The organism is Methylorubrum rhodesianum (assembly GCF_014199985.1).
Lineage (GTDB): Bacteria > Pseudomonadota > Alphaproteobacteria > Rhizobiales > Beijerinckiaceae > Methylobacterium > Methylobacterium rhodesianum.
The window spans coordinates 57,048-156,466 of sequence record NZ_JACHOS010000014.1 but is presented as its reverse complement, the minus strand read 5'-3'; the positions used below and the strand labels follow the sequence as shown (position 1 = coordinate 156,466).

Genomic DNA, 99,419 nt, shown 5'->3' with positions numbered 1-99,419 from the left:
ACGGCAGAGACGACACGCTGGCGTAGATCGACGGACAAGGGCGAAGGCATCGGCATCCTCCTTTACCCCTCAACGTCCCAACTCCCGAGCCGGCCCAACTCGCTCGGGCGCGGCTCTAGCTTCCTGTGTAACGTATCTTGTAGCTGTTGGAGTTTGCCTACTTTTAGTTTTTTATGGAATTACAGTAGTGGTGTACCATCTGTACGTTTTCAAGATCTCCTCCGCCGCCATCTTTGACGCGTTGAATGTGGTCATATGACATTGATTTGAGTGGATCAATCAATCCGCTGCATAGAGGGCATTTGATTGCTTTGGAAAGCGCATCTCGAATGAAAAGCATCGATTTTGTTTCGTCTGTGATGGTCGGGCTGGATTGCCCGACTTTGACGTCAAAAATCCTAACGCTAAGTCCTATATGAGTGATGGCGCTCTCTGGACTGACCTGATAAGATTGGCTAAACTGATCGATAAGATAGTCAAACGACGATTTTATTTTGGGGATGCGCTGCTTTTTACTAAGGTTTTGCAGAATATTCGTTACAAGAGATTTGTTTTCGATTAGAAATTCCTCGAGAGGACCTCTCGCTTTCGCGAAATCGCGAAAAAAACATGATCATTGTTCCTGATTTTTTCCACAATCAGGGATATCATTCCTAGGAAAAGAAATCTGCTGTATCTTCCGCGTTCGTTGTAAAAGTATACGGCGGGATGTAGGCCCAGGCTAGCGGGTGAATTTCCTGTTATTCGTTCGATTATTTTGAGGGAGTTGTGAAGAACCTCGACAGTTGCCTCGCCTGTCAAGTCGTCGTCGTAGCCGCTAATTGGTTTTGGATGAAGGGCTCTTGTTCCCGCAATTGTTATGAAGTCAATAAGTAGAGATAATGCGTCGATTGGCGCGACGGAGCCGCCTATAGGAACATCGAGTGTTCTGACAGGTTTCTCTGCTTCGGGCTTGAACACATAGTTGTAGAAATTTTTTGATACATCCTCAATCTTACCACGATTTTCTTCGGAGAATGAAGACCAGTACTTATGGCCGGAGCCTGATCTTAATATGGCTCTGGCGCCTATAGCGATAGGCTTTCGTCGATTTTTGATGAGCATTTCTTCTGTTTCATCCAGTGGCGTTCCTTGAGAATTGATTTTGAAAAAAGATGTTTCTGCGGCTGCAGCGTTTCCTTGGATCCACTGCAGCGCCAGCGCGCGCGTCAGCAAAACTGTTGCTCGCCTCCGAATTGGCTCTGGGGCGGCGGATGCCGCCGCCATATCGCGCAGCTTTGAAAAACGGCCTACTCTTTGTTCGATCAGACTTCGAGCTCTTGATGCAATTTTCTTTTGCTCATTTGGGATCTCGCCATTGTAGAACGAAAAAGATATTGGGCCATCACCATAATCGTCGTTTACCCAAGCTCTTAGTGCGCTAATACGATGTCCGCCATCAATTACGAATATGTATGTGGGGGAGTGCCATAATATTAACGATGGAATAACTTCTGCATCAACGAAACTTGCTATAAATGTTGCAAGCTGTTCAGGGGTCCAATGGTTTGTTTCTCTTTGGAAATCTGGCTTCCTAATCAATTTTATATACGGAGAATTTTGATCAAGGTGTGATATTGGAAAGTCGCTGAACAAATTCACTGCGACTTGATTGCTTTCACGTGCAAAATCCTCGCGAGGAATCATTGCATCCAGAGTGACGCGTTGCGGCATTTGTGCTGTTGCTCCCTACGTTCTCATCATCATGCCTCAGAAAGTTTCGCTCGCAAAAGGCGCCATCAAGCAGGTCTCCCCATCTGAATGTCTCCGCTAGTGCAGGTATGTTTTCATTTATCCATTGATAAATCAGAAAAAAGTCCTACAATCTTGGTTGCCCGCCTCCCAGACCAACCGGGGGAGCTTTTCCGGTGACCGGCCGGCGAGGCTCGTGGGGAGGTGGGGCGGTTCCCGCGTCGGTGGCCCGGTCGCCATCGCCCCGGGCGCTGTGCGCGACGCAACGCCGAGGCGGGACGAGGCCCAGGCCGCGCCCGGATCGGCGCCCAGGAACAACCGGAGCCGGGCCCAATACGAGGCCCGGTGCGGACGAGACCGTCGAAGCCGGTCCTGGCCGAGGCGTCCGCCCCTCACGGGGCGGCACACCGGAGAGCACCAGGCCCGCGGGTCCGGGGTCGATGCCGGTGGAGCGACCGTGACGCGAAAACGGATGGGCGGCGTCTCGTGATGGGGACGCGTCCCCTCCGCGGGACGCCGGGAGACCGGCAAAGTTTCAAACAAGCATCCGGAGGTCTCGCGGCGTCCCGCGTCCCCCTCGGGGTTTGTGAAGTGCGGTGCGCGTCCCCAGCCGGCCGATCGGCCAGCCGTCCTCCGGGCCCGCTCTCAGGGCCGCGGGGGGATCCGTGTTGCGACGGGGCCGTTCGACCGGCGGGGGCGACGGGCCGAGGCGACGGGCGGGGCTCCCGCCCCGTCAGGGCGAGGCGTCGGCCGAAGCGAGGAGGTAAGGGCGGCGGTCGAGACCGGGCGCCGCGGAACGGGCGCCTAGGCGACGCCGGTGCGCAGCAGGTCGTGGTAGTGGACGAGACCGACGGGGCGGCCGTCCTCCACCACCACCAGGGCGGTGATCTTCATCGCCTCCTGGATCTGCAGCGCCTTGGCGAGCAGGGTCTCGGGGGTGATCGTGCGGGGGTTGCGGGTCATCACCGCCTCCACCGGCATCCGGTCCAGGCCCTCACGGGAGAAGATGGCGCGGCGCACGTCGCCGTCGGTGAGGATGCCGGCCAGCGCCCCGGCCGCATCGACCACGAGGACGGACCCGAACCCCTTGGCGTCGATCTCGGCCACCGCCGCCCGCATCGCGGTGCCGAGCGCCACCACCGGCAGGTTCTCCCCGCCATGCATGACCTCGCGCACCTGCCGCAGGGAGGCGCCGAGGCGGCCGCCGGGATGGAACACGGAGAAGTCGCGGGCGGAGAAGCCGCGGGCCTCCAGCAGCGCCACGGCGAGCGCGTCGCCGAGCGCGAGCTGCATCGCCGTCGAGGTGGTGGGGGCGAGCCCGTTGGGGCAGGCCTCCTTCGCCTTCGGCAGGGCGAGGCAGGTATCGGCCTCGCGCCCCAGCGTCGAGGCGGCGTTGGCCGTGATCGCCACGAGGCCGACGCGGTAGCGCCTTGTGTAGCCGATGATGTCGGCCAGTTCCGTGGTCTCGCCCGACCACGAGAGCGCCAGCACCACGTCCTCGGGCTGGATCATGCCGAGATCGCCGTGGCTCGCCTCGGCCGGGTGGACGTAGAGGGCGGGGGTGCCGGTGGAGGCGAAGGTCGCCGCGATCTTGCGGGCGACGTGGCCGGACTTGCCCATGCCGGTGCAGATCACCCGGCCGCGGGCGGCGCCGATCCGCTCCACGGCCCGCGCGAAGGGCTCGCCGAGGCCGTTGTCGATCGCCGCCATCAGGCAGGCCAGGCCCTCGCGCTCGGTCTCGATGGTGCGCAGCGCCGAGGCGATGGCGGGCGCCCGCGCCGTCTCCGCCGCGTCCTGATCCTCGATCCGCTGTGCCAGGGCCATGAAGCTGCGTGTCCTGTCGTCCGGGGCCGCGCACGGCGCCCGTGTCCCGCTCTCGGTGTGCTTCGCCCTCTTCGCCCGCGACTGTGGCCGCAAGGCGGCTGCCCGGCCCGGGACAGGACGGCGGTCCGCGCCGCAACGGGGCGTTAACCATGCCCGGTGCAACGCTCTTAACCATGGGAGGCCGCCCGGATCCGGACGCTGCCCCCTCGACGGACCGCCGGCCGCATCAGGGCCCAGACCAGGGAAAGAGTGCTGCCGGTGTCACGCGAGCGGCCGATCGGGGACAAGCGAGGGGGCCGCCGTCGGGCCCTCGCTCTGGCGCTGCTGCCCGGGCTGCTCGTGCCCCTTATCGCCCCCCCTGCCCTGGCGCAGGAGATGCCCGACCCCACGCCCTCCGAACCGGCCCCGGCGCGCGCGCCGGGCCCGGCCTCCGCCTCCCCTTCGCGGGTCACCGAACCGGCCACCGCCGGCCGCGCCCGCCGCCCCGTCTTCGACGCCCCGACCGCGCTGCGCGGCTCCGGCGCCTTCTCCACCGCCGCCCCGCTCGGCGGCGACCCGGCGCCCGCCGCCTCGGGCGAGGAGGAGCCGACGGTGGCGCGCCTGCCGCGCTTCCGCACCGCGCCGAGCCTGCCCGGCTCCGCCGCCGCGCAGGGCACCCCGGCCCGGCCCTCGCTGCTGCGCCTGCGCGCCGCGCCCCCGCGCCGGCTCGGCTCGGCGACCCGGCAGATCACGCAGATGCGCACGCAGCAGACCGTCACGGATCTGCGCCTCACCCCCGTGATCCAGACGCCCGTCTCCGGCGTGCCGCTGCCGGCGCCGATCCTCGGGTTCGGCCTGCCGAACGCCGCCGGGCTCCTGCTCGGCACGGCGCTGCGCCGGCCGATCCCGCCCGACACCGCCTACGCGCCGCTCGGCATCCGGCTCGGCACCTTCACGCTGCTGCCGGCCTTCACCCAGAGCATCGGCTACGACTCGAACCCGGATCAGATCGGCTCGACCCGCCCGCGCTCCTCCCTCGCGCTCCGCAGCGAGGCGGAGCTGGCCCTGCGCAGCGAGTGGTCGGCCTCTGAGCTCACCGCCGAGATGCGCGGCAGCTACCTCGAATATCCGCAGAACCCGGAGGCGAGCCGCCCGAACGCGGTGGGCACCGCGCGGATGCGCATCGACGTCGACCGCGACACCCGCGTCGATCTTGAGACCCGCTTCCTGCTCGACAGCCAGCGCCTCGGCAGTCCGGATCTCGGCGCGGGCGGGGCGACGACCCGGCCGCTATTTGCCACCTACGGCGCGACGGCGGGCGTTCAGGAGACCTTCAACCGGCTGCAGCTCTCGCTGCGCGGCTCGATCGACCGCTCGGTCTTCGAGGACGCGCAGCTCGGCAACGGCACCACGATCATCCAGAGCGACCGCGACGCCAACCAGTACGGAATGCGCCTGCGCGCCGGCTACGAGATCTCGCCCGCGATCACGCCCTTCGTCGAGACCTTCCTCGACACCCGGGTCTACGACACGCCGGTGGATCAGTTCGGCCTGCGCCGCGATTCCGACGGCATCGCCTTCACCGCCGGCGCCGCGGTGGCGCTCAACAGCACGCTGACGGCGGAGATTTCGGGCGGCCTGCAGCACCGCTCCTACGTCGACCGCACGCTGCCGGACATCGATGCGCCGCTGATCAACGCCGCGCTCGTCTGGTCGGTCTCGCCGCTCACCACGGTGCGGTTCAACCAGCAGACCGGGGTGATCGAGACCGCGGTGCCGGGCTCCAGCGGCGCCTTCACCGACGCCGCCACGCTCGAAGTGCAGCACGACCTTCTGCGCAACCTCTCGATCACCCTGGGCGGTGCCTACCTGGCCACCAACTACGACGGCGTGCGCATCCGCGAGCGGGGCTATTCCGCCACCGCCCGGTTCGACTACCGCTTCAATCGCTGGCTGGCCCTTCGCGGCAGCTACATCTACTCGACGCTGAACAGCACCATCCCGCTCTCGACCTACGAGGCGCACACGGTGCTGCTCGGGGTGCGGGTGAACCCCTAGGCCACCGCCTCAGCGGGCGAGCGCGAGCGGCGCGCCGGATTTCGAGAGCGCGCCCTCGAGGCTGCCGCCGGCCTGCCGCAGGCGCGCGGCGACGGTGCCGCCCGGCTGGTAGAGATAAACCTCGCCGTCACGAAAATCCCAGGCCGAGACCTTGGCGAGATCCTTGTTTCCGCAGCCCGCGGTCGTGGCCTTGTAGAGGTCGAGCGAGGGCGTGCTCGACAGGGAGACCTTGCAGCTTCCCGCCGCGTCGGTGGCGTTCCACGAGCCCACCACCGAGGAACGGCCGGTCGCCACCACCGGCGGCGGCGCGGGCGGAGGCTCGATCGCCGGAGACGGCGCGGCGGCAACGCTCGGGGGCGGCGGCTCGCCCGGTGCGGCGGAGGCGCCCGGCGGAGGCGCCAGGGGCTCGCTCGTCACCGTGCCGGCAGGCAGGGCGGGGGTGGCGGGATCGAGCGCCGCCTGCGGACGCGGACGCTCGCGGGGGCCCTCGAAGCGGTTCGAGGCGCAGGCGCCGACGCTCGCGGCCAGCGCGAGACAGGCGGCTTTCGACAGGAACCCACGCGTCATCAAAGACCCCTCACCCCAAACACGCTACGGTCGCGCTTGGCCTCGCGGGCAAATGCGCTTGCGGCAAGGCAAGCTGCGCGGTGCGCCCGGGAAAAGCCGCGCTCGGACCGGTTTTCGAGGGGGTGTGGCGGTGCTGCCGCACTCGGGCCGGCGTTGCGGTGCCGGCCTCTTCGACGGAGCTTGGAAACGCAAAGAGCCGCGCCCGGATCGGGACGCGGCTCTCGCGAAGGGCGGTGTGCTTGGAAAAGATCAGACCTCGCGCTCAACCATCATCTTCTTGATTTCGGCGATGGCCTTGGCCGGATTGAGGTTCTTCGGGCAGGTGTTGGCGCAGTTCATGATCGTGTGGCAGCGGTAGAGCCGGAACGGGTCGTGCAGCCCGTCGAGGCGCTCGCCGGTGTTCTCGTCGCGCGAGTCGATCAGCCAGCGATAGGCCTGGAGCAGGGCCGCCGGCCCGAGGAACTTGTCGCCGTTCCACCAGTAGCTCGGGCAGCTCGTGGTGCAGCAGGCGCAGAGAATGCACTCGTAGAGACCGTCGAGCCGGGCGCGGTCCTCGGGCGTCTGCTTCCACTCCTTCTCGGGCGCGGGCGTCTCGGTTTGGAGCCAGGGCTCGATCGCCGCGTGCTGTGCATAGAAATTGGTCAGGTCCGGCACGAGATCCTTGAGCACCGGCATGTGCGGCAGGGGATAGATCCGCACCGCGCCGTCCTTGTCCTTGCGGGTCAGGAACGGCAGGGCGTTGTCCGGGGTCTTGCACTCGTCGATGCCCATGGTGCAGGCGAGCGCGTTCTGGCCCTCGATGTTCATGGCGCAGGAGCCGCAGATGCCCTCGCGGCAGGAGCGGCGGAAGACGAGCGTCGGATCGACCTTGTTCTTGATCCAGAGCAGCGCATCGAGGACCATCGGGCCGCAATCGTCGCGGTCGACCCGGTAGGTGTCGATGCGCGGGTTCTTCCCGTCATCGGGATTCCAGCGATAGATGCGGAAGGTCTGGATGTTCTTGGCGCCGTCCGGCGCCGGCCAGGTCTTGCCTTCGGTGACCTGGGAGTTCTTGGGAAGGTTGAACTGGGCCATGTCCTGTGCCTTTGGGTGCGGCGGCCTGCGGCGCGCTCCGAGCTTCTGGAAAATCCTATTGCCGGCCGAGCCAGCCGGTCATGAACCGTTCGGCCTCCGCCTTCGGAGGCTGCTTCGCGGCCGGACCGGAGAGGCGGAACTTCACGAACCTCCCGCGCAGGCCGGTGAGGCACAGCAGGCTCTCGGTGGGGCCAAGGGCCGGGTGATCGATGGTGAAGCCGCGGCAGGCGAGCCGGGCTCCGGCAGAGCCGGGCACCTGCACCGCGCCATGATCCTCGCTGCCGCGGTAGACGCCCTGCGCCACCGCCGTTCCGATGTCGGTGGCGGCCTGCGCGAGTTGCCCGGTGACCGGCGGCGAGGATGGCCCGTCAGGGATGTTCGCGACGCCGCCGTCGTAGACGTAGATGTCCGCCTTCCAGCGGCCGTTGGTGTAGACGACGGAGTAGCCGAGGCCCGGCGCGCGGGCCTCGTAATCCGTGCGCGGGCCGCGTGCGAAGCCGGCGACCTCCGCGGGGAAGTCGAAGTCCGGTCCCCGCGCCGCTGCCGGGAGGGCGAGCAGCAGCGTGGCGAGAGCGGCGAGGGCGAGGTGGGTCGGGGCAGTGTGCCGGGAGTCCGCCCGGCCGGCCGGATGAAGGGATCGGATCATCGTCTAATCGTCCGCGAGCGAACGAAGCCGCAAGCGGCCCGTCTCGACCGTCAAGAGTGCGCCGTCGGCAAGTTCGTCCTCCATGCGGGCGATGGCCTGCGCGACGAGCGGCCCGACATGGCTGGACAGGGTGATGTCCGTCCGAAGTTGGACGACGCTCGGCTTCGAGGCTCCGGTACTCACGAGCAGCGTTCCGAAATCGAGGTCGTTGGTCAGGATCGTGCGATCCTCGGCGCGGGCCCACTCGGCGATGTCCTCGTCGGGCGCGTCCTGTGGACCGACGCTCGACCAGTGGACGGCATCGTGACCCAATCCCAGCAGATAGGTTACCCAATCCGCCGAAAGGTTCATGTCGATCACGATCCTCACGCGGCGGATTCGAGTTCGAGTTCGCGCGATTGGGCGAGCCATGCGCCGTATCGCATCGCTTCGAGAACATCCTCCCGTTCGAGGTAGGGATATCCCTGAAGCAATTCCTCGATGCTCGCTCCTCCACCGAGATTGCCGAGGATCATGCCGACGGTCACGCGCATCCCGCGGATGCAGGGCTTGCCGCCCATCACCGCGGGATTGACCGTGATCCGTGGAAACCCCTTGAAGCTCCGTGTCATGGGATCGTTACTCCGGATGGCCGCGGACCTTTCCGTTGCCCGGCCTGGATCAATACACCCGCGCCTTCGGTTCGATGTACTGGATGTCGTTCGACATCGTGTAGGTGTGGACCGGCCGGTAATCGATCTCGACGCCGTGCTTGGACTGGTCGAGCCACGCCAGGGTGTGCTTCATCCACTCCTTGTCGTCGCGGTCGGGGAAGTCCTCGCGGGCATGCGCCCCGCGGCTCTCCTTGCGATTGACCGCCGATTCCATGGTCACGACCGCCTGACCGATCAGGTTGTCGAACTCGAGCGTCTCGAGCAGGTCGGTGTTCCACACCAGCGAACGGTCGGTGACCGCGATGTCGGAGACGCCGCGCCAGACCTCGTGGATCAGACCCTTGCCCTCCTCCAGCACCTCGCCGGTGCGGAAGACGGCGCAGTTGTTCTGCATCGTCCGCTGCATCCGGTCGCGAAGCTGCGCGGTCGGAGTGGAGCCGTCGGCGTAGCGGAAGCGGTCGAGGCGCGAGAGCGCCTTGTCGGCGGAGTCCTTCGGCAGCTCCGGCTGGCGGGCGTTCGGTTCGACGATGTCGGCGCAGCGCAGGCCGGCGGCGCGGCCGAACACCACGAGGTCGATCAGCGAGTTCGAGCCGAGGCGGTTGGCGCCGTGGACCGAGACGCAGGCCGCCTCGCCGAGCGCCATCAGGCCCGGCACCACCGTGTCGGGATCGCCGTTCTTGAGGGTCAGAACCTCGCCGTGGAAGTTCGTCGGGATGCCGCCCATGTTGTAGTGGACGGTGGGCAGGACCGGGATCGGCTCCTTGGTCACGTCCACGCCCGCGAAGATCTTCGCGCTCTCCGAGATGCCGGGTAGGCGCTCGTGCAGGATCTTCGGGTCGAGGTGGTCGAGGTGCAGGAAGATGTGGTCCTTATCCTTGCCCACGCCGCGGCCGTCGCGGATCTCCATGGTCATCGAGCGCGAGACCACGTCGCGCGAGGCGAGGTCCTTGGCGGAGGGCGCGTAGCGCTCCATGAAGCGCTCGCCCTCGGAGTTCGTCAGGTAGCCGCCCTCGCCGCGGGCGCCCTCGGTGATGAGGCAGCCGGCGCCGTAGATGCCGGTCGGGTGGAACTGCACGAATTCCATGTCCTGCAGCGGCAGGCCGGCGCGCAGCACCATGGCGTTGCCGTCGCCGGTGCAGGTATGGGCCGAGGTCGCGGAGAAGTAGGCGCGGCCGTAGCCGCCGGTGGCGAGGATCGTCTGCTGGGCGCGGAAGCGGTGGATCTCCCCGGTGGCCTGATCGATGGCGATGACGCCGCGGCAGCGGCCCTCCTCGTCCATGATGAGGTCGAGAGCGAAGTACTCGATGAAGAACTGGGTCTTGTTCTTCACCGCCTGCCCGTAGAGGGTGTGGAGCATGGCATGCCCCGTGCGGTCGGCCGCGGCGCAGGTGCGCTGCGCGGTGCCCTTGCCGTAATCGGTGGTCATGCCGCCGAAGGGCCGCTGGTAGATCTTCCCTTCCTCGGTTCGCGAGAACGGGACGCCCCAGTGCTCCAACTCGTACACGGCGGCGGGCGCGTTGCGCACGAGGTACTCGATCGCGTCCTGGTCGCCGAGCCAGTCGGACCCCTTCACGGTGTCGTACATGTGCCAGCGCCAGTCGTCCGGGCCCATATTGCCGAGCGAGGCGGAAATGCCGCCCTGGGCCGCCACGGTGTGCGAGCGGGTCGGGAACACTTTGGTGATGCAGGCCGTGCGCAGGCCCGCCTGGGAGCAGCCGACCGTGGCGCGCAGGCCCGCGCCGCCGGCGCCGACGATCACCACGTCGAAGGTGTGGTCGATGATGGCGTAGGCGGGGGCGCCGCCGTTCGTTCCGTTGGAAGCCATGAGCGGTGAATCCTCGGTTTCCGTGCGGCGATCAGGCGAGGCCGCCCAGGCTCACGCGGATGATCGCGTAGAGGCAGGCGGCGGCCACCGCGACCGCGTAGAAGGTGTTGGCGATGAGCGCCGCGAACTTGAGGCCGTGGCTGTGCACGTAGTCCTCGATGACCGTCTGCATCCCCAGACGCATGTGGATCGTCACCGAGACCACGGCGAGGATCAGGATGATCGAAACGAGCGGGTGCGACACCAGCGCGACCGCCTGCGGATAGGTCCGCCCGGCCATCAGGGCGATGATGACGACGAAGGCGAGCATCAGGAGCGCGTTCGACGCGCCGGTCAGGCGCTGCAGCCAGAAATGGCCGGCGCCGTGGCCGGAGGCGCCCAGCCCCTTCACCCGGGCGCGCGGCGTGCGCATCGAGAGCGCGGTGTTCTGGCGGTTGTCGACCTGGGACATGGGCGAGCCTCTCAGCGCACGAGCAGGGCGATCGCCCAGATCACGACGGTCAGGGTGATGGAGCCGATCAGCGTGGCGCGAGCGAGCCCGAGGCGGCGGTCACGGTCGAAGCCGTAGCCGGCATCCCAGATGAAGTGGCGGATGCCGCCGAGCATGTGGTGCATCAGCACCCAGGTGTAGGCGAACAGGATGGCGCGCCCGATCAGCGAGCCGAAGAACCACGCCACCGTGTCGTAGGCGCGCGGGCCGGAGGCGAGCGCCACGAGCCACACCACGACGAGGAAGGTGCCGCCGTAGAGCGCCGTGCCGGTGATGCGGTGGAACACCGACATCGCCATGGTCCATGTCCAGCGGTAGATCTGGAGATGGGGCGAGAGCGGCTGGGCGACCGTGGGTCTGACGGTAGGGTTCATCGCGGCTCACGATCCTCGCGTCGAAGACTGGATAAATTCCAGGGAAGGGTTAGGGCGCCCGCCTCCGGCCGGCAATGCCGATGCTGCAGCGCAGCATTGGTCAAGCTGACGATCGCGCGGATCTGTCTCATGGGCTTTCCTCACGCGAGCCGCCCGATCAGCCGAAACCAGAGATAGGCAAGAGGGGTCGCGACAAGGAGCGATGCGACGCCCGTGGCGAGGGTGAGCCGGGTGGCGTCGGCCAGCGACAGGCGGCCGAGATCCATCGTCATGATGATGGGGGGCGCTTGGTAGGGCAGGAACAGCGTCGAGTAGCCGACCACCTGGACCATCAGGACGCTCATCAGGTCGAAGCCGCTCGCCCGCGCGAACTCGTCCGCCAGCGCCGTGTAGAGAGCGGGCGCGCCGTTGGCGGTGGTGGTGAACAGGAAGCCGATCGACAGGCCGGTCAGGGTCGCGAAGTTCTTGGCGGGCGCACCCGGCTCGAGCGGCGCGACCGTGAGGAGCGCGTGGCCGAGATCGGCCCCGAGTCCGGTCTCGTTGACCACTGCCGTCAGCCCGAACAGGGCGGCGACGTAGAAGCAGGTCCGCAGCGGGATCTCAGCGAAACTCGCCGACGACAGGACGCCGATGCCCGGCAGCAGGCAGATCACCGCGGCCGCGAGGCCGATCCAGGCGGGGGGGATACCGTGCCAGCCGTCGCTCAGCCAAAGGGCCAGCATCACCGCGAGGATCACCGACAGGCGCCGCTCCGCACCCGAGGGCGGCGGTAGCGGGGCGAGGTCCGGCCGGGTTCCGTCGAGGCGATCGGGGAAGATCAGCATCGTGCAGGCCACCAGCAGCGCGCCCTTCACGAGGCCGAGAACGGGTGCGTGCAGAAACAGATAGGGCAGGTAGTTGAGGTGGATTCCAAACAGCGTCTCGGCGGTGCCGGCCATGACGAGGTTGGGCACGTTGGCGGGCAGGATCGCCGCCGAGAGCATCGGCGTGGCGATGCCGAAGGCGAGCAGCGCCCCCGTCCGGCCCGGGCGCTCCGGCTCGAGCCCGAAGGCGTCGCACAGCGCGATCACCACCGGCACCATCAGGGCGATGCGCCCGAGATTGGACGGCATCACGAAGGCGAGCGCGAAGGAGAAGGCGACGAGTCCGGCGATGAAGCCGGGATAGGAGGCGGGCAGCCGCGCCGCCAGCATCCGGGCGAGCCGGTCCCCCAGCCCCGTGCGGTTCATGGCGAGACCCACCACCATGCCGCTCGTCACCAGCCAGAAGGCGGAGGAGGCGAAACCCGAAAACACCGTCTGCGCCGGGGCGAGCTTGAGCAGCATGGCCAGCGCGAAGAACATCAGCGCGGTGACGATCTCGGCGACGAGGCCGGTCGCCCAGAGTCCCATGCACAGCACGAGCAGGCCGCCCGCCGCGACGACCGTGCCCTGTCCTGCGAAAATGCTGGCCGCTGCGGCTCCCATGGGCGCGGTTCAACTGCGAATTGGAACCGTTCGCAATTCGGCTTTCGTGGTGGGTGCCTTCGCCACGCGCGAAGGCTGATGCCGGCATCACGCTGTCGTGATAGGAGATCCTGCTGCCACTGCCTCCAACCGGCGCGAATGCCGGGGTGGCCGAGCGGCCGAAAGCCAACCGATGATGCGCTTCGATCTCGTCGACCTGAACCTGTTCCGGCACGTGGTGGAGGCGGGCTCGATCACCCACGGGGCGGAGCGGGCGAACCTCGCCCTGGCCGCCGCCTCTGCGCGGGTTCGGGCGATGGAGGACTCCCTCGGCGCCGCACTGCTCTTGCGCGGGCGCCAGGGGGTGACGCCGACGCCCGCCGGCCGCGCCCTGCTGGCCCATGCCCGCGAGATCCTCGGCCAGATCGAGCGGCTGCAGGGCGATCTTTCCGTGTTCGCCGGCGGCGCCGTGGGCCAGATCCGGGTTCTTTCGAACACGAACGCGCTCACCGAATTCCTGCCCGAGGCGCTCTCCGCCTATCTGGCGCTCCACACCGGCGTCAGCGTCGATATCGAGGAGCGCACCTCCGACGAGATCGTCGGGATGGTGGCCGACGGGGCGGCCGATCTCGGCATTGTCGCGGGCACCGTCGACACCGGCACGCTCCAGACCTTCCCGTTCCGCCACGACCGCTTTGTCGTCGTGGTCGCGACGGGCCATGCGCTCGCTCGACGCAAGAGCGTCGGCTTCGCCGAGGTGCTGGAGCACGACCTCGTCGGACTGGACCGGCCGAGCGCGCTCACGCGTTTCCTCGCCGGCAAGGCCTCCCGCATCGGCCGGCCGATGCGGTTGCGGGTGCAGCTGCGCAGCTTCGACGCGGTCTGCCGTCTCGTGGAATGCGGCGTCGGCCTTGGCATCGTACCGGAGACCACCGCGCGGCGGGCATGGCGGACAATGGGGATCGCCCTCGTTCCGCTCGAAGATCCCTGGGCCGCGCGCGACCTCAAGCTCTGCCTGCGCGATCTCGCTGGGCTCCCGCCCTTCGCGCAGGACTTCGTGATGCACCTCCGCGCCGCCGAGGCATGAGGCGCGGCCGTCACGCCCCTGTAAGCGTATCGACCAACAGCTTCACGTTCAGCACCACGATGATGCCGGCGATGGTCCAGGATAGAGCTTTCAGCCAGCCGGGAATCACGAAGGCGCCCATCAGCCCCCGGTCCGAGACGAAGCGCACCAGCGGGATCACCGCGAAGGGCAACTGCATCGACAGCACGACCTGGCTCAGCACGAGGAGCCGGGCGGTGCCCTGCTCGCCGTAGAGCGCGGTGACGACCACCACGGGAACGATGGCGATGCCCCGCGTCACCAGCCGCCGGGCGAAGGGCGGCAGGCGCAGCCGCAGGAAGCCCTCCATCACGATCTGGCCGGCGAGCGTCGCGGTCACCGTGGAGTTGAGGCCGGAGGCCAGCAGCGCCACGGCGAACAGGGTCGAGGCGACGCCGACGCCGAGCAGCGGCGAGAGCAACTCGTAGGCCTGCTCGATCTCCTCCACCTCGGTGCGCCCGCCCGCGTGGAACACCGCCGCCGCCAGGATCAGGATCGCGGCGTTGACGAACAGGGCGAGCATCAGCGCGATGGTCGAGTCGGCGACGGCGAAGCGCAGGGCCTCGCGCCGGCCCTCATCGGTCCGGGGATAGGCCCGCGTCTGCACGATCGAGGAGTGCAGGTAGAGGTTGTGCGGCATCACGGTCGCGCCGATGATGCCGATGGCGATGTAGAGCGCGGCCGGGTTGGTCACGATCTCTCTCGAGGGCACGAAGCCGCCGAGCACCGCCTGGACCGGCGGCGCGGCCATCGCGATCTGGATGGCGAAACAGACGAAGATGATTGTCAGAAGCCCGATCACGAAGGCCTCGAGCGCCCGGAAACCCCGTCGCAGGAGCAGCAGCACCACGAAGACGTCGAGCGCGGTGATGATCGCGCCGAGGGTCAGCGGGATGCCGAACAGCAGCTTGAGGGCGATCGCGGTGCCGATCACCTCGGCGAGGTCGCAGGCGATGATCGCCGCCTCGCAGATCAGCCACAGGGCGATGGAGACGGGCCGCGAGGTCCGCTCGCGGCAGGCCTGGGCGAGATCGAGGCCGGTGGCGATGCCGAGCCGCGCCGCCAGCGCCTGCAGCACGATGGCCATCAGGTTCGAGAGCAGGATGACGGAGAGCAGCGTGTAGCCGAACTGGGCGCCGCCGGCGATGTCGGTGGCCCAGTTGCCGGGGTCCATGTAGCCGACCGAGACCATGTAGCCCGGCCCGAGGAAGGCGAAGAGCCGCCACAGCCAGGAGCCGCCCGCCCGCACCGGCACGCTGCCGTTGAGCGCGCCGAGGCTCGGCTCCGCGAAGGTCTGTCCGGGCGGTGCCGGCCGAACCTGATCCATCACCGCTTCCATTCGTGTCGAGGCGCTCGTTTCCCACCCTCCGGTCCGTCGCTCCGGCCGGAGGGCCGACGGGCGGTGCGGCGCGCGAGGAGCTTCCGCCCCCTCGCGCCGGTCGGGACGATACGGCCATATAGCTTTAGCTATAAAGCTGTGCCGAGGCTGGGAGCAAGAGGATCCGCGACCGGGCTCCCGATCGCGGTGCACATCGGTTAAACAGGTCGGCACGAACGAACCGTGACACCCGGCGGATCGGCCGCCCGCGCCGGAGCGTGGCCCGTGCGGCGCGCGTTTCGTGAACCATGTTGATCATGTGTGCGCGGGCCGGCCGGGTCGCGCCCGGGAACGGAGGAGCCCGCCGCCTCATGCAGGATGCATCGCGAGAAATGGGGCAGAAGCCGGCACCGAAAGTGCACCGTGCGGGCACGGATGCGCCGCTCGTCGATGCGCAGGTCCATGTCGAGAGTTTCCGGCAGGCCCGCGAGGCGCGCCGTCTCGAACTCGTGGAGGATTACGTCGAGCTGATCGCCGACCTGATCGGCGACGGCGGCGAGGCGCGGCAGGTCGACATCGCCGCCCGCCTCGGCGTGGCTCAGCCGACGGTCGCCAAGATGCTCAAGCGTCTCGCCGAGGACGGCCTCGTGCAGCAACGGCCCTATCGCGGCGTGTTTCTCACCGCGGCCGGGCAGGCTCTGGCCGAGCAGTCGCGGGAGCGTCACCGCATTGTCGAGCGCTTTCTGCGCGCCGTGGGCGTCAGTGCCGAGACGGCGCGGCGGGACGCGGAGGGCATCGAGCACCATGTGAGCGCCGAGACGCTCGAGGCGTTCCGCCGCTTCGCCGACGCGAAATCGTAAGCGGCGATCCTGACCGCAGGCGCGTTCCGAGGACCCGACCCCGATGGACCAGACCCAGCAACTCGCCGCGCTCGCCGCCGTCAGTGCGCGCCACGATGCGGCGGTGACGAACCTCGCCGAGGGCCTCGCCGAGCTCGGCGCCAAGCAGGTGGCTCACCAGATGGCGGTGGGCTTCCTGGCCAGCGTGCTGCGCTCGATCGATTCCGACCATTACGACGAGCGCCTCGAAGGCTACCTCGCCATGCTGCGCGACGTGCTGTTCCGCGACGATCCGGACGCGGCGCTCGCCAAGACGGTTCTGGAGACGGTCGAGCGCTCCCTGCGCCCCTCCCAGACCGAGGACGAGGGCTGAAGCCCGCCGCTCCGCCGCGAGGGCGCATCCCGAGGACTCATCCCAAACGTCAAGGGCAGGCAGCCGGCCGCAAGCAAATGTGAGCCGTTCACGATGCTGCCGCACCTTGGTCGGGGCCGAGGGGCATGGCACGATGTCCGGATGGCTGACCGGACCGACCACCCCTACTCCATCGATGTGCGGCCGTGCTGGCGGCGCCCCGGCCGCTTCGTCTGCTCCATCGTCGAGAAGGGAGCGCCCCGGCGCTACGGCCCGCAGAGCTACGGGTCCTTCGACGAGGCTCGCCGCGCCGCTCAGGCGCGGCTGCGCCAACTCGTGTTCGAGTGGGAGCTCGTCGGCTCCTGATCCCTCCGCCCCGCGGACGGGCCGGACGGCCCGATCCGGCCGGATCAGACCTGGTCGGCGTCGGCGGTCTGGGCGTACTGAACCAGGGCCGCCATCTGCGCCGGTGCCCGGAACACCCGTCCGTCGGTGGTCTCCACATACACGTCCGAGGCGCCCATGCTCGCGAAGGTCATGGCCCGCTCGGCGGCCCTCGCTCCGAGCGCGTGCGGCTCCCTTGAGGGGCCGGATGGCGCGGTCCAATGAACGGTATAGTGCATGGCGTTCTCCTGTTGCGGGCGCCCAGCATAAGGCAGCTGGCCGCCAATCGCGAGGGGTTGCCGGAGTCTGAGGCGCTGCAGCCATGCGGTTGACGCGGGTGCTGGGGGCTCGCTCAGCAAGGGCGCATGTCTCTGGCCCCTTTTCCGGCAGTGCGGTTCGCGACCACTTCGGAACCATCAATTCTGCATCATATTGCTAATCGAGCGGCTCCTTGTGGGTTCTCCACGCGTTCTAAAGGCTCGGGGCGCTTTCGCTTCGCGCACGGGAGAACGACATGAGGAAGCCGGAGAAGCCTGGCACGGAGGCCGGCAGGACGCAGGCGGGCGGTGCGCTCGGCAACATCGACGAGCAGACGGGGCATCCCGGCAAGGGCACACCGGGCGCCACGGTCAAACCCGAGGACAATCCCGACCCTTCAAAGGATCCCAAGCCGGAGATGCCGGAGGATCGGAGGGCCAAACGCTGATCGCCCGGCACCGGCCTGTGAGGCGGGCGCCGTCTCGATCCTGCGACGCGCTCGTCCGACCGACCGCCGGCCGAGGCGCGTTCGGCGGCTTCCGCGCGGCGCCGCCACCGCCCGGCGCAGCCAGGACGTCCGAATAGGGTCGTGCCGATCAATGCTTGCGAAGGCGATAGACCTGCCACGTCAGCATCATGCTCGCAGCCATCAGAGCGGCATGAAGGAGGTGAAGGAGAAGCGGATCACTATGCATCTGCTCAATCTCGCTGACGTGGCGGTGCCAGTAAGCGAGGGTATCGCAACAACCGGGCCAACATCCCGTGCGAGGATCAGATCGGCATCCTCGATCCGGCGAACGATCGCGCCCTCCGCGGCACGTCTGCTGAGCGATCAGCAGGTCGACACATGCACGCCGGGCGGTGCAGGTTCCGGCCTACGACGATACAAGCTCGGGAGCCGCGAACGCCTTCACTGAGAGCAGGCGCATCAAGGTCGCAAGCAGGTCGGTCTGGGTGATGATCCCCAGGATGTTCCTGTCGTCGTCGACGATCACGACCGCATGCGTGTGCCCGTCCGTCAGGGCCTCAACCAGTGAAATAACCGGCTCATCCGGCTTGGCCGTTCTAGCTTCGCGCATTACCTGCGCGATTTTCACCTCGCCGTGCAGCGTCATTTCGCGCAGACCGAGCGTCCCTGCGAGCCGGCCAGCCTCGTCCACGACGGGCAGCGTTCGGATGTTGTGCGCGATCAGAAGCTCCTTCGCGCGCTGGGCGCTGCTGTCCAGCCGGACAGTGACAACATCGCGCGACATGACCTCGGCACAAGCGAGGTCGCCGTGGGATCGTACGATCGCGTGCAGCTCGACTTGTCGAAGCAGCCGATCGAGATCCGCGCGATCAATATCGAGCGTCTCATTGAGCGCAACCAGCGCCGCATCGACATCTTCCGGCTTGATGCCGACGCGCAGCGGTGCGGGCAGATCTGCCGTCTTGTGCGTGTTGACGGGCGCTGCGGTCGCCACGTGCGGATAGTTGCGTTTCGATATTTTGTGGAATGCGACCCCGAGTGCGACCAGAATGACCGAATTCAAGCAGACTGGGAAAAGGGGAAACAGGAACCCTGCAGACGTCACGGCCGGGCCGCCGATCAACGCCGTCAAAGCGGCTGCGCCACCAGGGGGATGGAGACAGCGGGTCAGCGACATCGCGGCGATCGCGAGCGATACGCCGACGCCGATCGCAATCACCGGATCTGGTATCAGATGGGCGGCAAGCACGCCCATGAACGCGGATATGGTGTTGCCACCTATGACCGACCAAGGCTGAGCAAGCGGGCTGGCGGGCACGGCGAATATCAGCACAGCCGAAGCGCCCATTGGAGCGACAATCAGCGGGATGTGCGGGCCTTCCCCGAAGAACCATCCGCATATCAGCCCGGTGAGCGTGATGCCCGCGAGCGCCCCCAAGCAGGCGATCAAGCGCTCCCGTAAGGTTGCGCCTGCCAGAATCGGCCTGAACAACCGGAATCCGGTCGTCTTCTCAGATCGCTGTTCCGAGCTAGCCGTATTGGGCATCCTAACGCGTCCCTCGCCTGCTCCAACCTTTGGCGCAGTGGCCACTTTCGTAGGCAAATGCGTCATTCGCCGCCTTGGGCATCTGGTATACCAGATACACGCTGGTGGTCCATGGGCGGATTTGCGATGCGCATAGGCACTCTGCTCGTCCCAGAGGCAACTCGTTCCTTGGCCTCGGGCTATGAAGCAGCAGGGCATCGCCGCCGCAGCGCACCTCGCGCCGTTGGCGTTCTATCTGCCCGCAGCGGGATCGTAGCTGCCGCTTTGCTGCTGTTGCTGTCTGGTTTGTTTTATGATGCGGCGACACGCTACGGCATCACTCGGTGCCTCGGCGCAGCTGGTGCGTGGCTTGGTTTGATGATGCTGCTATTCTGCATTGGTCTTGCGCAGCGATGGATATGCTTGGATTGTTGCCGCTGATCTTCCTTCTGCTCAGCGGTTCGCAAATTTCAGCTTATCGCGTTGCTGCGCTGTCGCAGTTCAATGGGGCGGAGATCGTTCCGTGTCCACGCCGAAGGATGACTCCGGGGAAAGTTTCGCTTCTCTGGTCATGCGTCCGGCGGCTCGATACCTGAAAACTGCGATCGATCCTGCCAAGCGCCAGCGGCTCGAAGATCGGCATGCCGAAGGGGAATCTCATTCAGCCGACCGGCATCGGCGTCGGGCAGAGCCTGCTGGTCCGAGAGAGGCCGCTCGCGAGCTTTCATCAGTCTCGTGAAGGCATCCAGCCCAGCGACCGGGTCATGGTCAGGATCCGCCTCCGCCTCTCCCGGCAAGCATTGCCCATAGTCTTGGGCTTTTTCCATGTTGCGGAGGAAGTTGCCTGAGCCGGACGGGAAATCGGATGTGAGGCTTCTGCAGGCCCTTCTGCTCCTCACGATGGGAAAGGTGTACCCCGAGCGGGTGGCCCGCTGCGGGGTTTTCTTGGTCCGGCTGTTTTAGCGGCCGGATCCGCCGCCACCCGCAGAGCTTGTGTTGCCGCCGCCGGCGTTGCTCGGATTCCCGGCATTTCCGCCGTTCTGCTGAGCCATCGCAGAACCAGCTATCAGGGTGAGAGCGAGTGCTGCCGTGATGATCTTCGTCATGCCTTCCTCCTTGCGCCGCCGCCTCAGGCAAACGGTCTGAAACAACTTCAGTCGGCAGTGGAGCGATCAGCGACCGCCGGCCGCGCCGCCAGCCCCGGTCGAGCCGGCACCCGTGCCGGTGCCCATGCTGCCGCCAGTGGCAGCGCCGGGAGCCGCGGGAGCCATGCCAGTCCCTGTCGTTGTGCCGGTGGTTGTGCCCGTCGAGCGCTCCATGGCCTTCTCGGAGTTACTCTTCACGCTGCCCGGGTTGTTCATGTTTCCTTCGGCGCTCCCTCCGCCGGAAGGCGTCTGGGCCAGAGTGGCCCCCGAGAGGGCAAGCGTCAGCGCGGCGGCAAGCGCCAGTGTTTTCGATTGCATGATCGTTTCCATCCCTGTTCGTCGTTGAACAGGAGCAACGCGGGGCGGTCAGCTTCGTTCAGGCCGCCAAGCGTGCTGCGCCAAGCACCGCGGGGAGAGGACGGCACGCGCTCGGGCCGCGAGGCTGCAGGGCCCATCGCCAGGAAGACCCGGTAGGCAGCGGAGCCGCGCCCCAATCGCGATCGTCACCGCAATGAGTCTGGAGAGCGATCTCAGCAGCTCAATCCGGACTCGGCTTGCAGGTGTGCTTCGACCTTCCGGATCACGCCGCAAGGATCGTGACCTTTCGCTTCGGCCAAGAGCATCAGGTCCGTGACGAGGTCGATGATGTCACATTCTCCAACGGTGTCCGATATCCGCGGATGGCACCAGCGTCGGATGCCGGAGTGCTCGTGCAGGTAGGAGTCGAGAGCCTTTTGAGCGAGTTCGGCGCGCTTGGCTTTGTCCGGCATGGGAGTCGCTCCCACCCCTCGCCGCCGAGCCAGAGGCGAGACGGCCGGCGTGTAGGCCGTAAACCGCAGAATACTGCTTCCGTTCAATCTTCGAGCCGTGGAAGCAATCAGCAAAGAGCTGTGCTCCGACCGGCGAACACTGTCGCCTCCCATCCTTTCGGGGAGTCTGGGAGCCCCGAACCTGTACGGGTCGCTGGGGCTCGTCAGCCCCGGATGTCTAGAACATGAGGCGCTTCACCGCTCTCGCACGATGCCTGGGCATTCTCGACACAAGGATAGCTCAGACGCCCGCCCCCACCTAGGACCACCGCAACGCCCGCGAGCCCCAACAGGGCTTCGACCAATCGCCCGAGTGGCGAGCGCTTCGCGATCGGGTGACGGAGCAGCGAGGCAAGCGCTGCGACGACTGCGGACACACCGGCACCCGCATCGACTGCGACCACATCGTGGAGCTTCGGGAAAGTGGTGCGGGGCTGGACGAGGCCAACATCCGACGCCGGTGCGGCTCGTGCCCCACGCGAAAGACGACGGATGCCAGCGCGAAGCGGTTCGGGTTGCGGTGAGGGCTCGGATGCTCCTCCCGCCGCTCAGCGCAGGGTCGGTGACTCGTCGGGCTTGAGCGGACGCTCTTCTCCCTCGGGCCCACCGGCCGAGACGTGAGAGTTGAGCCGGTCCAGATGCTCGAAAACGTGTTCGAGGGCGCGGGTCACGGCCGTTTCAAAGGAGCCGTCTTGCTTGCCTTGAGCGGCCTTGAGTGCGCTCAGGAGTTCGTGATGCTTCCTGGTGTCGCTCGACATGGGAACCCTCCTACCGACTCGAGCGCCGGCTCGAAGCCAAGTCTCGATTTCGGACGGAGTTCCTGGCCACCCGCGTCTCAGCACCCATGGGAGCGTGCAAAGTCAGTGTGCTTTGGGGAGCCGGCATCGCACAGGGGCATCACGGCTGCCGGCTGATGACGGGGCCGACGGCAGAGGGGCACCGGGTTGGCTCCGGCTTACCGGCCGGCCGCTCTCAGGCTTTCTGCGCCCGCGCCAGCAGGATTGCGGTTCGGACCGAGCCAGCGCTTGAGGCTCGTGCTCGAGGCGGGATTGGCGGCGACCTCGCTCGGCCTAGCGATGCCTGGCGACGGCCCCGGCGGGATCGCAGCCGTCGCCCTCGGCGGTCGAAGTGCGTCGGTGTCGGGACTCGGGACGTCCATGTCCACCGCGCCTTTATCTGCTCGTCGGTCACGGCCTTGAATCGGGAGAGTCTGCCGATGGTAAGGGAGGAATCGGCATCGAGCGAACCGATCTCGTGAGGCTCCAGGCGGCGACCGCATCATGCCCGGCGCTTGCCGGGAGCCCCCTCCCCGGCTACTCAGATCGAGCGCTTCTGTGGAGATCCTTGAAAAGCGCTCTGTTGCAGGAGTCCGGGAGCAAGTCTAAGTACCTGGCCGGAAACGGTGAGGGCCTGTAGCTCAATGGTTAGAGCCGACCGCTCATAACGGTCTGGTTGCAGGTTCGAGTCCTGCCAGGCCCACCAGATCTAACCACCTGAATCCGATAGATAATCGGATAATCTGGTTAGGCCCCCACTTCGTCCCGTTTCGGCCTAACCAACGGTTTGACCAACGATCGCGGCTTTCGACGTCGGTTCTTGAAGGCGCTTGCCGCCTCATTCTGGAAGTCGGGATGGTTGTGGCCGTAGACCTTGCAGCATCTCGGGCGTCATCCCGAGGTAGCCGGCGGCCTCCCACAGGTTGACGTCCTGCCGCATGAGCCAAGTCGCTGCCGTGTGCCGGAGGACGTGCGGCCAGGCGTCTTCCTCCAGGCCGGCGAGCCGCACCGCTGTAGCGAACGCCGTCTTCACGGACGCCACGGGCTTGCCTTTCCACTCGACGACGTACGCGGGCAGCGTGCCGCCCTTGCGCGGAAGTTGCGACCAGACGCGAAGGCGGGCCGGGACGTTCGCCGGCAGCTTCACGGGCGGCTGACGCTTGTTGGTAGTCTGAGCAAGACGGATCACGGACAATCAGAGCGCCACGGCCTCACAGTTCCAGGAAGTGACCGCGCGTTTCGGTCGCGGCAGCGTCGTGCCGGCGCGGGCCGGGCTGGAGCGGTAGCGACGCGCCTAGACGACGAAATTCGAGATGCGCGAAATTCGAGATGCGGACGCCGCACTACACCACGCAGGTAGACGGGCTGCCAGTCGCGCACGCTTGGCTGCTGTGGCCCCCGCTCAACGAACTGCGCAGATAATCCTGCCTGCGCCCTTCGTTGCTTGACAGAGCCGCCGACCATAATGAACGAAAAATTGCCATCATCTGGGCAATCATTCGCACGCGCGTTTATTTGCAGGACATAATTCTTCTTGAGCGCGAGGCGCGATTTCTCTGATTTTTTGAAATTTACGGTGTTGACTCTACAGTAATCAAGGATCAAACATGCATCGCGCCGTGACTTCTTAACGCCGAACGCGTCAGCCTGCCGGGAGGCATGCATGAAGAAGGTCCTCACGCTCACAGCGGCATTCGCGCTCGCCGCCATGGCTTTCACGATCACAATGCTCACCAAACCGCCCAAGTCCGAAGCGCGGCCGGGCATCTCCATCGATACCCGAGCTCTCACGAACAGCGCTGGGTTGCTGGAAGAAGCACAATCCGACGCGAACTGACGAGCCGTCGGGTTTGGCAGCAGGGCCCGCTGGCCATCGTTCCTGCTTGACGCGCCCGGATCCGAGAGGTTGCCGGGTGTGTCATCCCACATGGACGTTACCGTGGGGCGGCCGAGATGCCTACTTCAATCTCAAGTGGATCCAGGCGCGCTGTCCTGTTCAACGATTCCCCACGCACGAAGGACTGCCATAGCCGTCATGTCGCCATCGTCGCGACCTTCGTCGCTGGCCGGCATCACCGCCACCGCCTCGATCGTGTTTTTGCTGGCGGCACCAATCACAACCTTGAGACATCGCCCTTCCGGTCCGCGAGTGTCCTGTATCAGGGACACGAGATAACCCGCCTCTGTTCCTTAGACGCGCAGCGGCTGACATTCGTCGTACGGGGCCGCTGCATCGAACGGCTCGGCTTCGCGGGTGCGACCGCCGAAATTCGGGCGGATGATGTTCGTCATAGCCATCGCTCGTCGATGTCGGTCGCGTTGTAGTCGGCCAGCGGCTGATGCTCATCGCCTTCCGCGAAGATCGCCACGTCGTCGGGGCCGATGTCGTGCTTAGCGATACGATCCCAGCGCCGATGGATCATCACCGGTCCGCCCCAGATCCGAAAGGCGTTCCAGTAGCGGTCGTCCCTGAAGCCGATGTAGTGGACGCAGCGGGGAGGAAGCATTCCCCAGCTTACGAGCAGAGCCTAGGCTGCGCGAGTGGTCCTTGCCGCCGCTGCTCACCCTGCGACTATAGAGACCCGCTCTGGGTCACCGTGCTGCCTCAACTCCGCTCCAGATCCCCCTCGCCCGAGCCGGGCCGGGGGGGAAGCATGTTCGGGCCAGAGGTCGTTGTGGCGCTCGCAGGCGTTGTCGGTGCGGTCGCGTTCATGCTGGCGGGGCGACCCGCTTCCGATCGCTTCCTGCCATGGTGAGATGGCGGTGCGACCGGGTCACCGATCGTGTCCGGAACGACCGTCCTATTCCCCAGACTTGGATTGCGCCGGTGCCGGACATAGCCAAGTCAGCGGGCAGAAAGTCCCTCCACCTGCCCGGCCTCAACCCGACGGCGCGGACGCTCCTCGACGGTCGCGATTCAGCGCTTGGGCTGCGCGGCCGTCGGATCGTTCGGGTCGTGGTTCATTTCCCCTCGCGACGGGCCACGAATTCCTAGATCGGGATGCCGGTCGGCGCGCCCGGCACGTTCCGGTAGCCGCTCACGTTGCCGAACAAAGTTCGATTCGGCTCGATGCCGATCGCCTTGTGACCACCCGTGACATCTCTCCGCACCAGTCGATCCGCAACGTGCCGTGTTCCGGATGAACGCCGAAGAGCTCGGTTGATGTTCAGCCCAGGCGCCCGGCCTCGGCGCCGAAGCGCTCGATGAAGTCCGTGCAGTCCTCATGGATGTTCGCCCAGGCCGTCGCGCTGACGTAGCGGAACGGCGGGCTCCTCGGGCGGAGCGTGCCGAAGGCTATGCGCCACTCGGCGGCTTCGGGCGGGAGCGGATCGGATGCGGGTTCGGGAAGGAGCATCACGGCTGCCGGCTGATGGTGGGGCCGACGGCATAGGAGCCCCGGGTTGCCTCAGGCTAACCGGCTGGCAGAGGTCACGCCGTCTGAGCCAGCGCCACTGATCGCGATCTGCCAGTCGCCCTTATCGAACGGCAGCATCCGACCGAGCAGGTGGCATATCTCAGCGGCAGATCGGTCGGGCTGCTCGGTCTCGATGGGATCTCAGGAAAGCACAAAAGCTCACGCATAGCCGAACCAGCTTATCGGACAGGATGGAATTTCAGATTAGGCCGAAGACACGCTGTACATTGCTTTTCGGCTGGCGGGAGGTCTGTGTGCCCCGAAGATCGATCTGCACGTTTCCCCGAAGGTCGAGCGTCTTCACGATCAACACATCGGCGCGAAAATCTGTGTTGCCAGCCTGATGCACATCGCTGGCTGGCATGTAGATGCTCCCTTGTGCATTGAAGTTGCTGTTGCCGTGCAGCTCCAGGCTCGGGCTGCCAACAATGCTGAAGCCCTGATACGGCCCCGACGTCGGAGCGCTGATGTTCAGGTTCAACGTCCCGCTGCCTCGAGTCTTAATCGTCGAGGACGTGTCAAACGCGAGCGTCACGCCGTTGCCTGTAATGTTCAAGGCATCGTTCCCACCGACATCGATGATTGCGCCTTTGAAGAAATAGTTTCCGGGCTGAAAATTGTAGTTGTTTTTGTTCGGAATCGTGCCGGTATAGCAGCCTGGGGTGATGCTCGTCAGCGAGTTCGGGAAGGCTTGGCAGGACATGCCGCTCATGTCGACCTTGAGACCAAACGGATCGCCTTGGAGTGTACAGGCGCGCGGTCGTCCCGGGTTGAAGTTCCCTCGCGCGCCATTGTCGGCAACCGATTGGCAGATTTGGCCATTGTAGTTGCCAGCGCTGCCGGAAGTCGCGATGTATGACGAGAGCTGCACGCCGCAAGTGGCGTTGACCGAGACACTGCCTCTCGCATCGATCCCGGGATTTGCCACATCAAGAGCGTAGAGACAGGCGCGTGGGCTGCCGCCGCTGGTGACCGAGACCACGGCCGCTGACGCTGCTTGCGTCTCGAAGCTTCGATAGCCGAAGATCCAGGCAAAGTAGGCCGGGATCGGGTTGCCGTGAGCGGCACTGCGTTGAGCCGTGACTCTCACGGCGTTCGGCTGTGTTCCGCCGGCCGTGAAGGTCTTGGTGCCAGCGTCATAGGTCCCCACTTCCACATCTGCTTCTGTCGTGACGCGCCCGTAATGCGACGGAAGGTTTTGCGCCACGAGAGAGACAGCTCGGCTGATCGCCGTCGTGCTGTCGGGAAGGGCCTGAACTGCTCCCAACGATGCACTGTCGACGGCGTATTGCAGCCGTGATTGGCTGAGACGCAGGTTCGATCCGTCGATGACGAGCGATGTCATTCCGATCACGGACGGAAGAGCGACAGCCAGGACCACTGCGACCGCTCCGTCCTCGTCACGACGGAATCGTGCGAGAAGTGCCCTCACGGGGTTGGCTCCTTCTGCATCACAACGGTCGAGCTAAGGACCACCTCACCGTAAAAATGGCTCATGAAGGCCGTTGGGGTAGCGGCTGAGGCCGGCATCGAGACCGTTAGGGTGTACTGTCCATTGTTCAGAACGGGGCCGGTCACGGAAACCTTCTCGGAAGACACCCATTTCGGGAGGCCCTCCATGATTTTGGCCGGCACGTCCGAAGAGTCGATACGATTGGCCGCCACCTGTCTTGCGACGTTCCACGTGACATGCTGCTCGGCTTCGTAGGCAAATAGGATCAGGCCGAACTCGAAAACAGCCATCAGGAATGCAAACAACACGGGTGCGACGAACGCCATCTCGACCGCAACGGCCCCCTCTTCGTCCTTCAGCATGAATTTTCTCGAAGTAGGCGGCTCAGGTCCACAGGGTGACTATCTGAACACAAACAGCGCCGGCTGATTAGGGAGTGAGCGGTGCGAAATTGTGCAAAAGCCGTTCAATCGTTGTGGTAGTAAACGCTCTGATAAAGTTGGCCTGCACGTAAGCGCGTGAATTCAGATTGGGCGTCTGCGAATCCCTAAAATCAATTCGATGCAGTGTGAAATTCGAATATCCTAATTATAGCCTCTAGTCGCGTGTCGGACTCGATAAGGTGAAACGATTGCGGCGCTGACTGCTCATCAGTGACTGCCATCGTCTTGAAGAGTTGCCGACATTGGGGCTCGGATCAGCTATGTCGAAAGGTAGCTCAGCGATGAGGGCTCAGCGATAGCGCAACCCACGTTTGGCCAACGAAACTGGGCCGCCAAGGGCTCGAAAACGCCCTCGAATTGCGCCGGAAGCCTCTGGTGATTCTGCGCTTTCCCATAGAGGCAGTGCGCTGATAGCGGTCTGGTTGCAGGTTCCCGTCCGGCCGGGCCCACCATCTTCATCACGCGCGATGCCTCGACCCGGCCGCTCACCGGTCGGATGGCTTGCTGCCGGTTTCACGGATACCCGGATCGGGTGTGGTGATGAGACGGCGCACATGCGCGGCCCGTCGCGAGCGCGAAGGCGTTCCCCTTGCCTGCCTTGAGGCCGCGCGACGGCAAGCGCCGCACTTGCCATGCGCGCCGAGGCGACGCACTCTCAGCTTAGCAGTTCGAGCATCGGCTGTGTGCCGGTGCCTCTCGCCATCGGGCTGCGGGAGATGGAAAGCCCAGACGCATGACGATGGATGGTGGGCACGCCGAGGCCGGCGGTTCGGAGGAGGCCGCTCCGCGCGGGGGGCAGGGGCGGTTTCTCGGCCGCCGCTCGTTTCTGCTCGGCTCGGCGGCCACCTTGGGTGCGCTCGGCCTCGGCGGCTGCGTGACGTCCGACGGAGCGATGCTGGCCGAGGCGGCGAAGGTCTACGGACCGATGCCGGACGAGAGGTTTCCGATCCCGGCGGTCGATATCAGGAAGGTCGATCCGAAATATTATCGTCGGACGGTTCGATACGAGACGAAGGAAGCTCCCGGAACCATCGTCGTCGATCCGCGCAACTACTATGTCTATCGCATCGAGGATGATGGTTCCGCCACCCGATACGGCGCCAATGTCGGGCGCGACGGGTTCCTGTGGAGCGGTGATGCTTATGTCGGCCGCAAGTCCGAATGGGCAACCTGGACGCCGCCCAAGGAGATGATCCGGCGGCAGCCCGAGGCCGCCAAATACGCCCGTGGGATGCCGGGAGGCCTCGACAACCCGCTCGGCGCCCGTACGCTTCATCTCTATCAGAACGGCGCCTATACGCTCTACACGATCTACGCCAGTAGCGATCCCGAATCGATCGGCAGCGGCATCACAAGCGGCTGCGTCGGCCTGCTCAGTCAGGACATGATCCACCTCTATGCCCGGACCCCGGTGAAGACGAAGGTGGTGGTCCTGCCGGCATAGTGCGATGCGGCAGTCTTGACGCGGTTCCGACGCAGTGTGGTCCGCGCTTCTCCGAAGCCCGCCCTGCATCGCCCCCCGCCGAAGCGGAGGTTTCGGGCCGTGACCCGCGGCGACTATCGGAACGAGGGCTGAGACTGTCCTGATCGTGCCCTAGGCGGAGGACGGGCCGGTGCCCTGCTCGACGATTTCCAGCGCGCGCAGGATGGCCATGGCGGTTGCGTCGGCCTCGGCTCGGCCCTCAGGGGTGATCGGCATCACGGCGACGGCTTCGACCACATTCTGCGTCGTTGAGCCGACCGCCACCTTGAGGGTGCGCCCTTCCAGTCCGCCTATACCCTCTATCAGCGCCACAACGTGGCCGGCCGCTATCCCGTAAACGTGGAGCGGCTCAGACGCATCGCCAGCTTTTGCCGGTTCGGGCGCTTCGGCGCCCCGGTTCCGGCCGCCGAAATCCGGGCGGATGATGTTCGTCATGCGGGGCGGCCTACCACGCTTTAAGCATGCGGCCGACGTGTCACATCGCGTCTTCCTCCGCAGCTCGGCGGAACACCGCCGTGGCCGTCCGCTGCGAGCAACTCGGCAGTTTAGACCGAAATTGCCGAAAATTCCCGCTTGGAATTGCCGAAATTGCTGACTTTGCGTCGGGCGGAATTGCAATTTGTTGCTGGTGGGCCACGTCGCCTTGAAAAGACGCATCGTCCCGAGGTCGTGTGGATTAAGCGCGTTGCCGGTCGTTGTGCCGATCCTCGCGATTGCGCACAGATTTGGCCCCTGCCCTTCCGCGGCAGCAAGAAACACGAACGCGGGTCTGGACATACGATGCGAGCGCTTCGCAGCGGCCTCGTTGCCTCGGTCGCTCTCCTGCCCGGCGCTGCGTTCGCGCAGGGGGCTGTGAGCCTCGATGAAATCAGCGTCGTGGCGACCACGCCGGTCGGCGCGGCCGGCTCGGGCGCGAGCCGGGGCGGACCGTCCTTCGGCACGGCGCCGACGGGTGCCGCGGCACCGCGTCTGCGTGGTGGTGAGCAGCCGCTCTTCAAGATCCCCAGCACCGTCGAGACGGTCACCGCGGCCGATCTCGACATCGACCGGGGCACCTTCAACGCCGTCGCGACCCTGGCCCGCCGCGTCCCCGGCTTGAACCTGAGCGACTCGCAGGGCAGTGCGGGTCGCGTCGATGTCACCTATCGCGGCTTCACCGCCTCGCCGGTCCAGGGCGTGCCGCAGGGGCTCGCCGTCTACCAGAACGGCGTGCGCATCAACGAGGCGTTCGGCGACGTCGTCAATCTCGACCTGATCCCGCCGGTCGCGATCCAGCGCATCGACGTGGTGACCGGCAATCCGGTCTTCGGCCTGAACGCGCTGGGCGGCGCGATCAACATCCAGATGAAGAACGGCTTCACCTGGCAGGGCACCGAGGTCACCGCGCTCGGCGGCGCCGACGGGCGGATCGCCGGCTCGCTCCAGTACGGCCGGATGGTCGGCCCGTGGAGCGTCTATTTCGCCGGTGACGGCCTCAACGATCGTGGCTGGCGCTTCGAATCCCCCAGCACGATCGGCCGCATCTACACCGATGTCGGCTATCGCTCGCAGGATTCCGAATTCCACCTGATCGGGCAGTTCGCGCGTACCTTCTACGGCGCCGCCGCCGCGGCGCCGGTCGACTTCACCCGCATCGACGAGCGCGCGATCTTCACCAATCCGCAGACCGCGACGCAGCAGGTCGGCACGCTCCAACTGACCGGGCGCGTCGATCTCTCGCCGAGCTGGGATCTGGCCGGAAACGCCTATGTCCGCCGCTTCAGCAACCGGTACGTCGACGGCAACGACGGGAATTTCGAGAACTGCAGCACGCGGTCGAACTTCCGGGGGCGGCTCTGCTTCGAGGATGACGGCTTCTCGCCCGCCGCCGGCCAATCTCCGGCCGCCTTCCGCAATCAGTTCCTGATCCTCGGGCGTGGCCTCAATGCGCCGGGCATCCCGTTCACCGCCGGCATCCCCTACGGCACGCTCGACGTGACAGGGACCGAGGCGACGGGCTACGGCGGCTCGCTTCAGGCGGCCAACCGGGACCGCGTCTTCGACCATGCCAACAGCTTCGTCGTCGGCGGCAGCATCGATGTCGCCGATTACAGCTTCAAGTCGTCGAGCACGCTCGGCGTCATCAACCCGGATCTCTCGGTCACGACCGACCCGAACAATCCCTTCTACGGAACCATCCCGGGGCTCGGCACGCAGCAGATCCGGACCGCCGGGGCGCTCGGCATCGCCCCGAGCCAAGTGATCGGCTCGAACCTTTATATGGGTCTCTACGCGAGCGACACCTTCGACGTCACCGATCAGCTCTCGCTGACCGCCGGAGCGCGGCTGAACTTCGCCCGCATCTCCACGCAGGACCTGACCGGCTTCTCGCCCGACGTGACGGGCACCCACTACTTCACCAAGATCAATCCGGTCGCGGGGCTGACCTACCGCTTCACCCCCGAACTGTCGCTCTACGGCGGCTACTCGGAGTCGAATCGGGCGCCGACGCCGCTGGAACTCGCCTGCGCCAATCCCGACCGGCCCTGCCTTCTGCCGAACTCGCTCGTCGCCGACCCGCCGCTCAAGCAGGTCACCGCGCAGACCTACGAGGTGGGATTTCGCGGCCTGGTGCCGAATTTCTACGAAGACGGCCTGCTCAGCTACAAGCTCGGCGCCTTCCGCTCCGACCTGAGCAACGACATCATCCAACTGGCCACGCCCGGCAACGCGGCCCGCGGCTACTACGTCAACGTTCCGGCGACGCGGCGACAGGGGATCGAGGTCGCGGCGGAGTACACGCGCGGTGATCTCTCGCTCTACGCGAACTATGCTTTGATCGACGCCACCTACCGGTTCAACGGCACCCTGTCCTCGCCCAACAACCCGCTCTCCGACGATGGCGCGATCTTCGTCACGCCGGGCAAGAAGGTACCGCTGGTGCCCGAGCATCAGATCAAGGCCGGCTTCGACTACCTGCTCCTGCCGGGCTGGCGTCTCGGGCTGAACGTCCAGGCCTTCTCCTCGTCCTTCTACCGCGGCGACGACTCGAACTTGAACCGGAAGCTTCCGGCCTATTACGTGCTCAACCTGAACACGAGCTATCAGGTCAACAAGAACCTCGAAGTGTTTGGTCTGATTACCAACTTGACCAACAACCGGTACACGACCTTCGGCACCTTCTTCGAGCCCGGTCTGGTCGCCGGACGCTACCCGGTCAACGACCCGCGCACCACGACCCTGGCGCAGCCGCTCTCGATCTACGGCGGCGTCCGCTACGTCTTCGACGCCGATGTCGTGCCCGCGCCTGTAGAGCCGCTCGTCCGCAAGTTCTGAGAACGCGGGAACGAAGTGTCGCGGGTGAGCGCGACCGTCCCAGCGGGCCATCGTGCCCGCTGTCAGCACCTGCTATGGGATGCATCTATGGCAGGGGTTGCCGTCCGATCGTGAGACGGGCCGACGGCCGGTCTCGGGCTGAGAGTGCCGAACGGAACCGGCTGATCGGGTTGAGGGTGATGAGGCTGGTGAAAGCCTCGTCGATGTCGGCCCGTCGCCCGTAGCGGACGGGCAGAGGGCGGACGTGGTTGAACCAAGCGCCGGTCCGTTCAACCGCCCAAGCGGGCATGCCCAAGTCTCTCACGGCTCTCGATGCCCTCGCGGGCGATGCGTGGCACGATCCCGCCCGCCCGGCGCTCCTGTCGACGTAGCTAAGCGCGCCAGGCCTTGTCGGCGTGGAGTTTGGCAGGGCGCGGCCGTCGGGTGGGGCCAAGTCGGCGGCAGAAACAGAGCAGTCCCGCATCAGAGATCGTCGGGAAGCAGAGGTCGATCCGTGCCGGACCGACGCCTCTTCGACCGCCACGCACCGTTCTGTCGAGCGCTTTTCATCGAAAATCGACCTTTGCCGGATGACTTGCCAAGAAATCCTGGGGATGCCGGGAGATTTTGGCATGTTGCGCAGCAAGCACATCGAGATTTTTCAAGTCTATCGAAGGGTAAAACGCGCGAATTTCAGCGAAAGGCAGCGTTTGTCGGCTTTCGCTGAGCCCAAATTGTAATTATCTCTTATTTCGCTGAACGGTCTTTTCGGCCGCACCGGCATCCTGCTTCTTGGGAGAGACGGTCTGAATGGCGCCGCTCGGCTGGCGTCAATCCTGTTTGCACGTCCCAATTAGAGTCGTGCCGAATTCGAGGTGGTCAGGCACGTCTTCAAAAATGTCATCACCTCGATCTGGGAGGGATCAAGCAATGGCGATCAGCTTCAATAATACAGTTTATCAGCCGGGTTTCTTTGGAACCGATGACGGCGGTGCGCCGACCAGCGGCACCTTCCGGATCGACGACGTCTACAGCTATCCCGTGACCGTCAACGGCACCGTCACCAACCCCGGCGATACCGTCACGTTGACCTATACGCTTCCCGGCAGCGCGACGCCGACGTCGCAGACGCTGACCGCCACGGCGCTCGACAATCCCAACATGATCCTGTTCACGGGCGGCAGCGTGCCGGGCAGCCAGGCGGGGGGCACGAACCGCTTCGTCTTCTCCAACGTCGAGCTGTTCGGCAGCGGAAATCCGAACCGGACCGCCTTCACGGACGACGGCAACCGCACGCTCGGCGCCTATGCGCCGCTCTGCTTCACCACCGGAACCCTGATCCGCACGAGCCGCGGCGACGTGGGCGTCGAGGATCTCCGCGTCGGCGACATCGCTGTCACCGCCTCCGGCGGCCTGCGTCCGATCACCTGGATCGGCCACCGCGAGATTACGGCCGCGGCGGCTCTTCCCTTCCATCAGCAACCGGTGCGGATCCGCGCGGGCGCCTTCGGCGGCGGCCTGCCGGTTCGTGACCTCAGCCTCTCGCCCGGTCACCCGGTGCTGGTCGGTGCCGATGCCGGCAGCGAAGGCGGCGTGCTCGTGCCGGTAATGTGCCTGATCAACGGCACCACGATCGCCCGGATGCCGGTCGAGACCGTCACCTACTGGCATGTCGAACTCGACGGCCACGACATCCTGCTGGCCGAGGGGCTGCCGGCCGAGAGCTACATCGACGGCGGCGACCGTGCCTTCTTCACGGAAGCCTCCGATCACGCCCTGCACAATCCCGATTTCGTGCCCGCGGGCTGGAACGCCCGGTGCCGTCCGGTCGCGGCCGACGGCCCGGTCGTCGAGGCGGAGCGGCAGCGCCTCGACACGGTGTTCGCCGGCACACTGAGCGAGCACTGCGCCTGGGATGAAGCGGGCACCTGGGCCGTCTGACGCCCGCCGGTACATGGCCGGTACATGGGATGACCCAGCAGGTTGGATGACAGAGAAAAGGGGACGGCAGGAATTCTGCCGCCCCCTCTCCGTTTTGGGCCCTTGCCGAGGGATTACCGTCGCGGCGAAGGGATCAGTCCTTGAGATCGGCGGGCACCTTGCCGCCGTTCTCTTCCAGCTTCTTGATGACCTGCTTGTGCAGCCAGATGTTCATCGAGGCCGAATCGTTCTTGTCGCCGGTGTAGTGCAGCTCGTCGGCGAGCTGCTGGCGGGCGTGCAGGCTCGAATCGAGGTCGAGCAGCTTCATCAGATCGACGATCGAGGTGCGCCAGTTCAGCTTCTGCGGGTTCTTCGCGGCGAGGTCGTTGAGCACGGCCTCGACATCGACCGACCCGCCCGAGGCCGTGCCGCCGCCAGCGGGCGTGGAGGCCGGGGCACTGCCGCCGGAGGAGGGCTGTGCCTGGCTTCCGGAGGGCGTGGAGGACGACGTGCCGGCCTCGGCGGCCTTCGCCTCCGACGCGCCGAACGGGTGAAGGATCTTGCTGACGATGCTGCCGATGAGGCTCATGGCGTGAGGTATCCTGTCGTCTGTCCCACGGCGTGGATGCCGCTTTCGGCTGAATAAACGGCAGGAGGATCGGGCCGTTCCGTCGCAGGCCGGCAAAGCGTCGCCGCTCGCCCGGTCGCCGCCCTGGTGGCCGAGGCCGGCGACCAGGGCGGAGGCGCATTTGGAAGCGCGTTTGGAAGATCGCGCCTGCTGTGCCATGGGGAACGCCGTCCGGCTCCCTGGAACCCGTATCGATGCGCAATCTGTTCAAGGCCTTCGCCCTGATCGCGGGGCTTGTCGCCCTGCCCGTGCCCTTCGCCGCCCCGCTCGCCGCCCAGACCGTGCCGGTGCGCATCGGCGTCATTCCCGTCATCGGTGCCGCACCCGTCTTCGTCGCCAACGGCGAGGGCTGGCTCAAGGAGGCGGGGCTGGCGCCGGCCTTCACCACCTTCGAGTCCGGCCCCAACATGATCCAGGCGCTGGCGTCGGGCACGATCGACGTCTACGTCGCCGGCATCGCGCCGCTCGCCGTCGCCCGCACCAAGGGCATCGACGTCCGGGTCGTGGCCGCCACCGCCATTGAGGAGATGGTGTTCGTGGCAGCGCCCAAGCTCGCACCCTACTTCGCTTCCGCCCCGAGCAAGGCCGAGGCCTTCAAGCAGTTCAAGGCCAAGGAGGGCCGCCCCGCCCGGCTCGCCACGCAGCCGCCGGGCTCGGTGCCGAACACCACCCTCCAGCACTGGCTCTGGCAGGTGGCGAAGGCCGACAAGGCCGATGTCGAGATCGTCCCGATGGGCATCGATGCGACCCAGCAGGCACTCTTGGCCGGGGCCGTCGACGGCGCCTCGATCCGCGAGCCGGCGCTCACCATCGTCCAGGGCCGCAACCCGAAGATCGCGCTGGTCGCCACCGGCGGGGAGATGTTCCCCGACCAGCCGGGCACCGTCGTCGCCGTCTACGGCAAGTTCGCCGACGCCAACCCGAAGGCGGTGGAGGGGCTCGTCTCGGCGCTGGTCAAGGCGACCGACCTGCTGAAGACCGACCCGGCCCGCGCCGCCCCGCCGGTCGAGGCGGCGCTGGGCAAGGGCATCACGGACGTCGCCACGATCCAGAAGGCGCTCTCCTCGCCGGCCGCGAAGTTCGTCGCCGACCCGCGCACGATCATCGAGGCGACCAAGCAGATGCAGACCTATCAGGTCTCGATCGGAACTCTCGACAAGGAGGCGCCGACCGACGGCCTGTTCGACGCCAAGCCGTTCGAAGCGGTCAAGAAGCCCTGATCTCCCTCACGCCCCTGACGCCATGACCTCGTTCCGCTCGGCTGCGCTTGCGGCCGTCGGGCTCGCCGCCTTCCTCGCCCTGTGGGAGGCGGCGCCCCGGCTCGACCTCATCAACCCGGCCTTCCTGCCGCCGCCCTCCTCCCTCCCGACGGCTTTCGCCCGGGAGATCGCGAGCGGCGCGTGGCTGCGCGCGGTCGCCGAGAGCCTGAGCCACTACGTGGTCGGGCTCGGCGCCGGCGCCGGCGCCGGCATCGCGCTGGGGCTGCTCTCCGGCATGTTCCGCTGGTTCGAGAGCCTGACCGCCTGGGTCGTGCGGCTGCTGCGGCCCATCCCCGGTCTCGCCTGGGTCCCCTTCGCGATCATCTGGTTCGGGGTCCAGCCCTCGGCGGCCGTGTTCATCATCGCCATCGGCGTGTTCTGGATCGTGTTCTTTGCCACGCAAGGCGCGGTGCGCGGGGTCGACCGCGACCTGATCGAGGTGGCCCAGGCCTTCGGCTTCCGCGGGCCGTTCGCGCGGCTCACCAAGATCCTGCTGCCCGCCGCCACCCCCGGCATCCTCGTCGGCCTGCGCACGGCGCTCGGCCAGGCCTGGATGGCGGTGGTCGCCGCCGAGATCTTCGGCGTGCCCGGCATCGGCGCGCGGATGATGCAGGCCTCCTCGCTCCTCTCCACCGATATCGTCGTGGTCTACATGCTCACCATGGCCGGGCTTTACGGCCTGTTCGATACCGGCTTCGTCGCCCTGCAGGGCTGGCTGCTGCGGTGGCGCGCGTGAGTCCGGCGATGAGTTCGACGCAGCCGCCCATCATCGACATCCGGGGTCTGAGTCTCGCCTATGAGCGCGACGGGCGCCGCACCGAGATCCTGTCCGCCCTCGATCTCGCGGTGCCGCGCGGGCAATTCCTCGTCATCGTCGGCGAATCCGGCGTCGGCAAATCGACGCTCCTGCGGGTGCTGATCGATCTGGCCAAGCCCAGCACCGGCACGGTCCATCTCGGCACCGACCCCGAGCGAACCCGCACGCCGATGGCGCTCGTGTTCCAGGACGCGCGGCTGCTGCCGTGGCGGCGGGTGATCGACAACGTCGCCTTCGGCCTGGAGCGGCACGGCCTTTCGAGGTCCGAGCGGCGGGAGCGGGCGGCGGCGATGCTCAAGCTCGTCGGATTGTCCGACCTCGCCGGCCGCTGGCCGCACCAGCTCTCCGGCGGGCAGCGCCAGCGCGTGGCCATCGCCCGCGCGCTCGCGGTCGAGCCCGAGGTGCTGCTGATGGACGAGCCGTTTTCGGCGCTCGACAGCTTCACCCGCGAGGGCCTTCAGGACGAGATCCAGCGCATCAAGGCGCAGACGGGCAAGACGGTGCTGTTCGTGACCCACGACATCGACGAGGCGGTCTATCTCGCCGACCGGGTCGTGGTGCTGGCCGGCAGCCCCGGCCGGATCGCGGCGGATGTCACCATCGCCCCGCCCCGCCCGCGCCAGCGCCGGGACGCCACCCTGGTCGAGGCGGCGCGCCATTTGCGGGCCGAACTGTCGCGCCGCTCGGCGGAACTGTGAGGGACCCGTCAAGCTTGCCATCTTGACGGGTCGCTGCCCGCGTTGGAACCATCGGCGCCGGCACCGTGCGTTCAGGGACGTGCCCCTGGAGGAGTGCAAGATGGGGTTTTTTCAGGACGCCCTCGTCCGTTTCAACAGGGTGGTGATGTCCTACGCGGGCGATATCGCGTTCATGCACGCGGCGGTCTCCGCCGCGGCCAACGTGATCGTCGCCGACGGCGATACCGACGAGGAGGAGATCGAGGCGGCCCTCGTCAGCATGCGGGCCAATCCCATCCTTCAGAAATCCTACGACACGCTCTCCCTCGAGAAGGCGCTGTTCGAGGCGCTGGCCCGCGCCGAGCTGCGCGCCGGTCGCCTGGAGAACAGCCAGCACGTCGCGGCGATCGCCGAGCGTCCGCTCGAGCAGCGCCAGCACGTCTTCCTGATCGCCGCGGATGTGGCCGACAAGGGCGGCATCACGGAGAGCGAGCACCGGGTCCTCGACGAACTGGCCCAGGCGCTCGACGTGGACAAGGCGACGCTGCTCGGCTGATGCGACCCGCCCCGACGGCCGGCTCCCCTTCTCCCGGGCGGCGCCGGGCCTATCTCACGGCTCGGACAGGAGGACGGCCATGTACAAGGTGACGGGAACGGATCCCTCCGGCCGCACCCTGGCCTTCGCCTGCGGCACGGACGAGCAGGCTCTCGAAAAGACCTGGGAGCTGGCCGGGCGCGGCTTCCGCAACATCTCGGTTGCCGACCCGAAGGGGCGCGAGATGAGCGCCATCGCCTTCGAGCGCTCGCTGGATCTCGACTACGACTGAGAGCCGCCGGAGCTTCGGGGAATGCCGCGAAGGGCAGCCCGAGGCTCCGGCCACTCGGCTCACGCCGCCCGCTTCTGGTAGTCCTTCACGTCCGTGAACCGGATCTTCTCCCAGCGCTCCTCCTCGTAGCGCAGCGAGAAGGCGGTGGTGGCCATGAAGACCGGCGCGCCGTCGAGGTCGCTCGCCATGGCCGAGCCGTGGGCGTTGACGAATTTGTCGATCTCGGCCTCCGATTCCGCCTCGATCCAGCGGCAGACGGAGAACCGCGTGGTCTCGTAATCGATCGGCAGGCCGTACTCCGCCTGCAGCCGCTCCTTCAACACGTCGAGCTGCAGCGCGCCGACGACGCCGACGATGGCCGGCGAGCCGTCCTGCGGGATGAAGACCTGGACGACGCCCTCCTCGCCCATCTGCTGGAGTGCTTCCTTCAGCTTCTTGGCCTTCATCGCGTCGGTGAGCTTGATCCGCCGCATGATCTCGGGGGCGAAGCTCGGCACGCCGCGGAACACGATCTCCTCGCCCTCGGTCAGCGTGTCGCCGATGCGCAGCGTGCCGTGGTTCGGGATGCCGACCACGTCTCCGGCATAGGCTTCGTCGGCGATCGCCCGGTCCTGGGCGAAGAAGAATTGCGGCGCCGAGAGCGACATCGGCTTGCCCGTGCGCACGAGCTTGGCCTTCATCCCGCGCCGGAGCATGCCTGAGCAGACCCGCATGAAGGCGATGCGGTCGCGGTGGTTCGGATCCATGTTCGCCTGGATCTTGAACACGAAGCCCGTCATCTTCGGCTCGGACGGCTGGACGGCGCGCTTGTCCGCCTCCTGGCCCCGGGGCGGCGGCGCGAAGCGGGCGAGCCCGTCGATGAGGTCGCGTACGCCAAAATTCCGCAGGGCCGAGCCGAAGAAGACCGGCGTGAGGTGGCCCTCGCGGAAGGCGGCGAGATCGAAGCTCTTGAGGCCGCCCTCGGCGAGCTCAACCTCCTCGCGCCACGCATCGGCTGCGCCGTTCTCGGTCAGCAGCTCGTCGAACAGCGGATCGGCAAAGCCCGAGACGGGGATCGTGCCGGCATCGTCCGCCGCGTCGAGCCGGCGCACCCGGTTTCCGCCGAGCTCGTAGGTGCCGGCGAAGTTGCGGCCGAGCCCGATCGGCCAGGTGATCGGCGCCACGTCGAGGGCGAGCGTCTTCTCGATCTCGTCGAGCGTCTCGAACGGGTCGCGCGCCTCGCGGTCGAGCTTGTTCACGAAGGTGACGATCGGGATGTCGCGCAGGCGGCACACCTCGAACAGCTTGCGCGTGCGCGCCTCGATGCCCTTGGCTGCGTCGATCACCATCACGGCGGAATCGACCGCCGTGAGGGTGCGGTAGGTATCCTCCGAGAAGTCCTCGTGGCCCGGCGTGTCGAGCAGGTTGAACACGCAGTCGCCGTACTCGAAGGTCATCACCGAGGTGACCACCGAGATGCCGCGCTCCTTCTCGATCCCCATCCAGTCGGAGCGGGTCGAGACGCGGTTGCGCTTGGCCTTGACCTCGCCCGCGAGCTGGATCGCCCCGCCGAACAGCAGGAGCTTCTCCGTCAGCGTGGTCTTGCCCGCATCCGGGTGCGAGATGATGGCGAAGGTGCGCCGCCGCGCGACCGGATCGGCGGATTTCGGATCGGCGGGTCTGGGGTCGGTCTGCATCAGCATGGCGGGCACCGGCCGCCGCAATGCGGACGGCCGCTCGTCTCGAAGGGGGCCGGGCGGTGTCTCGCTCTCTACGCGTTCCGCGCGGCCGACGCAAAGCCGCCTCCCCTACCCCCGCCCGACGAAGGGCATGCCGGTGGCCATCACGGTCATGAACAGGACGTTGGCCGAGAGCGGCAGCCCGGCCATGTAGACGACGGCGTCCGCGACATGCGCCGCCTCCATGTACGGCTCGGGCCGGATCGAGCCGTCGGCCTGCCGCGCGCCCTGCCCGAAGCTCCGCGTCATCTCGGTCTCGGCATTGCCGACATCGATCTGTCCGCAGGCGATGTCGAAGGGGCGTCCGTCGAGCGCCGTCGCCCGGGTCAGCCCCGTGATGGCGTGCTTGGTGGCGGCGTAGGGCGCCGACATCGGCCGCGGCGCGTAGGCTGCGATCGAGCCGTTGTTGATGATGCGCCCGCCCTGCGGTTCCTGCCGCCGCATCATCCCGAAGGCGGCGCGGGTGCAGAGGAAGGCGCCGGTTAGATTGACGTTGACGCTGGCCAGCCAGTCCTCGACCGCCACCTCGTCCACGGTCGCGGCGGGTGTGAAGATGCCGGCATTGTTGAACAGCAGATCGAGCCGCCCGAAGCGCGCACCGACGGCGGCGAACAGCGCCTCGACGGCGCGCGGATCGGACACGTCGGTCGGTACGCACGCCGCCTCGCCCGGCAGTTCCGCAGCGACCCGCTCCAGCGCCGCCCCCCGCCGTCCGGCCAGCACCAGCCGCCACCCGGCCTGCGCCAGGCCGAGCGCGACGGCCCGTCCGATCCCGGACCCCGCCCCGGTCACGACCGCGACCCGATCATCCACCGCCATCACACGCCTCCCGTTCGGCCGCAGCATAGGACGTCCTGCCGGTCCCGAGCAGGGGGCGCCGTGAGACGATCGCCGCGCGGGTCGAAGCTCTCCGGACAAAAACGTCGCCGGATCACGGCGGACCCGGTCAACCCGGTTGCCAGCCCTGCCCGGCCCGTCTAGAGAACCGGCGGCTTGGAGCCGATGGGGCGTCGCCAAGTGGTAAGGCAGCGGTTTTTGGTACCGCCATTCCCAGGTTCGAATCCTGGCGCCCCAGCCAAGCCTCAGCTAAGTTATTGATCTGACTGTGATCCGTGCTCAGCCGCTCTCGCGGCTGCACCGATTGTACGCAGAGCTGTTGCACGCGCTTGTCCACAGGGGCAGGCCGTTGACGATTTGTTCTAACGTGTACCGACGCGGTGCGGTATACTGGTGGCGTAGGCGATTCCGTTGCGATGAGCGGACACGACCCCCTGGTGCCTCTGCTAAGGGGAGTTCCGCCACGGTCGCTCTCAGCCTGGGCACAACCGACCCGGCGAGTGCGCGCACACTCGGCTGGGCACTCAACGCGGAAAGCCTCCGCGTCCGGGACGATCCCGCCATGCGTAGCACCAGTCAGATCCGTGACCATCTCCGCGCCTATGTCGACCGGGAGCGAAGCGCGCGCTTGACGCGCCTGCGGCGCGACCTCGATCCACCGCGTGATCCGCTCGTCGGCGACTGGCCGGCGCTGATGGAGAGGCGTGCGCGAGAGTACCGCATCTTCGGGCGTCTGCAGGCGCTCGCAGGCGAGGACGGCTTCGATGCGGGGTACGACAGCGAACTCGATGCGCGCCTGAAGCAGGAAGGCTTCAGCCTGACGGAACGCGGAGCGATCCGCCGCCGCATCGTGAACGGCTATCTGCGCGATCTCGGACGCCCTGACGAGACGGGACGGCTCACACCACCTCGCGCCTATCTCCAGGCCATGCTGATCAGCATGGGCGAGCCCGTGACCGAAGCCGGGCTGACAAAGTGCCTGCGCGGGCTCGCGGCCGTCTCGGGGCACGTCTCGCGCGAATTCGCCACGACCTATGCCGAGGCCCGCTGCGATCCGCGGGAGGCCTGGGCCAACCTCTCGGCGATGCGTGCCAGGGATGAGATGCCGCGCGACACGCTGGGCTGGGCCACATCCGACTTCGACGGCGCTGACAGCTTCGAGTGGGGCGACTTCGAGGTCCAGGCCTCAAACATGCCGCCGCAGGTAGAGGGCAGCTATACCGATCCGGCCAGTCCCAAATCCGCCCCCCTCAGCCAGCCGGCACCCGACCAAGACCCTATCGCCGACCGGAACCCTCCACCCGCGGCATCAGACCCTGCGTCGTACCCTCCAAAAGCGGAGGCGGCCGCGCCGGATATGGCGTCAAGACCATCGTCTGGCGCTTCGGAGTTTGACGGGGAGGATCGCGTTCCAGCCGCCACCGATCACACTCCAGACGTCGATCAACGAGGTCTGGACGATGCGCGTGAGGGGAGCGAAGCCGATTCCGGTCCGGTCACGAACTCGCTGACTGAGGTGGTCGAACAACTCATCACGCACAAGGGCACCACCTGGGATGAGAAAACTCAGCGTCAGCATCGGGCCGTCGCAGCGATGCTGGGCGATATCGCAGGCACCGATGACCTGCGGCAGATCAGGCACTCCCATCTCGCTGCCTATATCCAGAACCTCTCGAATCTGCCGAAGTCCTACGGCAAGAGTTCACGTGACGCGGCACTGTCGATCGCGGACCTGGTCGAGCGCGGCCGAACGATGCGAGCTATGGGGCAGACCGAGAAAGTCGGGCTCAGCCCCGCGACCGTGAACCGGCATATCACGCAGCTCTCGACCATCGCGAAGTACTGCCGGGCCAAGCAGCGCCCGATCGGACAGGTCGAGCTCCTGGGCGACTTCCGCCTGATCGACCCGGAGCGGGACGGCGAGAAGCGACCGGCTTTTGAGGTCGACGAGGTGAAGACGCTGTTCGCGCACCCCGTCTGGACGTCGACGGTCTCGGAAGCGGAGATGCTGCGGGTCGCACGGGGGCAGCAGATCTTCGCAGCCGTCTACTGGCTGCCGCTCCTGGGCTACTACACCTGCGCGCGCCTGTCCGAACTGGTCTACCTTGAGCTCGGCGACGTCGATGTGGAGCAGGCCACGCTCAAGATCCGGCCGACACGCAGACGGCGCCTCAAGAACGCGGTGTCGCGTCGGACGCTGCCACTCCATCCAGAGCTGATCCGCCTCGGTTTCCTGGATTACGTGCGGGACAGATCCGGTGCACGAAGCGATCTGATCTTCGCGGAGATCGCGCAGTTTGGCGAGAACACGCCCTTGTCGAACCTGTTCGACAAGCGCTGGACGGTCGTTCTGGACGAAGCCGTGCCTTCGGCCCGTGAGGAGCGCAAGACATTCCATTCCTTCCGGCATTTCGGCAATACGGAGATGATCCGGCAGCAGGTGCTCGATCCGATCCGGGAGTCGATGATGGGCCATGAGGGCGCCACCGTGAACTCACGGAACTACAAGAAGACGCTCAAGCCGGAAGATATGCGCACGGCCATTGCCGCCATTCCCGAAGTCACGCGGGATCTGCGGGCGTATGACTGGACGCTCCTTGGGCCTTCCCTGACGCTCGGCTCCTTGGGGGACCAAGTATCGGCAAAGGGACGTTCGTCGCGCCGCCGATCCCTTCCATCATCGCCACTTCACTCGCTGCGAAAGGACAACAGGGAAGAACCTGGACGGTCTTCTCTGCTGCCTGAGGCGTGTCCGCGCCGAAACCAGAAGCCGTTTGACGTGCCTTAAAGACCCATGCGCCACGTCAGCTTCGGTGATCAAGCTCGCTAAAGCCGACGTGCCGTTTTGCGCTTAATCTCGGCCATTCAGCAGCCTTCCGGCATCTCAGAAGCGGATATCGGCGCAGATCGGATCATAGGTCTCAGACGCGCCATGAGCGGACATCAACTCGATACCCGTAACCGGACATTCAGCTTCGCGCCCACCCCTGCCTTAAAACCGCATCCTCACATGCCTGAAAGCAGACATGCGAGCCTGCTATCGATTGTTCAGCAATAACAACGCTCCGAGTAGCGCTGCAGAGGTGTAAGGCCTCCCGACATCCACAACCATCGTCGACCGTTGCGGCTCTGTGTGGACATGCATTGATGTGCTATGGAGTGCGGGGAGGACGACACATCAGGATGCGGTCCATCGGTCAGCACCTCGTCGATGCGTGGCCGCGCCTGTTCCGCTACGCGCTAGCCCTGACGCGTGAGCCCGACGCCGCACGTGACCTGATGCAGCAGAGTGCTCTCAAGGCGCTTTCCACGCGTACGACTCCCAGTGAGCCTCACGCGGCCCGCGCCTACCTGTTCCAGATCGTGCGCCACGCCTGGATCGACCGGATCCGCCGGACCCGCCTCCACCACGAGGATGAGCTCCTCGATTGGCCCGACGAGGGGTTCGACGACCGCCTGATCGAGGCGATCGCCGTGCGCCAAGCCTTCGCCGCTCTCGATATGCCCTGCCGGGCTGTCGTGACTTGCGTGGACGTCGAAGGCTTGAGCTACCGGGAGACCGCCGAACGGCTCGGCATTCCCGTCGGCACGGTCATGAGCCGTCTGCACAGGGCGAGGCGGATCATGCTGCACCGGATCGCCGGGTCGTCCGATGGGAGCGAGGGGCCGTGATGCGCTGGGAGACCCTCAATGCCTACGTCGATGGGGAACTCGATCCGCAGGACCGGCGCGCAGTCGCGGAGACGCTGGCCCGCGATCCGGTCCTGGCCGCGCGGGTCGCGACCCTGACCCGGCTGAAGCAGGGAGTGAAACAGGAGGTGAAGGCTGCGGCCGTGCCGCCCCGGCGCGCGCCGATCGCCCGCGCCTCCCTCGGATGGGCGTGCGCCGCGGCCCTGGTCGTCCTCGTCGGCGCCGGCTGGCTCGCCCTGTCGTCTCGCCCGCCGGCCGACCCCGCGCGCGCGGCCTTCACGGCATGGGGTGCGGCGGGCTCACCCGCGAACGACGTGCGGCCCGCGGGCGGCCCGAATGGCTTCCCCCTCGATCTGGGGGCGGCAGGCTTCCGCTTGGTCTACCTGTCCCCGGACGACGGTTCGGCCGGTCGGCTCGCAGGTTACGAGGGGCGTCACGGTTGCCGGCTCGCCATCTGGAGCGGACCGTCGCGCGGGCAGGCCGGTCTGGAGATCGCGCAAGGGGACAGCGGCCCGCGTGTGGCGCGCTGGGATAGCGAGGGGCGGCGATACGTCCTCCTGACCGAGACGGTACCGGCCGAACGGTTCGCCCTGCTGGCCGAGGCGGCCGCGCTGCTCACGACGCCGGACAGGACGGACCGCCTGCGGCTTGCCCTGGACCGGGCCACCGGACTCTCGGCGCGCCCCTGCACCGGCTGACCGGGGCGAGCAGCGAATTTATTTCGGCCCGCCGCGAATAGACCGCGGGCGACGTGCGTCTCCTCCTCCGCACGTCGCGGGCCCGGTCGCCGGAGTCACGCGCGGACAGGGGAGGACTTCGGATGCTCGACAGACGCGATCTCATCAGGCGGGCGGGCCTCACCGCCCTGGCGGGCCTCGGCGGTGGCACTTTCGCGTCCTTGCGCACGCTCGCGGGCGACAACGCCACGCTGCCCTTCGGCAACGGCGAACGGCCCCTGGTGGCCTATCCGGGCAAGCGCCCGCTGCTCCAGATGACCGCGCGTCCGCCGCAGCTGGAGACTCCGTTCTCGGTGTTCGACGAGGGCGCGATCACGCCCAACGACGCGTTCTTCGTGCGCTACCATCTCGCCGACATCCCGACCGAGATCGATCCCGAGACCTACCGCGTCGCGATCAAGGGCCATGTCGAGCGGGAGGTCTCGCTCTCGCTCGCCGACCTGAAGGCGATGCCGACGACCGAGATCGTCGCGGTCAACCAGTGCTCGGGCAATTCCCGCGGCTTCTTCGAACCGCGCATGGCCGGCGGGCAGCTCGCCAACGGCGCCATGGGCTGCGCCCGCTGGACCGGCGTGCCGCTGAAGGCCGTGCTCGACAAGGCCGGGGTGAAGGCGGGCGCCGTGGAGGTCGCCTTCACCGGGCTCGACGGCCCGGTGATCCCGGAGACGCCGGACTTCGCCAAGTCGCTCAAGCTCGACCACGCCCGCGACGGGCAGGTGATGCTCGCCTGGGGCATGAACGGGCAGGACCTGCCCTGGCTCAACGGCTATCCCCTGCGCCTCGTCGTGCCGGGCTTCTACGGCACCTACTGGGTCAAGCACCTGGAGAGCATCAGCGTGCTCGACAAACCCTTCGACGGCTTCTGGATGCAGAAGGCCTATCGCATCCCCGACAACGATTGCGCCTGCACCGAGCCCGGCAAGGCGGCGGACAAGACCGTGCCGATCAACCGCTTCACGGTGCGCTCCTTCCTGACCAACCTGACCGACGGGGCGCAGGTGAAGTCCGGGCGCACGCCCTTGCGCGGCATCGCCTTTGACGGCGGCTCCGGGATCAAGGCGGTGGCGGTCTCGACCGACGACGGCAAGACCTGGACGGAGGCGCGGCTCGGGCAGGATCTCGGCCCCTACGCCTTCCGGCCCTGGACCCTCGACACGGACTTGGCGCCGGGGACGCACGCGATCCGGGTGCGGGCGACCGCCAACGACGGGGCGAGCCAGCCGATGGAGCCGCGCTGGAACCCGGCCGGGTACCTGCGCAACGTGGTCGAGACCACCCGCGTGCGCGCGGCCTGAGGGAGTGACGACGATGACCCGCATCACCCTCGCCCTGGCGGCGGCGCTTGCCCTCGCGACCGGCGCGGCGCTCGCCGCGCCGAAATCCTACGCGGTGCCGGAGCCGACCGCGGAGCTGCGGGCGCCGAAGGCCGGCACGCACGCGGAAGGCTTCGAGGCGGCCCAGGCGAACTGCCTCGTCTGCCATTCGGTGGACTACATCGCGATGCAGCCGCCGGGCAAAGGCGCGGCCTTCTGGGAGTCCGAAGTGACCAAGATGGTCAAGGTCTACCACGCGCCGATCGACGAGGCGCAAGCCAAGGCCATCGCCGCCTACCTCGCCGACACCTACTGATACTAAGCGGCACGGAACAGGACCGATGGTCCTGCTCCGTGCGTCCGGCGGACGACCGCCGCCGCGCAGTCGCGCGGGCAATCGGCGATGAGTCATTGTCATCGCCGATTGGTATGAGGCGCGGCGCGCGACAGGGGGCGGTCCGGCGACCGCCCCCTCGTCCCGTCTCGTCAGCGCGGTGCCTGGGTCTGGACCGTCGCGCCGGTCTCGCCGGGCTTGCCCTCGACGATGACGAGGCTGCGCCGTGCGGCCTCGTTCGCGTTCTGCGTCACCTGCCGGATCGGGCCGACGGCGTTGACGATGGCCGCGCCCGCCGGGTTCGTCATGAAGGCGGCCAGTGGCTCCAGCGGCCCGGCGCCCTTCGGATCGGCCGAGAGGGCCAGCACGTAGGGCTTCTTCGGCGTGAGGCCCGTCACCGCCGCCTGCAGGGTCTGCAGCACGCCCTGGTCGAACAGCGTGACCTGCGTGGCCGCCTTGCCGTCCGGCCCGGCCAGCGTCAGCGTGCTCGATTGGCCCGCCGCGCCCAGCGGCTGGAGGTTCGGCGCGCCGCCCCCCTCCGGCACCGCTTCCGGGACGTAGGCCACCCCCTGCGGCCCCTGGCCAATCGGGATCGTGGCGATGACCGCGTTGCTACCGGTATCGATCACCGCGACCGCATCGGCATTCTCCAGGCCGACATAGATCCGCGAACCGTCGCCCGAGGGCCAGAGGCCGTGCGGGAGCGCGCCGGTGGGAATCGTCGCGACCTGCGAGAAGTCGTCGGTGCGGAACACCTTCACTTGGTTCAGGCCGCCGATCGTCACGTAGGCGAACTGCCCAGCCTTCGTGCGCGCGATGTTGACGTGGTTGGTGATCGGTCCGGTCTCGATGGTCTTGAGCACCTTGAACGGCGGCGTGGCCTCGAACACCTGGACGCGGCCGACGTCCTTGAGGGTGAACCACACCTGCTTGCCGTCGGGCGTCGCCGCGATGTCGGGGCAGAACGGGCTCTCCTGCTTGATCCGCCCGACGATCTCGCGGCTCTTCACGTCGATGGCGACCGTCTCGGGGCTGAAGCTGGAGCAGACGTAGCCGTAACGCCCGTCGGGTGAGAAGATCGTCATGCCGGGCCCGTTCGGCACCGTGATCCGACCCGTCTCCTTGCCGGTCCCCGCGTCGAGGATCGCGACGTAGTCCTCGCCGCGCACGCTGACCCAGACCTCGCGCCCGTCCGGTGTGAAGAACGCCTCGTGCGGCGAGCGGCCGACATAGGTCGTGCGGCGCACCGTGTTGGTGGCGGTGTCGATGAAGCTGACCGAGTTCGAGCCGATCGAGACGGCGAGCAGGGTCTTGCGGTCAGGCGAGAAGCCCATGCCGTGGACGAGGAGCTGGCCGCGATAGAGCGGGCTCAGGTTCGCGGGCGTCGTGTCGCCGAGGCGGATCACGCCGAGGAGCGTGTTGGCGGCGGGATCAATCACCGAGACCGTGTTGGAGAACTGGTCCGAGGTATAGAACCGGTCGCGCGGGCCGACCGGCACGTCCGGCGCCGAGGCGGGCCCCGGCGCTTGGCCCGCAAGCGCAGTCCCGCCGAGGAGGGCGATCAGCAGGGTCGCCGGAATGAGGTGTCGCATCGTGAAGGTCTCTTCGCGTTGATGGTCGGGACGGGGGACGGCAATCCGCTCAGTGACGGTGGTGGGCCGGCGGCTGCGTCGGTGGGGTCTGCGCGACCGGTCGCTCGGCCAGGGCGCGGCGCATGACCTCGATCTCCTGCGCCTGCTCGACGATGATGCCCTGCGCGAGCCGGCGCAGGACCGGGTCGCGGCCGTAGGCGAGTTCGGCCTTCGCCATCTCGATCGCGCCCTGATGGTGCGGGATCATCATGGCGGCGAAGTCCCGGTCGGGGTCGCCGGACGGCGCCACCGCCATGTCCGCGTGCATCCGCGCCATCGATTGGGCCATCATCGCATCGAAGCCGCCGGGGGCGGTCTCCGCATGCCCGGCGCGCATCATCATGCCGCCACCCAAGATCCCCCCGGCCATCAGGAGGGTGATGAGGATCGCCGTCGGTGCTCCGCGCATGGTCTCTCCCGCAGTGTCGAGGTCACGCGGGGAGAGATGCCGGCCGGGCCGGAATATTCCCCACCGCTCCCGGCCAATCGGTCACGGATGCGTGACCGGCTTGCCGGGGCGAGGCTTGGAATAGTTCGACTGATTCCGGCATCTCTCGTCCGAACGGCGGCGCGGGCATTGCCGTCGCCGCGAACCGGAGACCGCCCTTGGACGACCTCGCCGTCCTGATCGAACCGCAAATTCCGGCCCTGCGGCGCTACGCGACCGCGCTGCTGCGGCAGCGCGAGGCGGCCGACGACCTCGTTCAGGACACTCTGGAGCGGGCGATCCGCGCCTGGCCGCAGCGCCGCGAGGGCGACCTGCGGGCGTGGCTGTTCGCGATTCTGCGCAACCGCTACCTCGAAGGCATCCGCCGCCGCCGGGGCATCGAGGTCGGCCCGGAGGCGCTGATGGAGATCGCGGAGGCCGGGGTCGATCCCGAGGCGGCCGTGGGGGCGCGGGACGTGCTCGACGGAATCACCGCGCTTCCCGAGGAACAGCGATCCGTCCTGCTCCTCGTCGCGGTCGAGGACATGACCTATGCCGAGGTCGCCGCCGTGCTCGCAGTCCCCATCGGCACGGTGATGTCGCGCCTCAGCCGGGCCCGCGGCCGGATGCGCACTTTCCTCGATCAGGCCCCCACGATCGTCACCGGGCATCTGCGGAGGGTAAAATGACCGCGTCCGACCCGCGTCCCGTCGGCGAGGATGACCTGCACGCCTTCGTGGACGGACGGCTCGATCCGGGCCGCCGCGCCCGCGTCGAGGTGTGGCTGGCCGCGCATCCGGAGGCGGCCGCCCGGGTTGCCGCCGACCGGGAGGTGCGGGACCGCCTGCGCGCGCGCCTCGCGCCCGTGGCGGACGAGCCGATCCCCGCCCGCCTGCGCATCGCGAACCTCGCAGGCCCGCGCCGGAGGCGCATCCCGCGCGGGTGGCCGAACGCCGCGGCGGCGGCGCTCCTGCTCGCCCTCGGCGGTGCGGTCGGGTGGGTCGGGCGCGGCGCCGTGCCGGGTTCGGCCCCGGCCGAACCGATGACGCAGGCAGCCGTCTCCGCCTTCCGCACCTACGTGGTCGAGGCCGCTCATCCGGTCGAGGTCCGCGCCGACGGTTCGACCGACCTCGTGCGATGGCTCAGCGCGCGCCTTCGCCGGCCCGTCGTCGTGCCGGACCTGCGGGCACAGGGCTTCCGGCTGATGGGCGGGCGCCTGCTTCCCGCCGGAGACGAGCCGGCGGCGATGCTGATGTACGACGACGACCGGGGCACCCGCCTGACCCTCTACAGCCGCGCCGGGCCGACCGGCGGGCGCGGCGTGTTCCGCTACGCCCGCGCCGACGACGTGGCCGCCTTCTCCTGGATCGACGCCGGGATGTCCTACGTGGTGACGGCCCGCACGGACGAGGCGCGGCTGCTCCAGGTCGCCGAGGCGGTCGATGCGCAGGCCTCGGGCAAGCGCGAGGGCGCGCGGTGACGCTCGTGTCCGAACCCTGCCGTACCACGGCCCCCGCCGAGCCCGAGACGCCATGACCCTCGACCAGTTGCGCATCTTCGTGGCGGTCGCCGAGCGCCAGCACGTCACGCGGGCGGCCGAGGCGCTGAACCTCGTCCAGTCGGCGGTCAGCGCCGCCATCAACGCCCTGGAGAGCCGGCACGCCGTCAAGCTGTTCCACCGGGTCGGCCGGGGCATCGAGTTGACCGAGGCGGGCGGCGTCTTTCTCGGCGAGGCTCGCGCGGTGCTCGCCCGCGCCCAAGCGGCCGAACTCGTGCTCGCGGACCTCAGCGGCATGCGGCGCGGCACGCTGGCCATTCAGGCGAGTCAGACCATCGCCAGCCACTGGCTCCCCCGGCACCTCGTCGCCTTCCGGGCGGCCTATCCCGACATCGTCCTGCGGCTCGGCATCGGCAACACCGCAGAGGCCGCCGAGGCGGTCCGGGCGGGGACGGCGGAACTCGCTTTCGTGGAGGGCGCGATCGACGACGGCAGCCTCGCGAGCACCCCGATCGCCGAGGATCGGCTGGTCCTCGTGGTCTCGCCCGGCCACCCGTTGGCCGCATGCGCGCGGCCGGGACGATTGGACCTCGCTTCGGTCTCCTGGGTGCTGCGCGAACCCGGATCGGGCACGCGCTCCGCCTTCGAGGCGGCGATCGTCGCGCTGGGCATCGCGCCGGACGCACTCACCGTTGCCCTCGAACTGCCGTCGAACGAGGCGGTCCTCGCCGCCGTCGTGGCAGGGGCCGGGGCGAGCGTTCTGTCCGAAGCGGTGGTCGGACCCTCGCTGCGAACCAGAGCTCTCGTTGCCGTGTCCTTCGCCCTGCCGACGCGGACCTTCCGGGTCCTGCGCCACAAGGAGCGCTACCGCAGCCGCGCCGCCGACGCGCTGCTCGACCTGATCCGTGCCGCTCCTTGATCCGTCGCGGAACTCAGGCGACCTCGACCCTCACACAGTGCCAGGAGGCGCTGAGATAGCCCTTGAAGTTCCACGTCTCGTCCGGCCGCGCCGGTTGGGTCTGCCCAGCGGCGTCCCAGGCGCGCACCACGAGGTCGCGCTCGCCGGACGGAAGGTCCAGCACGATCTCCCAGAACGTCCAGGCGAAGGGGGCGCCGGCCTCGTGTTCCAGCACGGCTTGATGCCAGGACCGACCGCCATCGCTTGAGACATCGACGCGCACGACCGCCCGGTCTCCCGCGATGGCGTACCCGCGGACGGTGGTCTCGCCCATCTTGAGCCGGGCTCCGCGTGCGGGCTCGCAGATCGCGGCGTTGAGCGGCATCGTCTCGATGGTGTGGCCTTTCGCCGGATCGGCGGTCTCGGCCGTCACGTCCGGCGGGAACAGCTTGTAGTCGTCGGCTTGCATCGGGTTGGTCGAGGGGTGGTCCTGCACCGTGATGCGCTTCAGCCATTTCGGGCTGCGCACGCCTGCGAAGCCCGGCACGACGGCTCGCACGGGGAAGCCGTGTTCGGGCAACAGCGGGGCCCCGTTCATCGCGAAGGCCAGCAGTGTCTCGTCGGCGACCGCCTTGGCGAGCGGGATCGAGACGCCGTAGAACTGGCCCTCGACCACATCGTGGCTCTCGAAGGCCACGTGGAGGTCCGAGTGGAGGTTCGCTCCCGGCGCTACGCCCGCCGCACGCAGGACGTCGCCGAGGCGGATTCCGGTCCAGTCCGCCGTCCCGATGGCGCCGCCGTCCCAGGGATCGCCCGAGACCGGGGCCACCGCCCGCATATCGGCGCGGCGGTTGCCGGCGCACTGCATCGTGGCCGTGACGGTCGCCTCGGGAAAACGCGCGCGCAGATCCGCCAGCGACAGATCGAGGGGGCCGACACCCGCGCCGTCGATGGACAGACGCCATGTGGCGGGGTCGATCTCCGGCAGGTCGCCGTGGGAGCGGACGTAGAAGTCTTCCGCAGGGGTCCGGTAACGGGCCCGCAGGCGAGTCAGCGGCGGCTCGGCGTTGTAGGGGCGCTCCCCATGAACGATCAGGCGCGCCATACGCTCGGTCAAGCTCGACATCGGGTGTCTCTATCGCAGAAGGTCGGAGCTCAACGCGCGCGGACGCGCCAGGTGGCAGGCCTCTGTCAGGCGATGCCGAGCAGGCGGATCAGCCCGAGGCTCACGGCCGTGAGGGCGGCGAGCGAAGCGACCACCGCCAGGGTGACGCGCGGTCCCGCCTTGGCGACGCTGCGCACGTCGACGCCGAGGCCGAGGGCCGCCATCGACACGATGGTCAGCGCGTTCGCCGTCGCGGCCATGGGGTGCAGAGCCCCTTCGGGAACGAGCCCCGCCGAGCGAAGACCCGCCAGGGCCAGGAAGGCTAGGATGAACCACGGCACCAGCCGGTGCAGCGGCATCCGGCCCGGGGCGGGGCGCTCATCGACCGCCTGGGACGGTACGGTCGCGTCCGTTTCCGCCCGCAGCCGGCCGATCCCGAGCGAGAGAGCCAGGACCACCGGCCCGAGCATCAGCACGCGGACCAGCTTGACCAGGGTGCCGACCTGGACGCTGAGGGCGGCCACCGGCGCGGTTGCGGCGAGAACCTGCGGCACGGCGTAGACCGTCAGCCCCGCGAGCACGCCGTACTGCATCGGCGAGAGGCCGAGCAGGGGCACGAGCAGGGGCAAGCCGAGAACGACGAGAACGCCGAGCACGGCGGTGAAGGCGATGGACGAGGCGACGTCCTCGCCGTCCGCGTCGATCACCGGGGCCGCCGCCGCGATCGCCGAGTTTCCGCAGATCGAGTTGCCGCAGGCCACGAGGATGGCGAGACGCGGGGCCAGCCCGAGAGCCCGGCCAATGCCGTAGCTCGCCGCGATGGCGAGAGCCACCACCACCGCGATGCCGACGAGAAGCCCCGGCCCGGCCGCGAGCAGCGTCCCGAGGCTGAGCGAGGCGCCGAGCAGGACGACGGCGATTTCCAGGACGGTCTTGGCGCCGAACGCGATACCGTGAACGAAGCGCCGACCTGGGCTCCAGGCCGTGCGGACGGCCGTGCCCAGCACGATGGCGAGGACCAGAGCCTCCAGCCACGCACGGCCGAAGATATGTTTCTCGACCCTCTCCAGCCCGAGGGCGACGCCCGTCACCGCGAGGCAAAGGCTCAGGCCGGGCAGGATGGAAGGCAGGGCAAGCGCGCGTGATCGGAGAAAGGCTGCTGCGGGCATGGTGCGTGCACCTCGTGGAATGGATCTGCCACGACCATGACCGCATCCATTCGTTCGCTCCAACGGAACGTATCGATCGTTTTGATCACATGATGCGATGATTTGGCTGGCGACGACGAACGTCGTGCTTCGGACTGAAGCGAGCCTTGTCGATCGGGCAACCCGAGTTTGTGGCTTCGCTGATATGCAAGGAACGTTGCAGATCCCCGCTGACTGGGTCTCCGGAGACACAAGCCGTTGAGGTCAGCGGCGGGCCGTCAGGTCGGTGAACGGGCGCGTCAATTGGATGCCTGAGTGACGGCACGGTCGATGTTCACCCTCTCCGCCCAGTCCTTGGCCTCGGACTGACCCTTGAGGTTGATCAGCCGGGCACCGCTGACGTCGACGTTCTTGAAGTCCGCGCCCGTGACCGTAGCACCGGTCAAATTGGCCCCGGACAAGTCCGATCCCATCAGCACCACGCCGGTGAGATCGGCATCCTTGAGATTCGCATACTCCAGGCGTGACCGGCCGAGGTTGGCTCCCCTGAGGTTCGCGCCCGACAGGTTCACCGAGGTGAACACCGCCCGCATCAGACCCATGGACTGATTCTTGATGTCGGCTCCGCCCTTGAGATCGACCAGCGTGGCGCCGCTCATGTTGGCGCCCTTGAAATCGCCGATGGGCATGGACCGGCTGAGGTCGGCCTCGCTGAGGTTGGCGTCCCGCGCCGTGATGCCGAACATCTTCGCGTCTGCGAGCTTGGCGCCGGAAAGGTCTGCCTTCAGGAGCCATGCCTGTTCGAGGTTTGCGCCGCTGAGATCGGCGCCGCGCAGATTGGCCTTGTTCAGGCGCGCAGTGCGTAAGTTGACGCCCCGGAGATTCAGCCCCGAGAGATCGAGCCCCGACAGCGCCTTGTCGTGCAGGTCGATGGGCTTTCCGTTCGCGTCCTGGATCATCGCCTCGACGTCGGCGCGGCTCATCTCGGCCTTCGTCATGGCGGGTGAGGACATATCGGCACCGAGCAGCAGATCTTGTTCGGCCGCGGCAGGGCCGGCAGCGAAGACGGCGAGCATGAAGCTGAGGGCGAAACGGCGCATCGGTTTACTCCCGGCGGGCGCCACGCATGGCGGGCACCCTTATCGTGTTCGTTGTGTCGCGATGCTATGCCGGGCCGCTGCACCCGGTCGGTGACCCCGGTCACACAAATCCGGCGCGGCGGGAGAAAAACGCAACGCGCGCCGGACGATCAACCCGTCGTCATGGCCGGGGGACCACGCCAGCCATGACGGATGCCCAGAAGGTCGAGCGGTGGATCGATCGGTTTCCGCTCCTACAGGCTCTCAGCCCGGCGCACCTTCAGATCGCTCGGGGAACCGTGCATTTCCCGGTGCTGGATGCAGGCGCCATCGCCTACGAACTGAATGGCGAGTGTGCCAACTACCTGATGTGCCTGGAGGGACGCACGCGGATCTTCCGGATGTCGGAGGGCGGACGCGAGGTGCTGATCTACAAGGTTGGCCCGGGTGGCACCTGCGCCCTGACCACCCAGTGTCTCCTGTCTGGCGGCACCTTTCCAGCGCAGAGCGTGGCCGAGGAGCGGACCGAGCTCGCGGCCCTGCCGGACAGCACGTTCCAGCACCTGATGGGCGACAGCGCGGCGTTCCGCAGCTTCGTCATGGATGATTACACGCGATTGATGTCCGGCCTGTTCACGCTGATCGACGAGGTCGCGTTCGCACCGCTGAAGCAGCGCCTCGCGCAACGGCTCCTGGCCGAGGCTGATCCGCGGGGCGTCGCCGCGGTGACTCATCAGAAACTCGCGGACGATGTCGGCAGCGTGCGCGAGGTGGTGAGCCGCATCCTGGCACAATGGGCCGAGGCGGGCCTAATCGAACTTCGTCGAGGCGCGGTCGAGATTGTTGACCGGACCCGCTTGGAGGCCGCAGGGCGGCGGTGACTGGCGGCGTGCTGGTGTCCATTTTTGAGGCCGACGCCAATCGAGCTTTACGACTGGGTTGGTTCGGCAGGACCTTGTCTGCTCTTTTTGGCAAGCCCTCCCCAGAGCAGACAGGCCACTACTGGCCAGAAGTTGCCGAACCGGGTCCATTGAACTGCCTGGAAGCGGACATTCCGACCGTCTGCAATGGGTCAAACTGAGGCATCCGTTTGGGCCGTGCCGAATGTCCGCATTCTCGCAGGCCACGTTCCAGAGTGGACAGGTGGTGTTCGGCTTGGCTCGGTCCGACCCTCGACTGAGCAGGATTTACCGTAGCAGCCCCTTCCGCTGCGAACCGAGGTTTCGGTTCATGGGGCTGCCGTCTGATGTGTTCGCACGGGGTTTGGTACCGTACCCATGCCTGTGCGGCATCGCATCCGAAGGAAACGGCCTCCTCGCCTTTGATCACAGAAGCGCCACCGCCGACACCTTGAGCCTCGGCGGTTGCGCTGATCCCAACTACGCGTTGCGCCGACGGAGGTCAGCGATGCGCGCGGTCAGCACGGCGCGCAGGTGCTCGACCTCGGTGTAGGCGGCCTCCGCCTTCTCGAACGCGCCGAGACCCTCGCGGCGGATCTCCTGTGTCAGTGCCTCGATGCGCCTCACCGCCGAGAGGAAGCTCCGCGTCTCGTGTGCAGCGGTCATGTCGGTACGGGTCGTGGTCATGATGGGGTTCTTCTCGTGATGGGTCAGTGGGTGGTTGCGTAGCGTGTGGATGTGGGCCGGGCTTCGACCCGGGCGGGCACGACGCCGTCCGGGAAGTGCAGCAGCAGCTCTGCCGCCGCGCGGGCCTGCTCAGCCATGGTGACGACCCGGCCTGTCCCGGCCGCGATCACCAGCGTCAGCGCATCGCTCAGGAGAACGTCCTCCCCGGTCTCGTCGAGCAGGGCAGCCTGATCGAGAGGGTCGGTCCCGGCGGTGTTGGCGCCCGACGCGGACTTCGCGTTGACACCGGTGGCTGTGGCGAGGTTGGCGAGCAGGCTCTGCTCGACCGCTTGGCCGAGCTGACTCAGCCGATCATCGGCCAGATCGGCGAGATCGCGCAGCGTCTGATCGAAGGTAGCTGAAGCCCGTGCCAGGATGATGCGGCCCGCCGCCTTCAGCTCCGCCTCGATCGCGGCATCGAGGTCGGCCAGCGCCCGTTCGGCCCGGGCCCCGGTGCGCTCGACGAGCTGGCGCACCCGCATCGCCGCCGCCGTCGGGGTCGGTTCCGAGCGCGCCGCCACCACATCGAGCGCGGTGCATGGCGAGCCGGCGTGGCCGAGGCCGGTGATCAGGTTCGGAACCTCAGGGTGCGCGGCCGCGTTCGCTGTCCCGAAGGCGTTGAGAGGCCGGAACGCCTCGACCGGTCCGCCGCCCCGGCAAACCAGTGTCGCGGAGAGGCTGTGCTCCCGCTGCAGGCCCGCCACCCGGGCGAAGGCCTCGGCGAGCGAGCGCTCCGCCCCCGCGCCTTCGAAGATCGCCCAGACCCGGTGGATCCGGATCAATCCGGCCTCTTCCAGCGGCTGGAGCACGTGCTCGACGTCGCGGCGCACCTCGCCGTGCTCGGAGACGACGAGGGCGATCTGGTAGGGATCCTCCGGCTCGCTCCAGGTCTCGGGTCCAAAGCGCCGCCCCTCCAGGCGGAGCCGCTGCAGCGTGCGCTCGCGGTCGAGATCGGCCTCGAGCGGGACCTGGCCGACGGAGAGCAAGGCCATGACCTTGGCCTGGACGCCAGCCCCGCGGCCGAAGCGCTGGCGCAGGCTGGTGCGCAAGCTGAGCGTGACCGTGCGGTTGACGAGCCCGGCGGGATCGAAGTCCGAACCGTGCTCAGCTCGGATCTGGGCGAGTTCGGCCGCGTCGAGCCGGGCCTTCAGCCGGGGCGGATCGTTGGTGAGGCGGGCCTCGGCCTCGCCGAGCAGAATAAGATAGCTGTCGGGCCCATTCGGCTCCGCGGTGAGCACGCTGGCCCGCACCGTGTGCTCGCCGCGCAGGCGCTGGCGCAGCCAGCCGATGAGGTCGCGCAGCTCGCCGACGACCGCCGCGTCGGCGTGAACCGCATCGTTCGCATCGGGCAAGCTTCGGCGGGCGCCGTCCGGCAGTGAGGCCGGGCGCGGCGGTCGGGGCGGTGCGTCCGGCCCGTGGTGGAATCTGTGATGGCGCATGGGGGTGTCGGGATCCGTGTTGGGGTGAGGGTGTCGCTAGCGCACGGGCTCGCGTGCGGAGGGTCGAGGAGCAGCGTGAGACGATCTGCCTGAGAGGATTGGATCCGGCCGCCCAGAAACGGGCAGCCGGATCGACATTGGGACGGCGTCAGTCGAACAGCGGGCCCTGACGGGCGGGGCTCGGATCGGGGGGAGCGTCGGACACTGAAGCAGGCACTGGCGCGGCTGGATCTGGACCGAGCGCGCGGGCGATCGCGGTGAGGCGGGCGTAGCCCCCGGTGCGGAGTTCGCCGCGCAGGATCCCGGTGAGATCGGCGAGCAGCGCCTCGGCGGTGCCGCAGGCGCGGAAGGCCACGCCGTCGAGAAGGGTCGGCGCGCCGGCCCGGCGGAACAGCACTGGCACCGGCAGCACCGCGATGCGGCGCATCAACCCCTCGTCCGAGAGCACGCGGTGGGCGAAGCCGAGGCCTGGCTCGACCACGACCGCGTCGAGGGTGCCCCAGTCCCATTGGTCGAACACCGCCCCGAAGGCCTCGTGCAGCGCAACGACCGAGCCCGGCTCCTCGTAAGCGACGGGCAGGCGGATCAGCTCGAGCAGACCTTGCTCGTACCAGCGGGAGAGCGTCGCCCCGAGCGGGTGCGGCGTGCCGTCGTCGGGCTCGATCAGCACGACCCGTCGGAGCTTGTGCGGGGCCGGCAGCTTGCGCTGGCGCTCCCAGAGACCGTGCGCCTGGAGCGCGGCCTGCGCGGTCGCGTCCTGTTCGCGCCAGGCCTGGAGGAACGCGCCGCGCTCGAGCCCGAGCACCTGCCCGGTCAGGCCGAGCAGCGGATCGACCACCAGGGTGAGCAGCAGGGTGTGCTCGCCCACGAGGTGGTCCGGGTCGAGCAGGACGCCCGAGGCCGCCTCGATCTGGCGCAGGAAGGTGCCGGAGAGGACGGCGCTGAGCCGACCCGGGCGATGCGGATCGAGCGGCTCGAGCGCGAGGAGCAGCCCGTCCCGGTGCCGGCGCGATTGCCGGACCTGGGCACGGACCCACAGGCCGGTCGGGGCAAGCGGGCAGCCGGGCTCGTTCGCGCCGGAGGGCGCGTCGTGATCTGTCATGGTGGGAGACTTTCGTGATGCGGGGTCAGGGGATCGAAGGAGCCTCGCCGACCTCGAGCGGACGCTGTACGAGCGTCGCCCTCCGTCATCCCGTCGTCAGGTCATTCCGGGGTTTCGAGCGAAGGTGCCTTCGCCCTGCTTCCCCACCCTTGTTCTCGTCCTCGCCTGTTCCCGTCCTCGATCGTCACCGATCCCCCACCCAAGCCGGTACCGCGTCCCCGGCGGCACCGGCTCCAGTGAGCACGCCATTGTCCAGCCCGTCGTGTGTTGTCCAACGCAGGGACAAGTCCTTGCCGCACAACCGGCATTGGTCCTTACGTGTTGTCCAACGCACCCACCCTGCCGACGCGTAACGCAGCGCCATCCGTCTCGGCGTCGTACCCCAATCCCAGTTGCCGGATCCCATCGATCCGGCAGCCCCCGCTTCATCTCATCGCTCGGATCGACAGGCGTCTGACTCAAGCTTCCGTTCCGGTCACCGCCTCACTCGGTCCTGGCCCGGCATGAGACGGGCAGAGCTGGGGCCAATCGTACCGGCTGATCAGCCACCAGCTCCGCTCGACGATCCACTCGCCCATCCAGTCGGCGTTCCAGGCGAAAGTCTCCAACACGGTCTTGTCGCGTGCCTCGTCATGAACGGTGAGTGCCGCCCGCAGGCCGGCCAGGCTCAAGTAGCCGCACGCCACCATGTCCAGGCCGACATGGATCAGATCGGCGCGATCCTGCAGCAGCACGGCCATCACCTCGCGACGCAGGCGCTCGCACAGCACCGAATCGGTCAAGACGAGCAGGGCGTCGCCGCGGAGCCCGGCCAGCACCTCGAGTGGGCCCTTCCGCGTTCGTCCGGCCCGAAAGGCGACGACCAGATTCCTCCTGTCCGCGTCCTGGCCCTCGGCGAGCGTGTGCCGGCGCAGCCAGAGATCGGCGGTGGGCGCGTCCCAGAGATCGAGCGGTGTCTTCGGCCTCGAGGGCTTGGGCGGCCAGTTCTTCATCCACTCGGCGACATCCGCGATGGTCCAGCGCTCCAGCGCCCGGGCGCCCGGCACCAACGGGAGGTCCCAGCAGGGATGATGCTCCACGATCTGCGCCGGTGGACGCCCGCGGAAGCCGAGATCGAACGGTGCCTCGGCGAATGGCCGCTGCTCAGGCGGCAGCAGGGTGAGGTCGCGGCAGGCCGCGCGGGCATCGCGGAAGGCGTCGGAGGCGAACACCTCGGGCAGGGCACGCACGATCTCGGGATCGGTCAACGGCATCGGAGCATCGAGGCGCGCCTTCCAGACAGCCGGGTCGAGACCGGCGTTCTGCGCGAGTGCGTAGAGGATCGGGCGCATCCGCGCGTTCAAGCTGTCCCGCGCCGCATGGCGGCGCGACGCCTCGGAGCCAGTGGGTGCTGCAACGTCGCGGGGTGGCTGCCCGACACCGCCATCCGTTACGGCGTGCCGGTCCGCTGTCGCCGTGGCGGCCTTCGAAGGCTTCGCGCCCACAAGGGCCAAGCGGAAGCGCTGGCTCGCGACGCCCTCGCGCATGTGATCGAGGACCGATGCGATGGCCGCTGGGGGTCGAGAGTGATCCCGATCGATGTTGGGATCGTAGATCTGGCGCTTGTTCGACATGATCGTGGGTTCCTTGTGCTCATGCTGCGGGATGGTGGGTGCCCCGGCAGCGCAGCACCCGGGGATGGGGCCGGCCGGCGGGGCGTGGCGCTGAGGATCGAGGCTGGAGGCGGGGCGGTCTTCGTCCGGCCTCCGGGGTGAGACGCCGGAGCGCTCGCGGCTGCAGAGGCGCCGTGATGCTGGAGCGCCGAGATGCCGTGATGCCGAAGCGTCACGATGCCGGAGCGTCACGGCATCGAGGCGTCGTGATGCCGGGGCGCTCGGGATCGAGGCCTGAGCGGGGTCAGCTCGTGTCCCGGTGGACCGGGGACGGCAGGTGGCCGCTCTCGCGCAGGACCGCCTCCGCGCCCTCGACCAGCAGGTCGTTGACCTTGCAGTCGCGGGCGAGCGCGAGCTCCTTCAGCCGCCGCAGCATCGCCGCGGACAGGTAGACCGAGGTGCGCCGCGTCGCCGCGGAGCCTCGGCCCGGGGCCGGGCACACCTCGCTCCGCTCCGCCGGACGGCGCTCTACCGGAATGGCCGACGGGCCGGAGCCGGGCGGTGCCCCCCCCAGATCGTCCAGGCTGCCGAGCAGGTCGAGCCGCTTCCGCGGGGGCCGGGTCGGATCGCTCATCGCGGCATCTCCGTCAGGCGCTGCGCGGTCCAGGCCCAGAGCGCGCGGATCTCGGCCGCCGCCTTGCCGGCCGGCGCGAACTCGGTGACGGCCTGCCCGCCGAGCAGCGCGTCCTGATGGTCGACCCGCTGGGTCAGCGGCGGCTCGGCGAGATGCCCCCAGCGGCGCAGGCGCTCGGCGTAGCCGGCGGTGCGCGCCCCCCCTTGCGGCGGGCACTGGCTCAGAACGAGCGCCACGCGCGCGGCGAGGCCGATCTGGGCGAGCGCGCGCAGCGTCGGCTCGGTGGCGAGGAGATCGAGCAGGGTCGGCCGGGCCGGGACCAGGACGAGATGGGCCGCGCGCAGCGCCTGGTTGGCCGCGGGGCTCAGGGCCCCGGCGGTGTCGAGGACGACGAGGTCGAAGCCGCGTCGCGCGAGCGCGGCGAGGATCTCGGGCAATTGCCCGACCCGCTCGAGTCCGAGATGATCGACGGCCGGATCGTCCGCAGCACGGCGTGTGGCCCAGGCGGCGAGCGAGCCCTGCGGGTCGAGGTCGAGGGCGGCGACCCGCCGCCCGGCCTGATGGGCGGCGACCGCGAGGTTGACGGCAACCGTGGTCTTGCCGGAGCCGCCCTTCTGGGTGGCGATCGCGAGGACGTCCATCACGACGGCCCCCCGCGCACGGGCAGATCCAGAGTTGCCGCATCACGGCGCCCCGACGCTTCGGCATCGCGACGCCACGGCGTCACGGCGCTGCAGCGCCAGGGCATCGTGATGCGCCAGCGCCCTGGCGTCCCGGTGTCGTGGCGCCACGGCATCGCAGCGCTACGGCATCCTGGCCTCACAGCGCCATGACGTTGCAGCCTCGTCGTGCGGGGCCGGCCGCTCGCCGGGTGCGAGGCGGGCGGGCGATGTCGGGTCCGACGGGTACGGGGGTTCACTATCTCAGTCTCCGATCCCGCGACCGCCGCGGTCGCGTCCGTTTCGCTTTGGCTGTGGTGCGTGCTGCCGCCGAGACGCGCGACGCTCGCCGGTCGCGGCAGCCTCGTCCGCGCCGTGGACGGCCGAGAGCGGCACGCGCAGCGGCGGGGCCTCGGCCGGCGGGCGGGCCGGCGGGGCGACCCGAGGCGCCGGGTCCGGCGCTCCGTCCTGCGGCGGCCCGGGCCATGGCGCATCGTCCTCGTCGTTGCGCTGCTGCGGCCCGGTCGCCACCCGGTCCGTGATCGACTCGTCGGCGGTGGAGGATCTCTCCGCTCGCACCTGCGCCGCCCGCTCGAGCTGGAGCGCCGGGAGCTGTAGCTCGGGCTCAATCCGGATTGCCGGCGTCCCGACCTGCGGGGACTGGATCGGACTGGGCTTCGTGTCTGCGGTGGCCGGACCAGCTACGATCTCTGCCGGGGCCGGGGCCGGCTCGGCCGGTTTGGACGGGGCGTCAGTCTCGACCGCGACGGCGACCGGAGCCGACGTGGTGTCCGTGACCTCGGAATCCGGTCGTGCCGGCACGGGCACCGCCGGCGGCACCGCGGTCTTGTCGGACATCGGCGCGGCCGCGGGCGGGGCTGCCGGCGTTGTGGCGGCGCTCGGCGCACCGCTCTCTGCCACGATCGCGCGCGCGGCCTCCGGTGCAGGCAGGGGTGCCGGCATGGCCGAGGCGGTCAGCGAAGAGGCACGACGCGCCTCGGGCGTCCACGCGAGCGGCTGACCTCCGCCCGGATCCGCGGCCTCTGCGCCCGCACGATCGGTTTTGGGGCGAGGAGCGGCCGGCGTCAGCGGCGCACCGTTCGAGCGGCGAGCCCCGCCGAGGCTGGCGAAGGGCGGTCGGGCGAGTTCGTACTGGGGCTGTAGAGGCCGCAGGGCTGGGATCGGATCGACCTGAGCTTTGCCATGCCGCTCCGCCGCACGCGCGACGGCGTCCGACCAGGACGAAGCGGGAGTAATGACCGGCGCGACCGGAGCCGGCGGCTCTGTCGGTGGTTTTGTCGCGGGCCGCAGGTTCGGTGTCGGCATGATCGAGGCGATCGCCGGCGACGGTGCCTTGGTGACAGCCTCCGTCGTCTGCAGCACGCCCACGTCGTACCGATGCCAGAGCACCGCTGTGGCGGGCTCGAGGCTCGCCCGCACCCGTGCGGCGAACTCAGCCTCCGGGACCGGATCGATCGGAACAGTGGTGATCGCCAGATCCGGGCCCTCCGCGGAGCCCGATCCCGCCCGCGCCGAATCCATGAGTGGCGTTCGCCCGGCCAGGGAGAGGTCGGCGCGGATCCGGTCGAGCCGACCGGACGCGTCCGCGATCCGCGCCTCGTAGGCCGCAGCGAGCTGTCCCGCCCCCCGGTCGAGCCGCTCGCACAGCCCGGCGAGCGCGCTCCGGCGCGCCAGACCGAAGGGCGCGCCCTCCGGCACCGGGGGATCCTCCCCGGTGATCCCGCCCGGATCGGCCTTCGCGCCCCGAGCGTGCTTAAGCACCGTGCTCGCCGCCAGGAGCAGGCGAGGCCGGGACAGGGTCCGCGCGCAGACGAGCCGGGCCAGATCCCGCGCGAGCTCGAGCCGGCCGATCTCCACGACGAGAGCCAGCCCGCGCCGGATCAGTGCCCGCACCGGTTCGCCGGGGTCGCCGATGCCGGCGCGGGCTGCAGCGTTGGACTGGCCCGCTCCTCGGCTCGGCACGGCGAACTCGGCCTGCCGGCCCCGCTGCAGGAACAGGCCGATCTGGGTCCCGGTCGCCGCGGCCCGCGCCTCGAGGATGCGGTCCGCCTCGGCCTGCCACTGCCGTCGGGCGAGGTCGGCCCCCGCCTCGGTCAGGGCGCCTTTGCGCTCTTTGTTGTACTGGCGCGCCGGGATGTGCACGCCCGGCGCCTGCCCGATGCCGATCGTGGCGTAGGCGCGCAGGTCGTAGCGCTTGGCGATCCCCGCCTCGGCCAGCACCGCGTTGCAGCACGCGCCCCAGTTCGCGCGCAGCTCTCCAATCCAAGTGCGGTCGTGGCTGGCGCGATCCTTGGGCTGCCGGTAGGGCCGCGTCAGCACCCGGGTGCGGTTCGCCCGCCGCCTCTCGCAGGTGATCGCGAAGTCCCAGCTCGGTGCGCCCGTGTCCGGATGCGGCATCTGCCGCGCCGGGCGGTCGTAGTAGACGATGTGGACGTGGACGTTGCGCGCGTCGTTGCGTTCGTCGGGCGCGTGCACCACCGCCCAGTAGGGAAAACCCTTGGCCTCGAGCTTGCCCGTGAAGGCCTCGACGATGGCCAGCCGCTGACGGGCGTCGATCTCGTGCGGCAGCTCGGCGATGATCCGGGTCTGGATGCGCCCGCCGCGCCCCGGCGCGATCGCGACCGGCGCGTCCGCGCCGAGGCCGATGGCCCAGCGCCACAGCGCGAAGGCGTCCTCGGTCGGAAGCGTCAGCGTCAGGGGAGCCGAACGCTGCGGGCCCGCCGCCCGCAGCGTGGCCCGGGCCGCCTCCGGTGCCGCGTCGATCGCGGAGAGTGCCCGTGCCCACCAGTCCGGGTCACGCCCAGGCGCGATCCTGATCCGGTCGCCCCGGGCCGAGCGCTCGCTCTCCTCGACGAGCGTCCAGAACCGCGCTCGTTCCTCGGGCGTGTCGCCGATCGTGCCGAACGAGGCGAGCGCGAGGGCGGCGTCCGGATCTGCCTCGACCGCTCCGTCGCGCTCGAGGTAGGCCTGCTGCTCGCGACCGTCGCGGCCGGTGGCGCGTCGGCTTCGGGCCGGCCCGAGCCGCTCGGCGGCGCCCGGCCGCTCGATATACGCCTCGTGCGCGACGGCGCGTGATCCCTGGTAGCACCGGCCGGCCTTCGCGGCCCGGATCCTCGCCAGGATCGGCGAGGTCTTCGAGACCGAGGTCTGGGAGAAGTGGCAGGTCACCGCCCCGTCGCGCGAGAGCGGGCGCTCGCGCCCGCCGCGGCCGGCGAAGCGCACGCCCGGCGCACGATAGAGGTGCCGCAGCGTCTCCGGCAGGCGAGCGCGGCCGAGGCCGTGTTCGGGCATGAGCGGGCCGTCCGCGTCGTGGCAGAGCGACGCGAGGACGCCGCGCACGAAGGGGTGCGTGGTGATCGGATCGGGCATGTTCGATGGCCGCCGGCAAGCACCGGCAAGAGCAGATGGCCAAGCTTAGGCAGGCTCTACCGATTCGATCAAGCGCACAAAAGCATTGAGCGATTCGGTCGGAGTGGCTCGATTGGGTAGATCGATCTGACGTCTTGGATTTAAGAAAGGAATGGTTAGCTGTAAGGAATCGCTAACCATCTTAGATTGATCTGATGCTATATGTCTTACCCTAGATTGCATTCAGCGCTGTGCGATGTTCTGCCGCACGAGGCATCCCGAGCCGTCGTGGGGCGTGCTCGGACAGGTCGCTGGTACCCGACCCGGCCGCGAACCGGCGGACGTGTCAGACGGGCTTGGGCAGCCTCGTGCCGAGCCGATCGGAGCACCGCGATCCGGCGGCTGACGGCCCGGTCAGCCCGCCCTTGTTTGGGAAGTCGAAGCCGGCGCGCAGGTGCCGCCTAATCGGGAGCGGCCGCCGGGCTGCTCTGGATTAGGGGAGCTGAGCCCTGTTCCGGTTCGGCTCGCACCTCCGAGCCGAACCGGAACGTCTTTTTGGGGATCGTCCTTCCTGGGATCGATGTCATTCCGGGGGCCCGGCCGGGCTTTGGTTCGCGCGCCCGAGCGAACGGCAAAGCCCGGCCGTCGCCCGTCGGGGCGGCCGTCTTCCGGGGTTCTTTTCCGGGATTTTGAGGGCTGCCCAGGCCATCCGTTGAGGCGGCCCGGGCAGCCGATCCGGCGCTCCGATGGGATCAGCGGAAGCTTGACGGCTGGCCGCGCGTCCTGGTCGCCTTCACGCGTGAGCCCGTCGCCGATCCCCGGCGCGGCCCGAATGCGAGGTGCGTGGTGTCGTGAAGCGGAGAGTCACCAACCCGGACGTCCGCGAGGTGTTCGCGGCCCTGTGCGCCCGCTTCGGGCTGCAGCCCTACCAGCCCCGTCCCGGCGCAGCGTACGTTTGGGGCGAGGAGAAACTGCGGGCCCGCTGTAACCGCCTGATGCGGCAGCTCACCGTGATCGAGGCCGAGCAGGAGGCCGCGACGCAGGCCTTCGCCCGCAGGATGCACGAGCTCGGCCAACGGCGCGCGGCCTGCCTGCTCGAGCTGACGATGGCGGATTTGTATGCCGCGGCGGCGGAACGGTCGGGCAAGCCCGACGCGGCCGCGCCTGCCCCGGACTCAAACGCGCAGGCGGTGTCGCCCCTCGGGACGACGGTCGCACCCTCATCCGATCCGGGAAGCGGGGAGACGCCGACGCTTCCCGATCACGAGGCCGATCCGGGAAGCGGAGAGCCGGCGCCGGCTTCCCGGACGAACAACGGAGCGGGAGCCGAGGATGTGCATGGCGACGGCGTGTCCATGGCGCAGCGGCCTGCCGATCGTGACCCCGGCCCGGGGCCGGATGCCGATCCCATCGAGTACGATGTCGATCCGGAGCTCGCAGCCATGCTGCCGACGATCGAGGCGTGTGCGCCGGATTGGCGCGACGTCAGTTCGCCCCCGCAGAGCGTGCGTGAGCGCTTTCCCTTGTTCGAGAAGCGGATCGGTCCACTGAGGGATATCGACCGCGAGGATCTGATCGAACTCCTGGTGCTGCTACCCGCAGAGCATGACGATCTCGTCCGGGCGGCGCCCATCTTCGCGGCGCATCTGTTCGAGTGGTTCTGGTCCGAGGACGGGGCCGCCTGCCGGGCAGCGCTCTCGCAGGCGATCGAGCGGGAGCAGGCCCGCCGAGCCGTCTGGTGCAATCTGCTCGGGTGGTATCGTTGGGTCGTGGCGCTCGCGCCCGGCGGCTCGTGGCAGGCCGCGACGCGCGAGCAGGTCCGGGCGATGTTCCAGGAAGAGCAGGCTGAGTTCGTCGCAACCCTGGATCCCCATCGACTTTCGGTCTGGCTCGAACTCACAGCGCTTCTGGCCGGCGGCGCCTGAAGGACCGATGAGTACGGCAGGATGTTGAGCAGAGACCAGCAGGCCGGCAGCGCGGTTCGCCGGCAGACGCCCGGCGCGGGTCATCCGCCGCGCCGGGGGCCACGCTCGGGATCAGCGCAGGAGCTGGAGGATGCCTTGGTTGGCCTGGTTGGCCAGCGACAGCGCCGAGATCGCTAGCGACTGGCGCGTCGACAGCGCCTGCGAGATCGCGGCCTCCGCGTTCAACTCCGCGTTCACGAGGTTGCCCGAGGATGCGGCCGTGCCGCTCGGGCGGGTCGTCTGCGGCGTCGAGGAGCCGGTGCGGGACTACGAGCATCCGCGCGGCCGGGGCGTCCATCTCGATCCGTACGGGACGGGAGAGGTCGAGGAGCAGGATCTCGCCCGGGCCGAGGCTCGCGGTCTCGCCTCAGGCGAGAATGCGGGCGCGACCGTGGAGCGGCGTCCAGAGCACGAGATGGTCGAGCGCCCGCGCCCGGGCTTGTTCCGGGCTGCGCTCAAGCAGCTGGGCCGGGCCGCTTCCGGCCGCGAGCAGGACGACGCCGAGACGATGTAGCGCTGGTAGGCCTCGACGGGCACGGCCGCGTCCGGGGCGAGGCGGGCCGCGAAGAGTGGGGGCGAGAGCGGCGATCCAGGCCCGGCCGCTGCGGGCGTCCTGGGGGATGTGGGCGAAGCGGTGCTTGAGAATCACCGCCGTGCCGCCCGCGAGGGGTGCGACGGGCACGACGCGCAGGACGGCGAAGGCGGCGATTGGGTAATCCGTGGGGAGCGCGCCGGAGCGCGATCGCCCGAGCCGACTACCACATGCGGGCGGCAATCTCGCGTTCCTCGGCGCCCAGCACGTCTGCGTAGATGGCGGTCGTCGAGAGGCTGGCATGGCCGAGCCAGCGCTGCAGCAGGGTGAGCGGCACTCCTGAGCGCAGCGCGTGCACGCCGAAGCCGTGGCGCAGGCCCTTGGGCGAGGCCGCCGAGGCGCCGACCCCCGCCTCGCGCATCACCGCCTTGACCCGCTGCCAGGCGGTGCTGCGCCCGATCGGCCAGAGCCGCCGCTCGGACGGATCGAGGTCGTGCACGAGATCGAGGATGGCCATCACGCCCTCGGGCACCGGCACGTCGCGCACGATACCGGCGCGACGCTTCTTGAGGCAGTGCAGGCTGACGAGGCCCCCGGCCCGGTCGAGGTCGGCATGGGTCAGGGCCAGCGCCTCGGAGATGCGGCAGCCGGTCCAGGCCAGGACCAGGCAGAGGGTGAGGATCTCGGGCGGCTGACGGGAGGCCGCCGCGATGAAGCGGGTGCGCTCGTCGGGGGTGAGGTACTTGCGCCGGCCCTGGAGGGTGTGGAGCGACATGCCGGAGGGCGCGGGCGAGCGTTCGGCGGACCGCCGGGCATGGCCGGCCGGGAAAGGGCTGCGGGTCATGGTGGCGCGTCCTCGCACGCGGCGGAGCCGGTGCCTGGGTGATCAGAATTGCCAATTTTGTTCGGCGCCGCCCTCGGAGGCGCTTGGCGCGCTCTGTGGCGGGATGCAACGGCCGCGCTTGTACCGCAGCCTGCCAGACCTCTGCAAGCTAAAAATACGTTATGGATCAAGGAATGACAGAATTGGCAATTCTGTTCGACGTCATTATGCTTGTGTAGCGCTGGTCAGGGGTCGCGTAAAGATCCATGTGTGCCATCACACGCGATTAGATACTTCCGGCTGCTTTATCTGATCGCTGCGCCGGCCGCGCTCGCCGAGCTGCGCGTGATATCCAACGCAGTGCTAAGGCGTTGGCGAGCATGCGATATTCGACGCGAGAAGATATCCAACGCACCTGCTAGTGCGGTCTCCTCTCATGCCCAGCTGCTTCCCCGCGTTGGATATCACCGCGAGATGGATGGTGATGTCCAACGCGGGCGACCGACGCCGCAGGATGCTGTCGTGGGATGGCCGCTCCGGGGCCGCAGCTGAGGTCGGTTTCGACGAGCCTCCGTTGGAGCGACCGGCGCCGCGATGAGGCGAGAGCCGACCCCTGAAAGCTTCGCCGTGTGCGTTGCCCTCGTCTTGGTCACCTACCTGTTCGCCATGGTGGTCGGTGGCTGGCTCGGCTGATCCCTGTCGTACCCCTCAACCTGCAGATCCCAGCTCATGTCCGAGAGCCGCCGCTCCTCTTCGCACCCTCGTCGGTTCCGGCAGCGGCTGCGTCGCGCTGCCGACCTACTCCTGCCGGGTGATCGTCTATCGGACTTCGCTGCCTGGGCCGTGTTGATAATGCTGGCTGCCTTGCTGCTGCTGTTCGTGGTGCGTGAGATCTGCGACAGCGTGCTCACCGGCTGCCCAGGATACGATGGCGTCACGCACAAGAGGGAGGAGGAAGCGCTCTGTGCGGAGCCATATCGCGGAAGGGAAGTGCCCTCCGGTGGCCTGAATCGAGAACGAGGTGCTAGGATGGATCGCATCACGGGTCGCAGCACGTGATCGGGCGTTTGCAACAAAGAAAAATTTCCGTGCGCTAAACCGCGGCCTCTGTGCGAGCGACAAGCGAACGGTCAGCGAGACCCCCGTGTGGGGTGTTGTCGCGCGAGATCGTCAGCTAGATTCGAGGCATGGGAACCCTCGACCTGTTTCGCCACAATTTCGTGCTGAGCATCAAGCCTCAGTACGCGACGCGCATCGTCGACGGCGTGAAGACCGTCGAACTGAGGCGGCGTTTCCCCTATGGAACCGTCACAGGCGCACGCCTCTACGTCTATGCCTCTGTGCCAATTCAGGCCCTGATTGGCTATGCGACCATCTCAACGGTGGAAAGATTGGCAATCAGGGAAATCTGGGAAAAATACGAAGCAGTCGCCTGCATCGCCTCAGAGGATTTCGACACCTACTTCCGGGGTCGTGAGACCGGGTATGTGGTTCGGTTGGTGAACCCTATCAAGCTTGCGAATCCCGTCGGCTTACCCATATTGAAGGCCGAGCTAAATTTCACACCCCCGCAGTCGTTCGCGTACGCCCACGAGGGCTTCGAACGCCTCGTCGACGGAAGCTGACATGCGCCTGCTGATCGATGCGGACTTGTTGGCGGATCTTGAGCCGGACGAGCGGCCCGATCGTCAATTTGCGAAGCTCGAACATATTTGTGCGCGGAACGGGGTCGACCTGTATCTCCACCCCATCTCTCAGCCCTCTGCCACAGCTGCGTCGGCGAAAAACACTCTGGCGACTTTGCCAGGCAGTCACGCCCCTTCGAAAGCAGATATCGAACAGCATTTCGGCCCCTGCTCGACGGACGAAGGACTCAATGATGCCACCCTGTTGGATGCGGTAAGAACGAAGATAGCAGACTACGTCGTCTCGAACGACGCTGCCCTCCATGCGCTGGCCGCGTCTACGGAACTTGATGCGCTTGTGTTTACGGTTGACGACGCGCTTGCCTGGGCGCTTCGGTCTTACGAACTTGAAGATGTGCCTCTGCCGACCGTGTCGGAGGTAGCCGCTGGGGAACTCGAATTTACCGACCCGATCTTTGACGAGCTGCGCGAGGATTATGCTCCTGACTTCGACAAATGGACCCGCAAAATCTCGGATGACGAGAGAAAGTGCTGGATTGTGAGGGTCGATGGGCAGCTGGCAGCCCTAGTCATTAGAAAGGACGAAACCCACGCGGAAGCTAAGACAAAGCATCCGGGTCCAGACATACTAAAGATCAGCACGTTCAAGGTCGCTGAGGCTTTCCGGGGTCGCAAGCTTGGAGAGCAGCTCGTTAAGCAGATCCTATGGTTCGCTCAAAAGAACGACTATGATTTGGTGTATCTAACCGCATATCCGAAGCAGAAATCCTTGCGTTTGCTGCTGGAGGCATATGGCTTTGTCGTAGCTGAAACTAGGACGAACGGAGAGATGGTCCTAGAGAAGGCCATGGTTAGGGGACCGGTCTCTCCGCGCCAAGGGGAGAATGCCCTCGCAGCAAGCTGCCGCAGCTACCCCAATTTCGTTTGCGGCGCTGGCGTGAGCAAGTACGTCATCCCAATCCGTCCCGCGTACCACGCGATGCTCTTCCCCGAGTTCGGTTCTGCGGTTGCTGACCCTGCCGTGGAGATCCTGGGTAAGCCAGCAAACACGATCGAGAAGGTCTACCTCTGTCACTCTCCGACCAAGACGATGAATCCGGGGGACGTGATCCTCTTCTATCTGTCGAAGCAGGCCGGAACTCACGGCAGCCAATCGCTGACGACGGTCGGCGTAGTCAAATCAGTTAGGTGGAGTAACGATATCGACGAAGTGCGTCGCTGGACTGCCAAAAGGTCGGTTTATCCCGACAGTGAGCTGATTGAGATGGCTAGCAGGACGACACCGCTCTTAATCATCGACTTTTTGCTTGTAGGACATCTCACCGAGGTCGTTCCCATTAGTGCCCTTACGGCCCGAGGCATCCTCAGCAGCTTCCCTCAGTCAATCGTCAGAATTGAAGACGACGCGTTTGACGCCCTTAAAAGATCAATCGATCTCGGGTTCGAATTCTAGGTCTGACGTCGCTAGGGTCTGTCGTCGCCTGAACGTCTTGGGGGTGTGAGCGTTTTCCGTCCTCTGGATGGAGCGGGCTGATGCTGAACGACGCGCAGTGGGCGGCTCTAGAGCCGCTGGTGCATGCCTGCCGGCCGAAGGCGAAGACCCCGCCGCAGGACCTGCAACGCACGCTCTCGGCCATCCTGTGGCGGCACCAGAACGGGGCCAAGTGGCGCGCCATTCCAGACGAGTTCGGGCCGTGGTGGCGGGCGGCGCAGATCTTCATCCGCTGGGCGCGCGCCGGGGTGTGGGAGCGCCTGCTCGCCCTGGTGCAGGAGCGCGGCGTGCAACTCGGCATGGTGTTCCTCGACGGCACCAACATGCGGGCGCACCAGAAGGCGGCAGGTGCGGCCAGAAGGGGGGATCTGCGACCGAGCGAGACGGTCGTGAAGCGCTTGGCCGGTCTCGTGGCGGGTATGGCACCAAGGCCTGCGTGATCGCCGATGGCGCGGGCCGCACCGTCGCCTTCCGCCTCGCGCCGGGACAGGCGCACGAACTGCCCCACGCCGTGCCGTTGCTCGACCAGTTGCCTGGCGTGCCGCTGTGGGTCGTGGCCGACCGCGGCTACTCCAGTCACGGCTTCCGTCAGCACATCCGCGACGTGGGCGCCAAGCCGGCCGTCCCCACCAAGCGCAACGAAGCACCCACCCGCTGCCCGAACTGGATCTACATCAACCGCAACCGCGTCGAGCGCCTCTGGGCGCGCCTGAAGGAATGGCGGGCGGTGGCCACCCGCTACGAGAAGACCGCCGCCAGCTTCACAGGCGTCCTCTGCCTCGCCGCAACGCTCGATTGGATCAAGTGACAACAAGCCCTAGCACTACCTGGGCGAATTTTGATATAAGAGTAAGCGCTCGGTGAGAGGCCGGCTGGTTAGGCGGCGTGCGCGACCGGCTGGGCGGGCGTCCAGTTCCAGGGCAGCAGGTCTGCCAGCCGCTTGGCGGGATGATCGGCGATGCGTGTGAGCACGTCGCGCAGGTAGGCCTCGGGATCGAGCCGGTTCAGCTTGGCCGTCTCGATCAGGGTGTAGAAGACAGCCGCGCGCTCGGCCCCGAGGTCGGAACCGGCGAACAGATAGTTCTTGCGCCCGACCGCCACGCCGCGCAGTGCCCGCTCGGCCGCGTTGTTGTCGAGCGCGATGCGTCCGTCGTCGAAGGCGCGGGTCAGCGCCGACCAACGGGCCAACATGTAGCGCAGCGCCTTGGCCAGCTCGGACCGACCCGGCAGCTGGGTCAGGCTCCGTTCCGCCCACAGCTTCAGCCCCGCCGCTAGCGGCTTTGCGCGGGCCTGCCGCTCACGGGTGCGGGCGTCGGGCGGTTTGCCGTGCAGCTCACGCTCGATCCCGTAGAGCGCACCGATCCGCGCCAGCGCCTCCGCGGCCAGCGCCGAGCCGGTCGCGGCGTGCACGTCGAAGATCTTGCGGCGCACATGCGCCCAGCAGGCCGCTTCCGTGAGTGGGCCGCCCGGTCGGGCCTTCTCGTAGAGCCCGTTGAAGCCGGCATAGCCATCGGCCACCAGCACGCCGGAGAAGCCCGCCAGATGCGCGAGCGGACGCTCGCCCCGGCGGTCGGGCGAAGCGAAGAACACCGCCGCCGGCGGACGGGCGCCACCATGGGAGCGCTCGTCGCGCACATAGGTCCAGAGCCGGCCGGTCCGGGTCTTGCCACTGCCCGGCGCCAGCACCGGGATCGGCGTGTCGTCGCCGTGCAGGACGGCCGAGCCGGCGATCACCTCCCGGCGCAGGAGATCGACCAGCGGCCTCAAGCTGGCCGCGGTGGCGCCGAGCCAGCCCGATAGGGTCGAGGTGGCCAGGTCCACCCCGTCACGGGCATAGATCTCGGCCTGACGGTAGAGCGGCAGGTGGTCGTCGAACTTCGCCACCGCGATGTGGGCGAGCAGTCCGGGGCCGGCCCGTCCGCGGGGAACGGCGTGGTGGGGCGCGGGCGCCTGCACCACCTGCTCGCAGGCGGTGCAGGCGAAGGCCTCGCGCACGTGGCGCACCACCTTGAACCGGCCCGGCACGTAGTCGAGGCTCTCGGTCACGTCCTCGCCGATCCGGCGTAAGCCCCCACCGCAGGCCGGGCAGGTGCAGGGGCCGGCATGGACCACGCTCTCGCGCGGCAGGTGCTCGGGCAACGCCCGCCGGGCCGGCCTGAGGCGCGCGGCCTCCACCGCCTCGGCCACGACCGGCGCGGCACCCAAGCGCTCGGCCGCGTCGGTCTCCAGCGCCTCGATGGCCAGTTCGAGCTGCTCGACCCGTTCGCCGAGCTTCTCGGAGGAGGCGCCGAACCGCGCCCGCTTCAGTCGGGCGAGTTCGAAGCGCAGCTTCTCGATCAGGGTGTCGGCCTGGACCGCCTCGCGCGCCATGCCGACGATCAGACGCTTGAGCGCGTCGACGTCGTCGGGCAGCAGGGCAGGATCGAGAGCCACGCCAACAGCTTAAGCCGTGCCGACGAGGCTCGCCACAGCCTCGGCCTCGGACGTCCCCACCTCGGTAGTCTTCCGCTTCAGCCCGCGACCCTCGGCCGGTCGGTGCGCAGCGGCGCGCGCCAGTCGATGCCCTCCAGTAGCATGGCGAGCTGGGCCGGCGTCAGCGCCGCCGCGGCCCCGGCGGTGGCCGGCCAGATGAAGCGGCCCTTCTCCAGGCGCTTGGCGAACAGGCACAGGCCCTGGCCGTCCCACCACAGCACCTTGATCAGGTGCCCCTGCCGCCCGCGGAACACGAAGGCCTGCCCCGAGAACGGATCGCGGGAGAGATGGTCCTGCACCAGCGCGGCCAGCCCGTCGAAGCCCTTGCGCATGTCGGTGTGTCCGGTGGCCAGCCAGACGCGCGAACCGGACGGGACCGGGATCATCGGTGGAGCAGCGCCGCGATTACACCCTGCAGCAGCGCCAGGTCCGCACCCGCCTCGGCCCGCAGCCGGTGACCGCCGGCCAACTCGATCTCGACGACGCCCGACCCGGCCGGCCTCTCGGCGGCCGCAACGGCGGGCGGCGGCAGGGCGAGCGGGACGAAGGCCGGCGGGGCGGAGGGCGTCCGAGCCTGCTGCTCGGCCAGCACGGCGCGCCGCCAGCGGAACAGCAGGCTGGAATGCAGGCCGTGTCGACGCGCTACCGCCGAGGCGGTCGTGGCGGGATCGTCCGCCTCGGCCAGAATGGCCCGCTTCTGCTCGGGCGACCAGCTTCGGCGCGTGCCGGCGACGATGATGTGAGGGTTGGTCATAGGTCCAGACACAGGGCCGATACAGCGCCATCCGACGCCAGGTCCTGTATCCAGAGCGGAGCACTACCCGCACAAGGCGGCCGTCACCGAGCGCTTACATATAAGACATTGGTAATCAACGACTTAGCATGAACGGGTCGATCCTGTAAGTCGTTGATCCTACTATGCAATCAGGAATGATGCCCAGGTAGTGTTAGGTCGCACCGATCTACCCTGCTCCACGTATTCATCAGCTGTGATGCTGGCTGAAGCGGACACTCTATGCCCGTTGGTGCGTTTTGGGTCGTTCCTGGCTGTCTTGGCCCAGCCGTAGCACATATCTGAGTGCTACGGCTTCGCCGGTTGTCGTATCCCAGGCATCCTGGCAGCATGCAAAAGGCTCAAGCTATCAGACTGCAGCCGCAAGCGCGGAGGCGGTAGCCGACCGTCCCGAACGGCGGTTTGCTGCCGCGCCCGTCTCAGATTCGCTTACTACGGGGGCGAACGCGTATATGCAGACCAACGAACTCGGTGTGATCGACGGGTAGAAGCGGGTCAGGGCGTCGATCAGCTCTTGGCGATCCTTGAAACCGTCTGCCTTCGCGTCGGCGGACGAGAGATCACCGCAGCGCACATACCTCAAGCCGGTTAGCACAACCTCGCCCGCGGGCGCAGCTTCGTGGTGCGGCTGGTTGCCGCCGACGGCATAGATGGGGAGAACCCTGCTAGCCGGATACTCCAGGCCATGCTCATCGAACCTAATAGTGGTGCGTTTCCGGCCGTTCTGTACCAACGCGACGAGATCGTCCTGCATGACAAAGCGACGACGCTCGATCAGGCGCTGATCCGGGAATCGGTTGGCCGCGGCGATTTGCCAGTCGCGGGCTGTCGGGCCCGACGCATCTTGACGACTATCGTACATCTATGTCTCCGTCGCCCCTGACCCAACCCGGTCGCGACCTCAGTTCTAATTGTGTGCCGCGCTGTTCCAAGCTCCAACCAACGGCATTCCCCACGATTCTTTCCTTGCTCCGGACGCGCAGCATGGCCCACGTCACTCATGTCTTTGGCCTCTCAGGCGTCGGCAAGAGCTGGCTCTGCGAGCGATTCGCCGCGCGTCACGGTGCCGTCCACGCGTCGGCTAGTGCGCTTTTGCGTGAGGCGAAGCGGTCAATCGGTGAGCCAACAGACTCGGAAGGTCTGCGGCAGGGGTCCGTCATGGACAACCAGCAGCTGCTCGTCAGGGAGTTCGACCTCCTACGTGCAAAAACTGATAGCCCGATCCTTCTTGATGCTCACAATGTCGTGGATGATGATACTTCGCTCGTTCAGATCCCTCTGTCGGTCGTGCAGGGTTTGGCACCGGATTTGATCGTGTTCATTCGATCGGATCCGGCCGCGATAATCGAGCGACGAGCCTCGGATGCGACCCGCCAGCGTCCCATGCGCGACGAGGCAACCTTGGAGCGGCACCAGGAATTGGCAATGGCCCTCGCCCATTCGCATGCGAAGGATCTTGGTGTGCCCTTCGTGGTGGTCGAAGCTGGTGACGAGATCACCTTTGCTGCTGCCCTAGCTCGATAGGCAGAAACGCTTTCTACTTCTCTAGCTGGTCCAGCCTGACGGCCAGCACGTTGATCACTGCGGTGGCCGTGCTGACCGGTAGGCCAGACACCTTCTGCCGCGCCTGGCGCCGCTTCTCGATCGGTTCAGCCATTCCAGCCGGCACCCACACTGCGCGAGGGGTTCGACCTCTTTACGCCGGTCGGCAAGGCTATGCTCACCATGCTGGCCGTTGTCGCCGAGCTGGAGCGCTCCAGCACCAAGGCTCGGCAGATGGCGGGCATCGTGCGGGCGAAGGCTTCCGGCCAAGCTCTCGGCCGGGAGAAGGTCCTAGACGACGCCACCGTGGCCGCTTGGCGCAAGGAACACTCAGCCAGCATCGCGGTGACAGCCATGCAGTTCGGGATCTCAACAGCCAGTGTTTAAAGGGCCTGCCGAGCACCGGCTGGAACAGATCATTGCACATCTCTCCACAGCTCAGCCATATCAACTTGAGTTGAGGCTGGATCGATTTCTGGCCGGCCTGAAATTTTACGATAGGCGCGTAGCATCAGGAGGGGAGCTTCGGCGTGATCTGTTGCATGGATCATATGGTACATAGTTCGTCCATGTCGGCGTCGACTGTGAATTGCATAGGGATGCGCGTATTTATAGCCAAGCTCGCTCTTGAAGCGATCTGCCAGCATCTTCGCACGTGGTACGCCTTGCATCCCTTGTAACTGCCGCCAGTCTGGACGTCCCCACCAGCTTTCTAGCTTTGCAGTGGTTTGTGGCCGACTCACAGCAGCAATCGAACGATCGAGCCACCCAGTAGCAAAAAAGTAGAAAATCTCGATTTTAGTTGCTTGTGGGTCTAGAGTCGACTTGTATCTGGAGAGCGCTTGAACCGTTTGCCACGAACACTCGAATGTTCTTTGGTCGAGGAGGGCAAAGGTCGCCGTTTTTGAGGTGATGCAACCTGAGGCCAGAATTTCTGGAAGCACTAAGTTGAAGTCACCCTCGCGTATCTCGATGCGCCGTTTTGGTGTTTTATCTGCACCTGCGATTGCCCTAAGCAGCTCGATGCCTTTCGGGTCTAAATCGCAAAGCCAGAAAGTCTTGATGCGCTTTGGCTCGGTCTCCATGACGAGTCTTGCGGAGCAAATTTCTGCCATGCTGCGCTGTTGAGGCGCCGAGAATCCATCTATGTAGATGCCATGCTTTGTAATAAAAGTAAAAAGACGAAGATACTCTTGAATCAGCTTTGCTTTATCCTCGGACCAGACTGGGTACTGAAGGGATTTAAAATTTTTCTCTGGCGTTAGCGGGTGGAGGGGAAGATCAGCTTTGTCGAAAAGCAGAGGGAGCTCTGTCATGCTGACCTCGACCGCGGAAGCCCATCCCACGTGATGCCATCGAAATGGCGACCAGCTACTTTCTTGCCCACCCTGAGCATGGTGGTCCCATCTTCTGCCGGTGCAGCTCTCGCCTTGGCGAGATTGATGCCCTGGCCCGGGGCCCAGTCACCCCACTGCTTGAAATGGAAGGGAATATCTGCAGCCATGCACTGGTTGAGCAGACTTCTGAACCATGAGGGACTAGTTGGTCGCGCCTTTGGGCCGCTCTCGCCACCCGTAATCACCCAATCGATCGCATGAGCCCATCTCCCAAGGTCCACCGGGCCCAGCAGCGGCTCTGCTGAAATGAAACGCACCGCGGCCGGCAGGACCGCAAGTTCTGGTAGACGCTCGTCGGCCCAGTCCTGATCTTCGACTGTCGTGCCTATCCAAACGTTGGACGGCCAATCATCGCCCCATGGGGTGAGGCGGCTTACCAGATCCGGTCGCTTTGTTAGCAGTAACCAGTCGAGATTTGGGGTTGCAGCTATCAGGCCCCACAAACGATCACGCCATTGATCCAGATCTCGGCGATCTTCAAAAACGTCTGCCATAGACGCACAAAATACTCGCGGTCGCTCACCTTCAGCAGCTGCAGCGGTGTTCCAGCGAAGTGGCTCCGCCCAATGCTTGTCGCCAAAAAAGCGTCGTTCAGCACCGATCCCCCAGACGTCCTTGCCTACGCGCTTGGCCCAAGACTCTGCGTAGCAGTGCTTGCAAGCCGGGGAGACCTTTACACATCCCCACCACGGGTTGAACGTGTGGGTCGTCCATTCGATTCGTGAGTTCTTTGCCACGAGGCGCTCCCGGTCGGACTGACGATAGCTCACGCCGCTGCACAGCGCCAGTTCCTGGTACGTTCTCTGCGTGGATCGCTCAAGAATCTCGCCTCCATCGCCTTGAGGGCCAAGCCTAGCTACTCTGCCGTCCGATCGGGTAGGGAGACGACATGCGCACCACCTTCGCCCACACGGCCCGGCTATCTCGCTCTTAGCGGCTGCGTAGGGATGGTCAGCGCCGACAATGCGCCGTTCCGCATGCCTCGAACTTGATAGCCGCGGATCGCAGACGTAGCCGGTGCGGTTCAGTTGCGACCACGAAGAAGCCGCTTGGGAGCCCCTACCCCAAGTGTCGCTGGAGGCCTTGCGGCATGCCATTTCCGGCCGGCTTACTTGGGCCCTCACAATCCTATGTTCGCTCCATCATCTAGAGCGGACCTAGTACCGTCAGGAGGCGCAAGTCCGTTTTGTTGTGAAGGTTTTCGGATGGCGGCCCGTGCGCTGGGGTCGTGCCGGGCTGGGGGCCGGCGTTCGAAAACCTCCAGAGGAGGAAGCCGCGGGGGAGCAGCGACGTTGAAGGCTGGCCCGCGCGCTATGGGGAATGAAGGGTGCGACGGCTCTCTCGGCGACCATCGACGCCGCTGCCCTGGCGCGATCCCGGGGCGGGTGCTGGCCTTCGTGACCGCGCATCGCAGCTCTGATGAGAGCCGTGAGCTCTGCCGGCGGGGGTGAGCCGGCCATGGCTGGGTGTCTCAGCGCATGCAGGCCCGCGGCGGGTCGCTGGTCCCGCGCTCTGTCGGCTGGCGGTGGCGGTCGGGTTCGGGGCGGCTATCAAGACGTGTCGACCCCGACGGCGCTCGGGCGCAGCCTTGGAACCTCGCCGCGGCGGAAGCGCTCGACGATGAGCATGCGGCCCCCGCAGCACGGGCAGGCGGGCCCCGCGGGCGGGTCGACGATGGCGGCGGGTTCGGGCTCGGGGGCGGCCTCGCGCGGCGGCGACGGGGGGGTGAGCAGGCTCAGGATCCTGGCGATGTTGGCAGCCCGCGTGGCGCTGGCGAACAGGACGCAATGGCGGATGCGGTGGAAGCCGTCGGGCAGCACGTGCAGCAGGAAGCGGCGAAGGAACTCGTCCGCCGGGAGGGTCATGGTCTTGATCCACTCGCGGCCCTTCGCACCGTTCCGCGCCCGGTAGTCCTTCCAGCGGAACGTGACGCCGCGCTCGTCGAGGGCCAAGAGCCGGCTGTTGGCGATGGCGACGCGGTGAGTGTAGCGCGACAGGTAGGCGAGCACGGCCTCTGGCCCGGTGAAGGGCCGCTTGGCGTAGACCACCCACTCGGCCCGCTGCAGTGGTGCCAGATGGGCCGCAAAGGCATCGGGGTCGGCGAGAGCCGCCAACGCGCCATGGAAGGTGAGCCGCCCGGCGTGATGCACCTCGGCCAGCCGGTCGAGGAACAGCCGGCGGAAGAGGCGGGAGAGCACCCGCACGAGCAGGAAGAAGCGCGGCCGACAAGCGGTCCAGCGCGCGCCGTCCGGGGACAGGCCACCGCCCGGTACGACGATATGCACGTGTGGGTGGTGCGTCATGGCCGAGCCCCAGGTGTGGAGCACGGCGGTCAGCCCGATCTTTGCCCCAAGGTGCTTCGGATCGGCGGCGATGGTCAGCAGAGTGTCGGCGGCGGTGCGGAACAGCAGGTCGTAGACCACGGCCTTGTTCTGGAAGGCCACGGCCGCGACAACCGCTGGCAGGGTGCAGACGACGTGGTAGTATGGCACGGGCAGCAGGTCGGCCTGCGGCCGCTCCAGCCACGCCCGCGCCGCATCCAACACTCGTTGCCGTGCCGCGAGTGCGGCTTAGTCCCATGGCGCTTTGTCGACCTTCGACATGCTTCAGAGCGACCTGATTTAGCGAGAGGCGATGCCTTAATGCGGCCTGTGGATGGCCAGAGGACGCCCTTGGCAATGAGCGCAGGATCGTATCCACTGCGTGTGCGCACGAAGCTAAGGCGCCTGCAATTGCAATAACTTAACTGATGCCTTCTGTTGAGGTCATGCTGGGTGAGAATCCTGGCGCCCCAGCCAGTTTCTCGAAGCCGATCAGAGCTTGAACGGCCCCACCATAACGGACGCACCGGGACAAACGGTGTTAGGGCGCTGCACAAGAGTCGGCACAGTCTCACCCGGGTATGTCGCCGCGCCGATCCAAGACCTGCATTGGCAGGCTGTCGCATGGCTGATCCCTCGCCCAGCTTCGGTGAACTCTTCCAGGCCACGCCGTCAATAAAGAGCAAGTGAACGCGGCCGTTGAGGCGTACCTCGCTGCCCCCGAAATCGACGCTCACCCAATCGCCGATGACTACAGCCTTAACCTTGCCGCGGCCATCGCCGGCCACCGCTGGGCGAGCGAGTTCACGGGTCGCTCGATGCGCCCCAATCGCTGAAGCGTGGCGGAGTCCGCACGGCGGTCATGCTGGCTCGGGCACGGAAAGCATGACCCACTGCAAAGCCGAGGACTGAGGCCATGCCTTTTAATGAGCATGGCCCCGATCTCGGGCTTGGGATGGGCGGCGACATCATTGGCCGGATCTTGTTTCATGGCGGCAAAGAGCACCTGCCAGATCCCCAACGCGCAGAACGCTTTTGGCCGGTTCCACGTTGCGGAGGGCTCAGCGCGCCAAGCCATATGCGTAGGAGCCAGAGATGATCGATGCCGAGCGGGAGCACCAGCTGAATCGTGACCGGTTGCTGGTCGAGATTGCCGAAGCCGTCGAAAGGATGCTGGAGCTGACACGGCATGCTCATCCATCCGAGTCAATGATCTGTCTTGGCGCAACTCAACAGCAGAGCAGGCTCAATGCGGCTCGAAAACGGTTCGTGGGTTCGCTGGAGAAGCGCTAGCAACGCTCGAAGCCGTCGCCTCATCACGTCAGCAGTCCCTGGGCCGCGGAGATTTGCGCACTTCGGTCCCGCTCGTGCGAGCGCAAAAGGGATGATCTCTGGCGGTGGGTAAGCCTGAGGCAACCAAGCCCAGCCTATGCCGTCGGCCCCGCCATCAGCCGGCAGCCGTGATGCTCCTTCCCCAACTCGCACCCGATCCGCTTCCGCCCGAAGCCGCCGAGTGGCGCAAAGCCTTCGGCACGCTCCGCCCGACGAGCCCCCCTTGCCGGTATCTCGGCGGCGCCGCGTGGGCGAACATCCACGACACCTGCACGAACTTCATCGAGCGCTTCGGCGCCGAGGCCGGGCGTCTGGGCTGGACATCAACCGAGCTCTTCGGTGTTCATCCGGAGCACGGCACGTTGCGTGTCGACTGGTGCGGAGTGATGATCACGGGCGGTCACAAGGCGATCGGCATCGAGCCGAACCGAATTTTGTTCGGCAACGTGAGCGGTTACCGCAATGTGCCGGGCACACCGTCCGGTATCCCGATCTGGGAATTCGCGGCTCGGGCGCAGAAGGCGTGAGCGACCCCGCCGCCGAGGTCGATCGAAAAATTCGCCGGCTGCGGCCTGAAAGTCTTGTGCGCGATAAGATTGCCGTGCATGGGTTTCGGAAGCTGCGCTGACACTGTCTGGCCGGCCTCCAGACCGCTGCGCTGACCTCGTCTGGCCAGCGGTCGGAAACCCTCTCTGCGTTCCCCTGCTGACCGACGCCGCGCTCACACCCGAGCGCGCCGGCCTACGGCGCCGGCAGCGGCATGTCCGCCAGCAGAAGGACGTGAGCTCGTCGCGCGAAGGCGGCGATGCTCCAGGTGTCGCCCTGGCTGCCGCCGAGCAGGACGATCTGGCGCGGGTTGGTGCCGAACCCGAAGCCGACATGGCCCTGCCAGGACGCGTTGCCCCGCTTCTTCTTGGTACCGGCGCCGAGCGCCGGCTGCTTCAGCCCCCATCCTTCATCGGACCGCGCCGTGAGGCTGCCCGAGGGATTGTGGCCCGCCCCCTCCAGAATTGTGCCGACGGCGGGCGCGCACCGCGCGACAGAGTCCTGCTTGATGCTCAACCCGATCGATGAGGGCAAGCGCGCGTGTTCTGCCGATCCGCGTCGCGCGCAAGCTCGAGGCAGCAAGCGTGACCGACACGCACTCCGACCCTGTTCATCCTGCGCGGTGTGCCCAGCCATATCCGCTTCGACACCGGTCCTGACCTCATTGCCATATCCGTACAGGCCTGGATCGTGGTCGAGCGTTGGCGAGACCACGACAACGGTGCCCGCCCGCCTCGCTCGGCGATCACCCACCGACTCCGCCGGCCAAGCGATCCGGGGAGCACAGACAAAGCCTGCACGAATTTTGAACTTGGACCACCGCTCAGGGATCGATCAGATGTACGAGCCGGTTTCGACAAGTCACTTCTTCGTTAGATCCATCCTTCCGCTCTCTGCACAAGAGGAGGTCCGCTATTTTGCCCCCTAGAAATGCTTGGCGGGCAATGCAACCATCTTGGGAGTGTAACCGTAACAAACCCCGCGCGGGCAAGCAGGGTCCATGATGGGGGGGCTGATGGCGTACAGCCGGCAGACGAAAGTCCCGGAGGCTTCGATGGAGCGTTCGGAGAGACGTGGCCTCGCGAGGCTCTTGCTTCGGTATCCCGAGCGCCGCGAGGCGCTGAGGATCAAGGCCGCGGCAGACGCGAACTTCCGCGAACTGTGCGACGCCTACGAGGCGGCGTGCGAGGCGGCGAGCTATTGGTCCAAGTCGGGCGAGCCGGTCGGACCTGAGCGTGCGCGCGAGTACACACAGCTCGCGCGCGACGTTGAGGAAGACATCCTGCGCAACTTAGCGTAACATCTTAACCTGCGCGTAGCCTCTAGGGCTCATCATGGGTCGCCCGAACGTGACAAGCGGGCAAGATCCACCTTGGTTCTAACGCAGTCTGCGGAGGATCGGATGGATGCTGATCATTCGACGGCTAACTCGAACGAGTCTTCTCCGGAGCTTGAACGGGTATTTCGCGAACTCCTCGCTGCCGAAGGCCTGCGGTTATCAGAGCGCAACCGCCGCTTCCTCTCGTTCGTGGTCGCCGAGGCGGTGGCGGGACGGGGCGAGCGCGTCAAAGCCTACACCATCGGCGTCGATGTCTTCGGCCGAGGGCCGGATTTCGACCCTGGCAAGGACCCCATCGTCCGGATCGAGGCGACGCGGATCCGGTCAGCGCTCGCGGCCTACTACGAGGGGCCGGGCGCCGACGCCCCCTTTCGCCTCGTTCTGCGACCGGGTTCGTACATCCCGGTCTGCGAGATGGCCGAGCCGCCGACGATGCCTCGCTCCGTCCCTGCCGTCTGCCGTATCCTGCGCCCTGACGCAGGACCTGCTTCAACGGGCCGGATCCAAACCGCCCTGGTCGTCACGCAGCGGAGCGACCGGCGCGACAGATGCGCGATGGCGAGGGGCGACATCTACCTGCAGGCCATCGTCAAGGCCGTCTGCGGCCGAGGGGTTCGCGTCTTCGTGACACCGCCGCCGGAGCGCAGGGCGGCCCTGCAAGCCATCAAGGCGTTGCTCTCGCAGCCTGACGCAGTCCTCGCCCTCGACATCGCCGTGCACGGGATCGCGGAAGGATGCCGCTACACGTGGACGCTCAGCGATCCTCAAAGCGGTGAGGTGAAGGCGTCCGACGCCGCCGACGGGATGGAGGACGGCGTCCCGGTGGGCACTCGCATCGATGCGCTCGCCGACGCGGTCGCACAGGGCGTGATAGACGCGCTCGCCTGAGCGTCGCTTGAGCCGCCGTGAGCGGTGCCCGGCCGTTCCCGGATGCGGACGGCAAAGGGTCCGCGAGCCGTAACGGTTACAGGCTTCAGGGGCATCCGCCCGCGTGCGACCGTCACGCATCATGGCCATGCCGTTCATCGACCTTTTCGCCTGGATCGTCCTGCTGGTCGTGGTGGGGACGCTCGTCGCGACGTTCGTCGCGCTCGGGGTGATGCCCGGCCGCATCGCGCGCCGGCGCGGGCATCCCTGGGCACAGGCGGTGACCGTCGGCAGTTGGGCCACCCTCGTCTTCGGCTTCATATTCTGGCCGCTGATCCTCGTCTGGGCCCATGTCAACGCCCCTGCACGGCGGGACGAGGACCGATGATCGTCTTCCTGCTCAACGGCTATATCGCCCTCCTCGTCCTGTTCGTCTGGCTGCGGTTCATCCCGTTCAACCTGTTCTGGAAGCTCTCGCCCGCACTCGTGCTCGTCCTCCTGCTGATCGGGCTGTTCATCCCGATGGGCTGGGGGGCACCCTCGGGGCCTGCGGCGGTCATCCGCAACTCGATCCAGATCGTTCCGTCGGTCGCCGGTGAAGTCGTGGATGTTCCGGTCAAGGCAAATACCCCGCTCAAGGAAGGCGACGTCCTCTTTCGGATCGACCCGATACCGTACCGCGCGCAGGTCGATGCCATCGGGGCGCAGCTCAAGCTCGCGGAGACGCGACTCGCCGAGATGTCTCAACTGCAGAGCCGGGGGACCGGGCGCATGTTCGACGTCGAGCAGCGACAGGCCGAAGCCGACCAGCTGCGCGCCCAGCTCGAGGGCGCCAAGTGGAACCTCGACAAGACCACCGTGCGGGCGCCGGCCGCCGGCTACGTGACCAACCTGACGCTCCGGAAGGGCGCGCGCGTCACCGCGCAGGCGCCGGTGATGGCCTTCATCGATACCGGCGATACCCTCCTCGGCGCGGAGATCCCCCAGATCTACACGCGCTACGTCGAGCCCGGCCAGCCCGTCGAGATCACCTTCAAGACGCTCCCGGGGACCGTCCACTCCGGGCGGGTCGAGGCCGTCCTGCAGGCCATCGCAACGGGCCAGGCGCAGTTCGGGGGCTCCGCTGTCGCGCCCGCCGACATCCAGTCCGCGCCGTTCGTGGTCCGCCTCACACTCGACGACGCCGAGGTGGCTCGCCGCCTGCCGGCCGGCAGCACCGGGACCGCCGCGATCTACACGGACCACGTGCAGCAGGCCCACGTCATCCGGAAGGTCCTGCTCCGGCAGAGCGCGATCCTGAACTACGTCAACCCGTTCTGAGCGAGGCGGCCCATGGGAAACACCCTCACGAGGACGTTGGGTCTCACGCTGCTGGCGCTGATTACCGCCACCGGCCTGGCCGCGGCCCAGACGACACCCGTCACCGACCAGGACATCGACGACGCCTACGTCTACCTGCTCGGCCGTGCCCTGGTCATCCGCCAGGAGATGATCGACAGGAGCGGCCCCGACTTCTCCTACAACAGGATCAAGTACAATCCCCTGGGGTCGGCCGACTTCGTCAACCCGAACTTCGACGTGGCCTATCTCGAAGCTTGGTTCGCGACCGACGACAAGGGGGCGGCGCTGCTGGAAATCCCCGAGGTGAAGGGACGCTACTACACGGCGCAGATCCTCGACGAGTGGGGCGAGGTCATCGTCAACATCAACGAGCGCACCTTCCCGACGAAGCCCCACGGAACCTTCGCGCTCGTGAAGCCCGGCTCGACCGTGGCCATTCCGCCCGGTGCCGGGCGGATCGAGCTTCATTCCGGTAAGGCGAAGATGCTCGCGCGGGTCGAGATCAAGGGCGACCCCGAGGGTGCGTTGGCGCTGCAACGCGCCTTCAAGGTGACGACCCTGGGCACGCCGGTGGCCGCTCCACCGCCCCCGCTCCCGATGTTCGGCAACAAGGACCTCGCGGGGGTCGAGATCTTCGACGACGTGGACGCCAAGCTCGCGAGCGCGCTGGACGTGGCTCCCGAGGCCGCCGAGATGCAGCAGAAGGTCCGCGCCGTGTCCGCCTACGCGGCATCGAGCGCGGGAGCCCGCGCCGAGGTCGACGCGAAGCTGCGCGACGTGATCCGCCGATTCCGGGAAGATGCCCTGACCAAGTCGGCCCCGTACCGCAATCACTGGCTCTGCGGGACGGGCAGCGGCAACTACGGGGGCGACTTCCGGCGGCGGACGGCGGCCAACTACGCCGGGATCTGGGCGAACACCTCGGACGAGGTCGTTTACTTCGTCGCCACCCGGGACGCCGAGGAGAAGCCCCTCGACGGGAGCGCGGGCTACCTCATGCACTTCGCGGCCGACCGATTGCCCGAGGCCGTGGTGGACGCCTACTGGTCCGTGATCCTGGTCGGGGTGCCCAACTACCGGGTGGCCCCCAATCCCCTCAACCGCTTCAACTTCAACAACAACTCGCCGCTGAAGAGGGAAGCCGACGGCTCCTTAAAGATCGCCATCGGGCCGAAGCCCGTCTCCGGCATCCCGGAAGCGAATTGGCTTCCGTCAGCCGAGGGCCGGCCGTTCTCCCTGACCTTTCGCGCCTACGTGCCCAAGGACGTCGTGGAGCGATGCGAGTGGACGCCGCCGGCGGTCACGAGGTTAGGGCAAAGCCGCCCCTGATCCGGACGCACCATGGCCCGACCGCGGCCGTGCTCGCGCTGCTTGCAGCCAACCCGGCCTCGTACACCAAGCCACTTGGCAACCGGAATCCGGCGCTTGGCACCCACTCGCGAAGGACTGCTTGCGACGCTTCGCTGACAATCGTCATTCGCTCATGATGCCTCACAGTTGACTACGAAGGGGTGGCTTGATGATCCGCTTTCTGCTTACTTCAATTGCTCTGTTCATCAGCGCCTCAGCATTTGCTCAGTCCAGCAACTCCACACCTACCTCAGTCACCGTTGAGAATTTCACGCGCGCAGAAAGCGACCTCTATTTCGCGACGGCCGTTCGAGAGGCTGGGAGCATCGGGAGGTTCGATCATCATCGCGAGGTGATGGCGATTGACAAGCAGACCGTCATCCGAGCGAACCGAGATACCCTCTATTCGGCCGCAGTCTTCGATCTCGATGCCGGGCCTGTAACGATCACGCTGCCGGAGGCCGGCAATCGCTTCATGTCACTGATCTTCATCAACGAAGATCAGTACGCGCTTGCGGTGGAGTACGGGGCAGGTAAGCACACGATGTCCAAGGACATGGCCGGGACCCGCTACGTGATCGCGGCCGTCAGAACCTTCATCGACCCAACCGACCCGAACGACATCGGCAAGGTCCACGCCCTCCAGAACGCCATCAAGATCGAGCAAGCCGCTGGCGGCTCCTTCAACGTTCCGAATTGGGATCTCGTCAGCCAAAAGAAGGTCAGGGACGCTCTGTTGGTTCTGGCGGGAACTTTGCCCGATACCAAGCGAATGTTCGGAAAGAAGGATCAAGTCGATCCGGTCAGGCATCTGATCGGGACGGCGTCTGGCTGGGGCGGCAATCCGGAAAAGGACGCCACCTATGTCACTGTGACGCCGTCTAAGAACGACGGCAAAACGGTCTATCGTCTCAGGGTCAAGGATGTTCCAGTCGACGGATTTTGGTCGATCAGCATGTACAACGCTGCCGGCTACTTTGAGCCCAACTCCTACAACGCCTACTCGCTCAATAATCTCACCGTGAAGAAGGATGCTGATGGCAGTTCGACAATCCAGCTTGGTGGCTGTGACGGCAAAATCCCGAACTGCCTGCCGACGACTGCGGGATGGAATTATTGGGTGAGGTTATACAGGCCGCGCCAAACCGTTATCGACGGGCAATGGACCTTCCCCGAACCTGAGGAAGTGCCATAGGTCCAATGGCTGCTTTCCACCCGAGCGGACCTCGTGAGAGGGTATCAAGTGTCGGATTTCGGCCACCAGGTCGCCCTCAGATGGCGCGGACGCGATCCCTTGTGTGCACGGAAGTACAATCGGGATCACGGTAACCTAACCGGCTGCAGTCGCGGCCGGGTTCAACGGCGGCAGGTCCGCTCGCTTCATTCCGACAGCTTTCGTCTCGATGTCCCTGACGACCGTCGGGACGAGGTCGCCGAGTTGCCGGCCCTTGTCAGATGACCAGGCACCTCCCTTACCGAACAAGGTCCGCTCCAATTCGTCGGCGAGCGGCGCGAGGCGCGCATCATTCCTTGTATCTGGCCGCACGCCGGATGGTAGCTCGGCGAGCCATGTCGCGAGCGCCCGGTACGTCGCCGGGGCGTCGCCGCTCGGGGCTATCCGGCGCAACTCGGACCGTGCCTTCGCTTCCGGGGTGCCGACGCTCCGGATCCAGCGTCGGCGGAGCACCGACGCAAGACCGAACAGCAAAACGATCCCGAGCGAAGCTCCGGCGACCCAGGCCCATGCCCTTCCGCCGCGGAGGGGCACCGGCTCCGTCGTCGCCTGAGCTACGGATACCTTGACACCGGCAAGCGTCACCGCCCGTGCCCGCACGCCATCCAGGTCCCACCAAGGCTGGACGACGGCCGGCAGGTCGTAGCTGCCGGGCTTCTCGAAGACATAGGTCACCCTGTCGATGCGCGACCCGATGACGGCGCCCCGGTTCATCCGGTCCTCGGAGCGCGGCGGGTCGAGGTAGATCCGGACGCCCTCGGGAGCGGTGAAGGCGAGGTCGGCCATCCCCATGGTCGGTACGCCATCGGCGCTACGGCGGATCGTGCGGACCAGCGCGCCGCCGGGCTTGAGCCGCGCCTGCGTCGGGTCGGGCTCCCAGGTCTGGGTGGCGTCGACCTCGTCCGCGGCGATGACGGGTCCGGATGCGTCGATCCCCGGAGGCACGGTGACGACGAGGCGTCGCGCCTCGCCCGTTGCCGTTCCCGTCCGATCCCCTGCCGCGTCGAGCAGCGTGACCTCGGCCGCTGGGATCTCGATGGCTCCTCCCCGGCGCGCGAAGACGACGAACTCGAACTGTTGCCCGACGTAGGGCCGGCCGCCGATCGCGTCGCTGATCGTGACGCCCTGCGTCTCGAAGCGCAGGACCTGGGCGCCCGGGGCGTCGCCGACCTTGACCCGCGGCGGGCGCGGCATGCTGCCGGGAAAGAGCACGTCCACGCGCAGGTGAACCGGCTGGCCCACGACGATGCCGCCCGTCTCGTCGACCTGGGTCCGGACCACGACCTCGGCGGCCTCTGCCGGTGCCGGACCCGCCCAGACCGCCGCCAACGCGAGGATCATCACCGACCTCCTCACGGTCGCCGCCCTTGCGCCGGCGCCCCGGAATCGGCTCCGGACGCCGTTTGGAGCTGGTAGGCGAACTTCACCCGCAGGAAGTCGGCCGGCCGCGTCTGCACCCGCTTCAGCCAGAGGGCCCGGACCGCCTCGTCCGACATGAGTTTCCCGTCGCCCTCGACCGTGGTGTCCGCGCCGCCCTTCTTGCCCTTGTCGTAGACGATCTCGTCGGGGCTCGACTCGATGTCCCCGGTCTCGCCTCCCTCCTGGCGCATGCGCTCGGCCCGGAGGCGCGCGATCGCGCGGTTGGCGGCCGCAGCCTCCCATCCGGGGCGGAGCGCCAGCGCCCGCTCGTAGCGCCTCACGGCGTCGTCGTACTTGCCGAGCATCACCAGGGCATTGCCCTGGTCATAGGCGCCCTCCGCCGTGTCGACGCCGCCGAACGCCTGCGCCGCCGCCTTGAAGTCGCCCGCCCGGAACAGGGCTACCCCGCGCCAGACCGGATCGCGGAACGCGGAAGCCGCCTCGCCCGGACGGCCTCGCTTCATCAGGAAACGCCCGCGCTGGTCCGGCGTGAGGAAGAGGTTCCTCCAGCCGACGTGGTAGGCGGTCGCGCCGAGCGCCAGGAACACGGCCAGCGCCACGAGGACGTACGGGTGCGAGGGTCGGGTAAGGCGGATCATGCCGTCACCCAACCGCGACGGAACCCGAGAAGCGTGAGGAGGGCGAGGAGCGGCGTCAGCCAGTAGCCCGCTTCCTTCCAATGCTGCCCTTCGCCCGCCACCTCGGCCGCGCGGCCGGTGCGGTCGAGCCGCCGGGCGGCCGCCTCGACATCGGCCTGATCCACCGTGGTCGCGATGAGGTCCGCGTCGAGGGCGCGGGCGACGTCTGCGAGGGGACCGTGATCCTGGCCCGGCGGCAGGAGCGCGAAAACCGTCGCGGGGTGACCGAGCCGGATTGGGCCGAGGCCGCCCGCGGCGTCGGTCGCGGTGTCGGCCATCAGCAGGATCGCGCCGCCGTGGCCGCCTCCCGCGAGGACGCGGTCGGCCAGCGCGGCGGCGCCCGCGATGTCGTCGCCCTCGCGCGGCATGATCTCGGGCGAGAGGGCCTGCGCGAGGTTCAGGACGACGCCGGCGTCCGGCGTCGGCGGCAGGAGGAGATGGCTGGAGCCCGAGTAGGCGACGAGGCCCGTGGAAGCCCCCTCGCGCAGCGTGAGCAGGTCGGCCAACTTCTGGCGCGCCCGGTCGAGGCGGGTCGGCGCCAGGTCCGGGGTCATCATCGTGGGCGCGACCCGGAGGACGACCATGACCGGGGGCTTGGCATCAGCGAAGGGCGACGGCTCGCGCTCCCAGGCGGGTCCGGCGACGGCGACGGCGGCGAGAACCCAGACGGCGAGGAGCACCGCGTCCGGCGAGAACCACGACCGGCGCTCCCGCCCGACGAGCAGGTGCCGAAGGAGTTCCGGGTCGATCACGCGCTGCCAGCGCAGGACCTCGTCCGAGCGCCGCCGCTCCAGGTACCAGAGCGCCGCGGCCGGCAGCAGCAACAGGAGCCAGGCCGGGCGCTCGAAATGGAAGGCCGCGAGGGCGTCCATCACGAGCTCCCCGCCTTCGAGGCCAGCCCGGGATTAAATAGGGACGCACGCGACGGGGTTCGGCCCCGGAGAAGCAGGTGAACCGCCTGCGCGAGAAGCGAGACGAGTAGGGCTCCTGCTAGCGGGACCCAGTAGGCGTCCTTCCGCGGCCTGAACGTGACCGTGTCGATCCGGCGGGTCTCGATCCCGTCCAGGCGGTCGTAGATGCGGGCGAGCTCGTCGCGGTCGAGGGCGCGGAAGAAACCGCCGCCCGTCGCGGACGCCACGTCCTTCAGGGCCGTCTCGTCGAGCTTGTCCTCCCCGACCGTCGCGGGATCCCCGATGGCGACCGTGTGGATGACGATGCCCTTGTCCTTCGCCACACGCGCGGCCTCGGTCGGCGGCACCTGGCTGGCCGTATCGTTGCCGTCGGTGAGGGCGATGATGGTCTTGGCCTTCACCGTGCTGCGGTCGAACAGGCCGATCCCGAGCCCGATGGCGTCGCCCAGCGCGGTGCGAGGGCCCGCCATCCCGACGACGATGTCGCGCAGCATCGCGCGGCAGAGGTCGAGGTCCGTGGTGAAGGGCACGAGCGCGAAGGGCGCGTCGCCGAAGACCACGACCCCGGCGCGGTCGCCCTTGCGACGGGACAGGAAGTCGTCGAGCACGGCCTTCACCGCGGTCAGCCGGTCGACGGTCCTGCCGGACGCGTCGGTGAAATCCTTGGTGTCCATCGACCCGGAGAGGTCCACCAGCAGGAGCAGGTCCCGCGTCGGCTGGTCCCGATGCAGGGGCGCCTCGATCCATTGCGGGCGCATCAGGGCGGCGAGTGCGAGAAGCCAGCAGGCGACCAGCGTCGCGAGGCGCGGGACGCTTCGCGGGGCCACGAGCCCGCCCGCGTGCGGGTTCCGGCCCGTGAGGGCGAGGAGACGGGCGAAGAAGGGGACGCGCAGTCCCGCATGGGACGTCACGTGCGCCGGCAGGAGCCACCACGCCAGGAGCGGCAGGGGCGCGAGGACGGCGAGCCAGGGATAGGAGAACGTGAGCACGGTCAGCCCGCCCCTGCCCTGGGTGCAGGCCGGTGCGCGGCGACCCAGATGCGGGCCTGCTCGATCAACCTGCGGATGTCGGCCGGCTCCGGACCATGGGCGCCGTAGGCCTCGCACAGCAGCCTGCGCAACGCGGGCGCATCGAGCTTGCCCCTGCCGCTTCCGGCGAGGAAATCGGCCCACCGCGCACCGCTCAGAGGCGCGACCTGTTCGCGCGGGAAGGCCACCAGCGCCGCCCGCTTCATCACCTCCGAGACCCGCTCGACGGCATGGGCATCCGGCTGCGGCGACGCCGCGAGAGCGTCGAGTTCCGCGAGGGCCGCGCGTCGATAGGCGTTGGCGCGGTGCCGTCTCCTCAAATCGCTCAGGAAGAGGGCCAGCAGGGCCGCGAGCCCCGCCAACACGATCCAGGCGCCGGGCGCCGGGGGCCAGAACGAAACCGGGGCCGGGGTCGCCAGGTCTCGCAGGTTCTCCAGGCTGCCGGGATCCAGGTTCACGGGGCTGTCCCTCCGACGCCGGAGAGACGCCGCTCGGTCCTTCTCCCGATCAGCGCCTGCAACTGCGTCGCGACGTCCTCGGCGGTCGTGACCGGCAGCACGGGGATGGCGCGTCGCAGCGAGAACGCGCCCAGGCGCTTGCGCCACTCGGCGCGCTCGTCCGCGTAGCGGCTGCGCAGGCTCTTCGAGGAGGAGTCGATCTCGACCTGTGCCTCGCCCGAGCTGAACACCGCGGGACCCACGTCCGGGAGTTCCAGCTCGAGCGGGTCGTGGACATGGATCGCCAGAACGTCGTTGTGGGCCGTGAGGCGGGTGACGAGGCGCGTGGTCTCCGCGTCCTCTCCCGCAGCGTCGGTGACGAGGCAGACGAGCCAGTCGTGCGTCGCCAGGCGTTCGGCCCGGCGCAGGGCCTCGTTGAGCTGACCGTCGGCCCCGGGGGGTGGGGCGCCGGCACCGAGACGCCCGTTCCGCCGCGCGACCTCGGCGATGACCCGGACGGCCCCCGTCTGGCGTCCCTGCGGCTTCACCACGGTCATGTCGGCGTCGCCGAACACGACCGCGCCGACCCGGTCGCCGAGCGAGGTGACCCGCCAGGCCGCGAGGGCCGCGACCTCGGCCGCCACGACCGACTTCATTGCCCGCCGGCTCCCGAAGAACATCGTGGTGCGCTGGTCGACGAGGAGCAGGACCGGCCGGTCGCGCTCCTCCGAGTAGACGCGGACGTGCGGAGCCCCGAGGCGCGCGGTCGCCAGCCAGTCGATGGTTCGGGTGTCGTCGCCCTCGAAGTAGTGGCGCAACTCCTCGAAGTTCAGGCCCCGTCCGCGTAGGCGGGAGGCGTGCCGGCCCGAGAGCAGGCTGTGCACGGGCTGCCGCGGCAGGAAGCTGAAGCCCTTGGCCCGATGCCTCAGGCGCAGGAGCGCGTCGACGCCGACATAGGCACGCGCTCCGTTCGACGGCTTTCCGTCACCCTTCTCGCCGCGTCGCCCGATCAACCGCGCCATCGCGTGCCTCTCGTCAGGCCGCCACCGCGACCTGCTTGATCACCTCGTCGAGGACCCCGTCGGCCGTCACCCCGTCCGCGCCGGCCTCGTAGCTCAGGGAGACGCGGTGCCTCAGGCAATCGTGCGCCACCGCCTGGACGTCCTCCGGCGTGGCGTAGTCCCGTCCGCGCAGCCACGCGTTCACGCGCGCGCAGCGGTCGAGGGCGAGCGAGCCGCGCGGGCTCGCCCCAATAGCCACCCACGCCTTCAACTTGTCGCCGAACTCGCCGGGCCGGCGCGTGGCGGCCACTAGGCCGACCATGTAAGCCTCCACCGCATCCTTGGTGACGACGCGGTCGATCTCGGCCCGGGCGTCGAGGATGACCTGTTGCGGGATCTTCGGCGGCTTCGGCGCCGCCGCTCCCACCGGGGCCTGCTCGGACCGCACGAGGCGGAGCACCCGGACCTCGTCGGCATCGGAAGGGTAGTCGATGCGGACGTGCATCAGGAACCGGTCCATCTGCGCCTCCGGCAGCGGATAGGTCCCCTCCTGCTCGATGGGGTTCTGGGTGGCGAGCACCATGAAGAGGGGCGGCAGGTCGTAGCGCTTGCCGGCCACGGTCACGTGCCGCTCCTCCATCGCCTCTAACAGGGCGGACTGCACCTTGGCCGGGGCGCGGTTGATCTCATCGGCGAGCACGAGGTTCCCGAACACCGGGCCCTTGCGGAACTCGAACTGCCTGTCGTTGCGCAGGATCTCGCCGCCGGTGACGTCCGACGGCAGGAGGTCGGGTGTGAACTGGATGCGGCTGAAGTCGGAATCCAGGTTCTTCGACAGGCTCTTGATCGCCCGGGTCTTGGCGAGCCCCGGTAGGCCTTCGAGAAGGACATGGCCGTCAGCCAGCAGCGCGATGACGATGCGCTCGACGACGCGCTCCTGACCGATGATGTCACGGTTGATGCGCGTCTGCAGGTCGAGGACGGCGGCCCGTGCCGCGGAGCCCTTCCCCACGTCTGCTCGATCCTCGACGTCCTGCAACATGCCGGTGCGCTCCCGGCGGGAGTGTGGACGAGCGGGCGCCCAAGTCAGCCCTGTTACCGTTACAGCCTTGCCGACCGGGCTCAGCCCGGCGCGAGGATGATGCTCAAGGACGTTCCGGTCGCGGACATCACGCGCATCGAGCGCTCGACGAGAAAGGCGGCCCGAATCCCGTTGAACGCGGTGCCTATCGTCCTCGCGCGGCGCCCTCGAACGCGCGGCGCAGCCGCTCGCCGCGGCCCGGCCTCACACGCAGATGAGGGACGATCAGCGTGTCGAAGGCGAAGGCGACCTGATCGTACTCCTCGCCGCAGCCCTCGGCCCTCTCCTTCGGCAGGTAACCCTTGGACACGATGTAGCCGAACCGCTTCTTGTCCGATCCGTAGGCGAGGCAGGCGAGATTGTAGAAGCGCTGCCAGGAGAAGCCGTGGACGTCGGCGAAGCTCCCCTTGTCGACCGGCTCGTATTTGCCCGTCGTCGCGAAGAAGTAGGCGCTCCCGTTCACCACCGTGCGCGCCTCCTTGCCGCCCAGCTGGAGCAGGGCAAAGGACGCCACCTGGTCGGCGGCGTCCTCCTCGCGCCCGAGGATGGGCAGGCGGAGGAGATCGAAGAGGGCGTGCCCGCTCTCGTGCATGAGGATCTGGGCCACGGGACCCACGAGCGCGTCGTGGCGGGAGACGCCGGCGGGCGACTCTGTCTTCGGCGCGACCTTCTGGATGCCGGCGACAAGCTCGTAGCAGAGCGTCACGCTCCGATCCTCGGGTGCGTACCAGGCGTTCGGCTCCCCGGCGCACTCCTTGAGGCGGTACGTCAGCCGGGTCGGGAGGCGGACGAGCCCGATGATGGCGCCGACACGCTCCAGCACGCGCCGCCGACGCATGGTATCGTAGATCTCGCGGTAGGCCGCCGTCTTCGGCGCCTCGTAGACGACCCGGATGCGGTCCGACCCCATAGCGATTGCGCCGCGTGCTTCTGCAGCCTCGATGGGGAGGAGAGCTGCGAGAACAGCGACGGCGAGCCGGTCCCGAACGCTCATGGACGATCCCCCGCCCTCCGCACGCAGCGGAACCCGATGTGGCTCGTCGAGGTGTCGACCGGGTGCGGGTGTCGGGCGGCCGGGCGGTACCGGCGGCAGTAGTTCGGCGCGCAGAGGTGCGAGCCGCCCTTGACGACCCTCCGCGGGATACGGATCGCGGGCTGGTTCGGGTCGAAGCTCTCGTCCGCTCGGCCGCCTCGGGGGTTCTGGGGGATGCAGCAGGCCTTCGCCGCATCGGCGGAATGCTTGGGAACGTAGAAATCGGTCGTCCACTCCCAGACGTTGCCCGTCATGTCGAACAGGCCGTAGCCGTTCGGCGGGAACGCCGTGACCGGCGAGGTGCGCTCGAAGCCGTCCTCGGCCAGGTTCTGGTGCGGGAATGCGCCCTGCCAGGTGTTGGCCATGTGCCGGCCGCCGGGCGTGAGATCGTCGCCCCAGGCGAACTCCGCCCCGTCGAGACCGCCGCGGGCGGCGTATTCCCACTCGGCCTCGGTCGGGAGCTCCTTGCCGGCCCAGGCCGCGTACGCCTCCGCGTCCGCGAAGGCGACGTGCACCACTGGGTGCTGGTCAAGTCCGGCGATGGAGGAGCCCGACCCGTAAGGCCGGCGCCAGTGGACCCCGAACTTGAAGCGCCACCACGAACTCCAGTCCCTGAGGTCGACCGGTCCCTTCGGCGGCTTGAACATCAGGGAGCCCGCCTGAAGCATGTGCGGCATCGCGCCGGGGTAGTCGGCGGCCTTGGGCTTCCGCTCGGCCATAGTGACGTAGCCCGTGGCCCGCACGAAGGTCCGGAACTGGGCGTTCGTGACGGGCGTCGGGTCGATCCAGAAGCCGTCGACGCGGACCCGGTGAACCGGGGCCTCCTCCGGGTAGTGTCGGTCGGAGCCCATCCTGAAGGTGCCGCCGGGCAGATAGACCATGTCGGACACCGGATCGGCGACGGCGCTGTGCCGGTCCAGCACGGGGACGTCGGTCATCGCTCACTCCGAAGGGCTGATGGAAAGACTTGCTTCCAGTCCTGCCGCATGTCGACCACCGTCCACCCGCGCTGACCTGCCTCGTCGAGGGCCTTGTCGAGGCGTCCGACATGGGATTGCCGGTCGTAGGCGAATTCGCGTTCGGCGTCGGTGTGATGCACGAGGCCGAGGAAGCGCGGGCCGGTTCCGGCGGCGGTCCACTGCAGCATCTGGTGGTCGCCGTCCGAGTTGCCGAAGGCGAGGATGGGTCGGCGCCCGATGAAGCGATTGATGCCGGACGGCTTGCCGGGACCGTCGTCGATGAACTCGACCTCGGCTTCCTTCACGAGGACCGGCGACCCCTCGGGACCCATCTCGAACTTCGTGACGCCGGACGAGCCCACGACCTGCTCGGGGGGGACGCCATAGGTGCGTTCCGCGAAGACCCTCATGAACTCGACGCCCCCGCCCGAGACGATGAAGGTCTTGAAGCCGCCAGCGCGCAGGTAGGCGAGCAACTCCAGCATCGGCTGGTAGACGAGCCTGTCGTATGGCCGGCCGAAGCGAGGATGGCGCGCAGTCTTGAGCCAGTCCGCGACGATGTCGTTGAAGGCCTCCGTCGTCATGCCGGCGTGGGTCGCCGCCATGATTTGCAGCAAGCCTCGCTCCCCGGAAGCCGCGACGGCCTTGGGGTCGCCCTCGACGATCCCCTTGAAGGGCTGAATCTCCTTCCACTCCGGATGCTCGGGGGCGAGCGCCTTCACCCGATCCAGGGCGAACGCGACCTGGAAGTAGATCGGCTGCTCCGCCCAGAGGGTGCCGTCATTGTCGAACACGGCGATTCGTTCGGCCGGTGGGACGAAGTCGGGGCTGCCCTCGCGGCTGACGCGGCCGGCGAAATCAAGGATCGCCCGTTTCGGGGCACCGTCTTTCCAGGATGGCAACGGACCATCCTGAGAGCGGGCCGCGCTCTCCGCCAGGATGGGGACGGCCGCTGCGGCCGCAAGCAACCCGCGGCGGCTGAAGGTACCTCCCCGGGTGGACATCGCCTGCCTCCTGACGGGCTACTTGCTGTGCGCCTCGGTGGCACGCCGCATCTTCTCGATGATTTGGTCGATGCTGAAGCTGGCTGCGCGCTGACGCGGCGGAAACTCACGAAATGTCCCGAGGAACTTGGCGACCTCATCCTGCGCGAGGAAGATGATGTAGGGCTGCGAGACGAACCAGTCGTAGTAGGTGTTCGAAGTGATGTCGGCGCGCTCGTAGGGATCCGCACGAAGGTCGAACAGCTTCGGCAAGCGCAAGCTCGTGAAGGGCTCGGCCCAGATGCGCATCGTGCCGGGCGCGCGCTGTTCCTCGAAGACGATCTTCCAGTTCTCGTAGCGCATGGCGACGAGGTCGCCGTCGTCGTTGAAGTAGAAGAACTTGTTGCGGGCGCTCCGGTTCTGCTGCCCGGTCAGATACGGAACCTGATTGAAGCCATCGAGGTGGACCTTGAAGCTCTTCGTTCCCGCCGTATGCCCCTTGAGCAGCTTGTCGGTGATGTCGGGGTCGCCCGCGGCCGCCACGAGGGTCGGCAACCAGTCGAGACCGCTGACCATCTCGTTGGAGACCGACCCGGCCTGGATACGACCCGGCCAGCGGATCATACAGGGGACCCGGAAGGCGCCTTCCCAGTTCGTGTCCTTCTCGCTGCGGAACGGCGTCATCGCACCGTCCGGCCATGAGTTCATGTGCGGACCGTTGTCGGTCGTGTAGAGGACGATGGTGTCGTTCGCGATGCCGAGGTCGTCGAGCTTCTTCAGGATCTGCCCGATGTGCCCGTCATGCTCGACCATGCCGTCGGCATATTCCGTCCGTGCCGTGATGCCTGGCGGGCTGCGGCGGTTCTCGGCGACATGCGTGCGCAGGTGCATGCGCGTGGAATTGAACCAGCAGAAGAACGGTTTGCTGGCTTTGACCTGCCGGTCCATGAAGTCCATCGCCGCGGCCGACGTCTCGTCGTCGATGGTTTCCATCCGCTTCTTCGTCAGCGGGCCCGTATCCTCGATCTTGCCGTCGGCCGACGACTTGATGACTCCGCGAGGTCCGAACCGCTTGCGGAACTCGGGATCGCGCGGGTAGGTCCGCTGCTCCGGCTCCTCCTCCGCGTTGAGGTGATAGAGGTTGCCGAAGAACTCGTCGAAGCCGTGGTTGGTCGGCAGATACTCGTCGCGGTCGCCGAGATGGTTCTTGCCGAACTGTCCCGTGGCGTAGCCGAGCGGCTTGAGGAGCTCGGCGATGGTCGCGTCCTCCTTCTGCAGGCCAACCGTCGCGCCCGGCACGCCGACCTTCGACAGACCCGTGCGCAGGGTCGACTGCCCCGTGATGAACGAGGAGCGGCCTGCCGTGCAGCTCTGCTCGGCGTAGTAGTCGGTGAACATCATGCCCTCGCGGGCGATGCGGTCGATATTGGGCGTGCGGTAGCCCATCAGGCCGAAGGTGTAGGCGCTGATGTTCGACTGCCCGATATCGTCGCCGAAGATCACCAAGATGTTCACGGGTTTGCCTGACGAGCCGATCCCTGCCGGTGCGGGCTGCGGTGCCGGTGCTTGAGCCTGGGCACCCATCGTGGATGCGGCCAGGGCCGTACCCCCGAGGAGCATCGCGCGGCGGCTGAAAGCCCGGCTCGCGCCTTGATCGCCATCGCCATCGTTCGACCGCCGCGTCTCGCTCATGGTCCTCTCCTGCAGGGTAGGTCCGGTTCATGGGCTCGGCTGCGCGTGGCGCAGGTCCGGACCCGAAATGTCGGGATGTCAGCGTGTTTCGGTTCACTCCGCCGGCGCGGGCGGTGTCAGGCCGGCCGCGCCGGCGGATGTCCATGGAAGCCTCTTGCGCTCAGGCTGGGCAGCGGTCCCAGAAGCCCTTCGTCCGAGAGGAATCGGTGTAGAACCAGCAGTAGCCGGGGGCCGGCGGCGAGCCCGCCCAGGCCGCGGCGGTGGCCGCACCGACGAAGCCGAGCGCCGCTCCGGCGGCGATGGCTCCGCCGGCCGGCCACCAGGCGCCATAGGGGCGGTAGGCGCCGCCGACCACGACGTTCCGGCGCACGACGACGCCGCGCCGCTGCACGCCGCCGCCATGCCATCCCGGTCGGACCCTGCCCGCGATGGGACGCTGGACGCCGCCGCCGCGCCAGCCCGGCCGGACCCGGCCCGCGATGGGGCGCCGGATGCCGCCGCCCGCGAAGCCCGGACGTCCCAACCCGCCCCGGAACCCGCCCATCCCG

At 67.5% G+C, this 99,419-nt stretch carries 97 protein-coding genes, 2 tRNA genes and 4 pseudogenes (1 of these 103 only partly in view); 40 read left to right on the top strand and 63 right to left on the bottom strand.

The annotated features are described in order from the left end of the window. Positions 1–163: 163 nt before the first annotated feature. The 3 genes from HNR01_RS28170 to HNR01_RS20210 all read right to left on the bottom strand — a co-directional run bounded on the left by HNR01_RS28170 (position 164) and on the right by HNR01_RS20210 (position 3,555). Entirely contained in the window at positions 164–340 is a 177-nt protein-coding gene (locus HNR01_RS28170) for an HNH endonuclease (protein WP_183669363.1), read from the bottom strand. 218 nt (positions 341–558) lie between these two features. Next, positions 559–1,713 carry a DUF262 domain-containing protein gene (locus HNR01_RS20215; RefSeq protein ID WP_183669361.1) on the bottom strand — a complete coding sequence of 385 codons (1,155 nt, stop codon included), beginning with the start codon at positions 1,711–1,713 and terminating at the stop codon, positions 559–561. An 822-nt stretch (positions 1,714–2,535) separates the two neighbouring features. Beyond that, entirely contained in the window at positions 2,536–3,555 is a 1,020-nt protein-coding gene (locus tag HNR01_RS20210) for a KpsF/GutQ family sugar-phosphate isomerase (protein WP_183669359.1), read from the bottom strand. A gap of 258 nt (positions 3,556–3,813) precedes the next feature. On the opposite strand from HNR01_RS20210, the gene HNR01_RS20205 reads away from it, so the two are divergent. Then, positions 3,814–5,592 (top strand): outer membrane beta-barrel protein, encoded by a 1,779-nt coding sequence (locus HNR01_RS20205; RefSeq protein ID WP_183669358.1) that lies wholly within the window; start codon positions 3,814–3,816, stop codon positions 5,590–5,592. A 9-nt stretch (positions 5,593–5,601) separates the two neighbouring features. On the opposite strand, the gene HNR01_RS20200 is transcribed toward HNR01_RS20205, so the two are convergent. The 9 genes from HNR01_RS20200 to HNR01_RS20160 form a co-directional block, all read right to left on the bottom strand. After that, positions 5,602–6,159: an AprI/Inh family metalloprotease inhibitor gene (locus HNR01_RS20200; protein ID WP_017484500.1), complete on the bottom strand. Its 558-nt coding sequence runs from the start codon at positions 6,157–6,159 to the stop codon at positions 5,602–5,604. A 249-nt stretch (positions 6,160–6,408) separates the two neighbouring features. Then, entirely contained in the window at positions 6,409–7,233 is an 825-nt protein-coding gene (locus HNR01_RS20195; RefSeq protein ID WP_017484501.1) for a succinate dehydrogenase iron-sulfur subunit, read from the bottom strand. 55 nt (positions 7,234–7,288) lie between these two features. After that, positions 7,289–7,879, bottom strand: a complete 591-nt coding sequence (locus HNR01_RS20190; protein WP_246417572.1) for a hypothetical protein — start codon at positions 7,877–7,879, stop codon at positions 7,289–7,291. 3 nt (positions 7,880–7,882) lie between these two features. Then, positions 7,883–8,290 carry a DUF5615 family PIN-like protein gene (locus HNR01_RS20185; protein ID WP_210313443.1) on the bottom strand — a complete coding sequence of 136 codons (408 nt, stop codon included), beginning with the start codon at positions 8,288–8,290 and terminating at the stop codon, positions 7,883–7,885. After that, a complete protein-coding gene (locus HNR01_RS20180) occupies positions 8,245–8,490 on the bottom strand; it encodes a DUF433 domain-containing protein (RefSeq protein ID WP_017484504.1) in 246 nt (81 codons plus the stop codon). Before HNR01_RS20180 ends, HNR01_RS20185 begins: the two co-directional genes overlap by 46 nt. A gap of 49 nt (positions 8,491–8,539) precedes the next feature. Continuing rightward, entirely contained in the window at positions 8,540–10,357 is a 1,818-nt protein-coding gene (sdhA, locus tag HNR01_RS20175; RefSeq protein ID WP_183669356.1) for a succinate dehydrogenase flavoprotein subunit, read from the bottom strand. 31 nt (positions 10,358–10,388) lie between these two features. Continuing rightward, positions 10,389–10,808 (bottom strand): succinate dehydrogenase, hydrophobic membrane anchor protein, encoded by a 420-nt coding sequence (gene sdhD, locus HNR01_RS20170; protein ID WP_017484506.1) that lies wholly within the window; start codon positions 10,806–10,808, stop codon positions 10,389–10,391. 11 nt (positions 10,809–10,819) lie between these two features. Continuing rightward, entirely contained in the window at positions 10,820–11,221 is a 402-nt protein-coding gene (gene sdhC, locus HNR01_RS20165) for a succinate dehydrogenase, cytochrome b556 subunit (protein ID WP_183669355.1), read from the bottom strand. A gap of 140 nt (positions 11,222–11,361) precedes the next feature. Beyond that, the gene (locus HNR01_RS20160) at positions 11,362–12,687 is read right to left on the bottom strand and encodes an SLC13 family permease (RefSeq protein WP_183669354.1); all 1,326 of its coding nucleotides are present in this window, start codon (positions 12,685–12,687) and stop codon (positions 11,362–11,364) included. Between the two features lie 175 nt (positions 12,688–12,862). Between HNR01_RS20160 and HNR01_RS20155 the strand changes: the two genes are divergently transcribed. Then, positions 12,863–13,753 (top strand): LysR family transcriptional regulator, encoded by an 891-nt coding sequence (locus HNR01_RS20155; protein WP_153875669.1) that lies wholly within the window; start codon positions 12,863–12,865, stop codon positions 13,751–13,753. 10 nt (positions 13,754–13,763) lie between these two features. Here the strand turns inward: HNR01_RS20155 and HNR01_RS20150 are convergent, their stop codons facing one another. After that, positions 13,764–15,098, bottom strand: a complete 1,335-nt coding sequence (locus HNR01_RS20150; RefSeq protein ID WP_153875654.1) for an Nramp family divalent metal transporter — start codon at positions 15,096–15,098, stop codon at positions 13,764–13,766. A gap of 383 nt (positions 15,099–15,481) precedes the next feature. Between HNR01_RS20150 and mntR the strand changes: the two genes are divergently transcribed. The 3 genes from mntR (at position 15,482) to HNR01_RS20135 (ending at position 16,646) form a co-directional block, all read left to right on the top strand. Continuing rightward, positions 15,482–15,949, top strand: a complete 468-nt coding sequence (gene mntR, locus HNR01_RS20145) for a manganese-binding transcriptional regulator MntR (RefSeq protein WP_153875670.1) — start codon at positions 15,482–15,484, stop codon at positions 15,947–15,949. Between the two features lie 43 nt (positions 15,950–15,992). Further along, complete coding sequence (locus HNR01_RS20140; RefSeq protein WP_153875655.1) at positions 15,993–16,301, top strand: hypothetical protein; 309 nt, start codon at positions 15,993–15,995, stop codon at positions 16,299–16,301. Positions 16,302–16,442: 141 nt separating this feature from the next. Then, entirely contained in the window at positions 16,443–16,646 is a 204-nt protein-coding gene (locus HNR01_RS20135; protein ID WP_017484514.1) for a hypothetical protein, read from the top strand. A gap of 44 nt (positions 16,647–16,690) precedes the next feature. Here HNR01_RS20135 and HNR01_RS20130 read toward each other — a convergent pair whose 3' ends face one another. Continuing rightward, positions 16,691–16,903, bottom strand: a complete 213-nt coding sequence (locus HNR01_RS20130) for a hypothetical protein (protein ID WP_017484515.1) — start codon at positions 16,901–16,903, stop codon at positions 16,691–16,693. A 275-nt stretch (positions 16,904–17,178) separates the two neighbouring features. On the opposite strand from HNR01_RS20130, the gene HNR01_RS20125 reads away from it, so the two are divergent. Beyond that, positions 17,179–17,370: a hypothetical protein gene (locus HNR01_RS20125; protein WP_017484516.1), complete on the top strand. Its 192-nt coding sequence runs from the start codon at positions 17,179–17,181 to the stop codon at positions 17,368–17,370. Positions 17,371–17,797: 427 nt separating this feature from the next. Here the strand turns inward: HNR01_RS20125 and HNR01_RS20120 are convergent, their stop codons facing one another. From HNR01_RS20120 to HNR01_RS20095, 5 genes are all read right to left on the bottom strand, one after another. Then, positions 17,798–18,937 (bottom strand): HPP family protein, encoded by a 1,140-nt coding sequence (locus tag HNR01_RS20120; RefSeq protein ID WP_153875656.1) that lies wholly within the window; start codon positions 18,935–18,937, stop codon positions 17,798–17,800. A 938-nt stretch (positions 18,938–19,875) separates the two neighbouring features. After that, positions 19,876–20,022, bottom strand: a complete 147-nt coding sequence (locus HNR01_RS20115; RefSeq protein ID WP_153875657.1) for a hypothetical protein — start codon at positions 20,020–20,022, stop codon at positions 19,876–19,878. 66 nt (positions 20,023–20,088) lie between these two features. Then, on the bottom strand, positions 20,089–20,379 hold the full coding sequence (locus HNR01_RS20110; protein ID WP_153875671.1) for a hypothetical protein: 291 nt from the start codon (positions 20,377–20,379) through the stop codon (positions 20,089–20,091). A gap of 212 nt (positions 20,380–20,591) precedes the next feature. Then, the gene (locus HNR01_RS20105) at positions 20,592–20,831 is read right to left on the bottom strand and encodes a hypothetical protein (RefSeq protein WP_153875658.1); all 240 of its coding nucleotides are present in this window, start codon (positions 20,829–20,831) and stop codon (positions 20,592–20,594) included. A 587-nt stretch (positions 20,832–21,418) separates the two neighbouring features. Further along, on the bottom strand, positions 21,419–21,628 hold the full coding sequence (locus HNR01_RS20095; protein WP_153876906.1) for a hypothetical protein: 210 nt from the start codon (positions 21,626–21,628) through the stop codon (positions 21,419–21,421). Positions 21,629–22,276: 648 nt separating this feature from the next. Here HNR01_RS20095 and HNR01_RS20090 point away from each other — a divergent pair. Further along, positions 22,277–22,352 (top strand) — tRNA-Ile (locus HNR01_RS20090). Between the two features lie 132 nt (positions 22,353–22,484). Here the strand turns inward: HNR01_RS20090 and HNR01_RS20085 are convergent. Further along, positions 22,485–22,835: a tyrosine-type recombinase/integrase gene (locus HNR01_RS20085; RefSeq protein ID WP_183669352.1), complete on the bottom strand. Its 351-nt coding sequence runs from the start codon at positions 22,833–22,835 to the stop codon at positions 22,485–22,487. 474 nt (positions 22,836–23,309) lie between these two features. On the opposite strand from HNR01_RS20085, the gene HNR01_RS20080 reads away from it, so the two are divergent. Then, on the top strand, positions 23,310–23,483 hold the full coding sequence (locus HNR01_RS20080; RefSeq protein WP_017484593.1) for a hypothetical protein: 174 nt from the start codon (positions 23,310–23,312) through the stop codon (positions 23,481–23,483). Positions 23,484–23,934: 451 nt separating this feature from the next. On the opposite strand, the gene HNR01_RS20075 is transcribed toward HNR01_RS20080, so the two are convergent. The 4 genes and pseudogenes from HNR01_RS20075 to HNR01_RS20060 form a co-directional block, all read right to left on the bottom strand. Further along, on the bottom strand, positions 23,935–24,153 hold the full coding sequence (locus tag HNR01_RS20075) for a hypothetical protein (RefSeq protein WP_183669351.1): 219 nt from the start codon (positions 24,151–24,153) through the stop codon (positions 23,935–23,937). A 484-nt stretch (positions 24,154–24,637) separates the two neighbouring features. Continuing rightward, positions 24,638–25,002: pseudogene (locus tag HNR01_RS20070) on the bottom strand (hypothetical protein). A 259-nt stretch (positions 25,003–25,261) separates the two neighbouring features. Beyond that, a complete protein-coding gene (locus HNR01_RS20065) occupies positions 25,262–26,494 on the bottom strand; it encodes a TadG family pilus assembly protein (protein WP_183669350.1) in 1,233 nt (410 codons plus the stop codon). Next, complete coding sequence (locus tag HNR01_RS20060) at positions 26,491–26,877, bottom strand: TadE/TadG family type IV pilus assembly protein (RefSeq protein WP_183669348.1); 387 nt, start codon at positions 26,875–26,877, stop codon at positions 26,491–26,493. Before HNR01_RS20060 ends, HNR01_RS20065 begins: the two co-directional genes overlap by 4 nt. Positions 26,878–27,691: 814 nt before the next feature. On the opposite strand from HNR01_RS20060, the gene HNR01_RS20055 reads away from it, so the two are divergent. Next, positions 27,692–28,402, top strand: a complete 711-nt coding sequence (locus HNR01_RS20055) for a L,D-transpeptidase (protein ID WP_183669346.1) — start codon at positions 27,692–27,694, stop codon at positions 28,400–28,402. Positions 28,403–28,552: 150 nt separating this feature from the next. Here HNR01_RS20055 and HNR01_RS20050 read toward each other — a convergent pair whose 3' ends face one another. Beyond that, complete coding sequence (locus HNR01_RS20050) at positions 28,553–28,876, bottom strand: hypothetical protein (RefSeq protein ID WP_183669344.1); 324 nt, start codon at positions 28,874–28,876, stop codon at positions 28,553–28,555. Between the two features lie 345 nt (positions 28,877–29,221). Between HNR01_RS20050 and HNR01_RS20045 the strand changes: the two genes are divergently transcribed. After that, positions 29,222–31,756 (top strand): TonB-dependent receptor, encoded by a 2,535-nt coding sequence (locus tag HNR01_RS20045; RefSeq protein ID WP_017484599.1) that lies wholly within the window; start codon positions 29,222–29,224, stop codon positions 31,754–31,756. 154 nt (positions 31,757–31,910) lie between these two features. On the opposite strand, the pseudogene HNR01_RS20040 reads toward HNR01_RS20045, so the two are convergent. Beyond that, positions 31,911–32,169 (bottom strand): annotated as a pseudogene (locus tag HNR01_RS20040) (IS5/IS1182 family transposase); the annotation flags it as partial. A gap of 496 nt (positions 32,170–32,665) precedes the next feature. On the opposite strand from HNR01_RS20040, the gene HNR01_RS20035 reads away from it, so the two are divergent. After that, positions 32,666–33,676 (top strand): Hint domain-containing protein, encoded by a 1,011-nt coding sequence (locus HNR01_RS20035; protein ID WP_017484600.1) that lies wholly within the window; start codon positions 32,666–32,668, stop codon positions 33,674–33,676. 133 nt (positions 33,677–33,809) lie between these two features. Here HNR01_RS20035 and HNR01_RS20030 read toward each other — a convergent pair whose 3' ends face one another. Further along, positions 33,810–34,244: a DUF3597 domain-containing protein gene (locus HNR01_RS20030; protein ID WP_153876448.1), complete on the bottom strand. Its 435-nt coding sequence runs from the start codon at positions 34,242–34,244 to the stop codon at positions 33,810–33,812. Positions 34,245–34,477: 233 nt separating this feature from the next. Here HNR01_RS20030 and HNR01_RS20025 point away from each other — a divergent pair, with 233 nt between their 5' ends. From HNR01_RS20025 to HNR01_RS20005, 5 genes are all read left to right on the top strand, one after another. Then, positions 34,478–35,503, top strand: a complete 1,026-nt coding sequence (locus tag HNR01_RS20025) for an ABC transporter substrate-binding protein (protein ID WP_017484602.1) — start codon at positions 34,478–34,480, stop codon at positions 35,501–35,503. Between the two features lie 22 nt (positions 35,504–35,525). After that, entirely contained in the window at positions 35,526–36,278 is a 753-nt protein-coding gene (locus tag HNR01_RS20020; protein WP_017484603.1) for an ABC transporter permease, read from the top strand. A gap of 8 nt (positions 36,279–36,286) precedes the next feature. Then, positions 36,287–37,057, top strand: a complete 771-nt coding sequence (locus HNR01_RS20015) for an ABC transporter ATP-binding protein (RefSeq protein WP_183669342.1) — start codon at positions 36,287–36,289, stop codon at positions 37,055–37,057. Between the two features lie 100 nt (positions 37,058–37,157). Continuing rightward, positions 37,158–37,592: a tellurite resistance TerB family protein gene (locus tag HNR01_RS20010; RefSeq protein WP_183669340.1), complete on the top strand. Its 435-nt coding sequence runs from the start codon at positions 37,158–37,160 to the stop codon at positions 37,590–37,592. 79 nt (positions 37,593–37,671) lie between these two features. After that, on the top strand, positions 37,672–37,863 hold the full coding sequence (locus HNR01_RS20005) for a hypothetical protein (protein WP_017484606.1): 192 nt from the start codon (positions 37,672–37,674) through the stop codon (positions 37,861–37,863). Between the two features lie 59 nt (positions 37,864–37,922). On the opposite strand, the gene HNR01_RS20000 is transcribed toward HNR01_RS20005, so the two are convergent. Further along, the gene (locus HNR01_RS20000) at positions 37,923–39,545 is read right to left on the bottom strand and encodes a peptide chain release factor 3 (RefSeq protein WP_183669338.1); all 1,623 of its coding nucleotides are present in this window, start codon (positions 39,543–39,545) and stop codon (positions 37,923–37,925) included. Positions 39,546–39,650: 105 nt separating this feature from the next. Beyond that, a complete protein-coding gene (locus HNR01_RS19995; RefSeq protein ID WP_183669336.1) occupies positions 39,651–40,400 on the bottom strand; it encodes an SDR family oxidoreductase in 750 nt (249 codons plus the stop codon). A 184-nt stretch (positions 40,401–40,584) separates the two neighbouring features. On the opposite strand from HNR01_RS19995, the gene HNR01_RS19990 reads away from it, so the two are divergent. The 6 genes from HNR01_RS19990 (at position 40,585) to sorB (ending at position 46,474) form a co-directional block, all read left to right on the top strand. Continuing rightward, positions 40,585–40,659: transfer RNA gene (locus HNR01_RS19990), tRNA-Gln, on the top strand. A 321-nt stretch (positions 40,660–40,980) separates the two neighbouring features. Beyond that, the gene (locus tag HNR01_RS19985; RefSeq protein WP_024830143.1) at positions 40,981–43,206 is read left to right on the top strand and encodes a tyrosine-type recombinase/integrase; all 2,226 of its coding nucleotides are present in this window, start codon (positions 40,981–40,983) and stop codon (positions 43,204–43,206) included. 395 nt (positions 43,207–43,601) lie between these two features. After that, the gene (locus HNR01_RS19980; RefSeq protein ID WP_024830144.1) at positions 43,602–44,090 is read left to right on the top strand and encodes an RNA polymerase sigma factor; all 489 of its coding nucleotides are present in this window, start codon (positions 43,602–43,604) and stop codon (positions 44,088–44,090) included. Continuing rightward, on the top strand, positions 44,090–44,806 hold the full coding sequence (locus tag HNR01_RS19975; protein WP_024830145.1) for an anti-sigma factor family protein: 717 nt from the start codon (positions 44,090–44,092) through the stop codon (positions 44,804–44,806). The genes HNR01_RS19980 and HNR01_RS19975 overlap by 1 nt, the downstream gene beginning before the upstream one ends. 122 nt (positions 44,807–44,928) lie before the next feature. Next, positions 44,929–46,140, top strand: a complete 1,212-nt coding sequence (gene sorA / locus HNR01_RS19970; RefSeq protein ID WP_024830146.1) for a SorA family sulfite dehydrogenase catalytic subunit — start codon at positions 44,929–44,931, stop codon at positions 46,138–46,140. Positions 46,141–46,153: 13 nt separating this feature from the next. Continuing rightward, positions 46,154–46,474 carry a SorB family sulfite dehydrogenase c-type cytochrome subunit gene (gene sorB / locus HNR01_RS19965; protein WP_024830147.1) on the top strand — a complete coding sequence of 107 codons (321 nt, stop codon included), beginning with the start codon at positions 46,154–46,156 and terminating at the stop codon, positions 46,472–46,474. A 170-nt stretch (positions 46,475–46,644) separates the two neighbouring features. On the opposite strand, the gene HNR01_RS19960 is transcribed toward sorB, so the two are convergent. Both HNR01_RS19960 and copM read right to left on the bottom strand, forming a co-directional pair. Further along, the gene (locus HNR01_RS19960) at positions 46,645–48,084 is read right to left on the bottom strand and encodes a YncE family protein (RefSeq protein WP_024830148.1); all 1,440 of its coding nucleotides are present in this window, start codon (positions 48,082–48,084) and stop codon (positions 46,645–46,647) included. Between the two features lie 49 nt (positions 48,085–48,133). Next, positions 48,134–48,532, bottom strand: coding sequence for a CopM family metallochaperone (gene copM, locus HNR01_RS19955; RefSeq protein WP_024830149.1), 399 nt, complete (start codon positions 48,530–48,532; stop codon positions 48,134–48,136). Between the two features lie 197 nt (positions 48,533–48,729). Here copM and HNR01_RS19950 point away from each other — a divergent pair, with 197 nt between their 5' ends. Genes HNR01_RS19950 through HNR01_RS19940 form a run of 3 tightly spaced genes read left to right on the top strand, consistent with a single transcriptional unit; the run spans position 48,730 to position 50,967 of the window. Further along, positions 48,730–49,239: a sigma-70 family RNA polymerase sigma factor gene (locus HNR01_RS19950; RefSeq protein ID WP_024830150.1), complete on the top strand. Its 510-nt coding sequence runs from the start codon at positions 48,730–48,732 to the stop codon at positions 49,237–49,239. Beyond that, positions 49,236–50,030, top strand: coding sequence for an anti-sigma factor family protein (locus tag HNR01_RS19945; protein ID WP_024830151.1), 795 nt, complete (start codon positions 49,236–49,238; stop codon positions 50,028–50,030). The genes HNR01_RS19950 and HNR01_RS19945 overlap by 4 nt, the downstream gene beginning before the upstream one ends. Before the next feature lie 52 nt (positions 50,031–50,082). Next, complete coding sequence (locus HNR01_RS19940) at positions 50,083–50,967, top strand: LysR substrate-binding domain-containing protein (protein WP_024830152.1); 885 nt, start codon at positions 50,083–50,085, stop codon at positions 50,965–50,967. 13 nt (positions 50,968–50,980) lie between these two features. Here the strand turns inward: HNR01_RS19940 and HNR01_RS19935 are convergent, their stop codons facing one another. The 3 genes from HNR01_RS19935 to HNR01_RS19925 form a co-directional block, all read right to left on the bottom strand. After that, complete coding sequence (locus HNR01_RS19935) at positions 50,981–52,072, bottom strand: molybdopterin-dependent oxidoreductase (RefSeq protein WP_024830153.1); 1,092 nt, start codon at positions 52,070–52,072, stop codon at positions 50,981–50,983. A 65-nt stretch (positions 52,073–52,137) separates the two neighbouring features. Next, positions 52,138–53,220 carry a YeiH family protein gene (locus tag HNR01_RS19930; protein ID WP_024830154.1) on the bottom strand — a complete coding sequence of 361 codons (1,083 nt, stop codon included), beginning with the start codon at positions 53,218–53,220 and terminating at the stop codon, positions 52,138–52,140. A 278-nt stretch (positions 53,221–53,498) separates the two neighbouring features. Continuing rightward, complete coding sequence (locus tag HNR01_RS19925; protein ID WP_024830155.1) at positions 53,499–54,299, bottom strand: pentapeptide repeat-containing protein; 801 nt, start codon at positions 54,297–54,299, stop codon at positions 53,499–53,501. 185 nt (positions 54,300–54,484) lie between these two features. Between HNR01_RS19925 and HNR01_RS19920 the strand changes: the two genes are divergently transcribed. Next, positions 54,485–55,159, top strand: coding sequence for a Crp/Fnr family transcriptional regulator (locus HNR01_RS19920; RefSeq protein WP_024830156.1), 675 nt, complete (start codon positions 54,485–54,487; stop codon positions 55,157–55,159). Positions 55,160–55,657: 498 nt separating this feature from the next. Here the strand turns inward: HNR01_RS19920 and HNR01_RS19915 are convergent, their stop codons facing one another. The 7 genes from HNR01_RS19915 to HNR01_RS19885 form a co-directional block, all read right to left on the bottom strand. Continuing rightward, positions 55,658–55,864, bottom strand: coding sequence for a hypothetical protein (locus HNR01_RS19915; protein WP_246417568.1), 207 nt, complete (start codon positions 55,862–55,864; stop codon positions 55,658–55,660). Positions 55,865–55,887: 23 nt separating this feature from the next. After that, entirely contained in the window at positions 55,888–57,342 is a 1,455-nt protein-coding gene (locus HNR01_RS19910; protein ID WP_024830158.1) for an exodeoxyribonuclease VII large subunit, read from the bottom strand. A gap of 148 nt (positions 57,343–57,490) precedes the next feature. After that, on the bottom strand, positions 57,491–58,444 hold the full coding sequence (locus HNR01_RS19905) for a hypothetical protein (protein ID WP_024830159.1): 954 nt from the start codon (positions 58,442–58,444) through the stop codon (positions 57,491–57,493). Positions 58,445–58,902: 458 nt separating this feature from the next. Further along, positions 58,903–60,057: a hypothetical protein gene (locus HNR01_RS19900; protein ID WP_056459950.1), complete on the bottom strand. Its 1,155-nt coding sequence runs from the start codon at positions 60,055–60,057 to the stop codon at positions 58,903–58,905. A 283-nt stretch (positions 60,058–60,340) separates the two neighbouring features. After that, entirely contained in the window at positions 60,341–60,670 is a 330-nt protein-coding gene (locus tag HNR01_RS19895) for a hypothetical protein (RefSeq protein WP_024830161.1), read from the bottom strand. Continuing rightward, positions 60,667–61,311 carry an AAA family ATPase gene (locus tag HNR01_RS19890; protein WP_024830162.1) on the bottom strand — a complete coding sequence of 215 codons (645 nt, stop codon included), beginning with the start codon at positions 61,309–61,311 and terminating at the stop codon, positions 60,667–60,669. The genes HNR01_RS19895 and HNR01_RS19890 overlap by 4 nt, the downstream gene beginning before the upstream one ends. Positions 61,312–61,593: 282 nt before the next feature. Continuing rightward, entirely contained in the window at positions 61,594–64,719 is a 3,126-nt protein-coding gene (locus HNR01_RS19885) for a MobA/MobL family protein (protein WP_024830163.1), read from the bottom strand. 830 nt (positions 64,720–65,549) lie between these two features. On the opposite strand from HNR01_RS19885, the gene HNR01_RS19880 reads away from it, so the two are divergent. Then, on the top strand, positions 65,550–66,623 hold the full coding sequence (locus tag HNR01_RS19880) for a hypothetical protein (protein ID WP_009866869.1): 1,074 nt from the start codon (positions 65,550–65,552) through the stop codon (positions 66,621–66,623). A 111-nt stretch (positions 66,624–66,734) separates the two neighbouring features. Here HNR01_RS19880 and HNR01_RS27665 read toward each other — a convergent pair. Together HNR01_RS27665 and HNR01_RS19870 are read right to left on the bottom strand one after the other, a co-directional pair. Beyond that, positions 66,735–66,872, bottom strand: a pseudogene (locus tag HNR01_RS27665) (flagellin); the annotation flags it as partial. A gap of 545 nt (positions 66,873–67,417) precedes the next feature. Further along, entirely contained in the window at positions 67,418–68,038 is a 621-nt protein-coding gene (locus HNR01_RS19870; RefSeq protein WP_043343459.1) for a tyrosine-type recombinase/integrase, read from the bottom strand. A 1,166-nt stretch (positions 68,039–69,204) separates the two neighbouring features. Between HNR01_RS19870 and HNR01_RS19865 the strand changes: the two genes are divergently transcribed. The 3 genes from HNR01_RS19865 to HNR01_RS19855 all read left to right on the top strand — a co-directional run bounded on the left by HNR01_RS19865 (position 69,205) and on the right by HNR01_RS19855 (position 71,963). Then, positions 69,205–69,642 (top strand): ASCH domain-containing protein, encoded by a 438-nt coding sequence (locus tag HNR01_RS19865; RefSeq protein ID WP_024830166.1) that lies wholly within the window; start codon positions 69,205–69,207, stop codon positions 69,640–69,642. 1 nt (position 69,643) lies between these two features. Beyond that, positions 69,644–71,116, top strand: a complete 1,473-nt coding sequence (locus HNR01_RS19860) for a GNAT family N-acetyltransferase (RefSeq protein ID WP_024830167.1) — start codon at positions 69,644–69,646, stop codon at positions 71,114–71,116. A gap of 80 nt (positions 71,117–71,196) precedes the next feature. Further along, a protein-coding gene (locus HNR01_RS19855) for an IS5 family transposase (protein ID WP_183669334.1) occupies positions 71,197–71,963 on the top strand; the annotation gives its coding sequence in 2 pieces (ribosomal slippage) (positions 71,197–71,512 and positions 71,512–71,963; 768 coding nt in all). A gap of 68 nt (positions 71,964–72,031) precedes the next feature. Here the strand turns inward: HNR01_RS19855 and tnpC are convergent. From tnpC to HNR01_RS19835, 4 genes are all read right to left on the bottom strand, one after another. Continuing rightward, a complete protein-coding gene (gene tnpC / locus HNR01_RS19850; protein WP_246417574.1) occupies positions 72,032–73,525 on the bottom strand; it encodes an IS66 family transposase in 1,494 nt (497 codons plus the stop codon). Positions 73,526–73,665: 140 nt separating this feature from the next. After that, positions 73,666–74,013, bottom strand: a complete 348-nt coding sequence (gene tnpB, locus HNR01_RS19845; protein WP_024830170.1) for an IS66 family insertion sequence element accessory protein TnpB — start codon at positions 74,011–74,013, stop codon at positions 73,666–73,668. Then, complete coding sequence (gene tnpA / locus HNR01_RS19840) at positions 74,010–74,381, bottom strand: IS66-like element accessory protein TnpA (RefSeq protein WP_009864310.1); 372 nt, start codon at positions 74,379–74,381, stop codon at positions 74,010–74,012. Before tnpA ends, tnpB begins: the two co-directional genes overlap by 4 nt. 388 nt (positions 74,382–74,769) lie before the next feature. Continuing rightward, entirely contained in the window at positions 74,770–75,282 is a 513-nt protein-coding gene (locus HNR01_RS19835) for an ASCH domain-containing protein (RefSeq protein WP_024830171.1), read from the bottom strand. Positions 75,283–75,404: 122 nt separating this feature from the next. On the opposite strand from HNR01_RS19835, the gene HNR01_RS19830 reads away from it, so the two are divergent. Next, complete coding sequence (locus HNR01_RS19830; protein WP_183669332.1) at positions 75,405–75,944, top strand: ATP-binding protein; 540 nt, start codon at positions 75,405–75,407, stop codon at positions 75,942–75,944. Positions 75,945–76,094: 150 nt separating this feature from the next. Beyond that, positions 76,095–76,349 carry a recombinase family protein gene (locus HNR01_RS19825; protein WP_281384577.1) on the top strand — a complete coding sequence of 85 codons (255 nt, stop codon included), beginning with the start codon at positions 76,095–76,097 and terminating at the stop codon, positions 76,347–76,349. Positions 76,350–76,378: 29 nt separating this feature from the next. Here the strand turns inward: HNR01_RS19825 and tcmP are convergent, their stop codons facing one another. The 3 genes and pseudogenes from tcmP to HNR01_RS19810 all read right to left on the bottom strand — a co-directional run. Next, positions 76,379–77,278: a three-Cys-motif partner protein TcmP gene (gene tcmP, locus HNR01_RS19820; RefSeq protein WP_183669330.1), complete on the bottom strand. Its 900-nt coding sequence runs from the start codon at positions 77,276–77,278 to the stop codon at positions 76,379–76,381. Further along, complete coding sequence (locus HNR01_RS19815) at positions 77,275–78,129, bottom strand: DUF5131 family protein (protein WP_312893383.1); 855 nt, start codon at positions 78,127–78,129, stop codon at positions 77,275–77,277. The genes tcmP and HNR01_RS19815 overlap by 4 nt, the downstream gene beginning before the upstream one ends. Before the next feature lie 780 nt (positions 78,130–78,909). Continuing rightward, positions 78,910–79,893 (bottom strand): annotated as a pseudogene (locus HNR01_RS19810) (IS91 family transposase); the annotation flags it as partial. Positions 79,894–80,775: 882 nt separating this feature from the next. Here HNR01_RS19810 and HNR01_RS19805 point away from each other — a divergent pair. Then, the gene (locus HNR01_RS19805) at positions 80,776–80,973 is read left to right on the top strand and encodes a hypothetical protein (RefSeq protein ID WP_017484635.1); all 198 of its coding nucleotides are present in this window, start codon (positions 80,776–80,778) and stop codon (positions 80,971–80,973) included. 170 nt (positions 80,974–81,143) lie between these two features. Continuing rightward, positions 81,144–81,539, top strand: a complete 396-nt coding sequence (locus tag HNR01_RS19800) for a hypothetical protein (protein WP_017484636.1) — start codon at positions 81,144–81,146, stop codon at positions 81,537–81,539. A gap of 214 nt (positions 81,540–81,753) precedes the next feature. Here HNR01_RS19800 and HNR01_RS19795 read toward each other — a convergent pair whose 3' ends face one another. Continuing rightward, positions 81,754–82,074, bottom strand: a complete 321-nt coding sequence (locus tag HNR01_RS19795) for a C40 family peptidase (protein ID WP_183669328.1) — start codon at positions 82,072–82,074, stop codon at positions 81,754–81,756. A 538-nt stretch (positions 82,075–82,612) separates the two neighbouring features. Between HNR01_RS19795 and HNR01_RS19790 the strand changes: the two genes are divergently transcribed. From HNR01_RS19790 to HNR01_RS19765, 6 genes are all read left to right on the top strand, one after another. Then, positions 82,613–82,858, top strand: coding sequence for a hypothetical protein (locus HNR01_RS19790; RefSeq protein ID WP_183669326.1), 246 nt, complete (start codon positions 82,613–82,615; stop codon positions 82,856–82,858). A gap of 102 nt (positions 82,859–82,960) precedes the next feature. After that, the gene (locus HNR01_RS19785) at positions 82,961–83,785 is read left to right on the top strand and encodes a hypothetical protein (protein WP_246417567.1); all 825 of its coding nucleotides are present in this window, start codon (positions 82,961–82,963) and stop codon (positions 83,783–83,785) included. Between the two features lie 127 nt (positions 83,786–83,912). Next, positions 83,913–84,152, top strand: coding sequence for a DUF3302 domain-containing protein (locus tag HNR01_RS19780; protein WP_183669324.1), 240 nt, complete (start codon positions 83,913–83,915; stop codon positions 84,150–84,152). Next, positions 84,149–85,084: an HlyD family secretion protein gene (locus HNR01_RS19775; protein WP_183669322.1), complete on the top strand. Its 936-nt coding sequence runs from the start codon at positions 84,149–84,151 to the stop codon at positions 85,082–85,084. The genes HNR01_RS19780 and HNR01_RS19775 overlap by 4 nt, the downstream gene beginning before the upstream one ends. A 12-nt stretch (positions 85,085–85,096) precedes the next feature. After that, positions 85,097–86,434 (top strand): DUF1214 domain-containing protein, encoded by a 1,338-nt coding sequence (locus HNR01_RS19770; protein ID WP_183669320.1) that lies wholly within the window; start codon positions 85,097–85,099, stop codon positions 86,432–86,434. A 190-nt stretch (positions 86,435–86,624) separates the two neighbouring features. Beyond that, positions 86,625–87,650 (top strand): DUF1254 domain-containing protein, encoded by a 1,026-nt coding sequence (locus tag HNR01_RS19765; RefSeq protein WP_183669318.1) that lies wholly within the window; start codon positions 86,625–86,627, stop codon positions 87,648–87,650. A 135-nt stretch (positions 87,651–87,785) separates the two neighbouring features. Here the strand turns inward: HNR01_RS19765 and HNR01_RS19760 are convergent, their stop codons facing one another. From HNR01_RS19760 to HNR01_RS27375, 12 genes are all read right to left on the bottom strand, one after another. Continuing rightward, the gene (locus HNR01_RS19760) at positions 87,786–89,030 is read right to left on the bottom strand and encodes a BatD family protein (RefSeq protein ID WP_210313438.1); all 1,245 of its coding nucleotides are present in this window, start codon (positions 89,028–89,030) and stop codon (positions 87,786–87,788) included. Positions 89,031–89,041: 11 nt separating this feature from the next. After that, positions 89,042–89,707, bottom strand: coding sequence for a tetratricopeptide repeat protein (locus tag HNR01_RS19755; protein ID WP_183669314.1), 666 nt, complete (start codon positions 89,705–89,707; stop codon positions 89,042–89,044). Next, entirely contained in the window at positions 89,704–90,618 is a 915-nt protein-coding gene (locus HNR01_RS19750; RefSeq protein WP_183669312.1) for a VWA domain-containing protein, read from the bottom strand. Before HNR01_RS19750 ends, HNR01_RS19755 begins: the two co-directional genes overlap by 4 nt. Next, positions 90,618–91,646 carry a VWA domain-containing protein gene (locus HNR01_RS19745; protein WP_183669310.1) on the bottom strand — a complete coding sequence of 343 codons (1,029 nt, stop codon included), beginning with the start codon at positions 91,644–91,646 and terminating at the stop codon, positions 90,618–90,620. Before HNR01_RS19745 ends, HNR01_RS19750 begins: the two co-directional genes overlap by 1 nt. A 2-nt stretch (positions 91,647–91,648) precedes the next feature. Next, positions 91,649–92,143: a DUF4381 domain-containing protein gene (locus tag HNR01_RS19740; protein ID WP_183669308.1), complete on the bottom strand. Its 495-nt coding sequence runs from the start codon at positions 92,141–92,143 to the stop codon at positions 91,649–91,651. After that, positions 92,140–93,144 (bottom strand): DUF58 domain-containing protein, encoded by a 1,005-nt coding sequence (locus HNR01_RS19735; RefSeq protein WP_183669306.1) that lies wholly within the window; start codon positions 93,142–93,144, stop codon positions 92,140–92,142. The genes HNR01_RS19740 and HNR01_RS19735 overlap by 4 nt, the downstream gene beginning before the upstream one ends. A 13-nt stretch (positions 93,145–93,157) precedes the next feature. Beyond that, entirely contained in the window at positions 93,158–94,165 is a 1,008-nt protein-coding gene (locus HNR01_RS19730) for an AAA family ATPase (protein WP_183669304.1), read from the bottom strand. Positions 94,166–94,349: 184 nt separating this feature from the next. Continuing rightward, on the bottom strand, positions 94,350–95,198 hold the full coding sequence (locus tag HNR01_RS19725; RefSeq protein WP_183669302.1) for a DUF4344 domain-containing metallopeptidase: 849 nt from the start codon (positions 95,196–95,198) through the stop codon (positions 94,350–94,352). Beyond that, entirely contained in the window at positions 95,195–96,175 is a 981-nt protein-coding gene (locus tag HNR01_RS19720) for a formylglycine-generating enzyme family protein (RefSeq protein ID WP_183669300.1), read from the bottom strand. Before HNR01_RS19720 ends, HNR01_RS19725 begins: the two co-directional genes overlap by 4 nt. Then, entirely contained in the window at positions 96,172–97,200 is a 1,029-nt protein-coding gene (locus tag HNR01_RS19715; RefSeq protein ID WP_183669298.1) for an HAD family hydrolase, read from the bottom strand. The genes HNR01_RS19720 and HNR01_RS19715 overlap by 4 nt, the downstream gene beginning before the upstream one ends. An 18-nt stretch (positions 97,201–97,218) precedes the next feature. Continuing rightward, positions 97,219–98,871 carry an arylsulfatase gene (locus tag HNR01_RS19710; RefSeq protein WP_198580396.1) on the bottom strand — a complete coding sequence of 551 codons (1,653 nt, stop codon included), beginning with the start codon at positions 98,869–98,871 and terminating at the stop codon, positions 97,219–97,221. 160 nt (positions 98,872–99,031) lie between these two features. Next, positions 99,032–99,419, bottom strand: the 3' portion of a protein-coding gene (locus HNR01_RS27375; protein WP_210313459.1) for a hypothetical protein. The gene runs 188 nt beyond the window's last position; 388 of the gene's 576 nt are visible here — the last part of the coding sequence; the start codon falls outside the window, past its right edge; the stop codon is at positions 99,032–99,034.

Bases quoted from the DNA above. Each gene is read 5' to 3' on its own strand.
- HNR01_RS19925 (WP_024830155.1), bottom strand. From the start codon at position 54,299: ATGCGCCGTTTCGCCCTCAGCTTCATGCTCGCCGTCTTCGCTGCCGGC.
- HNR01_RS19905 (WP_024830159.1), bottom strand. From the start codon at position 58,444: ATGACAGATCACGACGCGCCCTCCGGCGCGAACGAGCCCGGCTGCCCG.
- HNR01_RS20020 (WP_017484603.1), top strand. From the start codon at position 35,526: ATGACCTCGTTCCGCTCGGCTGCGCTTGCGGCCGTCGGGCTCGCCGCC.
- HNR01_RS20190 (WP_246417572.1), bottom strand. From the start codon at position 7,879: ATGATCCGATCCCTTCATCCGGCCGGCCGGGCGGACTCCCGGCACACT.
- HNR01_RS20105 (WP_153875658.1), bottom strand. From the start codon at position 20,831: ATGCCGGACAAAGCCAAGCGCGCCGAACTCGCTCAAAAGGCTCTCGAC.
- HNR01_RS19995 (WP_183669336.1), bottom strand. From the start codon at position 40,400: ATGGCGGTGGATGATCGGGTCGCGGTCGTGACCGGGGCGGGGTCCGGG.
- HNR01_RS19910 (WP_024830158.1), bottom strand. From the start codon at position 57,342: ATGCGCCATCACAGATTCCACCACGGGCCGGACGCACCGCCCCGACCG.
- HNR01_RS19780 (WP_183669324.1), top strand. From the start codon at position 83,913: ATGCCGTTCATCGACCTTTTCGCCTGGATCGTCCTGCTGGTCGTGGTG.
- HNR01_RS20050 (WP_183669344.1), bottom strand. From the start codon at position 28,876: ATGACGAACATCATCCGCCCGGATTTCGGCGGCCGGAACCGGGGCGCC.
- HNR01_RS19725 (WP_183669302.1), bottom strand. From the start codon at position 95,198: ATGAGCGTTCGGGACCGGCTCGCCGTCGCTGTTCTCGCAGCTCTCCTC.
- HNR01_RS19735 (WP_183669306.1), bottom strand. From the start codon at position 93,144: ATGGCGCGGTTGATCGGGCGACGCGGCGAGAAGGGTGACGGAAAGCCG.
- tnpA (WP_009864310.1), bottom strand. From the start codon at position 74,381: ATGACCAACCCTCACATCATCGTCGCCGGCACGCGCCGAAGCTGGTCG.
- HNR01_RS20120 (WP_153875656.1), bottom strand. From the start codon at position 18,937: ATGCCCAATACGGCTAGCTCGGAACAGCGATCTGAGAAGACGACCGGA.
- HNR01_RS19940 (WP_024830152.1), top strand. From the start codon at position 50,083: ATGACCCTCGACCAGTTGCGCATCTTCGTGGCGGTCGCCGAGCGCCAG.
- HNR01_RS19765 (WP_183669318.1), top strand. From the start codon at position 86,625: ATGATCCGCTTTCTGCTTACTTCAATTGCTCTGTTCATCAGCGCCTCA.
- HNR01_RS20180 (WP_017484504.1), bottom strand. From the start codon at position 8,490: ATGACACGGAGCTTCAAGGGGTTTCCACGGATCACGGTCAATCCCGCG.
- HNR01_RS19730 (WP_183669304.1), bottom strand. From the start codon at position 94,165: ATGTTGCAGGACGTCGAGGATCGAGCAGACGTGGGGAAGGGCTCCGCG.
- HNR01_RS19975 (WP_024830145.1), top strand. From the start codon at position 44,090: ATGCGCTGGGAGACCCTCAATGCCTACGTCGATGGGGAACTCGATCCG.
- HNR01_RS20210 (WP_183669359.1), bottom strand. From the start codon at position 3,555: ATGGCCCTGGCACAGCGGATCGAGGATCAGGACGCGGCGGAGACGGCG.
- HNR01_RS20160 (WP_183669354.1), bottom strand. From the start codon at position 12,687: ATGGGAGCCGCAGCGGCCAGCATTTTCGCAGGACAGGGCACGGTCGTC.
- HNR01_RS20200 (WP_017484500.1), bottom strand. From the start codon at position 6,159: ATGACGCGTGGGTTCCTGTCGAAAGCCGCCTGTCTCGCGCTGGCCGCG.
- HNR01_RS19750 (WP_183669312.1), bottom strand. From the start codon at position 90,618: ATGGACGCCCTCGCGGCCTTCCATTTCGAGCGCCCGGCCTGGCTCCTG.
- HNR01_RS20075 (WP_183669351.1), bottom strand. From the start codon at position 24,153: ATGCTTCCTCCCCGCTGCGTCCACTACATCGGCTTCAGGGACGACCGC.
- sdhA (WP_183669356.1), bottom strand. From the start codon at position 10,357: ATGGCTTCCAACGGAACGAACGGCGGCGCCCCCGCCTACGCCATCATC.
- HNR01_RS20135 (WP_017484514.1), top strand. From the start codon at position 16,443: ATGGCTGACCGGACCGACCACCCCTACTCCATCGATGTGCGGCCGTGC.
- HNR01_RS19770 (WP_183669320.1), top strand. From the start codon at position 85,097: ATGGGAAACACCCTCACGAGGACGTTGGGTCTCACGCTGCTGGCGCTG.
- HNR01_RS19935 (WP_024830153.1), bottom strand. From the start codon at position 52,072: ATGTCGAGCTTGACCGAGCGTATGGCGCGCCTGATCGTTCATGGGGAG.
- HNR01_RS19980 (WP_024830144.1), top strand. From the start codon at position 43,602: ATGCGGTCCATCGGTCAGCACCTCGTCGATGCGTGGCCGCGCCTGTTC.
- HNR01_RS19930 (WP_024830154.1), bottom strand. From the start codon at position 53,220: ATGCCCGCAGCAGCCTTTCTCCGATCACGCGCGCTTGCCCTGCCTTCC.
- HNR01_RS20055 (WP_183669346.1), top strand. From the start codon at position 27,692: ATGACGATGGATGGTGGGCACGCCGAGGCCGGCGGTTCGGAGGAGGCC.
- HNR01_RS19760 (WP_210313438.1), bottom strand. From the start codon at position 89,030: ATGATCCTCGCGTTGGCGGCGGTCTGGGCGGGTCCGGCACCGGCAGAG.
- HNR01_RS20015 (WP_183669342.1), top strand. From the start codon at position 36,287: ATGAGTTCGACGCAGCCGCCCATCATCGACATCCGGGGTCTGAGTCTC.
- HNR01_RS20080 (WP_017484593.1), top strand. From the start codon at position 23,310: ATGAAGAAGGTCCTCACGCTCACAGCGGCATTCGCGCTCGCCGCCATG.
- HNR01_RS20005 (WP_017484606.1), top strand. From the start codon at position 37,672: ATGTACAAGGTGACGGGAACGGATCCCTCCGGCCGCACCCTGGCCTTC.
- HNR01_RS20125 (WP_017484516.1), top strand. From the start codon at position 17,179: ATGAGGAAGCCGGAGAAGCCTGGCACGGAGGCCGGCAGGACGCAGGCG.
- HNR01_RS20060 (WP_183669348.1), bottom strand. From the start codon at position 26,877: ATGCTGAAGGACGAAGAGGGGGCCGTTGCGGTCGAGATGGCGTTCGTC.
- HNR01_RS20045 (WP_017484599.1), top strand. From the start codon at position 29,222: ATGCGAGCGCTTCGCAGCGGCCTCGTTGCCTCGGTCGCTCTCCTGCCC.
- HNR01_RS20195 (WP_017484501.1), bottom strand. From the start codon at position 7,233: ATGGCCCAGTTCAACCTTCCCAAGAACTCCCAGGTCACCGAAGGCAAG.
- HNR01_RS19785 (WP_246417567.1), top strand. From the start codon at position 82,961: ATGGATGCTGATCATTCGACGGCTAACTCGAACGAGTCTTCTCCGGAG.
- HNR01_RS19960 (WP_024830148.1), bottom strand. From the start codon at position 48,084: ATGCGACACCTCATTCCGGCGACCCTGCTGATCGCCCTCCTCGGCGGG.
- tnpC (WP_246417574.1), bottom strand. From the start codon at position 73,525: ATGGCGCGCGAGGCGGTCCAGGCCGACACCCTGATCGAGAAGCTGCGC.
- tcmP (WP_183669330.1), bottom strand. From the start codon at position 77,278: ATGACAGAGCTCCCTCTGCTTTTCGACAAAGCTGATCTTCCCCTCCAC.
- HNR01_RS19985 (WP_024830143.1), top strand. From the start codon at position 40,981: ATGCGTAGCACCAGTCAGATCCGTGACCATCTCCGCGCCTATGTCGAC.
- sorB (WP_024830147.1), top strand. From the start codon at position 46,154: ATGACCCGCATCACCCTCGCCCTGGCGGCGGCGCTTGCCCTCGCGACC.
- HNR01_RS19830 (WP_183669332.1), top strand. From the start codon at position 75,405: ATGGCCCACGTCACTCATGTCTTTGGCCTCTCAGGCGTCGGCAAGAGC.
- HNR01_RS20010 (WP_183669340.1), top strand. From the start codon at position 37,158: ATGGGGTTTTTTCAGGACGCCCTCGTCCGTTTCAACAGGGTGGTGATG.
- HNR01_RS20025 (WP_017484602.1), top strand. From the start codon at position 34,478: ATGCGCAATCTGTTCAAGGCCTTCGCCCTGATCGCGGGGCTTGTCGCC.
- tnpB (WP_024830170.1), bottom strand. From the start codon at position 74,013: ATGATCCCGGTCCCGTCCGGTTCGCGCGTCTGGCTGGCCACCGGACAC.
- HNR01_RS20130 (WP_017484515.1), bottom strand. From the start codon at position 16,903: ATGCACTATACCGTTCATTGGACCGCGCCATCCGGCCCCTCAAGGGAG.
- HNR01_RS20155 (WP_153875669.1), top strand. From the start codon at position 12,863: ATGCGCTTCGATCTCGTCGACCTGAACCTGTTCCGGCACGTGGTGGAG.
- HNR01_RS19835 (WP_024830171.1), bottom strand. From the start codon at position 75,282: ATGTACGATAGTCGTCAAGATGCGTCGGGCCCGACAGCCCGCGACTGG.
- HNR01_RS19865 (WP_024830166.1), top strand. From the start codon at position 69,205: ATGGGAACCCTCGACCTGTTTCGCCACAATTTCGTGCTGAGCATCAAG.
- HNR01_RS20000 (WP_183669338.1), bottom strand. From the start codon at position 39,545: ATGCTGATGCAGACCGACCCCAGACCCGCCGATCCGAAATCCGCCGAT.
- HNR01_RS19945 (WP_024830151.1), top strand. From the start codon at position 49,236: ATGACCGCGTCCGACCCGCGTCCCGTCGGCGAGGATGACCTGCACGCC.
- HNR01_RS28170 (WP_183669363.1), bottom strand. From the start codon at position 340: ATGCTTTTCATTCGAGATGCGCTTTCCAAAGCAATCAAATGCCCTCTA.
- HNR01_RS19895 (WP_024830161.1), bottom strand. From the start codon at position 60,670: ATGAGCGATCCGACCCGGCCCCCGCGGAAGCGGCTCGACCTGCTCGGC.
- HNR01_RS19715 (WP_183669298.1), bottom strand. From the start codon at position 97,200: ATGTCCACCCGGGGAGGTACCTTCAGCCGCCGCGGGTTGCTTGCGGCC.
- HNR01_RS19885 (WP_024830163.1), bottom strand. From the start codon at position 64,719: ATGCCCGATCCGATCACCACGCACCCCTTCGTGCGCGGCGTCCTCGCG.
- HNR01_RS19720 (WP_183669300.1), bottom strand. From the start codon at position 96,175: ATGACCGACGTCCCCGTGCTGGACCGGCACAGCGCCGTCGCCGATCCG.
- HNR01_RS19710 (WP_198580396.1), bottom strand. From the start codon at position 98,871: ATGAGCGAGACGCGGCGGTCGAACGATGGCGATGGCGATCAAGGCGCG.
- HNR01_RS19915 (WP_246417568.1), bottom strand. From the start codon at position 55,864: ATGACCACGACCCGTACCGACATGACCGCTGCACACGAGACGCGGAGC.
- sdhD (WP_017484506.1), bottom strand. From the start codon at position 10,808: ATGTCCCAGGTCGACAACCGCCAGAACACCGCGCTCTCGATGCGCACG.
- HNR01_RS19890 (WP_024830162.1), bottom strand. From the start codon at position 61,311: ATGGACGTCCTCGCGATCGCCACCCAGAAGGGCGGCTCCGGCAAGACC.
- HNR01_RS19920 (WP_024830156.1), top strand. From the start codon at position 54,485: ATGACGGATGCCCAGAAGGTCGAGCGGTGGATCGATCGGTTTCCGCTC.
- HNR01_RS19900 (WP_056459950.1), bottom strand. From the start codon at position 60,057: ATGTCGAACAAGCGCCAGATCTACGATCCCAACATCGATCGGGATCAC.
- HNR01_RS19790 (WP_183669326.1), top strand. From the start codon at position 82,613: ATGGAGCGTTCGGAGAGACGTGGCCTCGCGAGGCTCTTGCTTCGGTAT.
- HNR01_RS20035 (WP_017484600.1), top strand. From the start codon at position 32,666: ATGGCGATCAGCTTCAATAATACAGTTTATCAGCCGGGTTTCTTTGGA.
- HNR01_RS20140 (WP_153875655.1), top strand. From the start codon at position 15,993: ATGGACCAGACCCAGCAACTCGCCGCGCTCGCCGCCGTCAGTGCGCGC.
- HNR01_RS19775 (WP_183669322.1), top strand. From the start codon at position 84,149: ATGATCGTCTTCCTGCTCAACGGCTATATCGCCCTCCTCGTCCTGTTC.
- HNR01_RS20115 (WP_153875657.1), bottom strand. From the start codon at position 20,022: ATGACGAAGATCATCACGGCAGCACTCGCTCTCACCCTGATAGCTGGT.
- mntR (WP_153875670.1), top strand. From the start codon at position 15,482: ATGGGGCAGAAGCCGGCACCGAAAGTGCACCGTGCGGGCACGGATGCG.
- HNR01_RS20095 (WP_153876906.1), bottom strand. From the start codon at position 21,628: ATGTCGAGCGACACCAGGAAGCATCACGAACTCCTGAGCGCACTCAAG.
- HNR01_RS20150 (WP_153875654.1), bottom strand. From the start codon at position 15,098: ATGGATCAGGTTCGGCCGGCACCGCCCGGACAGACCTTCGCGGAGCCG.
- HNR01_RS19805 (WP_017484635.1), top strand. From the start codon at position 80,776: ATGATCGATGCCGAGCGGGAGCACCAGCTGAATCGTGACCGGTTGCTG.
- HNR01_RS20110 (WP_153875671.1), bottom strand. From the start codon at position 20,379: ATGCAATCGAAAACACTGGCGCTTGCCGCCGCGCTGACGCTTGCCCTC.
- copM (WP_024830149.1), bottom strand. From the start codon at position 48,532: ATGCGCGGAGCACCGACGGCGATCCTCATCACCCTCCTGATGGCCGGG.
- HNR01_RS19860 (WP_024830167.1), top strand. From the start codon at position 69,644: ATGCGCCTGCTGATCGATGCGGACTTGTTGGCGGATCTTGAGCCGGAC.
- HNR01_RS20185 (WP_210313443.1), bottom strand. From the start codon at position 8,290: ATGGCTCGCCCAATCGCGCGAACTCGAACTCGAATCCGCCGCGTGAGG.
- HNR01_RS20030 (WP_153876448.1), bottom strand. From the start codon at position 34,244: ATGAGCCTCATCGGCAGCATCGTCAGCAAGATCCTTCACCCGTTCGGC.
- HNR01_RS19800 (WP_017484636.1), top strand. From the start codon at position 81,144: ATGCTCCTTCCCCAACTCGCACCCGATCCGCTTCCGCCCGAAGCCGCC.
- sorA (WP_024830146.1), top strand. From the start codon at position 44,929: ATGCTCGACAGACGCGATCTCATCAGGCGGGCGGGCCTCACCGCCCTG.
- HNR01_RS19870 (WP_043343459.1), bottom strand. From the start codon at position 68,038: ATGACCCGCAGCCCTTTCCCGGCCGGCCATGCCCGGCGGTCCGCCGAA.
- HNR01_RS20215 (WP_183669361.1), bottom strand. From the start codon at position 1,713: ATGCCGCAACGCGTCACTCTGGATGCAATGATTCCTCGCGAGGATTTT.
- HNR01_RS19755 (WP_183669314.1), bottom strand. From the start codon at position 89,707: ATGATCCGCCTTACCCGACCCTCGCACCCGTACGTCCTCGTGGCGCTG.
- sdhC (WP_183669355.1), bottom strand. From the start codon at position 11,221: ATGAACCCTACCGTCAGACCCACGGTCGCCCAGCCGCTCTCGCCCCAT.